The 115,343-nt window shown below is 59.8% G+C and carries 84 protein-coding genes and 1 pseudogene (1 of these 85 running past the window's edge); 42 read left to right on the plus strand and 43 right to left on the minus strand.

Going from position 1 to position 115,343, the window contains the following annotated elements; genetic code table 11:
• The first annotated feature begins 577 nt into the window (after nt 1-577).
• Nucleotides 578-853, plus strand: coding sequence for a hypothetical protein (locus ACQKIK_RS18440; protein ID WP_499137039.1), 276 nt, complete (start codon nt 578-580; stop codon nt 851-853).
• Nucleotides 854-1,414: 561 nt separating this feature from the next.
• Here ACQKIK_RS18440 and ACQKIK_RS18445 read toward each other — a convergent pair.
• On the minus strand, nt 1,415-1,660 hold the full coding sequence (locus ACQKIK_RS18445) for a PA2433 domain-containing protein (RefSeq protein WP_045427260.1): 246 nt from the start codon (nt 1,658-1,660) through the stop codon (nt 1,415-1,417).
• A gap of 169 nt (nt 1,661-1,829) precedes the next feature.
• On the opposite strand from ACQKIK_RS18445, the gene ACQKIK_RS18450 reads away from it, so the two are divergent.
• Nucleotides 1,830-2,582 carry a FadR/GntR family transcriptional regulator gene (locus ACQKIK_RS18450; RefSeq protein WP_064482292.1) on the plus strand — a complete coding sequence of 251 codons (753 nt, stop codon included), beginning with the start codon at nt 1,830-1,832 and terminating at the stop codon, nt 2,580-2,582.
• 120 nt (nt 2,583-2,702) lie between these two features.
• Here ACQKIK_RS18450 and ACQKIK_RS18455 read toward each other — a convergent pair whose 3' ends face one another.
• The 6 genes from ACQKIK_RS18455 to ACQKIK_RS18480 form a co-directional block, all read right to left on the minus strand.
• Nucleotides 2,703-3,611, minus strand: coding sequence for an EamA family transporter (locus ACQKIK_RS18455; protein ID WP_499137040.1), 909 nt, complete (start codon nt 3,609-3,611; stop codon nt 2,703-2,705).
• Between the two features lie 145 nt (nt 3,612-3,756).
• Entirely contained in the window at nt 3,757-5,037 is a 1,281-nt protein-coding gene (locus ACQKIK_RS18460) for a TRAP transporter large permease (protein ID WP_046161302.1), read from the minus strand.
• The gene (locus tag ACQKIK_RS18465) at nt 5,038-5,565 is read right to left on the minus strand and encodes a TRAP transporter small permease (RefSeq protein ID WP_045427272.1); all 528 of its coding nucleotides are present in this window, start codon (nt 5,563-5,565) and stop codon (nt 5,038-5,040) included.
• A 66-nt stretch (nt 5,566-5,631) separates the two neighbouring features.
• Complete coding sequence (locus tag ACQKIK_RS18470) at nt 5,632-6,606, minus strand: TRAP transporter substrate-binding protein (RefSeq protein ID WP_045427275.1); 975 nt, start codon at nt 6,604-6,606, stop codon at nt 5,632-5,634.
• Nucleotides 6,607-6,692: 86 nt separating this feature from the next.
• Nucleotides 6,693-7,592 (minus strand): SMP-30/gluconolactonase/LRE family protein, encoded by a 900-nt coding sequence (locus tag ACQKIK_RS18475; protein ID WP_499137041.1) that lies wholly within the window; start codon nt 7,590-7,592, stop codon nt 6,693-6,695.
• A gap of 36 nt (nt 7,593-7,628) precedes the next feature.
• Nucleotides 7,629-8,453: an NAD-dependent epimerase/dehydratase family protein gene (locus tag ACQKIK_RS18480; protein ID WP_499137042.1), complete on the minus strand. Its 825-nt coding sequence runs from the start codon at nt 8,451-8,453 to the stop codon at nt 7,629-7,631.
• Nucleotides 8,454-8,865: 412 nt separating this feature from the next.
• Here ACQKIK_RS18480 and ACQKIK_RS18485 point away from each other — a divergent pair, with 412 nt between their 5' ends.
• Entirely contained in the window at nt 8,866-10,020 is a 1,155-nt protein-coding gene (locus ACQKIK_RS18485) for an L-talarate/galactarate dehydratase (protein ID WP_499137043.1), read from the plus strand.
• Nucleotides 10,021-10,102: 82 nt separating this feature from the next.
• Here ACQKIK_RS18485 and ACQKIK_RS18490 read toward each other — a convergent pair whose 3' ends face one another.
• The 4 genes from ACQKIK_RS18490 to ACQKIK_RS18505 all read right to left on the minus strand — a co-directional run bounded on the left by ACQKIK_RS18490 (nt 10,103) and on the right by ACQKIK_RS18505 (nt 14,603).
• A complete protein-coding gene (locus ACQKIK_RS18490; RefSeq protein ID WP_499137044.1) occupies nt 10,103-11,623 on the minus strand; it encodes a tripartite tricarboxylate transporter permease in 1,521 nt (506 codons plus the stop codon).
• A gap of 9 nt (nt 11,624-11,632) precedes the next feature.
• Nucleotides 11,633-12,121 (minus strand): tripartite tricarboxylate transporter TctB family protein, encoded by a 489-nt coding sequence (locus tag ACQKIK_RS18495; RefSeq protein ID WP_046161298.1) that lies wholly within the window; start codon nt 12,119-12,121, stop codon nt 11,633-11,635.
• A 69-nt stretch (nt 12,122-12,190) separates the two neighbouring features.
• Nucleotides 12,191-13,159: a Bug family tripartite tricarboxylate transporter substrate binding protein gene (locus ACQKIK_RS18500; RefSeq protein ID WP_499137045.1), complete on the minus strand. Its 969-nt coding sequence runs from the start codon at nt 13,157-13,159 to the stop codon at nt 12,191-12,193.
• A gap of 49 nt (nt 13,160-13,208) precedes the next feature.
• Nucleotides 13,209-14,603 (minus strand): enolase C-terminal domain-like protein, encoded by a 1,395-nt coding sequence (locus tag ACQKIK_RS18505; RefSeq protein ID WP_499137046.1) that lies wholly within the window; start codon nt 14,601-14,603, stop codon nt 13,209-13,211.
• Between the two features lie 630 nt (nt 14,604-15,233).
• Here ACQKIK_RS18505 and kdgD point away from each other — a divergent pair.
• The 7 genes from kdgD (at nt 15,234) to ACQKIK_RS18540 (ending at nt 24,461) form a co-directional block, all read left to right on the plus strand.
• Complete coding sequence (gene kdgD, locus ACQKIK_RS18510; protein WP_045427304.1) at nt 15,234-16,145, plus strand: 5-dehydro-4-deoxyglucarate dehydratase; 912 nt, start codon at nt 15,234-15,236, stop codon at nt 16,143-16,145.
• Between the two features lie 93 nt (nt 16,146-16,238).
• Nucleotides 16,239-17,681: an aldehyde dehydrogenase family protein gene (locus ACQKIK_RS18515; RefSeq protein ID WP_045427307.1), complete on the plus strand. Its 1,443-nt coding sequence runs from the start codon at nt 16,239-16,241 to the stop codon at nt 17,679-17,681.
• Nucleotides 17,682-17,803: 122 nt separating this feature from the next.
• Nucleotides 17,804-19,147: a glucarate dehydratase gene (gene gudD, locus ACQKIK_RS18520; RefSeq protein WP_499137047.1), complete on the plus strand. Its 1,344-nt coding sequence runs from the start codon at nt 17,804-17,806 to the stop codon at nt 19,145-19,147.
• A gap of 202 nt (nt 19,148-19,349) precedes the next feature.
• Nucleotides 19,350-20,903, plus strand: coding sequence for a galactarate dehydratase (gene garD, locus ACQKIK_RS18525; RefSeq protein ID WP_499137230.1), 1,554 nt, complete (start codon nt 19,350-19,352; stop codon nt 20,901-20,903).
• A gap of 62 nt (nt 20,904-20,965) precedes the next feature.
• Nucleotides 20,966-22,384, plus strand: coding sequence for an FAD-binding oxidoreductase (locus ACQKIK_RS18530; protein WP_499137231.1), 1,419 nt, complete (start codon nt 20,966-20,968; stop codon nt 22,382-22,384).
• Nucleotides 22,385-22,423: 39 nt separating this feature from the next.
• Nucleotides 22,424-23,353, plus strand: coding sequence for a 2-hydroxyacid dehydrogenase (locus ACQKIK_RS18535; protein ID WP_499137048.1), 930 nt, complete (start codon nt 22,424-22,426; stop codon nt 23,351-23,353).
• A 190-nt stretch (nt 23,354-23,543) separates the two neighbouring features.
• A complete protein-coding gene (locus tag ACQKIK_RS18540; protein ID WP_499137049.1) occupies nt 23,544-24,461 on the plus strand; it encodes an aldose 1-epimerase in 918 nt (305 codons plus the stop codon).
• Between the two features lie 81 nt (nt 24,462-24,542).
• Here ACQKIK_RS18540 and ACQKIK_RS18545 read toward each other — a convergent pair whose 3' ends face one another.
• The 6 genes from ACQKIK_RS18545 to ACQKIK_RS18570 all read right to left on the minus strand — a co-directional run bounded on the left by ACQKIK_RS18545 (nt 24,543) and on the right by ACQKIK_RS18570 (nt 35,121).
• Nucleotides 24,543-25,928, minus strand: a complete 1,386-nt coding sequence (locus tag ACQKIK_RS18545) for an FAD-binding oxidoreductase (RefSeq protein WP_499137050.1) — start codon at nt 25,926-25,928, stop codon at nt 24,543-24,545.
• 307 nt (nt 25,929-26,235) lie between these two features.
• Nucleotides 26,236-27,498: an OprD family porin gene (locus ACQKIK_RS18550; protein WP_046161292.1), complete on the minus strand. Its 1,263-nt coding sequence runs from the start codon at nt 27,496-27,498 to the stop codon at nt 26,236-26,238.
• A 313-nt stretch (nt 27,499-27,811) separates the two neighbouring features.
• Complete coding sequence (locus tag ACQKIK_RS18555; RefSeq protein WP_499137051.1) at nt 27,812-30,070, minus strand: ATP-dependent DNA helicase; 2,259 nt, start codon at nt 30,068-30,070, stop codon at nt 27,812-27,814.
• A complete protein-coding gene (locus ACQKIK_RS18560) occupies nt 30,067-31,710 on the minus strand; it encodes a VRR-NUC domain-containing protein (protein ID WP_463309317.1) in 1,644 nt (547 codons plus the stop codon). The genes ACQKIK_RS18555 and ACQKIK_RS18560 overlap by 4 nt, the downstream gene beginning before the upstream one ends.
• A 180-nt stretch (nt 31,711-31,890) precedes the next feature.
• A complete protein-coding gene (gene hemN / locus ACQKIK_RS18565; RefSeq protein ID WP_499137052.1) occupies nt 31,891-33,279 on the minus strand; it encodes an oxygen-independent coproporphyrinogen III oxidase in 1,389 nt (462 codons plus the stop codon).
• Between the two features lie 219 nt (nt 33,280-33,498).
• Nucleotides 33,499-35,121, minus strand: coding sequence for a methyl-accepting chemotaxis protein (locus ACQKIK_RS18570; protein WP_499137053.1), 1,623 nt, complete (start codon nt 35,119-35,121; stop codon nt 33,499-33,501).
• 640 nt (nt 35,122-35,761) lie between these two features.
• On the opposite strand from ACQKIK_RS18570, the gene galU reads away from it, so the two are divergent.
• A complete protein-coding gene (galU, locus tag ACQKIK_RS18575; protein ID WP_045427334.1) occupies nt 35,762-36,601 on the plus strand; it encodes a UTP--glucose-1-phosphate uridylyltransferase GalU in 840 nt (279 codons plus the stop codon).
• A 45-nt stretch (nt 36,602-36,646) separates the two neighbouring features.
• Here the strand turns inward: galU and ACQKIK_RS18580 are convergent, their stop codons facing one another.
• Nucleotides 36,647-37,069 carry a VOC family protein gene (locus ACQKIK_RS18580; RefSeq protein ID WP_045427337.1) on the minus strand — a complete coding sequence of 141 codons (423 nt, stop codon included), beginning with the start codon at nt 37,067-37,069 and terminating at the stop codon, nt 36,647-36,649.
• 72 nt (nt 37,070-37,141) lie between these two features.
• Here ACQKIK_RS18580 and gorA point away from each other — a divergent pair, with 72 nt between their 5' ends.
• Nucleotides 37,142-38,500 (plus strand): glutathione-disulfide reductase, encoded by a 1,359-nt coding sequence (gene gorA / locus ACQKIK_RS18585; protein WP_499137054.1) that lies wholly within the window; start codon nt 37,142-37,144, stop codon nt 38,498-38,500.
• Nucleotides 38,501-38,672: 172 nt separating this feature from the next.
• Here the strand turns inward: gorA and ACQKIK_RS18590 are convergent, their stop codons facing one another.
• Complete coding sequence (locus tag ACQKIK_RS18590) at nt 38,673-39,167, minus strand: copper chaperone PCu(A)C (protein WP_499137055.1); 495 nt, start codon at nt 39,165-39,167, stop codon at nt 38,673-38,675.
• Between the two features lie 208 nt (nt 39,168-39,375).
• On the opposite strand from ACQKIK_RS18590, the gene ACQKIK_RS18595 reads away from it, so the two are divergent.
• From ACQKIK_RS18595 to ACQKIK_RS18605, 3 genes are read left to right on the plus strand one after another with little or no spacing between them, the layout of a single operon-like run.
• Nucleotides 39,376-39,744 carry a YidH family protein gene (locus ACQKIK_RS18595; protein WP_029404536.1) on the plus strand — a complete coding sequence of 123 codons (369 nt, stop codon included), beginning with the start codon at nt 39,376-39,378 and terminating at the stop codon, nt 39,742-39,744.
• 10 nt (nt 39,745-39,754) lie between these two features.
• Nucleotides 39,755-40,129 carry a DUF202 domain-containing protein gene (locus ACQKIK_RS18600; protein WP_045427348.1) on the plus strand — a complete coding sequence of 125 codons (375 nt, stop codon included), beginning with the start codon at nt 39,755-39,757 and terminating at the stop codon, nt 40,127-40,129.
• A 23-nt stretch (nt 40,130-40,152) separates the two neighbouring features.
• Nucleotides 40,153-41,199: a threonine aldolase family protein gene (locus ACQKIK_RS18605; RefSeq protein ID WP_463308997.1), complete on the plus strand. Its 1,047-nt coding sequence runs from the start codon at nt 40,153-40,155 to the stop codon at nt 41,197-41,199.
• Nucleotides 41,200-41,647: 448 nt separating this feature from the next.
• Here the strand turns inward: ACQKIK_RS18605 and ACQKIK_RS18610 are convergent, their stop codons facing one another.
• Together ACQKIK_RS18610 and ligD (ACQKIK_RS18615) are read right to left on the minus strand one after the other, a co-directional pair.
• Entirely contained in the window at nt 41,648-43,789 is a 2,142-nt protein-coding gene (locus tag ACQKIK_RS18610; protein ID WP_499137056.1) for a dihydrolipoyl dehydrogenase family protein, read from the minus strand.
• A gap of 198 nt (nt 43,790-43,987) precedes the next feature.
• Nucleotides 43,988-46,549 (minus strand): DNA ligase D, encoded by a 2,562-nt coding sequence (ligD, locus tag ACQKIK_RS18615; RefSeq protein ID WP_499137057.1) that lies wholly within the window; start codon nt 46,547-46,549, stop codon nt 43,988-43,990.
• A 174-nt stretch (nt 46,550-46,723) separates the two neighbouring features.
• Between ligD (ACQKIK_RS18615) and ACQKIK_RS18620 the strand changes: the two genes are divergently transcribed.
• Nucleotides 46,724-47,005 (plus strand): DUF1652 domain-containing protein, encoded by a 282-nt coding sequence (locus ACQKIK_RS18620; protein ID WP_499137058.1) that lies wholly within the window; start codon nt 46,724-46,726, stop codon nt 47,003-47,005.
• Between the two features lie 44 nt (nt 47,006-47,049).
• Here the strand turns inward: ACQKIK_RS18620 and ACQKIK_RS18625 are convergent, their stop codons facing one another.
• The gene (locus tag ACQKIK_RS18625) at nt 47,050-47,580 is read right to left on the minus strand and encodes a ferritin-like domain-containing protein (protein WP_046161284.1); all 531 of its coding nucleotides are present in this window, start codon (nt 47,578-47,580) and stop codon (nt 47,050-47,052) included.
• 240 nt (nt 47,581-47,820) lie between these two features.
• On the opposite strand from ACQKIK_RS18625, the gene ACQKIK_RS18630 reads away from it, so the two are divergent.
• Nucleotides 47,821-48,885, plus strand: a complete 1,065-nt coding sequence (locus tag ACQKIK_RS18630; RefSeq protein ID WP_499137059.1) for a mechanosensitive ion channel family protein — start codon at nt 47,821-47,823, stop codon at nt 48,883-48,885.
• A 90-nt stretch (nt 48,886-48,975) separates the two neighbouring features.
• Here ACQKIK_RS18630 and ACQKIK_RS18635 read toward each other — a convergent pair whose 3' ends face one another.
• Nucleotides 48,976-49,476 (minus strand): CinA family protein, encoded by a 501-nt coding sequence (locus ACQKIK_RS18635; protein WP_045427370.1) that lies wholly within the window; start codon nt 49,474-49,476, stop codon nt 48,976-48,978.
• 298 nt (nt 49,477-49,774) lie between these two features.
• Between ACQKIK_RS18635 and glgA the strand changes: the two genes are divergently transcribed.
• The 7 genes from glgA (at nt 49,775) to ACQKIK_RS18670 (ending at nt 61,738) form a co-directional block, all read left to right on the plus strand.
• Nucleotides 49,775-51,325 carry a glycogen synthase GlgA gene (glgA, locus tag ACQKIK_RS18640; protein ID WP_499137060.1) on the plus strand — a complete coding sequence of 517 codons (1,551 nt, stop codon included), beginning with the start codon at nt 49,775-49,777 and terminating at the stop codon, nt 51,323-51,325.
• Between the two features lie 12 nt (nt 51,326-51,337).
• Nucleotides 51,338-53,119 carry a malto-oligosyltrehalose trehalohydrolase gene (treZ, locus tag ACQKIK_RS18645; RefSeq protein ID WP_499137061.1) on the plus strand — a complete coding sequence of 594 codons (1,782 nt, stop codon included), beginning with the start codon at nt 51,338-51,340 and terminating at the stop codon, nt 53,117-53,119.
• Complete coding sequence (gene malQ, locus ACQKIK_RS18650) at nt 53,119-55,194, plus strand: 4-alpha-glucanotransferase (RefSeq protein WP_499137062.1); 2,076 nt, start codon at nt 53,119-53,121, stop codon at nt 55,192-55,194. The genes treZ and malQ overlap by 1 nt, the downstream gene beginning before the upstream one ends.
• Nucleotides 55,194-58,007, plus strand: coding sequence for a malto-oligosyltrehalose synthase (locus tag ACQKIK_RS18655; RefSeq protein ID WP_499137063.1), 2,814 nt, complete (start codon nt 55,194-55,196; stop codon nt 58,005-58,007). The genes malQ and ACQKIK_RS18655 overlap by 1 nt, the downstream gene beginning before the upstream one ends.
• Nucleotides 58,004-58,396, plus strand: coding sequence for a DUF2934 domain-containing protein (locus tag ACQKIK_RS18660; protein ID WP_045427381.1), 393 nt, complete (start codon nt 58,004-58,006; stop codon nt 58,394-58,396). The genes ACQKIK_RS18655 and ACQKIK_RS18660 overlap by 4 nt, the downstream gene beginning before the upstream one ends.
• Nucleotides 58,397-58,501: 105 nt before the next feature.
• On the plus strand, nt 58,502-60,652 hold the full coding sequence (gene glgX, locus ACQKIK_RS18665) for a glycogen debranching protein GlgX (protein ID WP_499137064.1): 2,151 nt from the start codon (nt 58,502-58,504) through the stop codon (nt 60,650-60,652).
• A gap of 234 nt (nt 60,653-60,886) precedes the next feature.
• Nucleotides 60,887-61,738 carry a M23 family metallopeptidase gene (locus ACQKIK_RS18670; RefSeq protein WP_499137065.1) on the plus strand — a complete coding sequence of 284 codons (852 nt, stop codon included), beginning with the start codon at nt 60,887-60,889 and terminating at the stop codon, nt 61,736-61,738.
• A gap of 3 nt (nt 61,739-61,741) precedes the next feature.
• Here ACQKIK_RS18670 and ACQKIK_RS18675 read toward each other — a convergent pair whose 3' ends face one another.
• Both ACQKIK_RS18675 and ACQKIK_RS18680 read right to left on the minus strand, forming a co-directional pair.
• A complete protein-coding gene (locus ACQKIK_RS18675; RefSeq protein WP_046161276.1) occupies nt 61,742-62,035 on the minus strand; it encodes a DUF2218 domain-containing protein in 294 nt (97 codons plus the stop codon).
• 33 nt (nt 62,036-62,068) lie between these two features.
• Nucleotides 62,069-62,896: a DODA-type extradiol aromatic ring-opening family dioxygenase gene (locus ACQKIK_RS18680; RefSeq protein ID WP_499137066.1), complete on the minus strand. Its 828-nt coding sequence runs from the start codon at nt 62,894-62,896 to the stop codon at nt 62,069-62,071.
• 104 nt (nt 62,897-63,000) lie between these two features.
• On the opposite strand from ACQKIK_RS18680, the gene ACQKIK_RS18685 reads away from it, so the two are divergent.
• The 6 genes from ACQKIK_RS18685 (at nt 63,001) to ACQKIK_RS18710 (ending at nt 69,467) form a co-directional block, all read left to right on the plus strand.
• Nucleotides 63,001-63,921, plus strand: coding sequence for a LysR family transcriptional regulator (locus tag ACQKIK_RS18685; protein WP_046161274.1), 921 nt, complete (start codon nt 63,001-63,003; stop codon nt 63,919-63,921).
• Nucleotides 63,922-64,219: 298 nt separating this feature from the next.
• Nucleotides 64,220-65,485: a zinc-dependent alcohol dehydrogenase gene (locus ACQKIK_RS18690; RefSeq protein WP_499137067.1), complete on the plus strand. Its 1,266-nt coding sequence runs from the start codon at nt 64,220-64,222 to the stop codon at nt 65,483-65,485.
• A gap of 16 nt (nt 65,486-65,501) precedes the next feature.
• Entirely contained in the window at nt 65,502-66,419 is a 918-nt protein-coding gene (locus tag ACQKIK_RS18695) for a DUF72 domain-containing protein (RefSeq protein ID WP_499137068.1), read from the plus strand.
• A complete protein-coding gene (locus tag ACQKIK_RS18700; protein WP_127839225.1) occupies nt 66,416-67,219 on the plus strand; it encodes an endonuclease/exonuclease/phosphatase family protein in 804 nt (267 codons plus the stop codon). Before ACQKIK_RS18695 ends, ACQKIK_RS18700 begins: the two co-directional genes overlap by 4 nt.
• Nucleotides 67,216-68,451 (plus strand): cardiolipin synthase ClsB, encoded by a 1,236-nt coding sequence (gene clsB / locus ACQKIK_RS18705; RefSeq protein ID WP_127839224.1) that lies wholly within the window; start codon nt 67,216-67,218, stop codon nt 68,449-68,451. The genes ACQKIK_RS18700 and clsB overlap by 4 nt, the downstream gene beginning before the upstream one ends.
• Nucleotides 68,448-69,467: a lysylphosphatidylglycerol synthase domain-containing protein gene (locus ACQKIK_RS18710; protein WP_499137069.1), complete on the plus strand. Its 1,020-nt coding sequence runs from the start codon at nt 68,448-68,450 to the stop codon at nt 69,465-69,467. The genes clsB and ACQKIK_RS18710 overlap by 4 nt, the downstream gene beginning before the upstream one ends.
• Nucleotides 69,468-69,599: 132 nt before the next feature.
• Here ACQKIK_RS18710 and glgB read toward each other — a convergent pair whose 3' ends face one another.
• From glgB to ACQKIK_RS18765, 11 genes are all read right to left on the minus strand, one after another.
• Nucleotides 69,600-71,816 (minus strand): 1,4-alpha-glucan branching protein GlgB, encoded by a 2,217-nt coding sequence (gene glgB, locus ACQKIK_RS18715; RefSeq protein ID WP_499137070.1) that lies wholly within the window; start codon nt 71,814-71,816, stop codon nt 69,600-69,602.
• Nucleotides 71,813-75,136, minus strand: a complete 3,324-nt coding sequence (gene treS, locus ACQKIK_RS18720) for a maltose alpha-D-glucosyltransferase (RefSeq protein ID WP_499137071.1) — start codon at nt 75,134-75,136, stop codon at nt 71,813-71,815. The genes glgB and treS overlap by 4 nt, the downstream gene beginning before the upstream one ends.
• Before the next feature lie 146 nt (nt 75,137-75,282).
• Complete coding sequence (locus tag ACQKIK_RS18725) at nt 75,283-77,295, minus strand: alpha-1,4-glucan--maltose-1-phosphate maltosyltransferase (RefSeq protein WP_499137072.1); 2,013 nt, start codon at nt 77,293-77,295, stop codon at nt 75,283-75,285.
• 460 nt (nt 77,296-77,755) lie between these two features.
• A complete protein-coding gene (fdhE, locus tag ACQKIK_RS18730) occupies nt 77,756-78,649 on the minus strand; it encodes a formate dehydrogenase accessory protein FdhE (protein WP_499137232.1) in 894 nt (297 codons plus the stop codon).
• A 45-nt stretch (nt 78,650-78,694) separates the two neighbouring features.
• Nucleotides 78,695-79,387 (minus strand): formate dehydrogenase subunit gamma, encoded by a 693-nt coding sequence (locus ACQKIK_RS18735; protein WP_499137073.1) that lies wholly within the window; start codon nt 79,385-79,387, stop codon nt 78,695-78,697.
• Nucleotides 79,384-80,319, minus strand: coding sequence for a formate dehydrogenase subunit beta (gene fdxH, locus ACQKIK_RS18740; RefSeq protein ID WP_499137074.1), 936 nt, complete (start codon nt 80,317-80,319; stop codon nt 79,384-79,386). The genes ACQKIK_RS18735 and fdxH overlap by 4 nt, the downstream gene beginning before the upstream one ends.
• A complete protein-coding gene (fdnG, locus tag ACQKIK_RS18745) occupies nt 80,319-83,393 on the minus strand; it encodes a formate dehydrogenase-N subunit alpha (protein WP_499137233.1) in 3,075 nt (1,024 codons plus the stop codon). The genes fdxH and fdnG overlap by 1 nt, the downstream gene beginning before the upstream one ends.
• Before the next feature lie 161 nt (nt 83,394-83,554).
• Nucleotides 83,555-84,475 (minus strand): non-homologous end-joining DNA ligase, encoded by a 921-nt coding sequence (gene ligD / locus ACQKIK_RS18750; protein ID WP_499137075.1) that lies wholly within the window; start codon nt 84,473-84,475, stop codon nt 83,555-83,557.
• 17 nt (nt 84,476-84,492) lie between these two features.
• Nucleotides 84,493-85,506 (minus strand): non-homologous end joining protein Ku, encoded by a 1,014-nt coding sequence (gene ku / locus ACQKIK_RS18755; RefSeq protein WP_241531053.1) that lies wholly within the window; start codon nt 85,504-85,506, stop codon nt 84,493-84,495.
• 30 nt (nt 85,507-85,536) lie between these two features.
• Nucleotides 85,537-86,394, minus strand: a complete 858-nt coding sequence (locus ACQKIK_RS18760; protein ID WP_499137076.1) for an SDR family oxidoreductase — start codon at nt 86,392-86,394, stop codon at nt 85,537-85,539.
• A 106-nt stretch (nt 86,395-86,500) separates the two neighbouring features.
• Complete coding sequence (locus tag ACQKIK_RS18765; RefSeq protein ID WP_499137077.1) at nt 86,501-87,517, minus strand: zinc-dependent alcohol dehydrogenase family protein; 1,017 nt, start codon at nt 87,515-87,517, stop codon at nt 86,501-86,503.
• A 269-nt stretch (nt 87,518-87,786) separates the two neighbouring features.
• Here ACQKIK_RS18765 and ACQKIK_RS18770 point away from each other — a divergent pair, with 269 nt between their 5' ends.
• The 5 genes from ACQKIK_RS18770 to ACQKIK_RS18790 all read left to right on the plus strand — a co-directional run bounded on the left by ACQKIK_RS18770 (nt 87,787) and on the right by ACQKIK_RS18790 (nt 96,143).
• Nucleotides 87,787-88,704, plus strand: a complete 918-nt coding sequence (locus tag ACQKIK_RS18770; RefSeq protein ID WP_045427440.1) for a LysR family transcriptional regulator — start codon at nt 87,787-87,789, stop codon at nt 88,702-88,704.
• A gap of 332 nt (nt 88,705-89,036) precedes the next feature.
• Nucleotides 89,037-90,266 carry a multidrug efflux RND transporter periplasmic adaptor subunit MexE gene (mexE, locus tag ACQKIK_RS18775; RefSeq protein WP_499137078.1) on the plus strand — a complete coding sequence of 410 codons (1,230 nt, stop codon included), beginning with the start codon at nt 89,037-89,039 and terminating at the stop codon, nt 90,264-90,266.
• A gap of 97 nt (nt 90,267-90,363) precedes the next feature.
• Nucleotides 90,364-93,534, plus strand: coding sequence for an efflux RND transporter permease subunit (locus ACQKIK_RS18780; RefSeq protein WP_499137079.1), 3,171 nt, complete (start codon nt 90,364-90,366; stop codon nt 93,532-93,534).
• Nucleotides 93,531-94,934: an efflux transporter outer membrane subunit gene (locus tag ACQKIK_RS18785; protein ID WP_499137080.1), complete on the plus strand. Its 1,404-nt coding sequence runs from the start codon at nt 93,531-93,533 to the stop codon at nt 94,932-94,934. The genes ACQKIK_RS18780 and ACQKIK_RS18785 overlap by 4 nt, the downstream gene beginning before the upstream one ends.
• A gap of 216 nt (nt 94,935-95,150) precedes the next feature.
• A complete protein-coding gene (locus tag ACQKIK_RS18790; RefSeq protein WP_045431838.1) occupies nt 95,151-96,143 on the plus strand; it encodes a TRAP transporter substrate-binding protein in 993 nt (330 codons plus the stop codon).
• Nucleotides 96,144-96,286: 143 nt separating this feature from the next.
• Here ACQKIK_RS18790 and ACQKIK_RS18795 read toward each other — a convergent pair whose 3' ends face one another.
• Genes ACQKIK_RS18795 through ACQKIK_RS18810 form a run of 4 tightly spaced genes read right to left on the minus strand, consistent with a single transcriptional unit; the run spans nt 96,287 to nt 105,222 of the window.
• The gene (locus ACQKIK_RS18795; protein WP_499137081.1) at nt 96,287-97,771 is read right to left on the minus strand and encodes an efflux transporter outer membrane subunit; all 1,485 of its coding nucleotides are present in this window, start codon (nt 97,769-97,771) and stop codon (nt 96,287-96,289) included.
• Nucleotides 97,768-100,872, minus strand: a complete 3,105-nt coding sequence (locus ACQKIK_RS18800; RefSeq protein ID WP_499137082.1) for an efflux RND transporter permease subunit — start codon at nt 100,870-100,872, stop codon at nt 97,768-97,770. Before ACQKIK_RS18800 ends, ACQKIK_RS18795 begins: the two co-directional genes overlap by 4 nt.
• A gap of 28 nt (nt 100,873-100,900) precedes the next feature.
• Nucleotides 100,901-103,981 (minus strand): MdtB/MuxB family multidrug efflux RND transporter permease subunit, encoded by a 3,081-nt coding sequence (locus ACQKIK_RS18805; RefSeq protein ID WP_499137083.1) that lies wholly within the window; start codon nt 103,979-103,981, stop codon nt 100,901-100,903.
• Entirely contained in the window at nt 103,978-105,222 is a 1,245-nt protein-coding gene (locus ACQKIK_RS18810) for an MdtA/MuxA family multidrug efflux RND transporter periplasmic adaptor subunit (RefSeq protein ID WP_499137084.1), read from the minus strand. Before ACQKIK_RS18810 ends, ACQKIK_RS18805 begins: the two co-directional genes overlap by 4 nt.
• A 271-nt stretch (nt 105,223-105,493) precedes the next feature.
• On the opposite strand from ACQKIK_RS18810, the gene ACQKIK_RS18815 reads away from it, so the two are divergent.
• From ACQKIK_RS18815 to ACQKIK_RS18830, 4 genes are all read left to right on the plus strand, one after another.
• Entirely contained in the window at nt 105,494-106,960 is a 1,467-nt protein-coding gene (locus tag ACQKIK_RS18815; RefSeq protein ID WP_499137085.1) for a lipid II flippase MurJ, read from the plus strand.
• A gap of 110 nt (nt 106,961-107,070) precedes the next feature.
• Nucleotides 107,071-107,475: an antitoxin Xre-like helix-turn-helix domain-containing protein gene (locus tag ACQKIK_RS18820; RefSeq protein ID WP_499137086.1), complete on the plus strand. Its 405-nt coding sequence runs from the start codon at nt 107,071-107,073 to the stop codon at nt 107,473-107,475.
• Nucleotides 107,469-108,161 (plus strand): RES family NAD+ phosphorylase, encoded by a 693-nt coding sequence (locus tag ACQKIK_RS18825; RefSeq protein WP_241531043.1) that lies wholly within the window; start codon nt 107,469-107,471, stop codon nt 108,159-108,161. The genes ACQKIK_RS18820 and ACQKIK_RS18825 overlap by 7 nt, the downstream gene beginning before the upstream one ends.
• A gap of 226 nt (nt 108,162-108,387) precedes the next feature.
• Nucleotides 108,388-109,353 carry an XdhC family protein gene (locus tag ACQKIK_RS18830; RefSeq protein WP_499137087.1) on the plus strand — a complete coding sequence of 322 codons (966 nt, stop codon included), beginning with the start codon at nt 108,388-108,390 and terminating at the stop codon, nt 109,351-109,353.
• A gap of 738 nt (nt 109,354-110,091) precedes the next feature.
• Here ACQKIK_RS18830 and ACQKIK_RS18835 read toward each other — a convergent pair.
• Nucleotides 110,092-110,418, minus strand: a complete 327-nt coding sequence (locus ACQKIK_RS18835; protein WP_499137088.1) for a hypothetical protein — start codon at nt 110,416-110,418, stop codon at nt 110,092-110,094.
• A gap of 211 nt (nt 110,419-110,629) precedes the next feature.
• On the opposite strand from ACQKIK_RS18835, the gene ACQKIK_RS18840 reads away from it, so the two are divergent.
• Together ACQKIK_RS18840 and ACQKIK_RS18845 are read left to right on the plus strand one after the other, a co-directional pair.
• Nucleotides 110,630-111,001, plus strand: a complete 372-nt coding sequence (locus ACQKIK_RS18840; RefSeq protein ID WP_499137089.1) for a hypothetical protein — start codon at nt 110,630-110,632, stop codon at nt 110,999-111,001.
• A gap of 157 nt (nt 111,002-111,158) precedes the next feature.
• On the plus strand, nt 111,159-111,656 hold the full coding sequence (locus ACQKIK_RS18845) for a hypothetical protein (RefSeq protein ID WP_499137234.1): 498 nt from the start codon (nt 111,159-111,161) through the stop codon (nt 111,654-111,656).
• 395 nt (nt 111,657-112,051) lie between these two features.
• On the opposite strand, the gene bla is transcribed toward ACQKIK_RS18845, so the two are convergent.
• Nucleotides 112,052-112,960, minus strand: a complete 909-nt coding sequence (bla, locus tag ACQKIK_RS18850; RefSeq protein WP_499137235.1) for a class A beta-lactamase — start codon at nt 112,958-112,960, stop codon at nt 112,052-112,054.
• Between the two features lie 406 nt (nt 112,961-113,366).
• Nucleotides 113,367-114,224, minus strand: coding sequence for an isocitrate lyase/PEP mutase family protein (locus tag ACQKIK_RS18855; RefSeq protein ID WP_499137236.1), 858 nt, complete (start codon nt 114,222-114,224; stop codon nt 113,367-113,369).
• A gap of 429 nt (nt 114,225-114,653) precedes the next feature.
• On the opposite strand from ACQKIK_RS18855, the pseudogene ACQKIK_RS18860 reads away from it, so the two are divergent.
• Nucleotides 114,654-115,343 (plus strand): annotated as a pseudogene (locus tag ACQKIK_RS18860) (phage portal protein) (its annotated part continues 105 nt past the right edge of the window); the annotation flags it as partial.

Below are 115,343 nucleotides of genomic sequence, written 5' to 3' on the forward strand. Positions count from 1 at the left end.
CCCGGCGATAAGGGCTATCGCGTCCGCTTAAAAATACGCGGACACCATCGTCCTTAATGCGGGAGTTCGGAAGGTGACTTGGCTGGACGCTTACGATACTCTTCGTCGTCTGTACGAACCTCATATCCGTACTCATGGGGTTTCAACATTATGTAATTGATGAGGACCTTGGTTGGCATATGCTCCTCTTTTCGGCTGATGCTACCTCATCATGCCTCGCCTGATCAGATCGTGGCTACCACAGGCTGGGCCATGGTTGTGGTCGTCCGGCCTGTGGCCGTGACGGGGTACTTTTACTTTTAGGGGTACGCTTAGGGGTATAGTAGCTGGCGATACACCACAATGTTCCGCATTGGAAGGCTTCCAGTAGGCATATTCGATTCCCGCTCCGGCACCATCGGGACACACTGATACCTTTGTATCTAAACCGGCCATCGCAGCCGGTTTTTTCGTTTTGAGCCCAATCCTCGACGCCTTTGGCGCATTGCATGGGACCAGTGGCAAGGCATCTTCGTGAACGCAGGACCGCCTCACTCCTCTTATCTGTAAGCATTCGCTGCGCGGAGGAGATCAAGCGATGGGCAACAAACCAGATGTTCTATCGAACCAGAATAACGATGCATCAAGGGCTGAACGTGCGGGCACAGATGACGTGATCATCCCTGGCTCGCCACCGCCTCTAGGATCCGAGCGGACGGATGTCAGCCCTGGCGGCGAAGCCGGAGTGGACGAGCTACCGCAAAATGACGGCACTACGCCACGAAACAATCCCAAGGAAGGGCAGGTGATGGACGGTTTGCCTGACATCGATCCAGATAGTGCAGAACTGGATGACGCGCCGAACCCACGTTAGTAATCGCGCAATAAAAAGCCCCGCACGAGGCGGGGCTGTAGGCGTCTAGCCAGTCGTTCCGTTGTCCTTTGATTCGCATGCCTGCGAATGGTCCTTTTCGGGCCTCCCTGTCCCGCTGCGCCTCCTGCGCTATTGGTGAACAGAATAGGGGAGGCACGAACAAAGCGAAATCATCTAACTTCACCGCTGTGGGTCAGCCAAAGCTTACGCGCGGTAGGCGATCAACGCATCGGTGTAGCAAATCGAGCGAGACATTCAGCCAATGTTCAAAAACACTTATCGCATCAGCCTTACCGTAGGAGCCGTACTGACACTGGTTGGCTGCAGTGGATTTGAGACCGTATCGCCAGCGCAGCCGTCCGATGAGTACGTTTTCGTCTGCGACAAGGCCGGCCAAGCAGGCTGCAGGACTCGCGCGGATGAAATCTGCCCAGAAGGCTACGACACGCTCAGCAGTGAGGAAGATTTTGAACGAAAGGAAATGCGAGTCAGATGCCTAGGCGACGCCAACCCGCCGTAGCGAAGACGGCCAGCGCGTGGACTGGCCATCCATAGCGACAATTACTGAGCAGAGTCGAGCAACGCCTGTGCTTGTTCAAGAACCTGGAGTGACTGGGTGTGATCTCCCGCTTTATGCAGCTGCTCTCCTTCGGCTCGTAATTCCTTTACCTTCTCCAGCGTTGCCGGATCGCTCGGCGGATTGCTTTCTAATTGCTTGTCGATCTTGGCCATGTCCATTGGGCAGTGCATTGCCCAGACTGGCGCAGATAGAGCGGCTGCTGCGATGAATAAGAGTAAGCGGCGCATTATCTTATCTCCGGTTGAGTGGCATTCGTGAGTATAGGAGCGGTGTGGAAACCGTGCGGCTTTTCGATATAAGGTTGTGGAGCGCTCAGTTGGTGAGTGTTGCGATAGTTATCGTACAACTGCTGGGCTATGATAGGCCCCAGTCCGCTTCATAGAGATCGATGTGTCCATGGAAAACGAAATCGCTCAGCCACGTGTTCGCCGTAAGCACCGCAGCCTCGCACAGGAACTTGTGACCGAGCTGTCGCAGCAGATCCGCGACGGCGTCATCAAGCGCGGCGACAAGTTGCCGACTGAGTCAGCGATCATGCAGGCCCAGGGCGTGAGCAGGACGGTTGTGCGTGAGGCAATCTCGCGTCTTCAGGCGTCTGGCTTGGTTGAGACTCGCCATGGCATTGGCACTTTCGTGCTCGATACTCCAAGCACCACCGGCCTACGCATCGACCCGGCCACTATCGGGACGCTACGTGACGTATTGTCGATTCTGGAGCTGCGGATCAGCCTTGAAGTCGAGTCCGCCGGCTTGGCGGCACAGCGACGGACTCCCGAGCAACTGGCGGCAATGCGCGAGTTTTTGGATTCACTACAGCGAAGTGCGGCGCTTTCCAGTGAAGCGGCCGTGTCGGACTTCCAGTTCCATTTGCAGATCGCCGAAGCGACAGGCAACCGCTACTTCACGGACATCATGAATCACCTGGGCACGGCGATTATTCCTCGCAGCCGGCTCAACTCCGCGCGCCTGGCTCATGATGACCAACCGCATTATCAGCAGCGCTTGGGCCGCGAACATGAGCAGATCTACGACGCTATCGCTCGTCAGGACGCAGAGTCAGCTCGAGCTGCAATGCGTCTGCATCTGACCAATAGCCGCGAGCGACTGCGTCAGGCTCATGAAGAGGCGGAGACCGACAAGGTCAGCTGACACCGACTCTCAGAGTCGCCGCCGACCTCGTGCTTCGCTGTCGGTCTCTGCCGATGGAGCTTTGTGGATTGAATGTCACCGGTTGGCGCAAGCGCGCCAACTCACCTCGGGTTGGTTTGCTCAGTTCTTGCGGTACGCCAGCAGGACGATACCCCCGACCACAATCAGGCCACCCAGTATCTGCATGGGGGCCAGCAACTGACCAAGCACCAACCAGCCAAGCAGCATTCCAGCGACCGGCTCCATGTTCATGACGGGTGCATTGCGAGCGATGTTAAGCCGCGGCATGCAGATGAAGAGCGTGGAAAACGCCGCGCCATAGAGAAGTACCAGGCAACCCAATGCGATCCAACCAGCCGTTGCGCTGGGCAGGCCTAGACCACCTGGTATAACGCCGCTTGCGCCGAGCAGGGCGGAGGCGCCAAACACCACAACTAATGTCAGCATGCTTCGCACCGAGCCGGCCATGCCGGATAGCTTATGCTCGGTGACCCACAGCGCCAGCGCGAATACCCCGGCTGCGGTAAGGCTGAACAGGATGCCAGCAATCCATTGACCGTCAGGTGCCTCGCTGGTCATTAGACGTGTGGGAACGTCCAGAACCAGTACCAGGCCGACCAGGATCAGTCCCATGATCGCCAGCGCGTGGCGTGTCGGTCTTGGCCCGCCCAGCGCCCATGTGAGCAGTGCAAGCAGGATGGGCGAGAGATTGACGACCAGCAGAGCCAGCGCAACCGGAATGCGCGCGACCGCTGAGTAGATGCAAAAACTCTGAACCGTGATCAGAAGCCCAAGAAGGATCTGCCAACGCCACGTGGTGCGACTCAAGCGCAGGGACTCGCGCCTCCAGAATACAAGCGCAGCCAAAGCCAGCAGCGTCACGCCGGCGCGGCAGAGCATGGCCAGCAACAGACCGGTATCGTGATCGAACGCGATGCGCGCGGCGATATGGTTGGCTGCGAACGAGCAAGCCAAGGTGGCCAGAATCAGTACGGCAATATGACGTGGAAACGGTGTAGCAGCTTGCATCGGGTCAATCCTGTGTTAAGCAGCATCACGGTGTTCGGGCGCCGTCTGCAACGGCAGTGGCAGTTGTTTCATTGCTGATCGTTCGGGCCTGCAAAGCAAAAACGCCGCCCGGGTGGGCGGCGTCGGAGTTTGCGTTATTGGACTATCAGAGCACCACGCTGGGCAACCAGAGTGAGATCGCGGGGATATAGGTAACCGCGAGCAGCACCATGAACAGCGCCACATAGAAGGGCAGCAGTGCCTTGACGGTGTTCTCGATAGTGACCTTGCCGATCGCCGCGCCGACGAAGAGTACCGCGCCTACCGGTGGCGTGATCAGTCCGATGCCGAGGTTCACCAGCATGATCATGCCAAAGTGCACTGGATCGACACCAATACCGGTGATGACAGGCATCAGAATCGGCGTGAGGATCAGGATCAGCGGCGCCATGTCCATCAGCGTGCCAAGGACCAGCAGCATCATGTTGATGCACATCAGGATCACATAGCGGTTGTCCGACAGGGTCAGGAACATCGTGGTGATCTTCGACGGGATCTGCATCAAGGTCATGATGTAGCCGAAGCTTGCCGCGAACGCGATCAGGATCATCACCACCGAGAGGGTACGAACGGTGCGGTGCAGCAGCTTTGGCAGCTCGCGCCATTTGTAGTCACGGTAGATGAACATGGTGACGAAGAAGGCCCATACCACCGCGATGGACGCTGACTCGGTCGCCGTGAACACACCCGAAAGAATGCCGCCCAGGATGATGACCATGGTCATCAGGCCCCACAGCGCTTCGACACAGATCTTCAACGCCTGCTTGAGCGGAACGACTTCGCCCTTAGGGTAGTTGCGTATCCGGGCAAAGATCAGACACATGGTCATCATCACGGCGCTGAGCAACAAACCAGGCCCGATACCGGCGATGAATAGGGACGAGATCGAAACGGTGCCGCCGGCAGCCAGCGAATACAGCACCGAGTTGTGGCTGGGTGGAGTCAGCAGCGCCTGGACAGAGCCACTGACCGTAACGGCCGTGGAAAACTCGCGAGGGTAGCCCTTTTTCTCCATTTCCGGGATCAACACCGAACCTACCGAAGCAGTGTCCGCCAGTGATGAGCCGGAGATCGCGCCGAAAAAGGTCGACGCCATGATGTTCACCAAGGACAGGCCGCCGCGCACGAAGCCAACCAGTACCGCAGCGAAAGCCACCAGGCGCCGGGACATTCCGCCCTCGGCCATGATCGCACCGGCCAGAACGAAGAACGGAATTGCGAGCAGGGAGAACTTGTTGACGCCGCCAGCGACCTGGATCATCACTGCATCGAACGGAATATCAATCCACCAGGCGCCGATCAGCGCTGACATGCCCAGTGCGTATGCCACTGGCATCCGCAGCAGAAAGAGTACGGCAAAGCTGCCGAGTAGAATCAGGGCGTCCATTTACACGGCCTCCTTGCTGTCTTCGACCAGCTCGTAATTGACCGCACGCCGGTGGCTCTGGTCGCCGAAGATAATGCGTTCGATGACAAACAACAGCGTGATAGCGCCACCGATTGGGATGGGTGAGTAGGTAATGCCAACACGAAGGGTCGGCAGCGTGCTCATGAACTGATTCCAGGTCGCGATGCACAGCTTGATGCCCCAGATGGTCATGAACAGGCAGATGATGCCCATCAGGATCTGTACCAGCAGTTCGATATGCCGATGCAGATGCTCAGGCAGGCGGTCGGTGAACATGGTCACCGCCATATGCGCGCCGGCGCGGTAGCTCGCCGCAGCGCCGAGAAAGGTAAAGATCACCATAAGCAGGATGGCCACGGGTTCAGGCCAGCCGCCACCAGAGCCCAGCACGTAGCGCGCGAAGATCCCCCAGGGGATGATCATGGACATGACCACGATGGCCAGCCCCGCGACCCAAACACAGGTCTTGTAGATCGCGTCGTTGACGCGCAGCAGCGTGTTTTTCATCAGACTTCACCACAGGCGCGGCGGCGAGCGAAGCTCGTCGCCGCGAGGTTTTTCAGAGGGAACGGATTACTGAACGGCTTCGATACGCTTGATCAGCTCGGCGTAAGGTGCGCCGTACTTTTCGCGAACCGGGGCGGTCGCATCGTAGAAGGGCTTCTTGTCGACTTCGATGAAGGTGACGCCTTCTTCCTTGAGCTTGGCTTCGCTGCTAGCAGTTTTCTCGTCCCACAGCTTGCGCTCTTCCATCTGCGCTTCCTTGGCGTATTTCATGACGATCTCCTGCTGCTCCGGGGTGAGCTTGTTCCAGGTCGTCTTCGACATCACGATCGGCTCAGGAAGGATCAGGTGACCGGTTAGCGAGTAGTTTTTCGCGGCGCGGAAGTGATTGTGCTCAAGCATGGTCGGCGGGTTGTTCTCAGCACCATCGACCACTCCGGTCTGCAGGGCGCTGAAGATTTCGCCGGTGTTCATCGCAACGCCCTGGGCACCCATGGCGTTCAGCGTATCGATGAACAATGGGTTGCCCATAACGCGGATTTTCATGCCCTTGAGGTCTTCAAGGTTACGCACGGGCTCTTTGGTGTAGAGATTGCGTACGCCACCGTCCATCCATGCCAAGCCGACCATGTTGAAATCGGAGTTGGTGATCTTGTCGAGGATTTCCTGGCCGATCTCACCATCGATGACTTTGCGCATGTGTTCGTGATCGCGGAACACAAACGGCATGTTGAAGGCGTTGACGTCCGGAACGACCGGGCCGAGCGTGCCGAGGCTGACACGGGTCATCTGCACCGCGCCGAGTTGAACCTGTTCGACGACTTCTTTCTCCGAACCCAGCACGCCGCCTGAGAACATGCGGAACTTGAGCTCACCGTCGGTGGCTTCTTCGATTTTCTTGCCCATGTTTTCCTGAGCGACCACGGTCGGATAACCGGCAGGGTGGATCTCAGCGATTTTCAGCGTCATCTCCGCGTAGGCGGTGCTCGACAGGCAGAAGGCCAGCGGAAGTGCAGCGATGAGCAACTTGCGTTTGAAGTCCATGTGAATCTCCGTCTTGTTTTTGTTGGTATGCAGCGTTGCGAGCGTCAAGACCGGGACACTGCGTGCCCGTCCTTATGGGTGAAGCGTTAGCGGAAGCGGGGCTCCTCCAGTCCGGCGACGCCGGGTTGCAGGGCGAATACGCCGCCTGCCAAGGGCTGATCGGAGAGATCACCGCCCGGGCGGATGGATGTGACAAACAGGGTGTCGAGGCCGGAGCCACCGAAGGCGCACATGGCTGGCTTCTTCACTGGCACTTCCAGCGAGCGATCGAGGCGTCCATCCGGGGTGAAACGGTGGATAAGGCCGGCATCGTTACCGCAAATCCAGTAGCAACCATCAACATCAACCGCCGCGCCGTCGGGTCGACCGGCGTGCTGGTTCATGTCGACGAACAGCCGGCGGTTGCTCGGCGTGCCACTGTCGATGTCGTAATCGAAGGCCCAGATGGCCTGCACGCTGGGGTGCGAGTCGGAAAGGTACATGGTGCGTCCGTCGGGGCTGAATCCCAGCCCGTTGGGTACGATGAAATCCTGCAGCTGAGCCTCGAGCGATTCGCGGGCAGCCGAACCATCAATCTGGTAGAGCGCGCCGGCCCGAGTGCCAGCGGCCATATCCATAACCATGGTCCCCGCCCAGAAACGGCCCTGGCGGTCGCAGCGCCCGTCATTGAATCTCATGTTGCTCGCGCCATGCTGCACGCCAGCAAGACGGGTGCTGCTGAGTGTGCCGTCGTTCTGCGGGGCGACTTCGAAAACGCCGTCTTCCATACCCGCAACCCAACGATTCGCATCTCCGTCGCGGCGAGCGATACAGGCGATCATCTGATCACCGGTCCAGCGCGTCACGGAAGCATCTGAGGCCTTCCAGCGAAGCAGCTGCCTGTTGGGTATGTCGACCCAATAGAGCGCCTGCTCGGAGGCCACCCAGACCGGGCTCTCGCCCGTTGCGTTCTGTGCGTCGACTATCAGTTCTGCTGAGTTTGCCATGGCGATTCTCTTGTTATTTTCGCGGCGTGGCGGGAATCAGTCGTCGAACGGGCCTGCTTCGCAGAAGGCGCCACCCTGGTAAATCAGGGCTGGATCATTGGGCGCATAGGGCGGTTGCTGTTCGATTTTTTCGCGGAACACTTCGGAGGTATCCTGCGGCTCGAAACCCAGGTGCGTGGCCATGTGGTTGTCCCACCACAGGTCACGGTTCGCCGAGGCGCCGTAGATAACGGTGTGCTTCACGTTCGGGGTGAACAGCGAGCGCTCGATCAGGTTGGTCAGATCGCGATAGCTGAGGTAGGTGGCCATCATCCGGCGGTTGAGTGGCTCGGGGAACGAGGAGCCGATGCGGATGCTGACGGTCTCGATGCCGTAGCGATCGAAGTAGAAACTCGCCATGTCCTCGCCATAGGATTTGGACAACCCGTAATAACTGTCCGGACGACGGGGAGCATTGGCATCGATGGTTTCAGTCTGCTTGTGAAACCCGATCACATGGTTGGAGCTGGCAAAGATCACACGCTTGATGCCGTGCTTGCGTGCCGCTTCGTAGATATGGAATACGCCCTTGATGTTGGCTTCGAGAATTTCCTCGAAAGGACGTTCTACCGAAACGCCACCGAAGTGGGCGATTGCATCGACGCCTTCGCAGAGGGCGTGCACAGCGGCTTTATCTGCAAGATTGCACTGCACCACTTCTTCATGATCGCCGGTGGGAGCATCCATGGAGGCGATATCGGAGAGGCGGATAATCTTGGCGTAGGGGCGAAGCGTTTCACGTAATACCTTGCCCAATCCTCCTGCGGCGCCTGTCAGCAGGAGGCGATTCAAGGGTGTGGGAGCGGTCGTCGTGCTTGTCATTGAGGTCTGCCCATCGCTTATTGTTTTTGGTGTCATCGGTTGTCAGATGACTTGTTTCGATTATTTCTGCGGTTATAGGCTTTTGTCAACCTGACAAGTCGATTGTTTCAAGCTTGCGCAAGACCTTTTACACGGCGGTGTCGAGTCTGGAAATAGCCCCCCAAGCCACTGGTTTCGCCGCTTAAAGCGCTTATCTTGCGCTATGAAAGGGTCACGCTAGCGAGCCCGCGGGTCTATTCACATACCACTAAAGTCGAGTGTGGCGCCGTTCAGTAATGGGGCCGAGCCTGACAGCCGCGGGGATTGAGGTTGTATGATGACACTGCGACGCTAGCCGGACCGTCCTCTAGAGTGGAACGCAGTGCAAAGGGGCACGTTTGGCAAGCATTCCTAACCTGAACGAGGACAACCGATGGCTATTCAACCGAACACGGTGCTGGCGGATGATGGCATCTGCTGGGTCAAGCTGCGGACAGTAACCTTGCCGCTGCGCAAGGCCGTCAGCGATGCAAAGGTTTTGACCGGGCGGCAGAAGCCCCTTGAGTCAGTCAGCCTGCTGTTTGCGGAAATTGAAACCAGCCAGGGGTATAGCGGGCTCGGCTTTAGTTATAGCCTGCGTACGGGAGGCCCAGCGCAATATGCCCATGCTCGGGAAATCGCGCCGCTTCTGCTCGGGGAAGACCCCAACGACATTTCTCGACTCTGGAGCAAAATGATCTGGGCCAGCGCGTCGGTCGGTCGTGGCGGCGTTGCGGCGCAGGCGATTGCCGCAATCGATACAGCGCTGTGGGATTTGAAGGCACGGCGTGCAGCGCTGCCGCTGTCCAAATTGCTTGGCGCGCACCGCAGTGCCGTGCCTTGCTACAACACCTCGGGTGGCTATCTGCAGGCCTCCATCGAGGAAGTGCTCGACAAGGCTACCCAGTCGCGGGAGCGCGGCATTGGCGGTATCAAGATGAAGGTCGGCCAGCCGAACCGACGTCTGGATCTGCAGCGCGTCGAGGCCTTACGCAAGCATCTAGGCGAAGACGTTCCGCTGATGGTTGACGTCAACCAGCAATGGGACCGCATCACTGCACTGCGAATGGGGCGCGAGCTCGAGCAGTACCAGCTCGAATGGATCGAAGAGCCGCTAGACGCGCACGACGTCGCCGGTCACGCCGCATTGGCTGCACAGTTGGACACGCCGATCGGTACGGGCGAAATGCTCACCAGCGCTACCGAAGCGCTGGGTTATGTCGACACCGGCGCGGTGGACGTGATCATGCATGACGCCCCACGCCTGGGCGGTATCACGCCGTTTCTCAAGGTGGCGCATGCGGCCGAGCAGCGCGGCATGGTTATGGCCCCACACTTCGTCATGGAAATTCACCTGCATCTGGCGGCTGCCTATGAGCACCAAACTTGGGTGGAGCACTTTGAATGGCTGGAGCCGGCATTCAACGAGCGTTTGGAGATCCGCGACGGGAAAATGATCGTCCCGAACCGACCCGGTTTGGGGTTGAGCCTGAGCGACCAGATAGCGGGTTGGACGCTGGCTGAAGTGGAGATCGGTAAGCGCGCCTGAACGAAACACCGCGCCCTCAGGCGCGGTGTCGAAACCGCTTAAGTACCGCTTAGCCCAGCGTAGCGGGCTAGGCGGCGCTGACTCAGGTTTCCTGCAGCCTGGCCGCAGTATTTTTCCGGCTACGCAGCGCGCTGAACAGGTGCCAGGCCACCGATGCCAGCGCCAGGAACAGGAAAGTCGCGGAAATGGGATTGCTGAGAAAGCCCATGAAGTCGCCATCGGACAACATCAAGCCACGCCGCAGATTCGTTTCAGCCATTGGCCCCAAGATGAAGCCGATAATGAACGGCGCGGCCGGCATCCCGCCCTTGACGAAGCCGTAACCAATCAGGCCGAACAGCAGAATGGTCCAAACGTCGAACACCCGACTGCTCAGACCGAACGCACCCACAACGCAAAGCACAAGGATGATCGGCAGCAGGATGTGCTTGGGCACCGCCAGCAGCTTGATGAAGATGCGCAGCCCGTAGAACTCCAGAACCAGCATCATCACCGAGGCGAGAATCAGCGCGGCGAAGATGGTGTACACCAACGCACCCTGGCTGATGAACAGCAGCGGGCCCGGTTGGATGCCATGGATCATGAAGCCGCCGAGGAGAATCGCGGTCACGGTGTCGCCCGGAATGCCGAGCGTCATCAGCGGAATCATGGCGCTACCGATGCCCGCGTTGTTGGCGGTTTCACTGGCGACGACCCCTTCCACAGCCCCCTTGCCGAACAGCTCGGGATGCTTGGAACGCTTCTTCGCGATGATGTAGGACACGATGTTCGAGGTACCCGCACCGATGCCCGGCAAGATGCCAATCCCGATACCGATCAGTCCAGAGCGAAACGCGTTGGGAATCTGAGCGAAGAACTCCTTCAGGGAGAAACCAAAGCCTTTCACGCCTTTCATGCTCACTGAGGCGATCTTGCTTTTGTGTGCCGCTCTGCCGGTCTCGGCGATCTTGATCACTTCCGCCACGGCAAACATACCGATCATCACCGTCAGCATGGCGAAACCGCCGTTGAGGTTCGGTGAATCGAATGTGAAGCGGCGGATGGCGTCGACCGGGGCGATACCCACCGTGGAAAACGCAAAACCAAGCGTGCCCGCGTAGATGCCTTTAAGCAGCGAGCCGGTGGACAGCGTGGCGATCAGCGTCAGTGAAAAGATTGCGATGGAAAAGTATTCATGGGGCCCGAAGCGCAAGGCAATTTTTGCCAGCGAGGGCGCAATGGACATCAGCGCGACGATGCTGAAGATGGTGCCGAGAAAGGAAAACACCACACCGACGCCCAGCGCCTTCAGCCCTTCGCCTTTTTCCATCATCGGGGCGCCGTCGAATGTCGTGGCGATGGAGGCGGGCGTGCCGGGAATCTTCAACAGGATGGCGGAGATCAGGCCGCCGGAGGTCGCGCCGATGAACAGTGCCACCAACAGTGACAGGCCCGCGGCAGGGCCCATGGTGTAAGTCAGCGGCAAACACAGCGCGATCGCCATGGTAGCCGAGAGCCCAGGAACCGCACCGAAGACGATGCCCACGGCAACGCCAAGGGTGATCAGGATAAAGATATAGGGCGAGAAAACCGCGCCAAAGCCGGCCTGCAGTAATTCGAACATGGCCGCCTCCTAGATTTTCAGAAAGCCGGTCGGGAGCATCAGATCGAAGCCCTGCCGGAAGGTGAAGAAGATCAAAGCGGAGGTCACCACCGCGATGACGATGTAGGTGATGTGGTTGACCTTCTGCTCGCGCGGTGTGATGACGATGAACTGCGCGTATAGATAGAGCACGGTCATGATCGGGAAGCCGACCTTTTGCAGCAGGGCAACATAGACCGCGATCAATCCGAGCGTTTTGAATACCGTTGGATAGTCCGGTGGCGTTGCAGCCGACGAGTCAGCATCCGCATCGGGATCAGCGGGAGGCTGGGTTGCCTTGGTCGCGGTCAGCAACTGCAGCGCGCCCAGCAGGCACAGCCCAACGGATAGCACGTAGGGAACGGTGGAGGCGTCGATAAAACCTTTGCGCGGAAGATTGATCGTCAGGAACAGGTAGAACAGGCCGGCACCCAGCATCAGGGCTCCGACCAGTAACTCCTTTCTCTTGTAGGTATCCATAGGACTGCTCTCGATTCAGAGGGAAGGCTGCCGGGCGCAGCGGCTACGCCCGGCATCGTGCCGCGGGCGTTACTTGCTCTGACGCAGTTCGTCCTTGTACTTCATGAAGTCTTCGCGGGTGTTCGTCAGGCGGTCGATCGACTGATTGGTATCGAAATAGCTGACCGGCTGCTTGAAGGTCTTGCGCAGCTCTTCCTCGTACTCAGGCATCTCGGTGATCTGTTTCACGATGCCTGACATCTTCTCGATGATTGCCGGATCAGTACCGTCCGGGAACGCCACTATGTAGGGCTTCTCCATGACGAAGTCGACGCCTTGCTCCTTGAACGTCGGCACGTCACCGAGCAGCGGGTTGCGCTCGTCGTTGGGTTGGCCCAGGGCGACCATTTCGCCACTGGTCACGTAATCCTGGACCGAGCCGTAGCTGATTGCGGCCAGGTCGATACGGTCACCCAGCAGGGCGACGACTTTCTCGGACACTGTGCCAGCGTCGACCATTTTCAGCTTGGTGTCGGTCAGGCCTTGGAACATCAGACCTTGCAAGTGGGAGTAGCTGCCCATCTCGGTGCCGTAGGTGACGCTGCTCGGTTCGGCTTTGGATTTGGAGATCAGGTCTTCCAGCGTCTTCAGGCCTGAGCTTTTCGAGGCAACGAATACGGTGCCTTTGTCCACACCCGCGATACAGCAGATATCGAAGGCGTCCAGGCTGTCCTCGGTCAGGCCAGCAACCTCGTTGACGATCATCTGTCCGGTATGGGTGAAGAGGATGGTGTTGCCATCCGGATCGGCCTGCTTGACCTGTTCGGCTGCGAGCGTTCCGCCACCGCCCGCGACGTTGGTGATGACCATCGCTTTGCCGGTGAGCTTGGTGAAGTACTTGGCCATGGTGCGGGCGTTGAAGTCGGTGTCGCCGCCAGCGTTGGCAATGACGACGACCTGTACCGGGCGAGTGGGCCATTCGGTTTCAGCAGCAAAGGCACTGCTGACGGCAGTGGCGAGAAGGGCGGAAACGAGGGAGGCGCTGATAGCTTTTTTCATTGTATGTCTCTCCGGTGGTTGGGGTTGCGGCGCTTCTTTGGTCTTCTTGTTAGCGGCCCAGGCTTGGTTGCTTGGGGTCGTACTTCCAGCCAGGGACCAGGTACTGCATGGCCATGGCATCGTCTCGGGCGCCGGTGGCGACCTTGTTGTACAGCTCATGGGCGGCCATGATCCGGTCCATATCCGGTTCGATGCCAAGGCCTGGCTTGTCCGGCACCTGAACCGCGCCGCCAACGATCTGCAGCGGTTCACGGGTCAGACGCTCCTGGCCTTCCTGCCAGATCCAGTGGGTGTCGATGGCCGTAATGTTGCCCGGTGCTGCGGCCGCAGCATGGGTGAACATCGCCAGCGAGACGTCGAAGTGATTGTTCGAATGCGAACCCCAGGTCAGGCCGAACTGCTCGCACATTTGCGCCAGTCGTACCGAGCCCTGCATGGTCCAGAAATGTGGATCAGCCAATGGGATGTCGACCGCTTCGAGGCGCAGCGAATGGCCCATCTGACGCCAGTCGGTGGCGACCATGTTGGTGGCGGTGGGAATGCCTGTAGCGCGCTTGAACTCGGCCATGATCTCGCGACCGGAGTAGCCATTCTCTGGGCCACACGGGTCTTCTGCGTAGGACAGGATATGGCCTTGGCCTTTGCACAGTTCAACGGCTTCGGCCAGTGACCAGGCCCCATTGGGATCAAGCGTGACGCGGGCGTCAGGGAAGCGTGACTTGATGCCGGCAATCGCCTGCATCTCTTCGCTACCCCGCATTACACCGCCCTTGAGTTTGAAATCCTTGAAACCGTAGCGCGCCGTAGCGGCCTCAGCCAGCCGGACGATGGCGGCCGGAGTCACCGCTTCCTGATGGCGAATGTGGTACCAGTCATCCGCCGAACCGGTACCGGCCAGGTAGGGCAGGTCGGTACGGTTGCGATCTCCTATATAGAAGAGGTAAGCGAGCATCGGCACGCTGTCGCGCTGCTGGCCGCTGCCGAGCAGCTCGGCGACCGACACATCGAGATGTTGACCGAGCAGGTCGAGAAGGGCGGCTTCCACCGCTGTGATGACATTGTCCAGGCGCAGATTGATCTCATGCGGCTGCTTCAGGACCGCCGCTTCTGCTTCGGAGGTGACCTCGTGTTGCGTAGCCTGCGGGCCCGTCGCTGACCCGCCAGCAATGCCGCGACGCAATACGTTGAGTATCCCGTTGTAGCGGCCGATCGGCTGGCCAAGCACCAGACCTTTGGTTCGCTCCAAGGCTTGCCTGATGCCTTCGCCACCCGGCACTTCGCCAATACCGCTGCGGCCGGCGCTGTCCTTGAGGATCACCAGATTGCGAGTGAAGTAGGGCGCGTGGGCACCACATAGGTTCAGCAGCATGCTGTCGTAACCCGCAACCGGGATGACTTGCATCTCCTTCACTACTGGCGTCGTCGCCGTTCGAGTGTCTTGCATCTGTCGTCTTGCTCCTGATTGTTTTTATGAGCGAATGTAGGTGGCAGCGCCAATCGGCGGGATGGGTTCTCTAGAGGTCGATGGCCTGCTCAGGCTGGCGGGTCATGATCAACAGACCCGCAACGAAGGGCCGGTTTGATTGCACGTGCCGCGGCCTGCAGCGGCTGCGGTCGAAGACAATGGCGCGGTGGCGCTGACCGGCCGCCGTGCTGACTACGTTCGATGGATTAACCAGGGTGCGGCAGAGCGGGGAGTTTGCAAGGCGGCATACCGCTGATTGATTCATGGCTTTAAGGCTCTGGTTGTTGTAAATGTCATACGTTGTCGTATGACTTGCTGAGATTTTTATCAGCGCGATTCATGGTTGTCAAATCGGTGAAACAAACTACTCGGCCCCGTATGACCGGCCGGTCATTTATTTGTTTCAATAGGCTCGAGCCAGATTCACGTCGTGGCATTTCATCGGCTAGCTTTGTCAGCGCAAGAAAGGAGCCTGAGGCGCATGAGGACCGAGACGGCGAGGCAATAATCTTCGATAAAGAGGTAGCGCAGCCATAAGTTGTACGATAACGTATCTCCAAGGCCGAGGCCCTACTTCATCTACTCTTAGTTTCACAGGATGCTCGAACAATGAACCCACAAGAACTGAAGGCCATCCTCTCTTCTGGTTTGCTGTCCTTTCCGGTCACTGACTTTGACCAGCAGGGCGACTTCAGCCGTGCCGGCTACATCAAGCGACTCGAGTGGCTGGCACCTTATGGAGCAACAGCGCTGTTTGCCGCGGGCGGTACGGGCGAGTTCTTCTCGCTGACCCCGCAGGAATACCCGGACATCATCAAGACTGCCGTCGATACCTGTGCCGGTCAGGTGCCCATCCTCGCGGGTGTAGGCGGTCCGACCCGTCAGGCGATCGCCTACGCTCAGGAAGCCGAACGCCTCGGTGCGAAAGGGCTTTTGTTGCTACCGCATTACCTGACCGAAGCGAGCCAGGAAGGCGTCGCTCGGCATGTAGAGGAGGTGTGCAAGTCGGTCAACATCGGCGTCGTGGTCTATAACCGCAACGTCTGCCGCCTAACCGCACCGCTGCTCGAGCAACTGACCGAGCGCTGCCCGAACCTGATCGGCTACAAGGACGGTCTGGGCGACATCGAACTGATGGTCTCCATTCGTCGTCGCCTCGGCGAGCGCCTGACCTACCTCGGCGGTCTGCCGACTGCAGAAGTCTACGCGGCGGCCTACAAAGCGCTGGGCGTACCCGTGTACTCATCGGCCGTCTTCAACTTCGTGCCGAAGTTGGCCATGGACTTCTACGGTGCCATTTCTCGCGACGACCACGAAACCGTCGGCAAGCTGATCGATGATTTCTTCCTGCCTTATCTCGATATCCGCAACCGTCGCAAAGGCTACGCGGTCAGCATCGTCAAGGCTGGCGCGAAAATCGCCGGTTACGACGCCGGCCCTGTTCGTGCACCACTGACGGACCTGCTGCCGGACGAGTACGAAGCGCTTGCCGCGCTGATCGAGAAGCAGGGCGCGCAGTAACGTACGTCAGACTTATCACTCGCCCCAACCGCCGTCAACGATGCCTTCATTCATACCAGGCAGTGCGGCGGACCTCACGAAGGAGAGCGCTACGTGGCAGACGCAAAGCGATATGACAACTACATCGATGGCCAATGGGTAGCTGGCAAGAATTACCAGGCCAACATCAACCCGTCCGATCTGTCGGACGTTATCGGCGAATATGCCCAAGCGGACGCTTCGCAGGTCGAAGCCGCCATCGCTGCAGCACGCAAAGCATTCCCGGCGTGGTCAACGTCCGGCATCCAGGCTCGTGCCGATGCACTGGAAAAGGTCGGTTTGGAAATCCTCGCTCGCCGAGAAGAGCTGGGCAACCTGCTGGCCCGTGAAGAAGGCAAGACCCTGCCGGAAGCCATCGGTGAAGTGTCCCGTGCCGGGAACATCTTCAAGTACTTCGCTGGTGAGTGCCTGCGTCAGGCTGGCGAGACCCTGCAGTCGGTCCGTCCGGGTGTCAGCGTTGAAGTCACCCGCGAGCCCCTGGGCGTGATCGGCCTGATCACACCGTGGAACTTCCCGATTGCCATTCCTGCTTGGAAAATTGCGCCAGCGCTCGCCTATGGCAACTGCGTGGTGATCAAACCAGCCGATCTGGTTCCAGGTTGCGCCTGGGCCATTGCTGACATCATCTCGCGCGCAGGCTTCCCGGCCGGCGTGTTCAACCTGGTGATGGGCAAGGGCCGCGAAGTCGGCGAAGCCATCGTCAACGACAAGCGCGTCGATGGCGTCAGCTTTACCGGCTCGGTTGGCGTTGGCCGTGGCATCGCGGCGACCTGCGTCGGGCGTCAGGCCAAGGTTCAGCTGGAAATGGGCGGCAAGAATCCGCAGATCATTCTGGACGATGCCGACCTTAACACTGCCGTAGAACTGGCGACGCAAAGCGCGTTCTACTCAACCGGCCAGCGTTGCACCGCATCCAGCCGCATCATCGTGACCGAAGGCATCTACGACCGTTTCGTCGAGGCCATGATCGAGCGCATCAAGAAGATCAAGGTCGGTTCGGCATTGGAGCAGGGCGTGGACGTCGGCCCGGTTGTATCGCAGGCGCAGCTCGATCAGGACCTGAAGTACATCGAGATCGGCAAGCAAGAAGGCGCACGCCTGGCCTGCGGCGGCGAGCGCGTCAGCTGCGGCACTGAAGGTTACTACCTGGCGCCGACTTTGTTCGTCGACAGCACCGCCGACATGCGAATCAGCCGTGAAGAGATTTTCGGCCCGGTCGCCAACGTGGTGAAGGTCAAGGACTACGACGAAGCGCTGGCCATGGCCAACGACACCGAGTTCGGTCTGTCGGCGGGCATCTGCACCACTTCGTTGAAGTACGCCAATCACTTCAAGCGTCATTCCCAGGCCGGGATGGTGATGGTCAACCTTCCCACCGCTGGCGTGGATTACCACGTGCCGTTCGGCGGTCGCAAAGGCTCGTCCTACGGCCCGCGCGAGCAGGGTCGTTACGCCCAGGAGTTCTACACCACGGTGAAGACCACCTACATCGGCTGATCTGCCGAGTCATCCTATGACGCGCAATCCGTCCGAGTCGCACAGCGGCTCGGCGATTCGCGTCGGCGGCAAACAGATCGATACACCGCAACGCGGACCATAAGAACAAAAGAGAGACGCATATGAACGATTCTACGAATCAAGGTGCTCCGGTCATCACCGAACTTCGAGTGGTTCCGGTCGCAGGGCAAGACAGCATGCTGCTCAACCTGAGTGGCGCCCATGGTCCGTACTTCACCCGCAACATCCTCATTCTCAAGGACAGCGCCGGCAACACAGGTGTCGGCGAGGTCCCCGGTGGCGAGGCGATCCGCAAGACGCTGGACGACGCTCGCGCCATTCTGATCGGGCAATCGGTTGGCAATTTCAATGGTCTGCTGAACCAGGCGCGCAAGGCATTCGCCGACCGCGATGTCGCGGGCCGCGGCTTGCAGACGTTCGACCTGCGCATCGCTATTCACGCCATCACGGCGATCGAGTCGGCGCTGCTCGATCTGCTCGGCCAGCACCTCAACGTGCCGGTTGCCGCACTGCTCGGTGACGGACAGCAGCGCGAAGAAGTCGAGATGCTCGGTTATCTGTTCTTCATCGCCGATCGCAACAAGACCGACCTCGGCTACCGCGACGAGTCGAATGCCAGCGATAACTGGTTCCGCGTGCGCAACGAAGAAGCATTGACCCCCGAAACCGTTGTGCGTCAGGCCGAAGCGGCCTACGAGCGCTACGGCTTCAAGGATTTCAAACTTAAGGGCGGCGTGCTGCCGGGCAGTGAAGAGGTCAAGGCGATTCGTGCGCTGGCCGAGCGCTTCCCCGATGCCCGCATCACACTGGACCCCAATGGTGCCTGGTCACTGGCCGAAGCCATTGATCTGTGCAAGGACCTGCACGGCGTGCTGGCGTATGCCGAAGACCCCTGCGGTGCCGAGAACGGCTACTCGGGGCGCGAAGTGATGGCTGAGTTCCGCCGCGCCACCGGTCTCCCGACCGCCACCAACATGATCGCTACCGATTGGCGGCAGATGGGCCACACCGTTCAGCTGCAATCAGTCGATATCCCGCTGGCAGATCCACACTTCTGGACCATGAGCGGCTCGGTGCGGGTTGCGCAGATGTGCAACGACTGGGGGTTGACCTGGGGCTCGCACTCCAACAACCACTTCGACATTTCGCTGGCCATGTTCACGCACGTGGCCGCCGCCGCGCCGGGCAAGATCACCGCGATCGACACCCATTGGATCTGGCAGGACGGCCAATACCTGACCCGCGAGCCGCTGCAGATCGTCGGCGGCAAGGTCGCTGTGCCGGCCAAGTCGGGCCTCGGCGTGGAGCTGGATGAAGATGCGCTGCAGAAGGCTCATGAGCTGTACCTCGCCAAAGGGCTGGGCGCTCGCGACGATGCCATCGCCATGCAGTACCTGATTCCGGATTGGACGTTCAACAACAAGAAGCCGTGCATGGTGCGCTGAGGCCAGCGCGAGAAACCGCGTTAGGGCGGAGCGGGCGGCCAAGGGGAAATACCGCGGCCGCGGAGGCGAGTAGGGTGGGCTTCAGCCCACCGCTTGCAGCCCGAACATTCACCTTGGTGGGCTGAAGCCCACCCTACCGCGCTGCGAACGAACCAGACCAGAACAACAACCGGCCTGACCGGAGACCGAGATGAACGACACCGTGGAACTGATTCAGCATCAAGATTCGCCGCGTTACATCCGCCTCAACGATGCGGACAACGTGGCTGTGGTGGTCAACGATGGTGGTGTGCCGACCGGTGCCCGGTTCGAGGACGGGCTGGTCACGGTCGAATCAGTGCCGCAAAGCCACAAGGTTGCGCTGGTGGATATTGCGGTCGACCAGCCTGTGCGCCGCTACGGACAGATCATTGGTTATGCTCTAGAGCCCATCGCACGAGGGTCCTGGGTCAAGGAGACGCAGCTGCGCATGCCCTCAGCTCCACCCCTCGACAGCCTGCCAATGGCCGATGCTGTCCCGGAGCGCCTCGAGCCGCTTGAGGGCTTTACCTTTGAAGGCTACCGCAACGCAGACGGCACGGTTGGTACGCGCAACGTGCTCGGTATCACCACTACCGTTCAATGCGTGACGGGCGTGCTCGATCACGCTGTTGCGCGCATTCGTAAAGAGCTTCTGCCGAAGTACCCGAACGTCGATGACGTGGTCGCGCTGACCCACAGCTACGGTTGCGGCGTGGCGATCAATGCCAAGGACGCCTACATCCCGATCCGTACCGTCCGCAACCTGGCGCGCAACCCCAACCTCGGCGGCGAAGCGCTGGTCATCAGCCTTGGCTGCGAAAAGCTGCAGGCAGAGCAGGTGATGCACGAAGGCGACGCATCGGTCGATCTCAGCGAACCCTGGCTGTACCGTTTGCAGGACTCCAATACCGGTTTCGGCGAGATGATCGAACAGATCATGGCGCTGGCCGAGTCGCGTCTGCAAAAGCTTAACCGCCGACAGCGCGAAACCGTTCCGGCCTCAGAGCTTGTGCTGGGCATGCAATGCGGCGGCAGCGATGCCTTCTCGGGAATCACCGCCAATCCAGCCTTGGGCTACGCCTCGGACCTGCTGATTCGCGCAGGCGCAACAGTGATGTTCTCTGAGGTCACCGAAGTGCGCGATGCAATCTATATGCTCACGTCGCGCGCTGAAACGCCGGAGGTTGCCGAAGCCTTGGTCCGCGAGATGGACTGGTACGACCAGTATCTGGAGCGCGGCGCAGCCGATCGCAGCGCCAACACCACGCCTGGTAACAAGAAAGGCGGGTTGTCCAACATTGTCGAGAAGTCCCTTGGCTCCATCGTCAAATCCGGCAGCAGTGCGATCAACGGCGTACTCGGCCCAGGCGAGCGGTTCAGCAGCAAAGGCCTGATCTACTGCGCGACCCCAGCCAGCGACTTTGTCTGCGGCACGTTGCAGTTGGCGGCCGGCATGAACCTGCATGTGTTCACCACCGGGCGCGGCACCCCATATGGTCTGGCCATGGCACCGGTCGTGAAAGTCTCTACCCGCACCGAGCTGGCCGAGCGCTGGCCTGACCTGATTGACGTGGATGCCGGGCGTATTGCCACTGGCCGTTCCAGTATCGAGGAGCTGGGTTGGGAGCTGTTCCACTACTACCTGGACGTCGCCAGTGGGCGCAAGAAGACTTGGGCCGAGCAGCACCGGATCCACAACGACATCACCTTGTTCAACCCGGCCCCGATCACCTGAACCCAGCTATGTCAGCGCATCGAAGCGGTGCGCTGTTCCATGATCAGTCGCAGGAGAACGAGATGAGTGCGCTGCCGGATGACTTCATCCGCGAGATCGAAGCGGTCGTCGGTGCCGTCGGCATGGTCTGTGATGCCGAACGCATGCAGAGCTACCTGAGCGATTGGCGGAATGCCTACCGCGGTGAAGCCGCACTGGTGGTACGTCCGGCCAGCACCGAAGAGGTAGCCGCCGTAGTGCGGCTGTGCAATCAATACGAAATTGCACTGGTACCGCAAGGGGGCAATACCGGGCTGTGTGGCGGTTCGATTCCGGACGCCAGTGGCACTCAAGTGGTGCTGTCCCTGACGCGCATGACCAACATCCGCGAAGTCGATACCGAAAACGAGACCATTACTGTCGAGGCCGGCGCCATCCTGCAAACCGTACAAGAGGCCGCTGCCGAAGTGGGGCGGCTGTTCCCTTTGTCCCTCGGCGCGGAAGGCAGTTGCACCGTGGGCGGTAATCTCGCCACCAACGCCGGCGGAACCGCCGTACTGCGTTACGGCAACATGCGCGACCTCACGCTGGGCCTGGAAGTGGTGCTGCCGGACGGGCAGATCTGGAATGGCCTGCGCGGACTGCGCAAGGACAATACAGGGTACGACCTCAAACACCTGTTCATCGGCTCGGAAGGCACACTCGGCATCATCACCGCAGCCGTGCTCAAGCTATATCCTGCGGTGCGCAGCGTGACGACGGCCTGGGTTGCATTACCCAGCGCGCATGCAGCGGTCCAGCTGATCGGCATCATCCGTGGTCTATGTGGTGATCGGCTGACCGGGTTCGAGCTGATGTCGCGGCAAAGCGTTGATTTCGTGCTGCGTCACGTCGGCGCTTGCTCCGATCCCTTCGCGGAAGCTCATCCCTGGTATGTGCTGATCGAGCTTAGCGACACCCAACCTGATGCGCCGCTCAACGAGCTGCTTGAACAGGGGATCGGCGAAGCCCTGGAGCGTGGACTGGTGACCGATGCCGTACTGGCCAGTAGCGAGGCGCAGGTCGCAGCGTTGTGGGCGATGCGTGAGGGGATTTCCGAGGCGCAGAACCATGAAGGTCCAAGTCTCAAACATGACATCAGCGTGCCGGTGAGCTGCATTCCGGCGTTCATTCAGACGACCGATCAGCGCTTACTCGACCAGTTTCCGGGCGTGCGCATCGTCGCTTATGGCCATGTCGGTGATGGGAACCTTCACTACAACGTCAGCAAGCCGGTCGGGTCTGACGATACGGCCTTCAAGGCGCAGCAAGACGCGATCATGCACGTCATCTACAAGGCCACTACTCGGTTTCAGGGCAGCATCAGCGCAGAGCATGGGCTGGGTCAGGCCAAGCGCGCCGCAGCCAAGCACTACAAGGATCCGCTGGAACTGGCGCTGATGCGTGCAATCAAGGCAACGCTAGATCCCAGAGGCCTGATGAACCCCGGCAAGGTGCTCTGACTTCGCCTCCACGCGTTCCCACTTTTCGAGGTAATCACCGTGACCTGCATACTCCAAATCGGCCCCCTGACTGAACGTTTCAACCGTGGCCTTGCCGCGGAGCATGAGGTGCTGCGTTTCTGGGAGGAGGGTGCCGATGCGTTGGTTAACCAGAATGCTCAGCGCATTGATGTCGTGGTGACCTCCGGTCGTTTCGGCTGCACGGCGGAGCTGATCGAGCGCCTGCCCAACCTGCAAGCGATCATCAGTTTCGGCGTCGGCTACGACGCGATCGACGTCGCGGCAGCGCGCGCGCGCAACATCCCGGTGAGCAATACGCCAGACGTGCTCAATGATTGCGTGGCGGACTTGGCCTTTGGGCTGATTATCGACAGCGCCAGGCAAATGTCCCGTGCCGACCGTTTCGTACGCGCCGGCGAGTGGCCCTCCGGCGGCCTGCCGCTTGCGAAGCAGGTGAGCGGGAAACGACTGGGCATCGTCGGCATGGGGCGCATTGGTGAAACGATCGCCAAGCGCTCCAGTGGTTTTGATATGCAGGTGCGCTACCACAACCGTCGACCGGTAGAGGGCGGTGCCTATGGCTATGAGTCCAATCTCGTCGAGTTGGCGCAGTGGAGCGACTTTCTCGTTCTGACCTGTCCTGGTGGCGAGAGCACCCGCAACCTCATCAATCGAGACGTCCTCGAGGCGCTTGGATCGAAAGGAATTTTGATCAACGTTGCCCGCGGCTCTGTGGTGGACGAACCGGCATTGATCGAGGCACTGACCGAAGGACGGCTGGGCGGCGCGGGTCTCGACGTTTATGCCCAGGAGCCCAACGTACCTCAGGCCCTAATCAATCTGCCAAATGTCGTGCTGCTGCCGCACATCGGCAGCGCCACCGAGGAAACCCGGCTGGCAATGGAAGAATTGCTGTTGGCCAATCTGCGTGCATTTCTCGAACGCGGTGAGGTGCTGACGGCTGTCTGAGCGGACACATTCGTGCGCTTCAGATGACAGGCGGCCTCGGTCGCCGATGGCCCTGGCCAAAAGCCTGGGTCAGATAACTTCAGAGCAACATCATTAGGGCGCCGAACACCGCGAGCCACAAGCACGCGGCCGCGAGGCGCCATTTCAATTCAAGTCAGCGAGCAATTCGGCTCGCCTAAGAGGCCGTGCGATGCCTGAACTTCAACCGAATCTGACCGAGGTCGAGCTTCTGCGCGGCCCGCTGAGACTGTCGGTGTGCCCCGGGCTGGGCGGTGCAATCACTCGACTGAGCATCGATGGCATCGATCTGCTGCGCCCTTGGGACGGCACGGACAGCGTGCGGCGAACGGGCTGCTTCGTCCTTGCACCTTTCTCCAATCGAGTCGGTGATGGCGCCTTCGAGCATGACGGTCAGCGCTACCCGTTGCGCCGCCTATCTGCTGAACATCCTTTACCGATTCACGGCGTCGCCTGGAAGCGTGCGTGGACGATAACGGAGCAAAGCCCGACCAGCCTTTGCCTGACGCTCATTCATCGGCCCGAGGGCGAGGCCGTACTTGACTGGCCGTTCGCATTCGAGCTCGCACACCAGATCAAACTCGACGATGGCGGCGTTGCGCTGCAACTGACGCTGCGCAACATCGACAACCGCTCGATGCCCGCCGGGCTTGGCTGGCATCCGTATTTCCTCCGGCACGACGCTTGTTGGTTGCGGTTCGGTGCGAGTGCAGTCTGGCGCAACGACACCCGAAACCTGCCATCACAGAGGACGCCCGTCCCAAAGGAATGGGACTTTTCAACGGAAGCGCCGCTGCAGGAACCCGGCCTGGACAACTGCTTCGTTGGGCGTACCGGGCCCGTTACCATCCACTGGCCGAACGAAGGGGTAGAGCTAACCATGCATCCCAGCGAGGCACTCGATCATCTGGTCGTGTTTACGCCGCCGGCAGAGATGGGCTTCTTTGCGGTCGAGCCGGTTTCGCATGCCAACAATGCGCTTTGCATGGACGATCCGGCCGCGAACGGCATTCGTACGCTCGACCCCGGCGAAACCATGCAGGTCAGTTGCAAACTGCAGATTCAGCGTACGGCTCGTACCGTCCAGTAGCGTCTCACCCAGGTGTCGATAGCTTAGAGTCGAAAGGCGGGCGAGGGGTGGGAGCGCCCATTCAAGAGCGCTCCCGGATGGTCACGCCGGGCTAATGTTTTGGTTGATGCGGAAGAGATTCGTTGGGTCGAACTTCCTTTTCAGATCCACCAGTCGCTGGTAGCTCGTGCCATAAGCGAAGGCGGTGCGCTCAGCTTCATCACTGGTCAGGAAGTTCACGTAAGCGCCACCACTGGCAAACGACTGCGTACGGTCAAAAAACTCCCGCGCCCAGGCAATGCAACGAGCATCCTCATCCACCGTTTCCCAGCGGACATGCACGTTCATCACATAATTGGCGTCACGACTCGAGTAAGCCATGGCGTCAGGCTTGGTTCGTCCTGTTTCGCCACCTATCGTAGCGACGAATATCTCGCATTGCGGTGAAGGCAGTGCATTGGCGTATTCGATGACGGTATCAATCAACCCCTCGTCGATCTCTGAGAAATTGTGAGATTTCCAGTAGTTTCGGGAGCCCGGAGTCAATAGCGGATCGAAGACCTGCTGCCAATCAACATACGGCTGCACGCCGATGTGCTCGCCGTAGGCAGAACCGAACTGCCTCAGTGTCTCCACATATTCCATGCCCTCATCGGGGTCGCCTGCGTAACAAACGGCCAGCACAACGATTTCTTTGCCGTGGACCTCTTCGGCCAGGAACGGCAACGGCGGCGCCTTGCGAGTGATCATCCAAACGTTGAGCTCGTCCGGCATCGTTTCGGTGAAACGAGCGAACTGGGTGATAACGGATTTCGCCTGTTCAAACGGAAAAACGATGAGGCCGCACAACACGTCCGGCCCCACCGGGTGCAGCCGAAATTCGAAACGGGTGACGATGCCGAAATTCCCGCCGCCGCCGCGAAGCCCCCAGAACAGATCCGGGTTTTCGGATTCACTGGCGTGCAGCTGACGGCCATCGGCGACTATCACATCCGCACCCAGCAGGCTGTCTACGGTCATGCCGTACTTTCGGCTGAGCCAACCAAAGCCGCCGCCAAGGGTCAGTCCGGCCACGCCAGTGGTGGAGTTTATGCCCAGAGGCGTGGCCAAGCCGTGTGCTTGTGCAGCCGCATCGAAGTCCGCCAGTGTGCAGCCCGGCTCGACATAGCCTCGATGTTGTTCCGGATCGATACTGACGTCTTTCATAAGCGAGAGATCGATCATCAGGCCGTCGTCACAAACTGCATTCCCAGCAATATTGTGTCCGCCGCCGCGGATAGAGAAAGGCAGGTCATGTTGGCGAACGAAGTCCAAAGACCGAACCACGTCGTCAGCTGAACCGCAGCGGGCGATCAGCGAAGGACGGCGGTCGATCATGCCGTTCCAGATCTGGCGCACGTCGTTGTATTGGGGATCTTCGGGGAAAACGAGCGTGCCCGCAAAGGCCGCCTGGAATGCGTCCGTCGCGGTGTGGGAAAGCTGATTCATAACGATCACCGTTGGGTATGCCGGTAGGCACGCACAAGGCCTGCCCACGGCTGTGAAGGGGAGACTGCGACCTGTCTGGCGATAGTCGATGCCTCACAGCACCCCACAACTCGGCATTCGTCAGCGGATACGCACAGTATAGGCCTTCAAGTCAATAGCGCCCGACCGTTTGAGAGGTTTCGGTGCACGGGATGGGCTGTCTCGCTCTGCTAAGCACTACAAGCGGCAAAAAAAAGCCCGTCACAAAGACGGGCGAAAGTTTCCGCAACAGGAGCGAGGAGTGTTGCGTCCAGCGTGGTGGTGACGCTTAGAGAATCGAGATCGGGTAGTTAATGATTAGACGATTCTCGTCGAACTCGTTGGAGCTATAGTCACGACGCATGCTGGAGTTGCGCCACTTGATGTTCAGGTTCTTCAGTGCACCGCTCTGTACGGTGTAAGCCAGTTCCGACTCGCGACCCCATTCCTCGCCGTCATCGCCGGTAGCGGTCCGGATGTTGTCGCCGCTGATGTAGCGGTTCATCAACACCAGGCCTGGAATACCAACGCCAGCGAAGTTGTAATCATGACGGAGCTGCCATGAACGCTCTTCAGCCGCATCGTAGGCAGAGTTGAAGCTGTCGTTCGCCAGCGACCCGCCGCTGGTTCCGTTGACGCGCATCCACTGATCACCGCTGACTTTCTGCAGGCCGACGTAGAAGGTGTTGGCACCGGCTTGCAGACCGAACAGACCGGAGTAGGTCTTGTTGTCCATATCCCCAGCCAGGGCGCTGCCTTCATCCTTACCGGTGAAGTAGCCGAGGTTTGCAGTAAAAGCAAGGTCCTCTCCGAGCGGCTGTACGTGCAGCAACTGGACGTAGCTCTGCTGGTAGATGTCTTCGAGACGGGCGTGCCATAGGCCGACCTTGGTCTTGTCAGTGAACGAGTATTCACCGCCAGCGAAGTTGAAGCGATCCGAGCTGGCACCGCCGAAGAACATGTCCTCCATGCTGGCGTCATCACGCGTGCTGTTCTGACGCATCTGACCGCCGTATAGAGCCAGATTCTTGATTTCCTTAGAGGTGACCATACCGCCCTGGAAGGTTTGCGGCAGCGAGCGGCCGTCATCGGCACGCAGCACCGGCACAACGACCTGCCATTCACCGACACGCAGCTCGGTTTCCGACATTTTTGCCTTGGCGGCTACCGCTATCCGGCCGAAGTCATCTGCAGGATGGCGATCAGCACCAGTGCCGTGAGTCGGAAGCAGACCTGTACCGTAGGTGCCGCCACCGCCGTCGAGCTTGACTGCCAGGCCCGCAAGCACATCGACGCCAAACCCGACAGGCCCAGGCGTATAGCCGGACTGAGCATTCAGAATGAAGCTCTGGGTCCATTCTTCAGCCTTGTTCTGGCCGCCGTTATAAGCCGGGTCGACAAAATTACGATTAATGTAGAAATTACGAGCGTTCAGCGTGACTTTGCTGCCTTCGACAAAGCCATCCGCCGCATGGGCAACGGCAGGAATGCCAAGTGCTAGCGACAGGGTGCCTGCAAAAACGGCGGCAGACAGAGGATTGCGTGGGGTCATTGTTGTTGTGCTCCCTTTTTTAAGTAGTCCACCCCGTGCGGCCAGAGCCCAAGACGAGGGGGGTGTAGCGTGGCCGCAGATAAAGCGACGCTTGCCGAAACAACAAATACGTTATCAGTTGTCATACGACGTATCGAATTATGGCTCCCGAGCATGGCTTGTCAATCCAATTTGTAAAGAATTGTTAGGGTCTTCGACTTTCGTCTAGTGCCGTTTCAAAGGGGTTGGCTGGGTAAGATCCGGCAAAACTCTGGATCGGATAGCTCAGCCGTTGAAGCGCAGGGAGATGTGATGACTTGGGAAATCGATGAGGCTAACTTGGAGATCCCCACCAAGCAGGCAATAGTCCTCTGATCTCTCGTCTGCCGAAGCGGTCATCGATCAGGTGTACGACGCCGACGTCTTCGGTTGTACGAATGACGCGGCCTGCGGCCTGCACCACCTTCTGCAACCCGGGATAGAGGTAGGTGTAGTCGTAGCCCGTGCCGAACAAATGATCCATCCGCGCCTTCATCTGCTCATTGACGGGATTGACCTGCGGCAGTCCCAGCGTGGCAACAAACGCACCAATCAGTCGCTTACCCGGCAGGTCGATGCCCTCGGAAAAAGCACCGCCCAGCACGGCGAAACCAATACCGCAGCTCTCATCCGTGAAACGCGCAAGAAAGGCGTTGCGCGCCCCTTCATCCATGCTGCGCGTCTGCTCCCAGTAGGGCAGCTCAGGGTGTTGAGCACGGAGGAGGCTAGTGACCTGCTGTAAGTAGTCAAAGCTGCTGAAGAACGCCAAGTAGTTGCCAGGGCGCGTCTGATACTGCTGGGCAAGCAGGTCGACGACAGCTTGAAGGGAGGCGCTGCGATGCTGGTAGCGAGTGGAGATGTGCTGTGCAAGGCGTATCTGCAACTGCTCCGTGCGAAACGGAGATTCGACGTCGACCCATACCCGATTTGCCGGCACGCCGAGGGTGTCGGCGTAAAAGCGCTGCGGTGTCAGGGTCGCGGAAAACAGTACGCAAGAGCGGGTCTCACGGATGCGGGAGGCCAGGAAGGGGGCGGGAATCACGTTGCGCAAGCAGAGGACAGATGCTTTGGCATTGCTGCGGCCGTGCGCTGGCAGCAGCGTGCAGTCAATCAGTGAATGGTCGCCGAACAGCTCTGCCAGTTTGCAGAATTGCATAGCGTCGAAATAGGCCGACTGCAACGCCGAGTCCACCCCCGCCGGGTTCTCGCCGAGGTAGTCGGTGATTGCGCTTACGGCTTGCTGAAGCGCGTTGATGAGCACCTGCGGCAGCCCTGGCAGAACCTGATAGGCGTCTGCCTGCAGGCGGTGCACATCGCCCCAGCAACGAAGCACGCGTTCGATCGGCTTCTTCAACACGATCGGAAGAGTGTTTCGTAAGCCCTTGAACGTAAGCAGATTAAGCTCGGCGCTGTACATCGATCGGCCGCGTTCGAGCAGATTGTGCGCCTCGTCCACCAGCACCCCGATGCGCCACTGGTTGAGCAACGCCAGGCTGTAGAGCAGGGCACTCAGATCGAAGTAGTAGTTGTAGTCACCCACCACCACATCGGCCCAGCGAGCCATTTCCTGGCTCAGATAGTAGGGACACACCTCGTGCGCCAAGGCCACCTCGCGCAGTGTTGCCTGATCGAGAAACGGGCGAGTAATGGCCTCGTCGCGTGCGGCCGGGAGCCGGTCGTAGAGGCCGCGAGCGAGCGGGCAGGATTCACCGTGACAAGCCTTGTCCGGGTGCTCACACGCTTTATCCCGCGCGATCAGTTCCAACACTCGCAGAGGCGTTTGCTGGCCCGCCAGGCTGTCGAGTGCATTCAACGCCAGCTGTCGCCCCGAGGTTTTAGCGGTGAGGAAATACAGCTTGTCGAGCTGCTGGCCGGGCATGGCCTTCAATTGCGGAAATAGGGTAGCCAGGGTCTTGCCAATACCAGTCGGTGCCTGAGCCATCAGGTGGGTGCCGGTGCAAGCGGCCTTGTATACCGCTTCGGCCAGTTGCCGCTGGCCGCTGCGAAATTCACCGTAGGGGAACGTCAGGCTTCGCAACGCCTGGTCACGCTCGGCTCGGTGGGCCAGTTCCTGATCAGCCCAGGCGATGAAGCATTGACATTGGGTTTCGAAAAAAGCCCGAAGGTGTTCGGCGGTACAGGTTTCGACCAGCAGGGTTTCCTTCTGGCTGACCACATCGAAATACACCAGCGCGATCTCCAGCGACTCCAACGTGCGCGCCTCGCAGAGCAGCCAGCCGTAGACCTTGGCTTGCGCCCAGTGTAGGTGACGGTGGTTGGCCGGCTGGCGGGCGAGGTCACCGCGGTAGGTCTTGATCTCCTCCAGTCGGTTCTTTGTCGGGTCATAGCCGTCCGCACGGCCGCGGACGGTGAGGTTGCGATAGTTGGCTTCGAGCGTGACTTCTCGCTCGTATCCATCGCCGCGCCGCGACGTGACCGTGACGTGTCCGGTCATGCCTTCTAGCGCGGTAGGCGAGGGCGTGAAACGAAGATCCAGATCGCCTTGTTTTGCGGTGAACTCGCACAACGCACGGACTGCGACCCGATAACTCAAGGTGCAGCCTCCGACCACTGTACGTAGCAGACCGCGATCGGCACCTGATGACGCAACGCAAAGTCGATCCAGCGCTTCTGATTGTCCTGCAACCGGTCGCCTGGGCCTTTTACTTCGATCAATCGATAACGCAGCTCGCCTGGCCAGAGCTGAACGAGGTCTGGCAGACCGCTACGATGGTTGGGTACGTCTTGCAGGATGCGCTGAAAAAAAGCATGCAGATGTTCGGCAGGGATGCACACCAGTGCCAGCTCCAGCAATGCCTCGTCAAACAGGCCCCAGCTGACGAAGTGCGACTGCAGTCCGAACTTCTCCCTGAACGCGCGGCGGATGCAGTCACGGTACTCGCCAGTGCCGAGTCTGCTCAGACATTCATCAAACAACCCTGCCCGGCGAGCATGGAAGTCAGGTCGCGTGAGATCGGCCGGGCCAGCGTGAAACGGGTGAAAGAACGCACCGGGCAACGGCGCAAAGATGACATCCCAACAGAGCAGGCCAAGCAGCGAATTGATCAGCGCGTTTTCAACGTAGTAAACCGGCGCATCGCTTCGGCTGAGGTGTTCACGCACGGCCTGTTCGACGCTCATCCCCTGGGGCCGAGGCAGGGTCAGATCTATGCGCTCTGGTTGTGTGAGACTCACACGGCGCGTGACGGGTTCGCCCAGGGTTCGTAGCAGGCGCGGCAGGATGCGTTGCAGTTGCTGGGCTTCGTGCTCGCTTTCAGGTGCAGCTTGCGCCGCCAGCGCGAGTCGCATGGCGGCCTCTGGTTGGCCGCAACGCTCCAGCACGCGGATCGCACGTTCGCGAGCGCCCGGATAGCGGTTGGCAGCATGCAGGCGCAGCGCCAAGGGCAAATCACCGTTGCGCTCGCACTGCCTGGCGATGCTCAGCAGCAACTTGCCGCGGCGATTTTCCAGCCATTCGTTGGCGTACGGTGTCGATGGGATGTCCTGCAGGACCGCTTCAACGGCGTCACCCGCCTCGAAGCGTTCTCGGCAGCGATGCAGATGCAGATAGGCATCCACATCGGCGCGTTCGTGGAAGGCCCGTGAAGCGGGGGAGAAGGCGACTCGCTCGTAACGAAAAATACCCAGGTCAGCGAGTACGAACTCGGACCAGTCTTGATGGATGTTGCCGAAGAACATCAGCCGCAAGCGGTCGCACAGATCGCCAATGGTCAGCGCAAATGCCGCATCGTCAAAACCTTCACACCACCTGGCGAATGGCCTTGGCTGGGAGTGCTCGACCAGCATGGCCTCGAGCAGGTCGGCCTTGCGCTGGACGTTGGTTGCTGCATTGCCGCATACACGAAGCAATTCGTCTTTTTTCAACAAACCGAATAGCTGAGCCACATCCAGCATTGGATTAGTCTCGACCCAGCCGTGCTCGATGAGTGCGACGGATGCCTGCATCGGGCAGCCAATCTCTGTGTAGCGCAGCTTACTGGCACGAAACAGTGTGCCCTTGCGCATCACCATGCGCACCAGCAAGGCCTGCGACGCTTGTGGTACCTGGTGGAAACGGTCGAGAAACGCGCGTTCGACATCGTGCAGCAGATCACCGTGGCGCTCACCAACCCAGGCGAGCACTTGGCGAAAGTTGTCGAGGTAATAGAAGGGGTTTTCCAGCGCCTGGCGCATCGAACGTCCGGTTCGGTCGAGCATGGGCACAGCGGCCCACAAGGCTGTGTATTTATACAGTTGCCACGGGTTTTGGCAATGCCTGGACGATCAGCGGTGACGGACCGTGGGCTCGGGAGTGTGCTTTGAAGTAGCGGCGCTCAACCCAACCGTTGGCCGGCTGGGTGATCGCAATGAGGATCAAACGGTGCGGGAAAAACGGCCGCGCTGTTCACCGCCCAGGTAGGCATCGAAGGCCATGGCGACGTTGCGCAACATCAATTGACCTTGGGGCAGCAACACAAGGGCGTCGTCGTTGATTTCCACCAGCCCATCGGCGATATGCTCGTCCAGCTTGGCCAGTGAATCGGCGAAATACGCCTTGAAGTCGATGCCGTAGCGCTGTTCGATTTCGGCGTAATCGATGCGTCCATGGCACATCAACGAAACGATCACATCACGGCGCAAGCGGTCGTCCTCACTGAGCTGGTAGCCACGGTGCACCGGTAACATGCCTTCGTTCAGCCGTGCGTAATACTGCGAAAGCTCCTTCACGTTCTGGCTGTAACTGTTGCCGACCTTGCCGATGGACGAAATGCCGAGGCCGATCAGGTCGCAATCGGCGTGGGTCGAGTAGCCCTGGAAGTTACGTTGCAGCGTGCCGTTGGCGCGGGCGAGGGTCAGTTCGTCCTCTGGCAGGGAGAAGTGGTCCATGCCTATATAGACGTAGCCCGCATCGGTCAGTCTTTGAATGGTCAGTTCCAACAGCTCCAGCTTTCGCTCGGGCGGCGGCATATCCTCCGGGCGAATCAGCTTCTGCGCCCGGACGAGATCTGGCAGATGCGCATAGCTATAGGCTGCGATGCGATCCGGGCGGATGTCGATGATCTTGTCCAATGTAACGCCGAAGCTTTCCACGGTCTGCAGAGGCAGGCCGTAAATCAAATCGACGCTGATCGACTTGAAATGGGCATCCCGTGCGGCCTGAACCAATTCCCGGGTCTGTTCCTCGGTCTGGATGCGGTTGACTGCGATTTGCACCTGTTCGTCGAAGTCCTGCACGCCAAAGCTCAAGCGATTGAAGCCCAGCTCGCGCAGTTGATGAATCTGAGCCGGGGTAACGGTGCGCGGGTCGACCTCCAGCGAAAATTCATGATTGTCGCTGTCGTCCATGTTGAAGGCGTCGTGGAGCGTCGCCATCAGATCAGCCAGCTGTTCGCTGGTGAGGTAGGTCGGTGTACCGCCGCCGAGATGCAGCTGAGTCAGCTTGCGCGAGCGGTCGAAAAGCGAGGCCTGCATCTTGATCTCGCGCTTGAGGTAGTCGAGGTATTCGACGGCGCGGTCAGTCTTGTGGGTAATGATTTTGTTACAGGCGCAGTAGTAGCAAAGGCTTTTGCAAAACGGGATATGGATGTACACCGACAGCGGCTTGGGCTCCGCCGCCACATTGGTCGCCTGCGCAGCACTGCGGTAGTCGTCCATGGCAAAGGCCTGATGGAACTGGGGAGCAGTGGGGTAGGACGTGTAGCGAGGACCGGGACGGTCATATTTTTCGACCAGGGCGCGGTTAAAGCTCGGCGTTTGGTCCATGTAGGGTTTCACCTTGATTGCATGATTGTGAGTGGCTGGGTCGGGGGTGCCGTCCGCAGCCTGCGACATCTTGGCGCGAATTATCGCGTTTCCCCAGCCTGCCTGGGCCTGTCCCAGATCAAGAACCGGCCAGGCTGAAGCGCGGGCGCCAAGCGGTCAATACATGAATATTAGGCCAAGCAGCCGAGCTACGTGTGCTCGGCTGCCTGTCACCCTTGATTACAACCGGAACTGGCTAACCAGACGATTCAGCTCGGCCGCGAGCTGAACCAGTTCCTCACTGATCTGCGAGGTTTGAGATGCGTCAGCCAGGGTGGTGTCAGCAATGGTGCTAATCGTGGTGATGTTGCGGTTGATCTCTTCGGCAACCGCGCTCTGCTCTTCGGCCGCTGTGGCGATCTGGGTGTTCATGCCGTTGATGGTGTTCACTTCACCCGCGATCACGGTGAGGCTCTGTGCGGTCTTGGCTACACAGTCCGAACCCGAGTGAGCGCGAACCTGCGCCCCTTCCATGGCCTGTACGGCGTTACGCACACCGTTTTGCAGTTGCTCGATGGTGCGCTGGATTTCTTCGGTGGACTTCTGTGTGCGCGAGGCGAGGGTGCGCACCTCATCAGCGACCACAGCGAAACCACGGCCCTGCTCCCCGGCGCGGGCGACCTCGATGGCAGCATTCAGTGCGAGAAGATTGGTCTGCTCGGCGATGCCGTTGATGACGCTCAATACCATGCCAATGCTGACGCTGTCCGTTTCGACCTGCTTGATCACCTGCGCCGCTTTCTCGATGTCCTGAATCAGCACCTCGATACCATCCAGCGCCTCGGTTGCCAGCGCGACGCCAACTCGCGATTCCTCATCGGCACCGCTCGATGCAGACGCGGTCTCGTTAGCATGCCGCGCCACCTCCTGAACGGTTGCACTCATTTCATTCATGGCCGAGGCAACCATATCGGTTTCGCTGCGCTGTTCCATGACTGCAGTCTGGGTCTTCTCGGCGACACTCGAGACTCGATTCGACACCTCTCCCAACTGGTGGGTTACAGCGGCCACCGCCTCCAGGCTGTTACGGAATTTGAAAATCATGCGGTTAAAGGCAGTGCCCATGGCGCCGACTTCATCCTGGGCGTGAACAGCGACAGTACGGCTGAGGTCTTCGTCGGCAGTCATCGCCTCCATGGTGTGCCGCATTTCATTGATGCGGCTGATAATCACCCGGCGGATGATGTAGCCCATGACGATCAGACCCGCCAGTAGAAGCAGCGCCTGGATCACGGCTGAAGTCAGAATGTTGCGATGCACCTCGCCGTCCAGTGCGGACAGGTCATAGCTGATGCGGACTGCCCCCATCACTGTGTTTTGCGGGACCTGATGGCAGGTCAGGCAATTGGTGCCGCGGTAATCCTGTTGCGCATGGATCGGATTGATCACTGTCAGCACACGCCCATTCGCACCATCGCTCACTTCGACGGTGGCGTCGCCGGCAAGCGCACGTCTGTCCAGCTCGTCCTTGGGTGCCTGATGCTCAAACCCAGGTCCGAACAGCTTGGTTACCGGCTCGCCGCGGACGATACGTGCATCGATGACTCCCGGCCGGGCAAGGATCTTGTTACGCAGCACCTCACGCTGGCCCATGGTGCCGGTCAGCATCATGGTGTTGATACTGTCGAAATAGGAGTCAGCCGTATCCTTGGTCTGTTGTTCCACGACATGGAGTATCAGCTGTTTCTCTGAGCCCGCCGAATAGAAGAGGGAGGCTGCCAGGACCAGGGCGAACACCACCAACAGGGCCAGGTTGATTTTTGTTTGAACGGACATTTGCCGAGCTGGGGAGGTGCTGTTCATCCTGTTCCTTAGCTACTACTACACGAAAACGAAACCTTCGCCGGGGACGCGACGGAGCACTGCGGGCCATCTGGCTCAGGGCTTAGCCGCTTTATCTGCCTTAACTTATCGGCCGGAAACCCCTTCGCTTAACAAGGTTTTTCAACTGACGGCTGAGTGAAGGCACCGTGCCACTAACGAGGCCGGCGACATCCTAGTCGCTGTTCAACGGCGCAGAGCCATGGCTCGCGATGAAAGGAAATCAATTTCTAACTCTGTTGATGTGGATCAATAAAACTCGAAAGGCCATGGCGCGAACTGCGACGCTTATTTCTCTGCGCTGGTCTCCATTGGATCATTTGGCAGCGGAAGGCCATTCACGAGCTACTCCGTTCTCGAGGCGTTTGGCGACTGCAGCGGCAATCTTTTTCGCTAAGCCGCTTGGCAATTTCTGCTAGTCAGGCCACGCTATGCCGAAGCCATGTCAACAGCCATCCGTCAGGTTAATGGCATGGCCGAATTAGCCCAGTCGCAGTCGAACCCCGAACCGTTTCGGCGGTCGTAGCCTCTAGTCAGTCGCCGTTGGCGGGACATGCAGGGTATGGCTGCTGACCGATCCAGGCGCAGTGCATCAATCGGACTCATCTTTTCAAGGACTCACATGATCAAGAAATGCCTTTTTCCTGCGGCCGGATATGGCACGCGCTTCCTTCCTGCAACCAAGGCTATGCCCAAGGAGATGTTGCCGGTAGTGAACAAGCCCCTGATTCAATATGGGGTTGAGGAGGCACTGGCTGCTGGGCTGAGCCAGATTGCGATTGTTACCGGACGCGGTAAGCGCTCCCTGGAAGACCACTTCGACATCAGCTACGAGCTCGAACATCAGATCCGCAACACCGACAAGGAAAAGTATCTGGTCGGTATCCGCAAACTGATCGATGAATGCAGCTTCTCGTATACCCGCCAGGTCGAAATGAAAGGCCTGGGCCACGCGATTCTCAGCGGTCGTCCATTGATTGGTGACGAACCCTTTGCTGTCGTTCTGGCGGACGACCTGTGCATCAACCTAAACGGTGATCCAGTCCTGGCGCAGATGGTCAAGCTGTACAACCAGTTCCGCTGCTCGATCGTCGCAATCCAGGAAGTACCACCGGAAGAGACCAGCAAATATGGCGTGATTGCCGGCGAGATGATCCGTGACGACATTTTCCGTGTCAGCCATATGGTCGAAAAGCCGAAGCCCGAAGATGCACCGTCTAATCTCGCCATCATCGGCCGTTATATCCTCACACCGGATATTTTTGACCTGATCGAGCAGACCGAGCCAGGCAAAGGCGGCGAAATCCAGATCACCGACGCGCTGATGCGCCAGGCCCAGGACGGTTGCGTACTGGCGTACAAGTTCAAGGGCCAGCGTTTCGATTGCGGTAGCGCCGAGGGCTATATCGCAGCGACCAACTTCTGCTACGAGAACTTCTACCTGACCGGTAAAGCTTTCTAAGCACCAGTGCTGTGCATAAAGCCACCTTCGGGTGGCTTTTGCGTTTCAGGGAGCGGGCATTTCTTCGGCGCCTGGGCCGAGAGGCTGACCGTAGCTGAACTCGACATAGTGGCCGGCCGGGTCACGAACGCCACAATAGTAGCCAACCGGGTAGGGCTCGTCCCTGGGCTCCCAGATCAGGCAGCCAACCTGACGAGCCCTGTCTGCAAGCGCATCGACCTCCGCGCGGCTCGCCAGGGCAAAGCCGAAATGGCTGTAGTCGTTGTCGGCCAGTGCCCGGTCCTGGCCACCCGGCATGATCACGAAAATAAACTCGCGCTCCTTTCCTGGCTCGGCCATCCAGACGATGCGAGATCCTTTTCCAGCGCGCTCGTGAAACACGTGCATCCCGCAGAATTGCTCGTAGAAGGCGATGCAGGCGTCCAGGTCGGGCACGTGCAACGCGAGATGAGTGAGGGTAGGGCGCATGCGATGCTCCTCCAATGAATCCGGCCAACGGCCTGGGTTATGCTGTGCGATCTACAAGGGAGACAACAGTTCATGGCTTACGACTTCGATCTATTCGTCATCGGCGCGGGTTCCGGTGGCGTCCGTGCCGCCCGTTTTGCTGCTGGCTATGGCGCCCGCGTGGCGGTAGCCGAAAGCCGTTACCTGGGCGGCACCTGCGTAAACGTCGGCTGTGTGCCGAAGAAATTACTGGTCTATGGCGCCCACTATGCCGAAGACATCCACGAAGCCGAAGGCTACGGCTGGACCATCGACGGCGCCAGGTTCGATTGGGCTTCGCTCATAGCCAACAAGGATCGCGAGATCCAGCGCCTCAACGGCATATACAAGAACCTGCTGACTGACAGCGGCGTCACGCTACTACAGGCCCATGCACGCCTGGTCGACGCCCATACCGTAGAGGTCGACGGCAAGCACTACAGCGCCGAGCACATTCTGATTGCCACTGGCGGCTGGCCGTTCGTGCCAGAGATTCCCGGTCGCGAGCATGCCATCACCTCCAACGAGGCCTTCTACCTAGATGCGTTGCCACGTCGCGTTCTGGTGGTGGGCGGCGGCTATATCGCAGTCGAGTTCGCCTCGATCTTCCACGGCTGCGGCGCCGATACCAAGTTGCTCTATCGAGGCGAATGGTTTCTACGCGGTTTCGATGGCGCTCTGCGCGACCACCTCAAGGATGAGCTGATCAAAAAGGGCCTTGATCTCCAGTTCAACGCCGACATCGCCCGCATCGACAAACAGGCAGACGGCACGCTGCTCGCCACGCTTGAGGATGGTCGTACGCTGGAAGCCGATTGCATTTTCTACGCCACCGGGCGCCGACCGATGCTCGACGGCCTGGGGTTGGAGAACGTCGATGTGGCGCTGGACAAGCGCGGCTTCGTTGCCATCGACGAGCAGTTCCGCACATCCACGCCTTCGATACTGGCAATCGGGGACGTGATCGGCAGGATCCAGCTGACGCCCGTGGCGCTCGCCGAGGGTATGGCCGTGGCCCGACAGCTGTTCAAACCCGAGGAGTATCGGCCGGTCGATTACCACAACATCGCCACGGCTGTGTTCAGCCTGCCAAACATGGCGACGGTCGGTTTGACCGAAGAACAAGCGCGCGAACAAGGCCACAAGGTGGTGCTGTTCGAAAGCCGGTTCCGACCGATGAAGCAGACCATGACCGATAGCCTCGAGCGAAGCCTGATGAAACTGGTGGTCGACGCGGATACGGACAAGGTCCTGGGCTGCCATATGGCCGGCCCAGAGGCGGGTGAAATCATCCAGGGCTTGGCCGTTGCGCTGAAGGCCGGCGCAACCAAACGAATCTTCGATGATACGGTCGGCATTCACCCAACCGCCGCCGAAGAGTTCGTCACCATGCGCACGCCGACAGGAATCTGATCAAACCATCGGGGCTGGTGGCAGCGCGCTTACCGATCCAGTGGCAGCTAACCGCGAACGCAGCGGAACAGGTAAGTAGAAGAAGGAGAGGGGGGCCGATAACATCGGCCCCTGTTACGGGCTCGGACTTCGTCTGATCGCCGTAGTGCCAAACGCAGTCCGTAATGGTCGATCAGTGCTGCATGTGCTTGTGACCGCTTGGCTCCGGGGCCTGGTCCTGGATGGACACATCGACGGTCACTTCTCCCGCGTGCTCGAATTCGAGGGTCAGCGGGAAGCTCTCACCAGCCACGAGTGGGGCGCTCAGTTCGAAGAGCATGACGTGGTTGCTGCCTGGCTTGAACTCGACCTGGCCACCAGCAGGCACCTCGATCGAATCGATCTGCTTCATGCGCATCATCTCGCCTTCGTGCACATGGGTATGCAGTTCAGCCTTCTTTGCGCGCGGTGTGCGCACGCCCAACAGGCGATCCGGTGAATCGCCCGGGTTTTGTAACGTGAAATAGACTGCACCGGTAGGTGCGGTGGGCGGCATGGCGCGCGACCACGCTTGAGTGGCCTCAAGTGGTGCACCCATCATCTGATGATGAGCATGGTTCTGATCGGCTGCGGTTGCTGACAGGCATGCCGTGCCGAGTGCAACGAGGGTTACCAGGCGAAGCAACATGGAGATCTCCGAGCTGTTTTGGAGCGCAGCACATTAGCATGCTGCGTCCTACTGTCGTTGATCTGCGTCCTGACAGCGCTGCAGAGGCTAGATGCCAAGCGCGCGCGACATCAGTTGAACTGCGATGCACATTCAACGGAACCTGCAGCGCGGCATCGTTTCTGTTTGAATGACCTACGTAAATTCCTATGGGAGACGCATCAGCACAATGGAACGCAGTCGCTGGAGTCACAGGTTGCTGTCTGGCGGAACGGAACCCGATCCGCGCTTTACCCTGGCCAACGAACGGACCTTTCTGGCCTGGATACGAACGTCCCTGGCGGTATTGGCGGGTGGTGTCGCGGTCGAGGCCTTTGCCAGCGAAATTTTCCCGCTGGAGATACGCAAGGTCCTCTCGATTTCGCTGTTGCTACTGGCGATGTTCATCAGCTCGACGGCTTGCTTCCGCTGGCTGACCATCGAGCGTGCGATGCGTCACCAGGGGCCGTTGCCGTTTCCACTGTTGATCCCGATCCTGTCCATCGGCGGCACACTGGTGACGCTGGTACTGATCGCCTTTGTCGCATTACGCAACTGATCGATCACCGATGCATATTTCCTTCCGCCGCCGTCTGGAGCCCAAACCAGCGCCGCCACCGCTGCATGAAGACCCCGGTCTGCAACCCGAACGTACATCGCTGGCCTGGGGGCGAACCCTGCTGACGATGATTACAGTAAGCGCACTGTTTGTACGTTGGATGCCTTACCACGGCACCTTTGTCGCGGTGTTGGTCGCGCTATCCTTAGCCACTGCGCTGGGCATCTGGACGACTCAACAGCGCCGCTACACGCGCAGCGCCAGCGGGGTGAAAAGCGGGCGAATCCAAGCTGATGCACTGTCGGTTTTGTGGATTGGCGCATCGGTCTTTGCGCTTGGCGTGCTTGGGCTCTATACCGTAATTTTCCTGCCGATAAGCAGCTAGGCAGTATTCATAGAGAGGCTTTGATGAGCAGCGCCAATCAACAATTCGCCAGTGACAACTATTCTGGCATCTGTCCGGAAGCTTGGGAGGCGATGGCCCGGGCCAACCAGGGGCATGACCGGGCCTACGGGGACGATCAATGGACGTCACGTGCGGCTGACCATTTCCGCCAACTGTTCGAAACCGACTGCGAAGTATTCTTCGCATTTAACGGCACAGCGGCCAACTCACTGGCCTTGTCATCGCTGTGCCAGAGCTACCACAGCGTGATCTGCGGCGACATTGCGCACATCGAAACCGATGAATGCGGCGCGCCGGAATTCTTTTCCAACGGCTCCAAGCTGCTGGTGGCGCGAACCGAACAGGGCAAGCTGACGCCTGCGGCCATCCGCGAGATAGCCCTGAAACGCAAGGACATCCATTACCCCAAACCACGCGTCGTCAGCCTGACCCAGGCCACCGAAATCGGTACCGTCTACCAGCCGGATGAGCTCCGAGCCATCAGTGACACCTGTAAGGAGCTGGGGCTGCACCTGCATATGGATGGTGCACGCTTTGCCAATGCCTGTGCGTTTCTCGGACTGTCACCGGCCGAGCTAAGCTGGGAAACTGGCGTTGACGTGCTCTGTTTTGGTGGCACAAAAAATGGCATGGCAGTCGGAGAGGCCATCCTGTTTTTCAACCGCGATCTCGCCGAGGATTTCGAATACCGCTGCAAGCAGGCTGGGCAGCTTGCATCGAAGATGCGTTTTCTGTCCGCACCCTGGGTAGGTTTGTTGGAAGGCGGCGCCTGGATGAAATACGCCAAACACGCGAACAGCTGCGCGCAGTTACTGGCCAGCCTGATCGGCGACGTGCCCGGTGTAGAACTGATGTTTCCCGTGCAGGCCAACGGGGTCTTCGTCAGCATCCCACCTCTGGCGCTCGAAGCACTGAGAAGCCGCGGTTGGATGTTCTACACGTTCATCGGCGTCGGTGGCGCGCGCTTCATGTGTTCATGGGACACCAGCGAAAAACGCGTTCGCCAGCTGGCAGACGACATACGCAGTGTGGTCATGGAAAACCAATAGGCCGAAACTGAAAAGCCGCATGTGTCGATGCGAAGTAGAAGACATGTGCGGTGACGGTGATGTTGGGTCGGGTTGGGGTAGCTGCAGCTTAATCGCTGACATAACCCAATACGCTATTTAACATAATATACATTATGCGAACCTAGCGGTTCGTATACAGCGGACTCTCATCAGGTATTCAGCAGCTACGCCCACGCTTTGGCTGCTTCTTGATCTGGCCACGCCCATCAGGCTTTCGGCTTTCGGCTTTCGATTCACGTTCAGGCATCGCTTCAGAATATCCACCCGTCCGCTGACTGGTTTTGCCAACTAGGCAGCTGTGGGTTGATACCAAGAAAAGCAATCTGCACTTTAGCGTCGTCAACGCTCGGCGCCGAATGTCGGTCTGGAATCATCGCAGCGCCGCGAATCGGTTATCCGCATCAGATAAGACATTCGAGCATCCTGCTCAGGCTTGGCCGCCCAACCGCCAACGATGCAACCTGGCAGCCCAGGTCTGTGGACGTTTGGCTGTATGCGCGCGCCGCCAGGCCTCCGCAACCGCGAGGCTGGCCTCAGCCAAGGTCGGATTGATGTGTACGGTACGGCGCAGTTTGTTCAATCCCAGTTTATGTTTCATCGCCAACACGAACACGGCGAGCGTTTCACTCGCTCCATCTCCAACAAGCGTGACGCCGATGATGCGGTCGCGCCCGCGTTCGGTGAGGACCTTGAGGAAACCGCTATTGACAGCGCTCATCTGCGCCGCCTCCAGCGAATCGAGGTTTAACAAGGTCACCTCGTATTCCAGTTCAGCCAACTTCGCCTGGGCCTCAGTCAAGCCCACGCTGGCGATTTCGGGCGAGGTAAAGGCCACGCGCGGGACCACTCGGTCACTGACCATGAAACGGCGGAATCCGGAAAAAAGGCCATTGGCAGCGGCATACCAGGCATGGTGCGTAGCGCTTTGAAAAGAACTGTCCGGACCGGTCACTGCGCCCACGGCATAGATATTTGGGTAGCGCGTAGCCAGGTATTCATCCACCTCCAGGCTACCGTCTTCGCGAGTGTTCAGCTCCAACGCTTCAAGCCCTAGGTCATCCAGATGGGCCTGGCGCCCCAACGCCAGTAACACCTCATCAAATGCCAAGGAGTGGTTTTGCTCCTCGATCAAACAGACCAGGCGGTGCTCGTTTCCAGCCACTTCGACATGTTGTGGCGCTACCTTCAGCAGAACCTGAACCCCATCCGCACAAAGGGCGTCATAAACAGCTTGGCGTGCCTCTGGTTCGGCCGCAGCCAACAACATGTCGCTCTCAACGACCAGCGTAACCTGACAGCCGAGGCGCTGGAACGCCTGAGCCAGTTCACAGGCATTGGCTTCGCCGCCCATGATCAGCAGTCGATCCGGCCGTTGCTGCAAATCCCAGATGCTCTCGCAGGTCAGCGGCTCGACCTTCTCGAGCCCCGGTATTGGTGGGATGACGGGTCGGCTTCCCGTAGCGATGACGATGGCGCGACTGTAAAGGGTGCGATCGCCTATCTGAACCGACCAGGGTGAAGTCAGCTGAGCCCTACCTTGAATCATCTCAACACCGGTGGCCTTGCATGATTCAGCCGTGACCTGCACTTGTGCCTCGTCGAGCGTGCGGCGCACCTGTTGCATGACCTCAGCAAAGTTAACTTCGGTGTGCATCTGGATGCCCAGCGTACCGCCCTGGCGCAGTGCGTGATTCATATTGGCTGCCCGCATCAGCGCCCTGGCCGGGACGCTGCCACTGTGCAGCGCCGCGCCGCCGAGCCGCTCGCGTTCGACCAATGCCACCCTAGCCTTCATCGAGGCCGCAATTCGAGCAGCGGCCAGCCCCCCGCTCCCGCCACCGACAACCAACAAGTTGTACTCATAGCTTTCCGGCTTCTGCCAACCGCTGTAGATCTTTCGCGCTTTGTAGAGCGTTAACAGCTTGGTAGCAGCCAGCGGAAATATGGCAAGCAGAGCCAGCGTCCCGATCAAGCTCGGCGAGAGGATGTCGGAAATTTCGCGGATACGCGCCAGCTGGCGTCCGGCCCCTACATAGATCGCGTGGCCTGGGAGCATGCCTACCTGAGTTGTCCACCAGAACGTCCACATGCTTACTCGCGTCAGCCCGAGCGCAGGATTCAATAGAACAAAGGGAACGAGAGGTATCAACCGCAGCGAGAAAAGGTAAAAGGCGCCGTCCCGCTCGAGCCCCCGATTGATACTTGCGATCTGTTTGGCGAACCGCTTCTGAATCCAGTCACGTAACAGAAACCGGCTAATAAGCATCGCAACCAGCGCACCGATATTACTGGCAAAGGACACCATCAATGTTCCGCCGACCAGGCCGAACAAGGCGCCGGCCAGCAACGTCAGCACCACGGTACCGGGGAATGACATGACCGTCAGCCCCACGTAAGCGGCAAAGAACACCGAGCCTGCCCACCAGGGGTGCGCCTGGACCTGGTCTCGCAGCGCCCCACTCTTCGCCTGGATCATTTCCAGCGTCAGGTATTGCTCAAGATCGAACCAGAAAAAACAGGCCGCCGCGACCACAAACAAAAGCACGATCAGCCAACGGGTGAGCTTCATGGATGCCAGTACTCCGCGGCGCGTTGGAAGCGGTCGCTTCTGACAGAGGGATAGGTAAGTTGAGGCCCAGGCATCAGTGGCCTCGGCTGGCAATCGCAAGGGGAACAGCAAATCATCAGGAAAACTCTTGTCTGGGCCATAACTTGGAGCTGACCGGACTGAGGATGTTCCGAGAGAGCCGACGATCTGCCCGTCTCGTTATTTCATGCCTAGCCGTTCACGCATCTCAGCGGTGATTTGCTGCCCTGTCTGGTCGATCCCCGCCCATGGGTCTTCGCCCTGCTCTTCCAGGCGCGGCATGAGATTTCGAATGGTCCAGATATTCGCGCCCTTGAGATCCGCCAGCTCATCGCGGTGTATGGGCACTGAAACGGCAAGTCCCTCGCGCGCCCTAACCGAATAGGCGGCGACGGTGCTCGCGCCCTTACTGTTGCGCAGGTAGTCGATGAAGATTTTGCCGATCCGGTTCTTGGGGCCGCTGACCGCGGAGAAATGCTGCGGCATGAGCTTGGCCATGTACTGCGCTATGGCCTGACTGAAGGCTTTGACCTCGGTCCAGCTGTGGACGGGCTCCAGCGGCACCATCACATGCAGCCCTTTACCACCACTGGTCTTGAGATAAGACTGCAGACCCAGTTCGTCCAGCAAGGTCTGGGTGAGTTGAGTGGCCTCTACCATGCGCTTCCAGGGCAGCGCGGGGTCCGGGTCGAGATCAAGTACGAAGCGATCCGGGTTATTGAGCACCGGCGCCACGGCATTCCAAGTGTGCAGCTCGATGGTGCCCATCTGCGCCGCACTGATCAGCGCTTCGGCGGTGTCGATGGTCATCAATGCCGCATGGTTGGGAAACAGCGCGGTGTCCAATTGGGTGATATGCGGAATGCTCAGCTTCTCGGTGTGCTTTTGGAAGAACAGTTCACCATTGATGCCCTCTGGCGCGCGGACCAGAGCAAGCGGCCGCTGCGCCAGGTGCGGCAACGCCCATGGGGCGACTTCGGCATAAAAGCGTGCCAGCTCCATTTTGGTTGCCCCGATCGACTTGTCGATGATGCGTTCGGGGTTCGAGATCCTGATCTTGCCGCCCGCCGTGTTTGATGCGGGATTGCGTTGTTTCGGCTTCTCCGGGCTAGTTGCCTTTGCTGTTTTCGCTGGGCGCTCGTGGATGATGGCTTTAGCCGGCTTGTCCGAGCGCAGGCCATGAAAAACCGAATGGCGCACCACGCCCTGCCGGGTCATCTCCGCATAGGCGACCTCGCACATCAGCTCAGGCTTGAGCCAATGAGCACCGCGTACGTCGGCAGCTGGTGGCGCCTTTGCCAAGGGGCTCTTGTCGACTCCGAGCGGTTTGAGCTTGGCGTGCAGGCTCTCTAGAGTGGCGTGGTTGAAGCCGGTGCCCACCTTGCCGGCGTATATCAGCTGACCGTGTTCGTCGTGCAGCCCCAGCAGCAGCGCACCGAAGCCACTGCGCGTACCCTTCGGGTCGGTGTAGCCGACGATGACGAATTCCTGACGGTTCTTGCACTTGATCTTGACCCAGCTGTTGCTGCGCCGGGACACGTAAGTACTGCCTCCACGCTTGCCAATCAGCCCTTCCAGCTTCATCTGGCAAGCGCTCTCGAGCATGCTCTCCGGCTGTTCGGTGAAATCAGCGGAGAAGCGCAACAGCTCGCTTTCGTCAGCATCCAGCACCTGACTCAGGGCTGCTCGGCGCTCCTCCAGTGGGACCCCACGCAAGTCCATGCCATTCAGATAGGGAATATCGAACAGATAATAGAGGATGCTGCCGCTGCGGCCAGCTTCGAAGGCGTTCTGCAGCGCTTGGAAATCCGGCGTGCCGTCGTCGTCGGGCACCACCACTTCGCCGTCCAGCCAGGCCGATTTCAAACCAAGCCCGGCGAGCGCTTCGGCCTGCTGTGGCATCTTCTGCGTCCAGTCGTGACCGTTACGGGTGAAAAGCTGCACCCTGCCCGACTCGATGCGAGCCATGATGCGGTAACCGTCGAACTTGATTTCGTAGCGCCAATCCCCGTCAGGGACTGATTCAACCAACGTCGCGAGTTGGGGCTTGAAGCTCTCCGGTAACGGCGCCTGCTTGGCGCCCGTCAACGTCGCGTTCGGCGCGTCCTTGCGGCTGCGTCTACGCGCAGGTGTTTTGACCGCTTTGGCTGCGGCTGCCGGTGTGGCTTTACCACGCTTGCGGGGTATCAGGGTCCGATCGCTCAGCACGCTGTCGGGCAGCTCTTCGACGATGTCGTATTCGCTCTCTGGCCTGGCAGCGTCGTCGTTGGACTTGATCAGAAACCATTGTTCCTTTCCCCCGTCCATGCGCGTGCGAACCAGATTCCAGGTACCGCTCAGCTTTTCACCTTCGAGACTGAACTTCAGTTTGCCCTTGCGATAACCCTCTTGCGGGTCGCCCTCGGGAATCCAGACACCGCGATCCCAGACGATCACATCTCCCGCGCCGTAATGACCTTTCGGAATGCTTCCTTCGAACGTCGCGTATTCAAGCGGATGGTCTTCGACATGCACAGCCAGACGGCGCGATTTCGGATCGAGGGAGGGCCCCTTCGGGACAGCCCAACTTTTCAGCGTCCCGTCGAGCTCGAGGCGGAAGTCATAGTGCAGCCGCGTCGCGTCGTGCTTCTGGATGCAGTACTGAAGCGCACGAGCCTTGCGGCGTTTGCGCGTGCCGTTTTCGCCATCAGGCTCTGGGGTCGCAGTGAAGTCGCGCTTTCGGTTGTACTCATCCAAGGCCATGGCAGCGACTCCGTTATCGATTCATCCGAGCTGCGAACCTTCTGCCAAGCGGTGACGTAACGATGTTTACATCTCGGCAGGGCCTGCTAGCGTTTGTAGATGTTGAAAAACCAAGGCAGCGTCGACCCGGCGCGAGCCCCTTTCCATATGCAGACATCGATGGGAGGAAGGATCATGGCTACACGTCTACCTCTGCTCACCATAGAGAACATCCTTCGCGGTTATCTCCACCCCTTCCGCTGTGACTGCCATGCCCAAGAAGACAGCCATCTCACCGTTCGGCTCTATGAAGACATCGCTGGCGGTGAGGAGCTAACCGTATTTGGCATCACCGACGATCAGTGTCGGGATGCAGCGAACCTTGTACGGCTGGCCCAAGAGCTACGCTTCGAGCTCTATGCCACGCGCAGTGGCATGCCAGTCGCTGCGGATTCCGCCAAGGTTGTCGGAGGCTAGCCAATCGGCATTGCCTAGATCGACAACCTGGGTGGCCGAAGCAATCAGCGCTTCGCTTCGGTATGCGGCTCGGCTGCTCGGGTCAGGTAGGCTTGCGTCAGTTCGGCCAAGTGGCTGCGCATCCAGTCTGCCATTGCCACCTCCTCTGCCAGAATGCGCGTGCAGATGTCGGCTGTTTCGGTGTCGCCTACGGCTTTGGCCGCGGCAATCAGAATCTCATAAGAGGCGATCTCCAGATTCTCGAAGACGTAGCCCATCTGCGCACCTTTAACGATTTCGTCGTTGACCATCATGCCGCCCATGGCCTGCCCCATCGCTGTCATCTTGCCGCCCAGATCCTTTAAGCCGGAGTAGGACTTGTCGTAACGGTGCAAGCAGGTTTCGATGAGCTTTGCCTGATTCTGCGTTTCGGTAATGTGTTGCTCGATCCGCGCCTTCAGCTGTGGGTAATGCTCGATGCGGCTGGCCTGCTTGTTCAGCATGGTCTCTGCCTGAGCTTCCATGGCATGCGCGTCGCGCAGCCATTCGATCAGTCGTTCGATGCGAACATCATTTCCCGTCTGTGCGCTTTGCATATGTCCTCTCCCACTGGTTTGGATAGCCATCAGGGCGTCATCGCCGCCCTCTTGTTATGTGTGAGAGACGGCAAGCCAGTGGAGTTCCGCAGACCCGACTGACTGCACCTGCCATGAACTTTGCATAGGGCCACCAGTCCCTCATGCAACGGATTAAACGGAGCTGGCCTCATCGAATTTCTAGATCCCCTCCTCCAGTGGGAGAACTACATCACCGAACCGGCGCTGCGCACGATCCTGGTGTCCGCCTTCGTCGTGGTCTTGCTCAGCGTATTCAGCCGGGTGTTGACGGCAGTGATGTTGCGGCTGGGCCGTGGATTTCTGCTCACCAAGGCCGTGTCAGAACAGCTGGAAAAGCCCATCAGCGTGTTGCTACCACTACTCGGGCTACAAGCTGTGCTGGCGGCGGCCAGCGACGAACTGGCGCTGATCAGCCTCGCCCGGCGCCTCACCGCGCTGGTCATGATCGCCTGCTTCACCTGGCTGGCTATGCGGCTGGTTCGCGGGCTTGAGCACGCGGTGCGGTTGAGAAACCCCGTCGACGTCAGCGACAACCTGCGCGCACGGCAGATCCAGACCCAGTCACGGGTGCTATTGCGGACACTGAGCTTCTTCATTCTCTTGATCGGCGCCGCGGGAATGCTCATGACCTTTCCGGGCGCTCGCCAGTTCGGCGCTAGCCTCCTCGCGTCGGCGGGTCTTGCGGGCCTGGCCGTTGGCTTCGCCGCTCGCCCGGTCCTAGCCAACCTGATCGCAGGGATACAGATTGCGATTACCCAGCCAATTCGTCTGGATGACGTGGTGATCGTTGAAAACGAGTGGGGGCGAATCGAGGAGATCACCGGCACCTACGTAGTGGTGCGGATCTGGGATGACCGGCGGCTGGTGGTGCCGCTGCAATACTTCATCGAAAAGCCCTTCCAGAACTGGACACGGCGTAATTCAAGCATCATCGGCTCGATATTTATTTGGGTCGATTATTCGCTGCCGTTGGAGCCCGTGCGTGAGGAACTGCGTCGGCTGTGCCAGGAGGTGCCGGAGCTGTGGGACGGTCGTGTGATCGTGCTGCAGGTCACCGACAGCAGTGAAAAGTCGATACAGGTTCGGGTGCTGGTCAGTTCACCGGACTCATCGCGCAATTGGGACCTGCGCTGCCACCTGCGAGAGGCCTTGATCAAATTCATCCAGCGCGAATATCCCGGCTGCCTTCCGCAGCTGCGAGCGGACCTCAACGTGGGCCGAAAACCAAGCATCGAACACCCAGTTCCCGATCATGTCGAGCCCGAGCGTCAGCCGCCGGTGTGACCGCGGTGCCGATGCACCGGCTGTGCTGCAATACAGGGCATTACGCGAAGAATTGTCGTGTGTCGGTGCGTGAAGGCCGTCGAGATCGAGTCATTCGTGCTCCCGCAGTTTACGCAGCAGCTGCTCGTATTTGCTCGGCAACTGCTCTAGCCCGTAGCGAGCCGCCTGCTTACGAATCGACACGCGATCGCCTTCGAACTGAACGGTCTCGCTGATGCTCACTTGGCGCTCCCCTTGCATCAGCGCGTAGGCGTAGCACTGCGTGCCACCGGCGTCCTCCTCGTTGTCGTCGGCCACGCCAGTGTTTGCAATGGCAATGTCGGCGACGCTGGCGTTCAGCGCGCCGATGGCCATTTCGGTGGCGACCTCTTCGCTGGTAAGGCCAAAGGTTTCGATGGTTTCGAAACTGACATGCAGCAGACGGTTTTTCGCCTTCGGCGAATAGACGACAAATCCGCTGTCGAGCGCTTTGCCACAACCTGGGATGTCGCCTAACAGGGAGGCCATCAGGCCACACGTGCAGGATTCCGCAGTGGTCAACATCATCTGTTTGTCACGAAGAAACCGCACGATTTCAGCAAGGTTTTGCATGGTATTGGCTCCGGCTTTCAGCTTGAAAAAGCTCGCGTCAGTCAGATTTCGGAGGCTATCCCCTCGGGCAAAGTTCCAACCCTCTGCACTCCGTCTAAATGCGAGAACTATTTCACAGCGTTCGGGTCTGGTTTCAAGTAGGGCCAGCGCAGCTCTACGCCGCTCCTCGCGCGGCTCCAGTACAGAAAATCAGCTTTGCCGTGCTCATGGTTTGCAGCGCTCCGAGTGGTGCTGCGTGGAAGAAACGTGCTTATAGCAGGCCTGCTAGAGACGCTGGCCGCTTGGGGAGAGGTAAATTATGAGTATTGCTGCTGTGGACACCCGCCCTGTCCGCTTTAACATTGCACAACGCCTGGCGCCGCCAGCTGAACGTCCCTTGCTGCAATTGCGCAGCACCCAGGACGAGAAGAAAAAAATTCTTTTTGTGACGTCCGAATTGACCGACCTGGTCAAGACCGGCGGCCTGGCCGATGTGTCCGCAGCCCTGCCCCGGGCCCTCGGTGATCGGCATGACGTGCGCGTGCTCATTCCTGGCTACACACAAGTGATGCAGTGCGGCGAGCCGATTCGTATCGTTGGCAGCGTGATCTCCCACGCTGATCTGCCACCAAGCCGAATCGGCCGCCTAGACATGCCGGATGGCCTGATCATCTACGTGGTGGTTTGCCCGGAACTCTACGAGCGCGACGGCCTGCCTTATGGCGATGAGCATGGCCAGGATTGGCCGGATAATCCGGTGCGCTTTGCCCGCCTGTGCATGGCAGCAACCGATATTGCCGATGGCACGGCAGGTATTCGCTGGACGCCTGATCTGGTCCATGCACACGACTGGCCGACTGGGCTCACACCCGCCTACATGCACTGGCGTGGTCTGACCACGCCAAGCGTATTCACCATTCACAACCTGGCGTACCAGGGCAACATCGACATGAGCCTGCGCCGGTCGTTGGCAATTCCGCTGGAAGGCTGCGGGCCTGAGCGCATGGAATTTTACGGTGCCCTGTCGCTGCTCAAGGCCGGTATCGCCTATGCGAACCATGTCACCACAGTCAGCGCGACCTACGCGCAGGAGATCACCACGCCGGAATTCGGCTGCGGCATGGAAGGTTTCCTCAGCATGAAGGCGCGCCAGGGCCTGCTCACCGGCTTGCTCAACGGCATCGAAGAAAGCTGGGAGCCGCGCAGCTGCTCTCATCTGGTCAGCCCTTTCGGCCCGAATGACTGGTCCGGCAAAGACGCAAACGCGGCACACGTACGTGAACTCTTTGGCCTGGTCGAAGGCAACGGTCCATTGTTTTCGGTGGTTTCCCGCCTGGTGCACCAGAAAGGCATCGACCTGACCATCGCGGTTGCCGAAACCATCGTCGAGAACGGTGGCCAGCTGGCCATTCTCGGCCGTGGTGATCCGCATATCGAAGACGAAGTGCGGCGCCTGGTCGAACGTTTCCCCGGCCATGTCGGCGCGCATATCGGCTTCAACGAAACCGATGCTCGACGCCTGTTCGCTGGCAGTGACTTCCTACTCATGCCGTCGCGCTATGAGCCTTGCGGCCTGAGCCAGATGTACGCCCAGCGCTTTGCGTCATTGCCGATAGCCCACCGCACCGGCGGCCTGGCGGACAGCATTGATGACGGCGTCACCGGGTTCCTGTTCAGCGAAGCCACCGTCGACAGCTATCGCGGCGCCGTCGAACGCGCCCTGGCGGTGCATCAGAACGCCCAATTGCTCAATGCCATGCGCTGCCGTGCAATGAGCGGGGGATTTTTCTGGAGCCACGCGATCGAACCTTATGACCGGTTGTACCAACGCCTGTTGGGCGGACGACGCGAGGTCAGTGCCACTATCTAATGAGGTTGATCAATGCAGAATAGGCCCGCCCGCAACGGGCAACACGGACCGGTGCTGCTGGATGATTCCCGTACCCGGTTCAGGCTCTGGGCACCAGACGCGCAAAGCGTCAGCCTGGTGGTAGTTGGCGGCGATACGCTGCCCATGCAGGAAGGCGCTGATGGCTGGTACAGCGTCGAGGCCGATGTCGGCGCCGGCACACAGTACAGTTTCCTGATCGACAATGAGCTCCAGGTGCCGGACCCTGCGTCGCGGGCACAATCGGTTGATGTGCATGACCCAAGCGTCGTCGTCGATCCTGCTGCCTACCGGTGGCGCAACGCGGATTGGCAAGGCCGCCCCTGGCACGAAACCGTGCTCTACGAGCTACACGTTGGCAGCTATGGCGGCTATGCGCAGATCGAACAACGTCTTCAGGCGCTGGCTGATCTCGGCGTCACGGCTATTGAGTTGATGCCGCTCGCCGAGTTTCCGGGTGACCGTAACTGGGGCTACGACGGCGTTCTGCTCTACGCGCCGGAGGCCTCCTACGGCAGACCCGATGAGCTCAAGCACCTGGTCGACACCGCCCATGGCCTGGGCCTGATGGTGTTCATCGACGTGGTCTACAACCACTTCGGCCCGGACGGCAATTATCTGCACCGTTACGCCAAGCATTTCTTCCGCCACGACCAGCAGACGCCTTGGGGGGACGGGATCGATTTCCGCCGCCGCGAAGTGCGCGATTTCTTCATCGACAACGCGCTGATGTGGTTGATGGACTATCGCTTCGACGGGCTGCGCATGGACGCTGTCCACGCCATTCCCGACCGGACCTTCCTGCCCGAACTGGCTGAACGCGTGCGTGCGGAAGTGGAGCCTGGTCGCCATGTGCATCTGGTACTTGAGAACGAACACAACCTTGCCAGCCTGCTCGCGGATGATTTTACGGCCCAGTGGAACGACGACGGCCATAACATCCTGCATACCTTGCTCACCGACGAGAGCCAGGGCTATTACGGCGACTACCACAAGGACTCGACCAATAAGCTGGTGCGCTTCCTGGGCGAAGGATTCATCTACCAGGGCCATGAGAATCGCCGAGGCGAGTCGCGTGGCGAACCGAGCGGCCACCTGCCCCCCACTTCGTTCGTCCTGTTTCTGCAGAACCACGACCAGACGGGTAACCGGGCATTCGGCGACCGCCTGATCAACCTGGCGCCAGCGGATGCATTGAAGGCGGCGACTACCGTGCTGCTGCTCTCCCCCATGGTGCCGCTGCTATTCATGGGCGAGGAATGGGGCGCACGCGAGCCCTTCCTGTTCTTTACTAGCCACCACGGCGAGCTAGCCGATGCCGTACGCGAGGGGCGCCGTGGCGAGTTTGCGGAATTTGCCGAATTCGCCGACGAGCACACCCGCGAGCGCATTCCCGATCCAAACGCGTTGGAGACGTACGAGGCATCCAAACCTGATTTCAGCAAGCGCGACGAGCCTGAACACGCCGAATGGCTGCGCCTGTATCGCCAGCTGCTCCAGCTTCGCCACGCCGAAATCGTGCCGCGCCTGGAAGGCTCGCGCTTCCTCGGCGCTGAAGCCTTGGGCGAAGCCGCTGCGTTGGCGCGTTGGCAACTGGGCGACGGCAGCGAATTGCGCCTGGAGCTCAATTTGAGCGGCAAGGACCTTGCCGTTACGCCGCCCGCTGCGAATACGCGCTTACTGCACAGCAGCCGTGAAGGCGATTCAGGCGGCACTGACACGATACCTGCGCACACCGCCAGGATGTATTTGCTTGATTCTGCAGGAGTGTCTTAATGAGCGATGAACGACTGAACCGCCTGGCCGAGGCGGCTGGCCTGTCCATCGAATGGGTTGATGCAGATGGCAAGGATCAACGGGTCAAGCCGGAGGTCTTGCGTGCCGTGCTTGACGGGCTGGGGCTACCAGCCGAAAGCGATGATCAGATCGAACGCAGCCTGGAAAAGCTCGACACCGGCGCAGGCGCTGCCAGCGTGCCACCGCTGCTGACATTCGATCAGAATGCACCGCTGGACCTCAGTCAGTACTTTGAACCATCGTCCCGGTACAGCCTGACGCTAGAAGACGGTAGCCAGCAGAACGGCACCCTGGACGCCCAGTCACGCCTTGCCGCCATTGATGTGCCCGGCTATCACCAGCTGAACATCGCCGACCAGCAGCTGACACTCGCCGTTGCGCCAGTCGCCTGCCCAAGCGTCGAGGACGTGGCTGGCCCGGCTGCCTGGGGGGTCACGGTGCAGCTTTACGGGCTGCGGCGTCCGGGTGACGGCGGGCTCGGCGATACCCAGGCGCTCGAAGCGGTTGCGCGCAACGCGGCGGCACACGGAGCCGACGCTTTGGGCATCAGCCCTGTGCATGCGATGTTCACAGGCAACAGCCAGCAATACAGCCCGTACTCACCGTCGAGCCGGCTGTTCTACAACATTCTGCACAGCGCACCTGGCAGCGTGCTGGGTGAAAAGCCGCTGCGCATGGCAATCGAGTCCTGCGGACTTGCCGACGAGTTGGAACGCCTCGAGTCGCTCGAACTGATCGATTGGGACGCCGCCTCTCAAGCCCGGCAGTGCCTGCTGCGCACGCTGTACGAGGATTTCTCCACAGGCGGCAACGCTCAGCAGGCAGACTTCGACAGCTTCCGCGAGGCGGGTGGTGAAGCGCTGGAAAACCAATGCCGCTTCGAGGCGCTACACGCCGCCCTCCTCAGTCCCGAAGGCTATCCGCAACACTGGCGTGACTGGCCTGAGGAATACCGCACGCCCCAGAGCCCTGCCGTCGAACAGTTCGCGCAGGAAAACACCGCCGAGGTGAGCTATTACGCGTTCTGCCAATGGTTGATCGCCCGTGGACTTGAGCGGGCCCAGATTGCCGCACGCAGTGCCGGAATGAAGATCGGCCTGATCAGCGATCTGGCCGTCGGAGCCGACGGTGGCGGCAGTCAGGCCTGGAGCCGCCAGGATGAAGTGCTAGCAGCGCTCAGCGTGGGTGCACCGCCAGACATCATCAATCGCCAGGGGCAGAGCTGGGGAATCTCAGCGTTCTCCCCATGGGGCTTGAAGGCCCATGGTTACCGCGCGTTCATCGAAATGGTAAGGGCTAATTTGGCGCATGCCGGTGGCATACGCATTGACCATGTGATGGGCCTGATGCGCCTGTGGGTGATGCCAGCGGGCGCCGGACCTACCGAAGGCGCTTATCTCAACTACCCGTTCGATGACCTGCTGCGGCTGCTCACGCTGGAAGCCTGGCGGCGTAACGCCGTAGTGCTCGGTGAAGACCTCGGCACGGTGCCCGAAGGGCTGCGTGAAAAGTTAGCGGCGCGCAAGCTGCTAGGCATGCGTGTGCTGTTCTTCGAACGCGATGACAAGGGCACTTTCAAACCGCTCGAAGAATGGCCCGCCAGCGCAATCGCTACGTCTACCACGCATGACCTGCCCACCATCGAAGGTTGGTGGAAGGCCCACGATATCGACTGGCGCATCCGCGTCGGCCAGCACCGTGAAGACGAGCGCCCGGCGCAGCTGGAGGAACGCGAGCGCGAGCGCGCCGGGCTGCTGCGGCTGTTGCGTGAGTATGCGCCGAGCGTCAAGGGCGACCTCGCCGATCCCGACGTCCTGGCCGACGCCTGCGCGGTATGCCTCGGACGCTCGCCAGCGCCGTTGGTGCTGTTTCCGGTCGAAGACGCCCTGGGCCTGCTCGAACAACCGAACATGCCCGGCATCGTCGACACCCATCCCAATTGGCGGCGCCGCTACCCCAGCGATAGCGCCACCCTGCTTGACGACCCCGCCTGTTCGCACCGCCTGGAGCTTCTCTCCAATGCGCGCAAGCAGGCCATTGGAAGCAAACATTGATGAGAGACCTTAGCGCCACGTTGCGACTGCAGTTCCATCGTGACTTCACCCTCGACGATGCCACTGCACTGGTCAATTACTTCGCTGACCTGGGCATCAGTCATCTATACGCGTCGCCCCTGTTGACGGCCCGCCCTGGCTCGATGCACGGCTACGATGTCATCGACCCTACCCGGATCAATCCCGAACTGGGCGGCGAGCCGGCACTACGCCGCCTGGTCGATGCCCTTCGGGCCAAGGGGATGGGCCTGATACTCGATATCGTCTCCAACCACATGGCGGTGGGTGGCTCGGGCAATCCCTGGTGGCTCGATGTGCTCGAATGGGGCCGCCGTAGCCCCTATGCGCAGTTCTTCGACATTCAGTGGAACTCGCCTGATCCGCTGCTCGAAGGCCAACTGTTGGTTCCTTTCCTCGGCAGTGACTACGGCGAAGCCTTGCAGCAAGGCAAGATCCCCCTAAAGCTGGACATCGATAACGGCGCCTTCTACGCCGAGCACTACGAGCACCGCTTCCCTATTTCGCCACCGACCTACGGCGAAATCCTGCGCCTGACCGACCAACCGGAATTGCGCACCCTAGGGCAGCATTTCGACGCATTGAAGACCGAGCCCGCGCCGTACCAAACCGCCCGCCAGCTTCGCGCGGATCTGGCGCGACTGCTGGAAGACAGCGCCACGCGGCAGACACTTGAAAGTGCGCTGCGGCACTACGACTCCACCACCGAAGAAGGCTTCAAACGGCTTCACGGGTTGCTGGAGCGGCAGCACTATCGTCTGGCCAGCTGGCGCACCGCAGGCGACGACATAAACTGGCGTCGCTTCTTCGACATCAACGAGCTGGGTGGCCTGCGTGTCGAGCGGCCGGTGGTGTTCGAGGAAACCCACGCGAAGATCTTCGAGCTGATCAGCGAAGGATTGGTCGACGGGCTGCGCATCGACCACATCGATGGCTTGGCCAATCCACGCGGTTACTGCCGCCGTCTGCGGCGCCGTGTCGATCGGCTCAATGCCGCGCGTCCCGAAGGCGCGGAACAGGATCATGTGCCGATCTACGTCGAGAAGATTCTCGCTGAAGGTGAGCGCCTGCATGATGACTGGGGTGTCGATGGCACCACCGGCTATGAATTCATGAATCAGGTGTCCTTGCTGCAGCACGATCCAGCTGGCAAATCCGTGCTGTGCTCGCTGTGGAGCGAAACTGCCGACCGCCCCGCCGATTTCATGGAGGAGGTCCGCCAGGCTCGGCAACTGGTGCTCACCGGGCCGCTGGCTGGCGACTTCGAAACCGTCGCCCAGGCACTGCTACAGGTTGCGCGGCATGACGTGATGACCCGCGACATTACCCTGGGCGCTATCCGCCGCGCGTTGCTCGAGCTGATCGTCCACTTCCCCGTGTATCGCACCTACATCGCCGCGCGTGGCCGGCGCGAGGCCGACGAGCCGTTCTTCCAACAGGCGTTGGCCGCAGCCCGCACCACACTGGGCGAGGCCGATTGGCCGCTACTCGATCACCTTGATAGATGGTTGGGCGGCGAAGACCTTCGCTCGTTGCCGCCGGGACCTGCACGGCGCATCCGCCGATATGCCTGCACGCGGTTCCAGCAGCTAACCTCGCCGGCTGCCGCCAAAGCCGTAGAAGACACCGCCTGCTACCGCTCCGGCGCGCTGCTGTCGCGCAACGACGTTGGCTTCGATCCGCAGACCTTCAGCGCGCCTGTCGACACCTTTCATGCCGAGTGCCTGGCGCGCGCCGAACATTTCCCTCGAAACCTGCTGACGACGGCCACCCACGACCACAAACGCGGCGAAGACACCCGTGCTCGGATGACCGTGATCAGTGAGCGTGCCGAATGGTACGCCAGCAAAGTGCGCCACTGGCGCCAGCTCGCCTATGGCCAGCGTCAGGAATTGCCCGATGGACCGGCGCCTTCTGCTGGCGATGAAATGTTGCTGTTTCAGGTGTTGCTCGGCTGCTGGCCGCTGGATCTGAACACCGACGACAAGCCGGCCATGGAGACCTTCTGCGAGCGGATGATCCAGTGGCAGGAAAAGGCCGTACGCGAGGCCAAGTTGCGCAGCACCTGGACCGATCCGAACAGTGACTACGAAGGTGCGTGCCAGCATTACCTCCGAGCGCTGCTTCTGGGCGACGAGTGCAAAACGCTGCGGGACGACATCGCGGCGGCTGCCCACGAGCTGGCACCTGCCGGCGCGCTGAACAGCCTTACTCAAACGCTCCTGCGAATGACCACTCCAGGCGTGCCCGACCTCTATCAAGGTACGGACTACTGGGATTTCAGTCTGGTCGACCCCGACAACCGCCGCCCGGTCGATTTCGATAGCCGTCGCGCCACCTTCCAACCGGATGCCCTGCCGACCGAACTGATGGAGAACTGGCAGGACGGGCGCATCAAGCAATGGCTGATCGCGCGCACGCTCAAGCTGCGTCGGGCCCAACCTCAGCTGTTCACCGCGGGCAGCTACCTGCCGTTGAAGGTCGAGGGCGAGCACGCCGAGAGCCTCATCGCCTTTGCCCGTGAGCTCGATGGCAGTTGGTTGATAGTGGTAGCAGCGCGTCTGGCCAGCGGCCTGCTCGGCGACAGCACGACACCCAGTATTCCGGCCGCGCGCTGGGGCGACACCCACGTTCGATTGCCCGATGCGCTGAGCGGTCATGCGATGGAGCGACTTTTTGACGGAATGGCAGTCACACCCAAACAAGAAGGGTTGAGCGTGACTGAAATTTTGCAGCACCTGCCTTTTGCGCTTTTACAGCTAACAAACAGTTCAACAGGAGAATCAGAACGATGACTAAACAAGAGCAGCGCATCCGCGAACTGGCGTATGACATCTGGGTATCAGAAGGCCGTCCGCACGGTGAAGATGCACGCCATTGGGCGATGGCACGCAAGCTGGCCGAGGCGGAAAACGACACTTCCGATACCAAGCCAGCAAAAACCCGCAAGGCAGTCACCAAACCAACGGATGCAACGCCTGCTGACAAACCAGCCAAGGCGACCAAAGCAGCCAAGCCTGCAAAGGACATCAAAGAACCGAAAGACGTCAAACCAGCCAAGCCAGCGGTCGCCCCAACCAAGGGAGCTGCACGCCCTAAAGCCAAGGCGGGTACCGACGCTGCCGAAGGCACACCGGAAGGCGTGAAGAAGACTCGCGCGCCCCGAGCCAAGAAAGAAAGCTGAACGACACCGCGCCACGAATCCGAACCAACCCTCGAAGAGGGTTGGCGGGCTGTGACGAATCTTCACCTTGCACAGCACCTACCTAGCGTTGCCATCGGAGATTTCATGAGTAGAAACAAACCTGCGGCGCCTCAAATTCTGGTGCCTTCGCGTATTCGCGAAGGACAGCCCTTCCCGCTTGGCGCCACCTGGGACGGATTAGGGGTTAACTTCGCGATCTTTTCCGCGAATGCCACAAGGGTTGAGCTGTGTCTGTTCGATACCGATGGTGAAACCGAACTCGAGCGAATCGAGCTGCCCGAATACACCGATGAGATCTGGCATGGTTACCTGCCTGATGCTCATCCGGGGCAGATCTATGGCTACCGCGTGCATGGGCCTTACGAGCCGGATGCCGGCCACCGATTTAACCCGAACAAACTGCTGATCGACCCCTATGCCAAGCAGCTGGTCGGTGGGCTGAAATGGTCCGAGGCACTCTTTGGCTACACCATCGGCCACGCCGATGCTGACCTGAGCTACGACGAGCGCGACAGCGCGCCCTTCGTACCGAAGTCGAAAGTCATCGACCCGGCGTTCACCTGGGGTCATGACCGACCGGTTCAAGTCCCTTGGGACCGCACAATCATTTATGAAACCCACGTGCGCGGTTTCACCATGCAGCACCCTTCAGTACCCGAAGACATGCGCGGGACATTTGGCGGTTTCAAGACGCCGGACGTCATTGATTACATCCGCAAGCTCGGCGTCTCCTCGGTGGAGTTCCTGCCCATCCATGCATTTGTCCAGGACCAACACCTGCTCGAAAAGGGCATGACCAACTACTGGGGCTACAACAGCATCGCCTTCTTCGCGCCTCATCCGAAGTACCTGGCAAGCGGGAAGATCAGCGAATTCAAGGAAATGGTCGCGCACCTGCATAACGCTGATCTGGAGGTCATTCTCGACGTGGTCTACAACCACACCGCCGAGGGCAACGAGATGGGTCCCACCCTGTCCATGCGCGGCATCGACAACGCCTCCTACTACCGCCTGATGCCCGACGAGAAGCGCTACTACATCAACGATTCCGGCACTGGTAACACCCTGGACATGAGCCACCCATGCGTGGTGCAGATGGTTACCGACTCACTGCGCTACTGGGCTGAGGAAATGCATGTCGACGGCTTCCGCTTCGACTTGGCAACCATCTTGGGTCGGGAACATGACGGCTATGACGAGCGCCACGGCTTCCTCGTAGCGTGCCGCCAAGACCCTGTCCTGGCCAAGACCAAACTCATTGCAGAGCCATGGGATTGCGGCCCTGGTGGCTATCAGGTCGGCGGCTTCCCGCCGGGCTGGGCCGAATGGAATGACCAGTATCGCGACACCGTTCGTGCCTTCTGGAAAGGTGATGGTGACCAGTTGCCGGACTTCGCCGCTCGTTTGACTGGATCAGGCGATCTGTTCAACCAGCGCGGCCGCCGCCCATTCAGTTCGGTGAACTTCATCACCGCGCATGACGGCTTCACCCTGAATGACCTGGTGTCGTACAACGACAAGCACAACGAGGCCAATGACGAAGACAACCGTGACGGCAGCAGCAACAACATCTCCTGGAACCATGGCGCGGAAGGTCCGACTGACGATCCGGAGATCAACGAGTTGCGCTTCCGCCAGATGCGCAACTTCTTCGGCACCCTGCTGTTCTCCCAGGGCACGCCGATGATCGTCGCCGGTGACGAGTTCGCGCGCACCCAGAACGGCAACAACAACGCCTACTGCCAGGACAGCGAAATCGGCTGGGTCAACTGGGATATTTCCGAGGATGGCCGCACGCTGCAGGCCTTCGTGCGCAAGCTGATCCGGCTGCGTCAACGCTATCCGATGCTGCGTCGCGGTCGCTTCCTCGTCGGCGCCTATAACGAGGAGCTGGGCGTTAAGGACATCACCTGGCTGGCACCGCACGGCGAGGAAATGACTATCGAGCATTGGGAAGACGGCAACAACCGATGCATGGGCATGTTGCTCGATGGGCGGGCGCAGCCGACCGGTATCCGCAAGGCGGGCTCGGATGCCACTCTACTGCTTATCGTCAACTCACATCATGACGTGGTCAATTTCGCACTTCCCGAAGTGCCTCAAGGCATCTATTGGAACCGCCTGATCGATACCAACAACCCCAACGCCCGATCTGAGCGTTTCGACTTCAATAACGATTACGCCCTCACCGGCCGTTCTCTGTTGCTGTTTGAGTTGATCAAGGAAGAGGAGTAAACGACTCAGGCATCGGCCTGACGACAGCAGCCGACAAAGCCCCGTTCGGGGCTTTGTCGGCTCTGTAGAGCGGCAATCGAGCCGACACTCAACCGTTCGTTTGATCTCGACGCGCGGTATTGAACCCCGCAATGTGCCCCAAGTCCCAACCCACAGCGCGGTGTTCATGAACCCAACGGATTTGTTCCTGCCAGCCGCGGGCAGAGTGTCCCTTCCGTGACGGATCACTTTTTTATGCAACTTACTCGGCTGATCTCTTTCGTCCTTCTAACCTTGTGCTCGCTCGCCACCCTGCCCTCGCTTGCCGGCGGGACCATCAGCAACGCGACGCTCCCCGCCGCCAAGCCCGGCACTGTGAAGCTGTTCGTCAACCGGGTCGGGTCGGGCAAAGCGATGGATGTGCGCAACGATACGGACGTTCCCGTCGAAGTCGTGTTGCGCCTGACGCACATGGTGAATGTGACAGGCGTTGGCAAAGGCGTGGTTCGCAAGACGGTTCCCGCACGGACCCGCATGCGCGTTGCCACGCTTCGCAAACGCCAAGCCGGCTATCCACTGATGTACCAGCAGTCGTTCAGCTATTCGTTGATCTACTCACCGGAGCCAGGCAAGAAGGGTTCTGTTGGCGGTTATGCCTATGCCCTGCCTTGGAAAGGCGGTCCGTTCTCCATTTCCCAGGGCGCTGGCGGGGACTACAGCCACACCTCACCCAAAGGCCGCTACGCCGTCGATATAGCCATGCCGGAAGGCACACCAATCGTTGCGGCGCGCGCGGGAACGGTATTGAAAGCGCGCGATGGACAGCACGGGCGGATGCCCAACCCGGCGGGCAACTACGTGCGAATCCTGCACGACGACGGTACGCATAGCGCGTATCTCCATCTGAAGCGCGGTTCGGTTAAGGTCAAGTCAGGGCAACAGGTGAAGGTCGGCAGCCTGCTTGGCCACTCCGGCAATACAGGGCGTAGCACGGGCCCGCACCTGCATTTTGTCGTGCAGAAAGCCTATGGCGACTCGATGTTGTCGATCCCCTTCCGTTTCTCGCAGCCAGTCAGCACGCTGCCGAATTTCGCCAGTAACAATTGATCGCTACGGTGCGTCAGCACGCTGCCAGGCGAAACTGAAGGTCTCGCCGGCGGACATGCGCTCTAGATGATCGGCCACTACGGTTTCCATTCGCGCCAACAGCTCCTCGTCCTGCGTCTGCAATTTTGCCGTCAGGCTGTTATCTCCGGCCGTCAACCAGCATTGGGTGGCGCCTAACACGATATGCCCCTGATGATCATCGAAGTCCACCTCGAACTTGTGGCTCCAATGTTTGCAGAGACGGCGGATCAGGCGACTCGGATCGGATGTCTGGATTTGTACGGTGGAGCTCAGCATGATGAATCCTCTTTCTTAAAATGGGCTGATGAATCAGCCAAACCGATAGGCTGACAGCGTCGTATGCATGACGCGGTCGGTGAATATCTTGCGCCCGGCACAATCGCCCGCAGCGCCGGCCGCCACCATCAGCGGCAATAGATGTTCTTCGCCGCCCGGCGGATGACAGAGCCGCGCCGAAGGCGCCTGCTCCCAGTGCTGGAGCAACGCCTCGCGACGCGCGGCCGGCGAGCTGACGGCGTCGCTCAACCATTGATCGAAGGCGTCCGAAATCGGCGCAAAACGCGGATCGCCATAGCCACGCATGTTATGGAAGCTCATACCGCTGCCGACGATTAGCACGCCGTCGTCGCGCAACGGAGCGATGGCGCGACCGATGGCGAGATGGGCTGCAGCATCTAGATCGCGCTGCAGCGACAACTGCACCACCGGCACGTCTGCCTCTGCAAACATCAGTTTCAGCGGAATGAAGGTGCCGTGGTCGAAGCCGCGCAGACCATCTTCGCCCGCCGGAATGCCAGCTTGGCCGAGCAACTCGACCAGACGTGCAGCCAGCGGCGGATCGCCTGGCGCCGGGTAGTCTAATGCGTAGGTGTGCGCTGGAAAGCCGTTGTAGTCGTAGATGAGTTCAGGCCGTGCGTGTGCGGTAACCATGGCCCTGGGCTCCATCCAATGCCCGGAGATCAGCACGATCGCGCGAGGGCGCCGCGGCAACGTTGCGGCGACAGACCTCAGGAAGGCAGCCATCGCGTCCCAGGCATCGATCGGGTTCCACTCCATGAAGAAGCACGGACCGGCGCCGTGCGGCACGAAAAGCGTTGGCATCCGAGCCGGTGGCGTCCTGTTGGCGTGTTCGTTCATGGCATCGTGATCCTGAGCGGGCGGACGCACAGTATGGATTACACTCGTTTTGAGCTGAACAAGGGAATCCACGTCAACAGTTTCAACTGAGAGTAGGAGCTGCAATGCTCGACCGAATCACCGGCATGCGGGTGTTTGCGCGTGCGGCCAATGCTGGCAGCCTCTCCGCCGCAGCACGCCATCTGGGACTGTCGCCGGCCATGGCAACCAAGCACGTTGATGCGTTGGAAGCACGCCTGGGGGTGAAGCTATTCCACCGCAGCACCCGAAGGCTAAGCCTGACCGCAGCAGGAAGCAGTTACCTTGAGGCGTGCCTGCGCATCCTGCCGGAAATCGACGAAGCCGAGGCCAGCGTAGCCTCACAGCGGGTCGAGGCTTCAGGCCTGCTGCGCATGAACGTACCACTGTCATTCGGCACCCGCTTCATCGCGCCATTGATGCCTGCGTTCAGTCAGCGACATCCTGCGGTCAAAGTCGAACTGGGGCTCACCGACAGTCAGGTCGACCTGATTGATGGCAGTTGGGACATGGCGGTGCGGATTGGTCGGCTCACCGATAGCCCGCTACAGGCCAGGCGCCTGGCGGATTGCCCGATGCTGGTGTGCGCCTCGCCCGGTTACCTGGCCCAGCATGGAGTGCCAAGGCGGGTAAGCGACCTGTCTCAACATAATTGCCTGGGGTACAGCCTGTCGAACCTGCTGGGTGGCCGGGAATGGGCATTTGGTCCGGCAGGAGAATTCCGCGTGCCGATTCAGGGCAACTTAATGGCTAACAACGGCGCGGCGCTGGTCGCTGCCGCCGTCGGCGACCAAGGGCTGATTTACCAACCGCAGTTCATCGTGGCCGCAGCCCTCGGCCGTGGCCAGCTTGAAGTCGTTGAACTCGATCAGCCACCGCTGGGCCTTGGCGGGATCCATGTCGTCTATCCACCAGAGCGCCGCCCGCCAGCCAAAGTGAGGGCCATGATCGACTACCTGGTCGAAGCCTTTGCCGACGACCTTCCATGGAATCGCCCGCTCCGTTGACCTCGCCAAAGCTGTAACCCGCCTCCCAAACCTGAACAGGCGCTCGATACCGAGCGGCCCCGGGTGCCGTGCAGCCGAAAAAAAGATGAACCGGGCAAGCCACCGTCAGTCCGAATGAAGGGAGCCGATTGCGTACGCAACGTGCCACGGATCGCGCTGCCGGCTAAGGCTGGCACATCCCCGAGGATTTTTCAGCCCAGCTGTACCAGCTCGGCTGAGCTACAGGATGTCACTGATCATTCGTTCAGCCCAATCGAAGCACGGCCAGGCACGATTGGGACCGTTTATGGAGACGCCCATGAAAGCTGTTGTGTATCACGGTGTCGGCGACATACGCCTCGAAGACGTACCCGACCCCAAGATCGAAGCCCCGACCGACGCCATTGTCCGAATCACCGCTTCCGCCATTTGCGGAACGGATTTGCACTTTGTTCGCGGCACGTTCAGCGGTATGAAGCCCGGCACCATTCTTGGCCATGAAGCGGTCGGCATCGTAGAAGAGCTCGGTGAAGACGTTCGCAATCTGCAGGTCGGCGACCGCGTGGTGATCCCCTCGACCATCGCGTGCGGCAATTGCTCGTACTGCCGTGCGGGCTATTTCGCCCAGTGCGACGTGGCCAATCCCAACGGCAAGGAAGCAGGCACCTCGTTCTTCGGCGGTCCGGCGGCAACCGGTCCGTTCCACGGACTGCAAGCCGAAAAGGCGCGCATTCCCTTCGCCAACATCGGCCTGGTAAAGCTGCCTCCCGAAATCAGTGATGATCAGGCAATTCTGCTCTCGGACATCTTCCCGACCGGCTATTTCGGCGCCGAGATGGCCGAGATCGAGTCCGGTGACACGGTAGCGGTATTCGGCTGCGGCCCGGTGGGTCAATTCGCCATCGCCAGCGCCAAACTGCTGGGCGCCGGGCGCATCTTTGCCATCGACCAGTACGACGACCGTCTGCGCATGGCCCAAGGTCAGGGCGCCGAGATCATCGATTTCAATCGCGAAGACCCAATCGAAACGCTCAAGCGTTTGACCGGTGGGATTGGCGTCGACCGCGTGATAGATGCCGTAGGCGTCGATGCGGAACACGGTTGCTGCGGTGGCAAACCTGCTGACGGCGCAAACCTTGATCAGAACGCCAAATGGCAACCGGGCGATGCCCCGTCGCAGGCGCTCGAATGGAGCGTGCAGAGTTTGGCGAAGGCCGGCACGTTGTCGATCATTGGGGTTTATCCGCCAGATGCGACGACCTTTCCCATCGGCATGGCGATGAACAAGAACATCACCATGAACATGGGTAACTGCCACCACCGCAAGTACATCCCGCGGCTCATCGAAATGATCCAGGCGCGGCGCATCGACCCGACCAAGATTCTTACGCAGGTCAAGCCGATGACCGACGTCATAGCGGCATTCGAGGCGTTTGATCGTCGCGAAGGTGGCTGGATCAAGGTCGAGCTCAAGCCCCAACGCGAGGGCTCGGGCGTTAACGGGTCGGAAGAAAATCTGGTCGACGAGGCCATCGCCGACACCTTCCCGGCCAGCGATCCAACCAGCATGCAGAACCCCCGTTAGGCCACAGGAGCAGGCGATGGCAGCCATCCATATAGGCATTTCCGGCTGGCGCTACGCACCCTGGCGAGGCGACTTCTACCCTAAGGGGCTCGTGCAGAAGCACGAGCTGAAGTTCGCCTCGCGAGCCGTGAGCAGCATCGAGATCAATGGCTCGTTCTACTCGCTACAAAAGCCGGAGCTCTATGCCGGCTGGTATGACGAGACGCCCGAGGGCTTCGTTTTCAGCGTCAAAGCGCCCCGCTACATCACCCATGTGCTGCGCCTTCGGGACGTGGAGAAGCCCATCGCCAACTTTCTCGCTTCCGGTGTCCTTGCGCTCAAAGACAAGCTCGGCCCGATGCTCTGGCAATTCCCTCCGTCTTTCAAATTCGATCCCGAGCGTTTCGAAACCTTCCTCGCTTTACTGCCGCATGACACCGAAGCGGCATTGGAAATGGCGAAAGGGTGTGAAGCGCGCATGGAGGGACGTAGCTATCTGCAAATCGATCGCAAACGTCCCCTTCGACATGCGGTCGAAATACGTAACGACAGCTTTGTCGATCCGGCGTTTGTGGCGTTGCTGCGCAAGTACAAGGTTGCACTGGTCGTCGCCGACACGGCCGGCAAGTGGCCCTATCGAGAGGACCTAACGAGCGATTTCGTCTATATCCGCCTCCACGGAGCGGAAGAGCTTTATACCAGCGGCTACACCGATGAGGCGCTGGACTACTGGGCTCAGCGCATCACCCTCTGGAGCAACGGCAGCCAGCCTGACGACGCTCACCTGATCAGCTCCAGCAAACCACCGGCGCGCAAGCGGTGCGCCGTCTACTGCTATTTCGATAACGATGTAAAGGTCCGGGCGCCGTATGACGCGCGACAATTGTTGCGCCGGCTCGGACTGGATAAAGACCTGGAAACCACTCCAGGCCAGTTGGAAGGAGCATTGGCGTGAATCTGGACAAGAACCATCCCCTCGACAGCAGCGATCTCGACGCGCACATGTCCACCGCGGTCAACACGGTCCGCCTGCTGACCGTGAACACCCACAAGGGCTTCACCGCCCTCAATCGGCGGTTCATCCTGCCGGAGTTGCGCGAGGCAGTCAGGGCGGTATCGGCCGACGTCGTGTTCTTACAGGAAGTGCTCGGCACGCATGAAAAACACGCGTTGCGCTTCCACGACTGGCCCAAGATGTCGCAGTACGAGTTTCTGGCCGACAGCATCTGGACCGATTTCGCCTATGGTCGCAATGCCGTCTACCCCGACGGTGACCACGGCAACGCCCTGCTGTCGAAATTCCCGATCACGCGCTACGAGAACCTCGACATTTCCATTGCCGGGCCGGAACGACGCGGCCTTTTGCACAGCGTGTTGCAAGTGCCGGGGCATGAGGAGTTTCACGCGATTTGCGTACACCTGGGCCTGCGCGAAGCCCATCGTCAGCAGCAACTGCGCCTCCTCTGCGACCTGCTCGACTCACTGCCATCGGATGCGCCGGTGGTTGTCGCAGGGGACTTCAACGACTGGCGACTCAAGGGTGCGCAGGTGCTTGATCGCTGCGCGGGCATGCACGAGGTATTCGCGGTGGCCCAGGGCAAGGTGGCCAAGACCTTCCCGGCACGCTGGCCAGTGCTGCGCCTGGACCGCATCTATGTGCGAAATGCCACGAGCCACAAAGCGAGAATACTGAGCAACAAACCTTGGACACACTTGTCCGATCATCTGCCCTTGGCGGTGGAGATACACCTATGAATTTTCACTGGAGAGACGGGAATCGTCTTCAGTTGCTGGAAAACGGTGAGGAATTCTTTCCTGCCGTGTTCGAGGCCATTGCGGCCGCAGAAAAGGAAGTGCTGCTGGAAACCTTCATCTTTTTCAAAGACAAGGTTGGACAGGAGCTGCAACAGACATTGATCGCCGCAGCGGAGCGCGGAGTCAGTGTGGACGTCACCGTAGACGGTTATGGCTCGGCTGACCTGGATGGCGATTTTGCCGCGGCGATGGCGCGGGCCGGTGTACGTATCCATGTCTTCGATCCAGGCAAACGGCTGCTCGGCAAGCGGATCAATGTGTTCCGACGCATGCACCGCAAGATTGTCGTGATAGACGGCGAGTTTGCGTTCATTGGCGGCATCAATTTCTCTGCAGATCACCTGGGCGATTTTGGCCCTGCTGCAAAGCAGGACTACGCGATGCGGGTCGAAGGCCCAGTGGTGCATGACATCCACCGCTTCGCACTGAGCGCTATCGGTCCTGCCCAATCGGGCCGGCGCTGGTGGCACCGGCGAATGCGAACGCAGAGCAACGGTTTTGTCGGGGTCAGCCGGGGCGAAGCGCGTGCGCTGTTCGTCACCCGCGACAACAACGACCATCGCAACGATATCGAGCAGCATTATCTGCAGGCCATCCGCGATGCCCGCTCGCGCTTGCTGATTGCCAACGCCTATTTCTTCCCGGGTTATCGAGTGCTGCGAGAGATTCGCAACGCCGCACGGCGCGGCGTTCGGGTCCGACTGATTCTGCAAGGCGAGCCGGATATGCCGATCGCCAAGTTCGGCGCGCGGATGCTCTACAACTACCTGATGAGCGATGGTGTGGAGATCCACGAATATTGCCGCCGGCCACTGCATGGCAAGGTCGCACTGGCCGACTACGAATGGTCCACGGTGGGTTCGAGCAACCTTGACCCGCTAAGTCTGTCGCTCAATCTTGAGGCGAACCTGATCATTCGCGATCACACATTCAATCGCCAACTGCATGAGAATCTGGACCGGCTGCTGCAACACGACTGCCGCCGCATTCCGTTGGAACGCATCATCCGCGGCTACTGGTGGCGCGCGCCGCTGGCCTTCATCATCTTCCACTTTCTGCGCCACTTCCCTCAGTGGGTGGGCCTGTTGCCGGCCCATAAACCAAGGTTGCAGTTGCTCGATCCGGAACCGCTTGAGCCCAGCCCTGCCCCCTTGCAGCGAGACCACCAATGACCGAGCGCCAGCAGCAGTCGCAGAGTGGGTGGCGCCGACGCTGGCCGCTGATCAAGAAGATCCTGACCTACTGTTTCTTCATTCTCGTCGCCGGGCTATTGATCGGGCTGGCGCGCAACGTCAACTGGAGCGAGGTCTACCAAACGCTGCGCGATTACAGCGCCCGAACCCTGTGGCTGGCTGGCGCAGCCACCGCAGTGAGTTATGCGGTGTATTGCTGTTTCGACGTACTCGGCAAACGCTATGCGCAGCACGACCTGCCGATCCGGCAAATCGTCCCGGTGACCTTCGTCTGCTACGCCTTCAACCTCAACCTGAGCGCCTGGGTGGGCGGTATCGCACTGCGCTATCGGCTCTATTCTCGGTTTGGCCTGCGCACCTCGCAAATCACCCGAGTGTTCACCATGAGCGTGCTGACCAACTGGCTTGGTTATCTCTGGTTGGCCGGCCTGATCTTCGCCTTGGGCTGGATCACGCCGCCTGCCGATTGGGAGATCGGACGTACCGCATTGCGTGTACTGGGCGCCGGGCTGCTGCTGGCCTCGGCGATGTACCTCTGGGCCTGCGGCTTTTCCAAACGCCGCCACTGGACGATCCGCAAGCACGAAATCTATCTGCCGAGCCTGCGCCTGGCAGTCTTCCAGATGCTGCTCGGCGCGAGCAACTGGGCGCTAATGGCGCTGGTGGTCTACTTCATGCTGTTGCAGCAGGCCCCCTACCCCGTTGTGCTAGGCATCCTGATGATCAGCAGCGTAGCCGGCGTGATTGCCCACATTCCGGCGGGTCTGGGTGTGATCGAGGCGGTATTCGTGACGATGCTGGGCGGTGGCGAGCTAAGCCAGGCCAGCATCGTGGCGGGGTTGATCGGCTACCGGGTGGTGTACTTTCTCATCCCGTTGTTGTTCGCCACGGTTGTCTACGTGATCTTGGAGATACGGGCCAAGAAGCTGCGCTCCAATAACCAGGCTCTCCCCAGTGACGATGCGCAAGAGGAGCACCCCCCCACCGCCGCCTGATAGGTTGTGCTCTTCTAGCTGGGGAGCCAGCCGGGGAACCGCACAGGCACCAAACACAATAAAGCCGGAGCGATCACCGCTCCGGCTTTATTGTGTCGGCGCCTGCACTTCAGGCGCCGCCTTCCATGTTACCTAGCCCTGGGGTCGAAGGATGACCACACCGAGCGGAGGCAGCGTCAGCGCCAGCGAAACGTCCTGGCCATGCGCCGGAATCTGCTCGGGGAGCATGCCGCCGCCATTGCCCACGTTGGAACCGCCGTAGCACTCGGCATCGCTGTTGAAGATTTCCACCCAGCGGCTGTCTTCAGGCACCCCTACCCGATAGTTCTCACGCACCACGGGCGTGAAGTTACCCACCACCAGCAGCGGATCGCCCGTGGAGCTTTTGCGCAGCCAGGCAAACACGCTGTTGGCACGGTCGTCGCCAATCAGCCACTGGAAGCCGGCCGGATCTGCATCGAGTTCATGCAGGGCAGGCTCGTGGCTATACAGACGGTTTAGATCGCGCACAAGATTCTGCGCGCCGCGGTGGTCTGGCTCATCCAGCAAATGCCAATCAAGCTCGCGGTCATGGTTCCATTCGCGCCACTGGCCGAACTCGCAGCCCATGAACAGCAACTTCTTGCCCGGATGGGTCCACATGAACGAGAGGTAAGCACGAAGATTGGCAAACTTCTGCCAACGGTCCCCGGGCATTTTCTCGATCAAAGAACCTTTGCCATGCACCACTTCGTCGTGCGAGATCGGCAGTACGAAGTGCTCCGAATAGGCGTACACCATGCCGAAGGTCAGCTTGTCATGATGGTACTGCCGGTTAATCGGATCTTCTTGAATGTACTGAAGGGTGTCGTGCATCCAACCCATGTTCCACTTGTAAGCAAAGCCCAAACCGTCCTCGGACGTTGGCTTGCTGACGCCTGGGAATGCTGTGGACTCTTCCGCAATGACTAGCGCACCGGGAGTCTCAGTAGCCACAACGTCGTTCAGGTGACGTAGAAAGTCGATGGCTTCGAGGTTCTCTCGACCGCCGTGACGGTTGGGAATCCACTCGCCTTCCTTGCGTGAGTAGTCTCGATAGAGCATCGAGGCCACCGCATCTACGCGCAGTGCGTCGACGTGGAATTCCCGCAGCCAATGCAGCGCCGAAGCGAGCATGAAGCCATGCACTTCGGTACGTCCCAGGTTATAGATGTAGGTATCCCAATCCTGGTGGAACCCCTCGAACGGGTGTGCGTACTCGTATAGCGCAGTGCCATCGAACTCGCCCAAGCCGTGAGCATCTGTCGGGAAGTGTGCCGGGACCCAGTCGAGAATCACGCCGATACCGGCTGCGTGACAGGCATCGATAAAGGCTGCGAAATCGTGTGCATTCCCGTAGCGCGCACTGGGTGCGAACTGCGACAGCAGCTGATAACCCCAGGAGCCGCCGAAGGGATGCTCCATGATGGGCATCAGTTCGATATGGGTGAAGCCCAGGTCGACCACATAGGGGATCAGCCGCTCGGCCAGCTCATGCCAGTCGTACAGGCGACCGTCATCGCCACCATCGCGGCGCCACGAGCCTGCGTGCAGCTCGTAAATGCTCATCGGGGCTTTTACCGATTGTTGCGCTGCCCGCTGCTCCAGCCAGGCCTCGTCTTTCCACTCATACTCGAGCGGGTGCGAAATCACCGATGCGGTGCCCGGTGGGAGCTCGGTGGCCAGCGCAATCGGATCAGCCTTTAACGGCAGAATGCCGTTAGGCCCGAGGATCTCGTATTTGTAGGATTCTCCGGGCTGCAGACGCGGGATGAAAATTTCCCAGACGCCGGACGGAAAGCGCAGGCGCATCGGATGCCGACGCCCGTCCCAGCCGTTGAAGCTGCCGACCACCGAAACGCGGCGGGCATTGGGCGCCCATACTGCGAAGCGGACGCCCTGTACGCCCTCGACTTCCATGGGCTGAGCACCGAACACGCGACCGACCTGACGATGGTTACCCTCGGAAAACAGATACATGTCCATTTCGCCGAGTTGGGGACCAAAGCTGAAGGGGTCCTCAGTAATCTGTTCGCCCCCTGCCCAGCGAATCTTCAGTAGGTACGGCTGTTGATTGGTCAGCCGGGTGAAAAAGAAGCCGGGTACCTGACCCTGCTCCATTGCTGCCAGTACCCGCCCGCCACTGCGCTCGAGCACCTCGACGCCCAATGCGTTAGGCAGATAAGCCCGCACGACCAGGCCATCGCCGTCAGGATGTGGGCCAAGGATGGAAAACGGATTGCCATGTTCGGCGCGCACCAGCGCATCGACATCGGCATCGGTTGGCAGCAGGTTTTCACCGGGCATTGTCACGGCCGGACGATCAATCATTGGGAACCTCCATCGGAAATCTGTTGTGCCAGCGCCGCCAGCCCCTGAAGCGGGACAAACAGCCAAGCCGGGCGGTTCTCTGCCTCATAGGCCACTTCATACGCGGTCTTTTCCAGGCTGAACAGGGCCAGCGCCGCATCGGCCCCAGCGGCGTCCTTCCAGGCGTGAGGCAACTCGGCGGTCGCTTCACGGTAGGCTTCGAGGAATACCGCACGTGCGCTTTGCTGATAGGTATCGGAAATGTTGCGTCGTGCCTGACCGGCCGCCTCTGAGCTGTCGCTGGATTGAGCGTTGCGCAGGGTCATGGCGGTGGCGTACTCGAAAGAGCGCAACACCCCGGCGACATCTTTGAACGGGCTCAGCTTGCTGCGCCGCTCTTCGAGCGAGCGCGCCGGCTCGCCTTCGAAGTCGATGAAATAGGCATCGCCTTGCGCAACCAGTATCTGCCCAAGGTGTAGGTCACCGTGGACGCGGGTGCGCAGCCCACCAAGGGTACGATCGGCCAGCCGCTTGACCTCTGCGACCAGCTGTTTACGTTGACCAAGCAGCTGGTCGACCAGCGCGGTGGCCTTGCGGTCCAGATCGCCAGGGCGGGCTTGCAACAGATCAAGCGCATGCTCGACCTGCCCGGAGATCAACTGCGTCCACTCCTTGGCGTCCGCAGACTTGGTCGGCTCGGCGGCAAAAGCCTGGTTATCGGTCTGCACCGCCAAGGTCATGTGCATCTCACCGAGACGCTGTCCAAGCAAGCGATTGAAGGCCTCCAGCTCCTCCAGCGCGCTGAACTGGTTTTCATGCAACGAGACGCCGCCTGCAATCTGGTCGCGCACCGCCCGATCGAGTGTGTTCAGCGTCCATTCCCAGGCGTCGCCCTGGTTGTCGAGGAAGCGCTGCACGACCATCAGGGCATATTGCTCGCCATTCTTGTCGAAGCGGCTCACCTGACCCAGCATGGCGGAAATATGTGTGAAACCCTGTTCGGTCAGGAAGCTGCCCATCTCCAGTTCAGGGTGCATACCTGCCGAGACGCGACGCAGCACCTTGATCATCATGCTGCCACCGACAATCGCCGAGCTGTTGGACTGCTCAGCGGTGAGATAACGCACCTCAGCCTCAGCAGGCAGGTCGATATCGGCAAGCTGCGCCATCGGCTGGAAACGTATCTCGCCGTCGCCGCATGGCAGCACTTGCTCGTCGCGTAGCCCTTGAATGACCCCAAGCACAAACTGCTTGAGCGCGAAAGCATCTGTCAGCAGGCCTACCTGCGGGCCGCGGCGAACACGTGCCATGGCCAACTGCTGTGGCAGTGCGATGTCGAAATCACCTTCGTCCAGGAAGCCCAGCGGTAACTGGTAAAAATCCGTACGCCCACCCGCCTCGACTGCGATCTCACTCAGCAATACCGGACGTTGTGGGTCGCCAAATGGCACGCTGTAGCAGATCTTGATCGAATTGATCGTCGTATCCTTACTGGCGAACCAGCGCCGCTTCGGCAGGTACGCGGGTAGGGACTCGGTTTCCAGAATCCTTTTATTGGAAGCAGTAAGCGTATCCAGGCGCTTGAGCACCAGCGTTTGAAAGTCAGGCATGGTTTCCACCGGTTCCTGGTGCCAGCTGGGCATCTGATGACTGGTTGCCAGCTGGAACCAGTAGAAGCCGTAAGGTGGCAAGGTCAGCAGATACGGAAGTTGGCCAATCGGCGGAAAGGCGCTACCGCCGACCATTTCCACCGGCACCATTCCCGCGTAATGCGACAGTTCCAACTCTGCAGCCTGTGCAGAGCGCGACACGTTGGCGACGCAAAAAATTACTTCCGTCTCGCCAGTTGCCGTCGTGAACTCGCGGATGTACGCAAGAATCCGTCGGTTGCTCGGTGCGAGCATCTTGAGGGTGCCACGACCGAATGCCTTGAATTGCTTGCGGATCGACAGCAGACGACGCGTCCAATTGAGCAGCGAATGCGGATCACGCTGCTGAGCCTCGACGTTGATCGCCTGGTAGCCATACAGCGGATCCATGATCGGCGGCAGCACCAGGCTTGGCGGGTCGGCACGCGAGAAGCCGCCATTGCGGTCTACCGACCACTGCATCGGCGTGCGTACACCATCTCGGTCACCGAGAAAGATGTTGTCCCCCATGCCGATCTCGTCACCGTAATAAATCACCGGCGTGCCGGGCATCGACAGCAGCAAACTGTTTAGCAATTCGATCCGACGGCGATCCCGCTCCAGCAGCGGCGCCAGGCGACGACGGATGCCGAGGTTGATCCGTGCGCGCTTGTCCGAGGCGTAATAATTCCAGAGGTAGTCACGTTCCTTGTCGGTCACCATTTCCAGCGTCAACTCGTCATGGTTGCGCAGGAAAATCGCCCATTGGCAGTTTTCCGGAATATCCGGCGTCTGCCGGAGGATGTCGGTGATCGGGAAGCGGTCTTCCTGCGCCAGCGCCATGTACATGCGCGGCATCAGTGGGAAGTGGAACGCCATATGGCATTCGTCGCCCAGGCCGCCATCTTCCCCACCGAAGTACAACTGTGTGTCTTCAGGCCATTGATTGGCCTCCGCCAATAGCATGCGGTCGGGGTAATTGGCGTCGATCTCGGCACGGATCTGCTTCAGTACAACGTGGGTCTCCGGCAGGTTCTCGTTGTTGGTGCCGTCGCGCTCGACCAGATAAGGAATGGCATCCAGACGCAGACCGTCGATCCCGAGGTCCAGCCAGTAGCGCATCACGCTGAGCACTGCCTTCATAACCTGCGGATTGTCGAAGTTGAGGTCGGGCTGGTGGGAATAGAACCGGTGCCAGAAGTACTGCTGGGCAACCGGGTCCCACGTCCAGTTCGAGGTTTCGGTATCGAGAAAGATGATCCGTGTGCCGTCGTACTTGTCGTCGGTATCGGACCAGACGTAGAAGTCGCGAGCGGCAGAGCCCTTCTTCGCCTTGCGGGCGCGTTGGAACCATGGATGCTGGTCGGAGGTATGGTTGATGACCAGCTCGGTGATGACCCGCAGGCCACGCTTGTGCGCTTCGGCGATAAAGCGCCTGGCGTCAGCCATGGTGCCGTAGTCCGGATGCACGCCGCGGTATTCGGCAATGTCGTAGCCATCGTCCCGGCGCGGCGACGGATAGAACGGCAAGAGCCAGATGGTGTTCACGCCCAGGTCAGCAATGTAATCGAGCTTGTCGATCAAGCCTTGGAAATCACCAACACCGTCATTGTTCGAATCGAAGAAGGATTTCAGGTGGACCTGGTAGACCACCGCATCCTTATACCAAAGAGGATCCTTGATAAAGGCAGCAGGTTTACGCGCTCTCGCCATGGTCTTGTTCCCTTTCATCTGCCCCCATGACTGGCCCATATGCCTGGCCAGCCGAGGCGGAAAAGTAAGCCAGTCGATTTATAAACTGGATAATAAATAGCCTATAAATAACTGATATATATCGTTTTTATGGCCTTCTTCAGACATCACTTTAAGTCAGGATCCATGTCGTCTGAACTGATACGCCAAATGCCGAATGGCTGTTGCCAAGGCTCGATTCGCATCCACTGAGTCTTGCCGTACCAAGTCCAGCGATGCCCGTTCATAAGGTCTTCGCCTCGGGTTTCGGCATGGTCCGGCAGACCCATCTCCCATAGCGGAAGCTCGAAATGTGCTTCCTGAGCGTTATGCGGATCGAGGCTGATTGCGACGAGAATGAAATTCGTGCGATCCGGCGTGCGTTTGCCGAAGAACAAGATGTTGTCGTTGTAAGCCATGTACGCCTTGAAACCCAGGTGGGTCTGCAGGGCCGGATTTTGCCGACGGATGCGATTGAGCTGAGCGATCTCCGCGACAATGTTGCCCGGTGCGTGGTAATCCCGGACCCGTATCTGGTACTTCTCGGAATCCAGGTACTCCTCCTTGCCGGGGATTGCCGCGGACTCGCACAGTTCGAAGCCCGAGTACATGCCCCACAGTCCGGAACCCATGGTTGCCAGCGCCGCCCGGATGAGAAATCCCGCTCGCCCGGAGTCATGCAGGAAGAACGGATTGATGTCCGGCGTGTTGACGAAGAAATTCGGCCGATAGCAATCACGCAGCGGATGCTCGTTCAGCTCAGTCAAGTACTCGCTCAGCTCCGCCTTGTTGTTGCGCCAGGTGAAGTAGGTGTAGCTCTGGTTGAAGCCGACCTTGCCCAGGCGCGCCATCATGGCGGGCTTGGTGAAGGCCTCAGAGAGGAACATCACGTCTGGATCGCGCTCGCGGATGTCGGCGATCATCCACTCCCAGAATGGCAGCGGCTTGGTATGTGGGTTGTCGACGCGGAAGATCTTTACGCCCTGCTCGACCCAATGCCAGACCACATCACGCAGAGCGATCCACAGGCTGGGCATGGCGTCTTCGGCGTAGAAATCGACGTTGACGATGTCCTGGTATTTCTTCGGCGGGTTTTCTGCATAACGGATGGTCCCGTCCGGCCGCCAGGAGAACCAGCCCGGATGCTCATTGAGCCATGGGTGGTCCTGAGAGCACTGGATGGCGAAGTCGAGGGCAATCTCCAGACCGTGCTCGCGTGCGGCAGCTACCAGGTCGCGGAAGTCATCGAGCGTGCCGAGATCGGGATGAACTGCATCGTGCCCACCGGCTTCGCTACCGATGGCATACGGGCTACCGGGATCATTCGGGCCAGCGTGCAACGTGTTGTTCGGCCCTTTGCGATGCTGTCGGCCAATTGGGTGAATCGGCGTGAAATACAGGACGTCGAAGCCCATGTCCCGAATCGATGGCAAACGCTTATGCACGTCACGGAAAGTACCGTGACGGTTAGGGTCATCGGTTTCAGAGCGCGGAAACAGTTCGTACCAGCTGGCAAACAACGCAAGTGGGCGCTCGACCTCAATCGGGAACACCTCACTCTGGCTGCAATGCTCGCGGGGGTCTGCGTCAGCCATCGCGGCAGCCGTTTCACTGGCCAGCATCACCGAGACACGTTCATCGTCCAGGTGCGCTATGCTCAACCGATGCAGCAGGTCATCGATGATGGCTTTGGTCTCGCCTTGGGCACGCTGGCTGGCGCGCTCAAGCAGCAGACGACCTTCTTCGAGTTCAAGCTGAACCGGGACCCCAGCGTTGTGCTTCTTCGACAGCTCGTAGCGGTAGGTCTCGTAGATATCCCACCAAGCTTCGATCATGAACTCGTGCGAAGCGACTTGCGTCGGGGTGAACTGCCCTTCCCAGCTGTCATTGCCGATCAACTTGAGCCGTGCCCGGCGCCAGGTGGTTTCATCCTTGGTCCGCCAGCAGATCGATGCGGCTAGCTGATCGTGCCCATCGGCAAAGATCTTGCTCGTCACATTGATCGGGTGGCCGATGGTTGCCTTTGCCGCAAATCGTCCGCCTTCCAGTACGGGCTGGGTCGATTCAATGGCAATGCGCGGCATCTGCAATGCCTGTTCAAGTCGGGGGTGAATCACCGGATGGGGCTTTGCATCGGTCATTGAACGGGGCTCCTAGGCGAAATTGCAGCGAAACGGCAAACCTACCCCGCTCGGGACTGGCAATCGAGCGTGGCTGGTTGTACCGATGGAAAACCCGTCATGCGGGCTTTCTCGGGCTCTGTTCTTTCCGAACCAAAGGAGGCGTGAAAAGTTCAGCTTAAGGGCCGCTACCGCTTGCCACAGCCGGCGTTGCGCTTGTTTTAGGCCAAATACGAGACGGATGATTTGGCGGAGAGGCAGGCCGCTCCTGTATGAGCCAGCTTGTTGACGATCAAACACAACGCGAACACCGCTGATCGCCACCAAGGTGGCTCCTACAAACGCGTACTGTGGCGAACATAGAGAGCCAAGCTAAAGCCAAGCCCCTACTTGTAGGAGCCAGCTTGCTGGCGATCCGAAACCACGCGAATATCACCGATCATCACTAGGCTTGTTCATGCTTGAGCCATAGCCTGGTGCGCTAGTCCCCGCCGGCGATCAACAACGGGTTGTAACCGCTACGGCCATATTCGCCCTGTTCGGCCAGCAAGATGTCCAGCGCTAGGCTCGCCAGGTCATCCGCCACGGGTTCGGCGCGTCCGTGTTCTTCACGCAGCATGACCTTCAGATAGCTATGACACTCGCCGCAAGATTCCGCCTGGACCGGCATCGCCGGTTTGCCCTGCTCGTCATCCAGCGTGAGGTACAGCAGTTGTGCGCCGCTGTCGCAAACGCTGCACTTGAGTCGCTCCAGATGCCACTCGGTGGCGCACAGAGAGCAATGGAGATAGCGCACCCCAGCACGATGGCGCTCGTTGTGGATGACACTGGCAACCGGTGGCGAGCCGCAGCAAGGGCATAGCCCCTTGGCTTCCCCTTCGGGCTTATCAGGCGGCCGAGGCAGGGCTATTGCCAGCCTTATCCAACTGATCTGCAGGGCAGCGGCAACCAATGGCAGCAGCGGTCGGGTTGTTTCATCGCCGGGACGAGCCTCAAGGACATCGTCGGCTAACGTATCCAACTGCTCCTGAGACAGCTCCCTCAACGTCCTGAGCAAGGGCCGCTGAGCCTCGCCCACATGAAGCTCCATGGCATCGAGCATCGACAGAAGGTCTTCCTGCCACGGCACGTCACGTTTCAAGGCCTGAAAACCAAGCGGCGGCAGGCCATGTTTAAGCGCCTGATCGAACGCATCCTCAGCCGGGCGCCAGGATGGTTCGCGTTCGTTGAGCACCTGATGCTGGGCTTGTACCAGTCGTGCCATAAAGGCGAGAAACTCATCCAGCGGTGGAACCTGCAGGACAAGCTCCCGTAACCGTGTAGCGCGTTTGCTGAACACCTTGGCATTCGGCAACACCACATTTGGCGCCTCCATGATCCCCGAAGGCGCACTTCCATAAGAGTGGTTCACTGCAACTCCTTACGTTCGTTTCGACGGCACGTCACGATCAGGCGAAAGACCGCCCGGATCGTCATAACCTTCCTTGCGGCGTACTTCGTCGTACCAGAGCCCGTGGTGATGGCGTGCCCAGGCGTGGCTTACACGTCCCTGGGTCATCGCGCGTACCGAGCCCTTCACCCAGATTGCCGAGTAGACGTGGATAACCAGCGTGATGATCGCGATGAAGGCGGTATAGGCATGGATGGTCACCGCCCAGCGCAGCGCCCAAACCGGCATCGCATCGGCGACCCATGGCCGCCACAGGACGATGCCGGTCACTAGCAATACCGGCACGGTGGCGAGGAAGATCCAGTACACCAGCTTCTGCCCGGCGTTGTTCTTGCCCACTGGTGGTAACCGCTCGTCGCGGTTGCCCAGCACATCGCGGATCTGCTTCATCCATTGGACGTCGTGGCGACGGATCAGGTTGTCGCCGAAGAAGCGCACGGCCTGGATGACGAAGAACAGCGACATGAACACGCCGATGTACGGATGCACGATGCGTGTGGGTTCAGGCCCACCAAAAAGCGCAGTGAGCCCGAAGAACGCCGGATAGAACAAGGCAAGCCCACTCAACACGAGCAACGTGAAGCTGATTGCGATGAGCCAGTGATTGACTCGTGTCCACCAGCCATAACGTAGGATCCCGTGCTTAACGTTGGAGTGGCTCATAGCCGGTCCTCCCCGCGCTTATCGATGTCGCGGGCGTCATGCGCTTTCACCGGATCAGGATCGTCCTCCGGCTCTTCTTTCGGCCCTTTCATCACGTAGTGGAAGAAACCAGCCAGAACGGACATGCCCAATGCCACCGACATGATCGGTTTGGTCACGCCCTTCCACAGCTCGACCGTCGGGGCGATGTGCGGATCACGAGGCAAACCGCTGTAGATCTCCGGCTTGTCGTTGTGCTGCAGCACATAGACCACGTGGGTTCCACCGACGCCCGGCGGGTCATATATCCCGGCGTTTTCATAGCCACGCCCCTGAAGATCTGCAACACGGTGGGCGCCGTAGTCCAACATATCTTCCTTGGTGCCGAACATGATCGCGGAGGTCGGGCAGCTTTTGACGCAAGCTGGTTCCAGACCGTGGAAGACGCGATCCGAACACAGTGTGCATTTGTAAGCCTTGTTGTCCTTCTTCGATATCCGGGGAATATCGAAGGGACAGCCTGCCACGCAATAGCCACAGCCGATGCAATGCTCGGAGTTGAAGTCGACGATGCCATTGGCGTACTGCACGATGGCGCCGGGCGACGGGCACGCCTTGAGGCAGCCCGGCTCGGCGCAATGCATGCAGTTGTCCTTGCGAATCAGCCACTCGAGGTTGCCCTGCTCGTTCTCATATTCCGAGAAGCGCATGACTTCGAATGACTCAGGCGAAAGGTCCTGCGGGTTGTTGTAGGTCCCGTCGCACTCCCCGACATCATCACGCAGGTCGTTCCACTCCGAGCAGGCAACTTGGCAGGCCTTGCACCCAATGCACACGGACACATCAATGAGTTTGGTGACCTTCTCCACACCTCCATGACGGACCTGCGGAGAAGGCGTGGTGGTCGCCGAGCGGGCGATGATGTTTTGCAGATTGATCTGATCGCCACGCATTAAACGATCCCTCCGACTTTTTCCACGTTCACCAGAAACGACTTGAACTCTGGCGTCTGGGTATTCCCATCACCCACGAACGGCGTGAGGGTGTTGGTGAGGTGCGCCTTTTTCGTAACACCTTTGAAGCCCCAGTGGATCGGGATCCCGATGTGATGGACCGTTCGACCATCGACCTGCAACGGCACCATGCGCTTGGTTACCACCGCCACAGCGGTGATGAATCCACGCTTGGACGTTACCTTGACCCGGTCGCCTGCGTTGATGCCCAGCTCGGCTGCCAGAACATCGCTCATCTCGATGAACTTCTCCGGCTGGGCGATGGCGTTGAGCCGCACGTGCATCGTCCAGTAATGGAAATGCTCAGTCAGTCGATAGGTCGTCGCCGCGTACGGAAACTCCTTGTTCGAGCCAAACGAATCGCGATCCTGCTCGAATACCCGGGCGATGGGGTTATGCAGCGCCAACGGGTTGTTGGGATTGAGCGGGTTACGGTCGATGGGCGTTTCCATCGGTTCGTAGTGCTCAGGGAGCGGCCCTTCGTTCAGCCATTCGCAGGAGAAGAAATGCCCTCGGCCGGTCTGTGTCACGATGAATGGCCCAACACCGGCTGACGGTGGCGTAAAGATCGGGTAGTCCGGCACGTCAGCGCCCGTCCATCGCTCCCCGTCCCACCAGATAAATGCTTTGTTCGGAGCCCACGGCGTACCGTCAGGCCTTGCCGATGCGCGGTTGTACAGAAGCCGTCGATTCATCGGCCATGCCCACGCCCAGCCCAGCGTATTACCCGTGTGGTAAGGGTCCGAATTGTCTCGACGAGCCATCATGTTTCCGGCTTCGGTCCAGGCCCCGGAATAGATCCAGCAGCCGCACGCCGTCGAACCATCGGCACGCAGTTCAGTGAAATCCTGCAACTGTTCACCCTTACGCCGGATGATCCTGCCGGTATCGTCGGAAATATCCGCTAGGGCACGTCCGTTGTATTCCTTCGCCAACTCGGATGCTTTCGGAAAATCCGGGACCTTGTAGTTCCACTCAAGATTCAAGATCGGGTCTGGGAATGCTCCGCCTTCGACCTGATACATGTGCTTGAGGCGCAGCATGACCTCTCCGAGAATCTCGGTATCGGTCATGGCTTCGCCAGGCCCGGGTGCCGCCTTCTCATGCCATTGCAGCCAGCGGGCACTGTTGGTGATGGACCCGTCGTCCTCGGCGAAGCAGGTGGTCGGCAGGCGGAACACCTCAGTGGCGATCTTCGACGGATCGACATCGTGGTATTCGCCGAAATTCTTCCAGAACTCACCGGTTTCCACCGTGAGCGGGTCCATGATCACGAAGTACTTGAGTTTCGACAGCCCGTCCAAAACCTTGGCCTTGTTCGGAAAGGCCGCGAGGATGTTGAAGCCTTGGCAGAAGGCGCCGGTCGCCTTGCCCAACGTCATGTCGTTAATGGCGTAAAGCACGTCATAGATCGGCTCGGAAAGCTTCGGCAACCAGTCGTAGCACCAGTTGTTCTCAGCCGTGGCGGCGTCGCCGTACCACTCCTTCATCATGCTGACGAAGAAGCGTTCGTAGAATTTCCAGTACGAGACCTCGCCCTCGAGCAATGGCGGCTTGACCCTCGTTTCCAGATAGTCGTCATAGGTCTGCAGGTCCGCCGAAGGCAGGTTCATATAGCCGGGCAGCAGGTTTGACAGCAGTCCGATGTCGGTCAGGCCTTGAATATTGGAGTGCCCACGCAGAGCGTTGACACCTCCGCCAGGCATGCCCATGTTGCCCAACAGCAGCTGCACCATTGCGCCACAGCGAATGATCTGCGATCCGATAGTGTGCTGCGTCCAACCCAGGGCATAGAGGATGGTCATGGTCTTGTCTGGCGCCGAGGTGGTCGCCATCAGATCCCAAAGTTCAAGCACCTTCTCCTGGGGCATGCCGCAGATATTTTCCACCTGATCAACCGTGTAGCGGCTGTAGTGCTGACGCATCAGCTGGAGCACGCAGCGCGGGTGATCGAAGGTTGGATCAGTGCGGACAAAACCGTCCTCGCCGGTCTCGAAGTTCCAGGTTTGACGATCGTAGGTGCGGTCCGCCGGGTTGTAGCCGGTGAACAGTCCCTCCTCGAAGCCGAACCCTTCAGCCACGATCAGGCTCGCGTCGGTGTATTCGCGTACATATTCATGCGCAAAGCGGTTGGTTTCGATCAGGTAGTTGATGAAACCACCAAGGAACGCGATGTCCGTCCCCGTGCGAATCCAGGCGTGATAGTCCGCCACCGCCGTGGTGCGGTTGAAGCGCGGGTCGATTGAGATCAGCACGGCATTGCTGCGCTGCTTGGCATGCATGACCCAGCGGAAGCCTACGGGGTGTGCTTCAGCCGAATTGCCTCCCATCGACAGGATGACATTGGCATTGGCAATGTCGGTCCAGTGGTTCGTCATGGCACCGCGACCAAATGTTGGGGCAAGACCTGCCACCGTTGGTCCGTGTCAAACGCGCGCCTGGTTGTCTAGTTTGAGAATGCCGAGTGCTCGGGTAATTTTCTGCGTGAGATAAGCTGTCTCGTTGGTGCAAGCCGACGCTGCGACCATCGACGTGGTCATCCAGCGATTGACCAGCCTGCCCTGCTCGTCATGTGTTTCGAAATTTCTGTCGCGGTCATCCTTCATGTGCCGGGCGATGCGTGCGAACGCCTCATCCCAGCTGATGCGCTTCCACTCGTTGGTGTAAGGCTCGCGAACCTCGGGGTATTTGACCCGCGACTCGCTCTTGATGAAATCCAGCACGCCTGCCCCCCGAGGGCAAAGCGACCCTCGGCTGACTGGATGGTCCGGATCGCCTTCGACGTGGTAGATCTCGTCAATAACGTTGATCGCGCCATCACCACGCGAGTAGAGCAACATGCCGCAGCCTACCGAGCAGTAGGTGCAAATGTTGCGGGTCATTCTTGCGCCGGTCAGTTTGAAGTGACGAATCGACGCTAATGCTTCATCAGGCGCAAATCCCATCATGGCCATGCTCGACGCGCCCACACCGGCCGCACCGAACTTCAGGAACTGTCGCCGGGATACTCGCACGGTCATCGGTATCTCCTGTTACTTATTATGTCTGTCCATCTAACCACATCGACTGAACCGCTCTGGAATGGTTCCTCCGGCGGGACAGACGGGGCGGCGTATTCGCTACGCCAGTACGAGGCTAGTCCAGTAAACCGGCCACAGACAGGTCACCCGTCGCGTCATTGACGCGCAGCGAGATCCTTCAACAGCTGCGCTGAAAGGCTCTGACGGGTCGTGGCGTAGTCGGCCCATGGATCGAGCTTCAGGCTCTTGAGGCGTTCATGGAGATTGAGGATGTTCCACTGATCGGCGCCGCTGATCTGGTCCAGCTCCTCCCGTGTGATTGGCACCGAGACGGGCAGCCCTGGGCGTGCTCGTGCGGAAAAAGCAGCAACCGTGCTAGCGCCTCGCTGGTTGCGCAGGTAGTCGACGAAGATCTTGCCGACCCGATTCTTCGGCCCCATCTTTGCGACGATCTGCTCAGGTGACTCTTTGGCCAGGCGAACCGTGACCATACGGGCGAATTCGTTGGCGCAATCCCAACTCTGACGACGATCGATCGGTACCACGACATGCATGCCGCGCCCACCGCTGGTTTTAATGAAGGCCTTGAGCCCGAGTTGATCAAGCAGCTCAAGGGTCATATTCGTCGCCTCGACCATGCTTGACCACGGCAGCTCCGGGTCAGGATCCAGATCAAAGACCACCCGATCCGGCTTGTCGATGCGGTCGCTGCGCGCATTCCAAGTATGAAACTCGACGGTGCCCATCTGCACCGCCTCGACGACCGCGCTGATACTGTCCGCCTGGATCAGGCGTGCATGCTCCGGATCGAGGGACTTATCCAGCACGCGCATGTGCGGCATTTTCAGCCGCCCGCAGTGGCGCTGGAAGAAGCTATCACCGCTGACGCCATCCGGCGCCCGGACGATGGACAGCGGACGCTTGGCCAGATGAGGTACGAGCCATTCGCCCACTGCCAGATAGTATTCAGCGAGCTGCAGCTTGGTGGCACCACTTGCCGGATCGATGACCCGTTGCGGATTACTGATGCCGATACCACCTACATCAGGGCGATTTTTGGCAGCTTTTTCAGCCATGCACGCTCCTCGTGAGGTCAGCTCGCTTTCTTGCTGTTGGACTTGCTGGCAGCCGGTTTACTGGTGCTGGTCTTGCGGGCCGTCGCGGTTTTGCTGGTCGAGGATTTACTGGCTGTGGACTTGGCCGGTGCCTTCGATTTGCTGGCTGTAGTTTTGCTCGTGGCCCGCTTGGCAGGCGATGCCTCTTCGCTATCTTCGTCGTCGTCAACGTCTTCAGTCGGGGCAGCTTTCTTAGCGGAAGATTTGCCGGCCAGGCTACGTTTGAGCAGTTCGGTCAGGTCGATGACATCGGCGCTGCGACGATCCACTGCTTCTTCCGGCCCACCCACGGCTTCGAGTTTGCCTTCGCGAGCCTTGGTTTCCACCAGATCCATGATCTGGTCTTGGAAGGTGTCCTTGTACTGCTCGGGGTTCCAATCCTCACTCATGTCCTCGACCAGCCGCTTGGCCATGTCGAGTTCCTTCGGGTTGAGGTCGGCATTAAGCGCCTCGTCCTTCATTTCGAGGTACTCCACGCCCCTGACCTCATCGGCCCAGCGCAGCGTATTCATCACCAGTGCCTTGCCCAGCGGCATCACCACGGCCAGATGCTGCTTGTTGCGCAGCACCACGTTGGCGATGCCGACCTTGCCAGTCTGAGTCAGGGTTTCGCGCAGCAGCGCGTAAACCTTCTCACCCCGCCGATCCGGGGTGAGGTAGTAGGGTGTAGCGATGTACAGGAAGGAAATGTCCTTGGCATCGACAAAGGCAACGATGTCTACCGTCTGCGTGGCTTCTGGGTGAGCGGCCTTAATCTCGTCATCGCTGATAACGACGTAGTTACCCTTTTCGTATTCCACGCCTTTGACGATGTTCTCGCTCTCGATGTCCTCGCCGGTGGTCTTGTTGATGCGCTTGTAGCCCACCCGGTCCATGCTGCGTTTGTCCAGCCAGTCGAAATCTATACCCGAGCGCGTGGTCGCAGGCACCAAGGCGACGGGGATATGAACCAGGCCGAAACTGACGGCGCCTTTCCAGATCGTACGGGGCATAAGCCTTCCCTCCTGTCGACAGTCGTTCGGTCAGCCGTTGACCACGGTGCCGCCGTTCACATGGATCACCTGGCCGCTGACATAGGAAGCGTCGCTGCTGGCCAGATACACGTATGCCGGCGCGACTTCATCGGGCTGGCCGGGACGCTCCATGGGCACGTTGGCGCCAAATTTCTCGACCTTGTCCGCATCGAAGGTCGACGGAATCAGCGGCGTCCAGATCGGCCCGGGCGCGACCCCGTTCACGCGAATGCCTCGGTCGGCGATGTTCATTGACAGCGAGCGGGTAAAGGCCGTGATGGCGCCCTTGGTCGATGAGTAGTCCAGCAGTTGTGGGCTGCCTTTGTAGGCCGTCACCGACGTGGTGTTGATGATCGAGGCGCCTTTTTTCAGGTGCGGCAGTGCAGCCTTGGTCATCTGGAACATGCCGAAAATGTTGGTGCGGAAGGTCTTCTCCCACTGCTCTTCGCTGATGTCTTCAAGCTTTTCCTGGGGATGCTGCTCGGCGGCGTTATTGACCAAAATATCGAGCTTGCCGAAGGCGCTCACCGTTTCGTCGATCACCTTGCGGCACACGTCGCGGTCCGCCACGTCGCCGGCGAAAGTCAGACATTTGCGCCCCTGTTCTTCCACTGCACGCTTGGTTTCCTCGGCGTCCTGGTGTTGATCCAGATAGAGAATCGCCACCTCGGCGCCTTCACGCGCAAACAGCACCGCTACCGAGCGGCCAATGCCGCTGTCGCCGCCAGTGATGATTGCGACCTTGTCGTGGAGCTTACCGGCCGCTTTGTAGTCCTCGCCACGGTACTCGGGCCTCGGGGTCATCTCGCTTTCTTTGCCCGGTTCAGCCTGTTGCTGCGGGGGGAGCGTCTGGTTTTCGTCGGGCATGCAAAATCCTCCGTCAAGGGATCAAACCTGTATTCGGAGGACTTGGCGCGGGTGGGAAAAGTTTCTATGAAGCGATGAGAGGCCCCAATGCAGAGGCCTCGAAGAATCAATCGACGCGCAGTACGACCCGGCCACGCGGGACACCGCTTTCGACGTATTCGTGGGCTGCCACGACGTCGTCGAAGCCGAAGACCTTGTCGACCTGCGGCGTGATCAGGCGGTCGGCCGTGAGCTGGTTGATGTGCAGCAAGGCATTCTGGACCGCCTCGCGGTTTTGCTCGATGCCCAGCTCGGGTTGCCCGGTGAAATCGCACAGGCAATGCAGGAAGAACTTAAAGTTCTTCTTGAACGCCGCGCAGGCTGGAAACGCCGTTTCGTTACCACCGTTGAGCCCATAAAGAATCAGCTTGCCACGCGGCGCGATAACGTCACCAAGCAGCTTCATCTGCGAGCCACCGCAACCATCGAGCACAACTTCGACGCCTGCGCCCCCGGTGATCTTTTGCAGCCGGCCGACGAGATCCTCCTCTTCGGTAACGATGACGGTCTCGGCCCCCAGCTCACGCAGGAAGTCACGATCCTCTGCCGTGTCGCAGGTGGCAATTACCCGTCCGCCAAGCGCTTTCGCCATTTGCACGGCCGAAGGACCGGTGCAATGCCGTGCTTCGGTCACCAGCACGTATTGTCCGGGTTCGAGCTGAGCCAGCTCGACCAGAGCGAAATACGACACCAGGGCCGGCGTGTAATGCACACACGCCTCGGCGGCGCTGAGCATCTCCGGATGGTGGACCAAGGACGCCTGCGGCAGCAGCACCTGCTCGCCGTAGAGCGGGTACTGGTTGAGATCATGCGCAGGGAAACTGGCGACACGATCGCCAATCACGAAGCCGTCCACGTCCTCGCCCACCGCAAGCACTTCGCCGGCGATCTCGCTGCCGAGCCCGGCCGGGAGCTTGGCGTGACGCGGCGCCAGATCCTGCCGCCAGAGCACGTCATTCCAGCTGACGCCGATCGCCTTGACGTCGACAAGCACTTCGCCAGGCCCCGGCCGAGGGACTTCTCGCTGTTCGTAGCGCAATACGTCTGCGGGCCCGAACTGGTGGAAACGGATGATGCGGGACATGAAAAAGACCCCTCGATTACTACTGTGTCTGTGACTTTATCTGCAGTATTGGCACAACTCCAGCAGCGATCCCTGCATTCCGCTCGATAGTCGCCATGCGTGGGAATGATGATGTGCTGTATGTAAGGCCACTCCGACTGCTGCAGGTTTGTGTCATTGCAAAGCGGGAATGGACATGCCGACGTCACTCCGATCTGTCTAGAATGCAGACGCAACCCTCATTTCGGTCAGCCGCGCCTTATGTCTGACCACAGCTTGAAGTGAAAGGCATGAATCGCAACGACCTTCGCCGCGTAGACCTGAACCTGTTGATCGTCTTCGAAACGCTGATGCACGAGCGCAGCGTGACCCGTGCCGCGGAGAAACTCTTTCTCGGCCAGCCGGCGATCAGTGCTGCACTGGCGCGCCTGCGCACGCTGTTCGACGACCCGTTGTTCGTACGCACCGGCCGCAGCATGGAGCCGACTGCACGCGCGCAGGAGATCGCCGGTCTGCTGTCGCCGGCGCTGGACTCGATCTCCACGGCTGTCAGCCGCGCCTCCACGTTCGATCCCGCCACCAGCGAGCTGGTGTTTCGTATCGGTCTGACTGATGAGGTCGAGTTCGCGCTGCTCCCGCAGTTGCTCAGGCGTGTGCGCGCCGAGGCGCCCGACGTGGTGCTGGTGGTACGGCGCGCCAACTATCTGCTGATGCCGGGGCTGCTTGCGTCTGGCGAGATCTCGGTGGGTGTCTGCTACACCGAGGAACTGCCGGCCAACGCCAAGCGCAAAATCTTGCGCAGGCCAAAACCGATGCTGCTCCGCGCTGACAGCATCCCCGGCCGCATGACGATGGAAGACTACTGCTCGCGCCCACATGCCATGGTTTCCTTTGCCGGCGATTTGAATGGCTACATCGATGACGAACTGGCGCTCCACGGCTGCAAACGCAAGGTCGTGCTCGCCGTACCGCAGTTCAACGGGCTGGCCAGCCTGCTGGCGGGCACCGACTTGGTCGCGACGGTGCCTGACTACGCCGCGGCAGCCCTGGCCGCTAACGGTGGTGTGCGTGCCGAGCCGCTGCCATTCGACACAAGCCAGGACTTCGAACTGTCCATGGCCTGGCGCGGCGCCCAGGACAACGACCCGGCCGAGCGCTGGCTGCGTTCGCGGATTCAGATGTTCGTAGGTGATCCGGACAGTCTCTAAACCGCCGTTTTTCTTAGCAAAGCGCTTGCCGTGGTGGGCTGAAGCCCACCCTACCTGAGCCCAGCTTTCGACCCGCAGCTGGTGGGCTGAAGCCAGCCTAATATCAGACCCTGCACATCCCCGTCGTAGGGTGGGCTTCAGCCCACCAGCCCGGCCGAAACCACCTCAGTCGATTGGGCACCAATGCCCCTGCAATCCCGTACTCAACATCGATGACAAATGCTGCAACATCATCGCGGATGATATTTACATTCGCCTCGTTCGATTTTTGCTTGTAAAGGCCAACCCCCACACTTCCGCCATCGATAAAAACCCGAGTTGCGGAGTCAAGCATGGATCGTTCACTCAAAGCCTTGCGTTACCCATTGGTTGCGGTTGCTGCCGCCCTTGTAGGTGCATGCGGAAAAGCGCCTGAAGCCACCGAAGCGGCTATGCCGGCCCCCGCCGTCAGCGTTGCTGAGGTCATTGAGCAGCAGGTGACCGAATGGGACGAACTTACCGGCCGCCTGGAAGCGCCCGAGTCGGTCGATATTCGTCCACGCGTGTCGGGCTTCATCGACAAGGTCGCGTTCGAAGAAGGCTCCCTGGTGAAGAAAGGCGATCTGCTGTTCCAGATTGACCCGCGCCCGTTCGAAGCCCAGGTCAAACGCTTGCAGGCCGAGTTGCAACAGGCTCGTGCCACTGAGCGCCGGACCGCAAGCGAGGCCGAACGCGGTGAGCGACTGCGCGCCAATAACGCTATTTCCGCCGAACTGGCTGATGCGAGGGCCAGCGCAGCCAGCGAAGCGAAGTCCGCCGTCGCGGCCATTCAAGCTCAGCTCGATGCAGCCAAGCTGGATCTCGGTTTCACACGCGTCACTGCCCCCATCGATGGCCGCGCAGGTCGTGCGCTGATAACCGCGGGCAACCTGGTCAATGCTGGCGAAGCCTTGCTGACGACGCTGGTCTCGACCGACAAGGTCTATGCCTACTTCGAGGCAGATGAACGCACCTACCTGAAATACCGCGAACTGGCCCGTGACGGTGAGCGAGGGGAAGAAACCCCTGTGTACCTCGGGCTATCCAGCGAAGAAGGCCACCCGCATCTCGGGCACATGGACTTCATTGACAACCAGGTTGATCCCCGCACAGGCACCATTCGCGGTCGCGCCGTGTTCGACAACCGTGACGGCAGCTTCACGCCAGGGCTTTATGCGCGCCTGAAGCTGGTCGGCAGCGCCACCTACGACGCCGTCCTGATCAAGGATGTCGCGGTCGGAACCGATCTGGGCAAGAAGTTCGTCCTGGTCCTCGGGGAGGACGACACCGTCAACTATCGCTCCATCGAGCTCGGCCCGAAGCTTGAGGGCCTGCGCATCGTGCGTGACGGTCTGAAGGAAGGTGAAACCATCGTGGTGAACGGCCTGCAGCGCGTTCGTCCGGGCAACGCCGTGCAGCCCCAGAATGTGCCTATGGCCGACGCTGACACCCTCGCCGCGCTGAAAGAACAGAACCGTGCAATCTCCGCCGCGATGAAGCCGCAGGTGGTCGACCGCACGCTGGCGCGCGGACCGAACAGTTGATTTTCAAAACGTCCAGCTGACCGGCGCCGAGGCGCCACCCCATAAAAACTGATTCCGCCAGGGTGCGTCATGCGCACCCTCTCCCCCGGAGTGCGTCATGAATTTCTCTCAGTTCTTCATCCAACGGCCAATCTTCGCCGCGGTGCTGTCGCTGATCATCCTGATCGGTGGTGCCATCTCGCTGTTCCAATTGCCGATCAGCGAATATCCCGAGGTGGTGCCGCCGACGGTCGTGGTCCGCGCCAGCTTCCCGGGTTCGAACCCCAAAGTCATCGGCGAAACCGTCGCGTCCCCGCTGGAGCAGGCCATCACCGGCGTCGAGGGCATGCTCTACATGTCCTCCCAGGCGACCGCCGATGGCAAGCTGACCCTGACCATCACCTTCGCGCTGGGAACCGATCTGGACAACGCCCAGGTGCAGGTGCAGAACCGCGTCACGCGCACCCAGCCGACGCTGCCGACCGAAGTGCAGCGCCTCGGCGTCACGGTGGACAAAGCCTCGCCGGACCTGACGATGGTGGTGCACCTGACCTCGCCGGACGAACGCTACGACATGCTTTATCTGTCCAACTATGCGGCGCTCAACGTCAAGGACGAGCTGGCGCGGCTGGACGGGATTGGTGATGTGCAGCTGTTCGGCATGGGCGATTATTCGCTTCGCGTCTGGCTCGATCCAAACAAGGTGGCCTCGCGCAACCTCACCGCGACTGACGTGGTCAATGCCATCCGCGAGCAGAACCACCAGGTTGCGGCGGGTTCGCTGGGCGCACCACCCGCACCGGGCGCGACGGACTTCCAGTTATCGATCAATACCCAAGGCCGACTGGTTAGCGAGGAGGAGTTCGAGAACATCATCATCCGCGCCGGCGAAGACGGCTCGATCACTCGCCTGCGGGACATCGCACGTATCGAACTGGGTTCCAGCCAGTACGCGCTGCGCTCCTTGCTCAACAACCAACCGGCCGTTGCCATTCCGGTGTTTCAGCGCCCTGGCTCGAATGCCATCGAAATCTCCGATTCGGTACGTGCTCGCATGGCCGAACTGAAGAAGGATTTCCCCGAAGGCGTGGACTACGAAATCGTCTACGACCCAACCATCTTCGTGCGCGGGTCCATCGAGGCGGTGGTGCATACCCTGCTCGAGGCCATCGTGCTGGTGGTACTGGTGGTCATCCTGTTCCTGCAGACCTGGCGCGCCTCGATCATCCCGCTGGCTGCCGTGCCGGTGTCGCTGATCGGCACATTCGCGGTGATGCACATGCTGGGGTTCTCGCTCAACGCGCTGTCGCTGTTTGGCCTGGTGTTGGCGATCGGCATCGTGGTGGACGACGCCATCGTGGTCGTGGAGAACGTCGAGCGGAATATTGGCCTCGGCAAATCCCCGGTCGAAGCCACGAAGCAGGCGATGAAGGAAGTGACGGGGCCGATTATTGCGACGGCGCTAGTGCTCTGCGCCGTGTTCATCCCGACCGCGTTCATTTCCGGCCTCACCGGGCAGTTCTACCAGCAGTTCGCGTTGACCATTGCCATTTCGACGGTCATTTCCGCCTTCAACTCCCTGACTCTGTCTCCAGCCTTGGCGGCCGCATTGCTGCGCAGCCATGACGCGCCGAAAGACGGCTTCTCGCGGCTGCTGGACAAATTGTTCGGCGGCTGGCTGTTCGCGCCGTTCAACCGCGTATTCGAGCGTGCGAGTCACGGCTACGTCGGTGCGGTTAAACGCATCCTGCGCGGCAGCGGCATCGCCCTGGTGGTGTATGTCGGCCTGGTCGGACTCGGATACCTGGGATTCGCCAGTACTCCGACCGGTTTCGTGCCGCCGCAGGACAAGCAGTACCTGGTGGCCTTCGCGCAACTGCCGGATGCGGCCACGCTGGATCGCACCGAGGATGTCATCAAGCGCATGTCGCAAATCGCAGCCGAGCATCCCGGTGTCGAGAACACCGTGGCCTTTCCGGGCCTGTCGATCAATGGCTTCACCAACAGCCCGAACAGCGGGATCGTCTTCACCCCACTCAAGCCCTTCGATGAGCGCAGTGATCCCTCACTGTCCGCCAACGCCATCGCCGCTGATCTGAACGGCCAGTTCGCGCAAATCCAGGACGCCTTCATCGCGATCTTCCCGCCACCGCCGGTACAAGGACTGGGCACCATTGGTGGCTTCCGCGTGCAGGTTCAGGACCGCGGCAACCTCGGCTATGAGGAGCTCTACAAGCAGGTACAGAACGTCATCGCCAAGAGCGCAGACTATCCCGAGCTGGCCGGGCTGTTTACCAGTTACCAGGTGAACGTGCCGCAGATCGATGCCGACATCGACCGGGAAAAAGCCAAGACTCACGGCGTGGCTATCGATCAGATCTTCGACACCATGCAGGTCTACCTCGGCTCACTGTATGCCAACGACTTCAACCGCTTTGGCCGCACCTATCAGGTCAACGTCCAGGCCGAGCAGAAGTTTCGCCTGACGCCCGACCAGATCGGCCAGCTGAAGGTGCGCAACAACCGTGGCGAGATGGTGCCCCTGTCGACCTTCGTCAAGGTCAGTGACAGTTCCGGCCCGGATCGCGTGATGCACTACAACGGCTTCTTGACCGCTGAAATCAACGGTGCGGCCGCCCCCGGCTACAGCTCCGGTCAGGCCGAAGCGGCGATGGAGCGGCTGCTACAAGCTGAGCTACCGAACGGCATGAGCTTCGAATGGACCGAGCTGACCTATCAGCAGATCCTGGCTGGTAACACCGCGATGTTCGTCTTCCCGCTCTGCGTGCTGCTGGCCTTCCTGGTATTGGCGGCGCAGTACGAAAGCTGGAGCCTGCCACTGGCGGTGATTCTGATCGTACCGATGACGCTGCTCTCGGCCATCACCGGGGTGATCCTCTCTGGCGGCGACAACAACGTATTTACCCAGATCGGCCTGATCGTCCTCGTCGGCCTGGCATGCAAGAACGCGATTCTGATCGTCGAGTTCGCCAAGGACAAACAGGAAGAAGGCATGGACCGTCTATCCGCTGTGCTCGAGGCCTGCCGCCTGCGGCTACGCCCGATTCTGATGACCAGCTTCGCGTTCATCATGGGTGTGGTGCCGTTGGTGCTCTCCTCCGGCGCAGGTGCTGAGATGCGTCACGCCATGGGCGTTGCGGTGTTCAGCGGCATGCTCGGGGTGACCTTCTTCGGCCTGTTGCTGACGCCGGTGTTCTACCTGGTCATACGCGCCTACGTTGAACGGCGCGCTGAGAAGAAAGCGATATTGAAGGAGGCGCACGCATGAAGGCTGTCATTTCCACTCCGTTACTGCTTGCGGCTGTTCTCGCCTTGAGCGCCTGCGCAGTGGGGCCGGATTACCGCGCGCCGGAGGTTGAGCCTGCGCAGATTGAACGCGCAGCGGCGGCTGGCTTCGATCAATCACAATTCCAGGCGGCTTGGTGGCGCCAGTTCGATGATCCGACGCTCGATGCACTGGTGGGTGAAGCGTTGGCCGAGAACCGCGAACTGCGCATCGCCTTCGCCCGGCTCCGTGCCGCTCGTTCGATTCGTGATGATGTGACCAACGATCGCTTCCCTACCGTAACCGCAGGGGCCAGCGCCGAATATGGCGAGGCTCAGCAGCCTGGCTTCGGCGAGGAGCGCAGTAGCATCGAGCGTTACGATCTTGGGCTGGACATGGCCTGGGAACTTGACCTGTTCGGCCGGGTGCAGCGACGCATCGAAGCCAGCGAGGCGCAGAGTGAAGCTGCGGAAGCGGAGCTCTACCAGCTACAGGTCAGCCTGATCGCCGAACTGGTCGACGCCTACGGCCAACTGCGCGGCGCGCAGTTGCGTGAACGCATCGCCCGGGAAAACCTTGAGAATCAGCGCAACTCGCATCGCCTGACCGAGCAGCTGCGCGACGCTGGCGTAGGTAGCGAACTTGACGTGCTGCGCGCCGATGCACGGCTGGCAGCAACCGAGGCCAGCTTGCCGCAACTGCAGGCGCAGCAGACCCGTGCGACCAATCGCATCGCAACCCTGCTCGGTCAGCGCGCCGATAGGCTGAGTGTCGAGCTTGCGCCGCGGGAGTTACCTGCCATCGCCAAGGCGCTGCCGATCGGTGACCCCACCGAGCTGCTACGTCGCCGACCGGACATTCTCGCGGCCGAACGGCAGCTGGCAGCGGCGACTGCCAACGTGGGCGTAGCGACGGCTGATCTGTTTCCGCGGGTAAGCCTGAGTGGCTTCCTGGGCTTTATTGCGGGGCGCGGTTCGCAGATCGGTTCGAGCGCGGCTCAGGCTTGGGGCGTCGCACCGAGCATCACCTGGGCAGCGTTCGACATGGGCAGCGTTCGCGCCAGATTGCGAGGTGCAAAAGCGGACGCCGAAGGTGCGTTGGCCAGCTACGAGCAGCAGGTACTGCTGGCGTTGGAGGAATCGGAGAACGCCTTCAGCGACTATGCGAGAGCTCAGGAGCGGTTGCTCGCCCTGTTGCGTCAGTCCGGCGCCAGCCGCGCGGCAGCAGAGCAAGCAGCGATCCGTTACCGGGAAGGCACGGTGGACTTTCTGGTGCTGCTGGATGCCGAGCGTGAGCGTCTCGCTGCCGAAGATGCACAGGCCCAGGCCGAAGTCGAGGTCTACCGTGGCGTCGTAGGCCTTTACAAGGCACTCGGCGGCGGTTGGCAGCTGGCCAACGGCTGATCGACAACGGCTCTGCGCTGCAGTCTAGCGGCGCAGAGCCGCCCCTATCGGCGGCGAAAGTGTGACCTGTTGCAACTCCCGCTGCCTCAATTATGAATTCTGTGAGAAAGCCCTTTTTACGGTGCGGCTTATTTGGCATAACGCTTCATTGAAGCTCAATCACATCTGCGTCTCGGATGTCATGCCAACCCACCAAAAACAAAGAGCCTTTTCATGATCAAGCCGATCATCACCCTCGCCGGCCTGGTGCTGGCGTTGACCGCGACCGCGGTCGAAGCTGAGCCGATCGTCATCAAGTTCTCGCACGTCGTCGCTGAAGACACCCCGAAAGGCAAGGGTGCCCTGCTGTTCAAGAAACTGGTTGAAGAGCGTCTGCCCGGCCAGGTAAGCGTCGAGGTCTACCCCAACTCGACGTTGTTCGGCGATGCCAACGAGCTTGAGGCGCTGGCCAATGACGAGGTGCAGCTGCTAGCGCCTTCGTTAGCGAAATTCGAGAAGTACACCAAGCAGGTGCAAGTATTCGATCTGCCTTTCCTGTTCGATGACCTGGAGGCCGTCAATCGTTTCCAAAAGCGCGCCAAGGGACGCCAATTACTGCGCTCGATGGAGAAGGAGAACATCACCGGTCTGGCTTACTGGCACAACGGCATGAAGCAGCTCTCGGCAACAAAGGCGCTGCGCCTGCCAAGCGATGCAATGGGTCTGGCTTTCCGTATCCAGCCCTCCGCCGTTCTGGAGTCGCAATTCGCACAGGTGGGAGCTTCGACCAAGAAGCTCCCCTTCGCCGAGGTCTACGCCTCGCTGCAGAACGGGACCGTCCAGGGCGCGGAAAACCCCTGGTCGAACATCTACAGCAAGAAGATGCACACGGTGCAGCCTTACATCACCGAATCCAACCATGGCGTGCTCGACTACATGCTGGTGAGCAATACGCGGTTCTGGTTCGGCATACCGCACCAGGTACGCACCGAGTTAGAAGGCATTATCGACGAGGTCACCTTCGAGGTTAACCGCGCCGCGGAAGAAGCCAACCAGGCCGACCGCGAGCGTATCCGCAAGGCGGGCACGTCCGAGATCATCGAACTGACCCCGGAACAACGCGAAGCCTGGCGTGAAGCCATGCGGCCAGTGTGGCAGGAATTCGAACCGGTGATCGGCGCCGATATCATCAAGGCAGCACAAACGGTTAACCGCAAGCAGCGCGACTGACCTCCCCGCCTCACCTTTCAACCGCGGCAGCAACGCCGCGGTTTCCCCAACGCCGCTCGGCAAGATGACCGACCCACCTATACGCAGCGCACCCTCCAGCAGCCACGAATGTCATTTGGGCCCGCACGTTGGCGCCGTTGTGATCAGCGTTCAGGCGTCTCTAGCAGCGGTTCGAAATCCAGCTGCGTTTCTTCCCAACCGCCGCCCAACGCTGCGATTAGTTGTACGCTGGCAGCGAGTTGATCGCCCAGCAGGGTCAGGTAGGTGCGTTCGTTGTTTAGGGCGCTGGTTTGCACGGTGGCGACGCTGAGGAAGTCGACTGTACCGGCGCGGTACTGGTTCTGGATCAGACGTAACGATTCCTGCGCGGCTTCCAGCGCTTGCCGTTGAACCACCGCTTCGGCGGCGAGGACGCGCAATTGCACCAGGTTGTCCTCAACCTCACGGAAGCTGTCGAGCACGGTCTGACGGTAATTGGCCACTGTCAGGTCATAGTTGGCCTCTGCCGCTTCGAGGTCGGCACGCCGGCCACCGAAATCGAGCAGTGTGGCGGCCAGCTGCGGGCCTAATGACCAGAAGCGGTTGGGTAGACTGATCAGGTCGCTAAAGCTGCTGTTTCGATAGCCACCGCTCGCGCTCAGTGTCAGGTCGGGATACCAGGCTGCTTCGGCCACGCCAATTTGCGCGTTTGCCGCAATCACTTGCCGTTCAGCCGACGCGATATCCGGGCGGCGTTCGAGCAATTGCGAAGGCAGGGCTAGCGGCACTGTTGGCAAATCGGGGATTTCATCACGTTCCTCGATGTCCAGCTCCGACGGCGGTACCCCAATCAGCACCGCAATAGCGTGCTCCATCTGGGCCCGTTGCCATTGCAGGTCGATGGCCTGAGCCTCCGTGCTTCTGAGCTGAGTCAGCGCCTGGGTCACATCTGACTTGGGCACGATGCCCGCACGATACTGGTTTTCAGTGAGGCGCAATGATCGCGCAAAGGCTTCGACCGTCTGGTTCAGTAGCCGCTGCTGTTCGTCCATCACGCGCAACTGCAAATAGGTCTGGACCAGTTCGGATTGCAGGCTCAGCCGCACAGCAGCGAGATCCGCAGCTGTTGCCTGCATATTGGCTCGATTGGCTTCAAGGTTGCGCCGCAGACGGCCCCAGATGTCCAGCTCCCAGGCCGCATCGAGCCCCACGCTGTAACTCTCGCTGATGCCGCTGATGCCGCTGAGGCCGCTTCCGCTCTGTGCGGCTGAGCTGGTCGAACTGCCCTGTCCGGCACGCGTCGCGCCGGCGCTGCTCCCCACTGTCGGGAACAGCTGAGAGCGAGCCCCCCGCACCAGCGCGCGCGCCTGGCGGTACTGCGCTTCGGCCGCCGCCAGGTTCTGGTTGGACACGTTCAGCCGTTCGACCAATGCATCCAACTTCGCATCACCGTATAGCCGCCACCAACTGCCGCGCTCCAGCACGTCGGCTGGGTTGGCGACCTTCCAACCTTCGGCCCGCTTGAATTCCGCGGCCATTGGCAGCTCGGGGCGCTGGTAGTCAGGACCCAAGGTGCAGGCACCTAGAGAAAATGTCATGACGACGATGGCCAGCGGGCGTAGGGAGTTTTTCAGGGACAACGAACTCATAGCGGACTTTCCAGGGCGGCATCGGTGCGTACACCGCGCCAGCGGTTGAAACGGTGGCGCGCGCGGTCCAGATAGAGGTAGACCACCGGCGTGGTGTAGAGCGTGAGGATCTGGCTGAGGATCAGGCCACCAATGATGGTCAGGCCCAACGGCTGGCGCATTTCTGCCCCCTCCGCCCCCCCGAGCAGCAACGGCAATGCGCCAAGGATCGCCGCCATAGTGGTCATCAGGATCGGCCGAAAACGCAACAGGCAAGCCCGGCGAATCGACTCGTCCGGCGCTAGATGATCGTTACGCTCGAACTGCAGCGCCAGATCGATCATCAGAATCGCGTTCTTTTTCACCACACCGATGAGCAGGAACAACCCGAGCAGCGAAATCAGGCTGAACTCTTCGCCCGTCAGAATGATGGCCAGCAACGCGCCAACACCGGCTGAAGGCAGTGTGGACAGGATCGTCAGCGGATGGATGTAACTCTCGTACAGAACGCCCAGCACGATATAGACGAGCAGCAACGCGCCCAGAATCATCAACGGCTGGCTGTCCTGCGTGGACTGGAAGACGTCACCCGTGCCGCCCAGGCGGCCCTGGACCTCGCTCGGTAGACCGATCGCTGCGACGGCACGCTCGATCACCCGCGTCGCCTGGTCCAGGCTGACGCCGGGCGCCAGGTCGAAATCGATGTTCTCGGCGGCGAACTGCCCGTCGTGACTGACGCTGTCCTCTTCCAGGCTCCGCTCGTAACGTGCGAATGCAGCCAGCGGAACACGCCGGCCATCGCTGGTGATCACCTGAACCTGCTCCAGTACCTCGGGATGTTGGGCGTAGCTTGGATCGATCTCCATCACCACTCGGTACTGGTTCAGCGATTCGTAGATGGTAGAGATCTGCCGCTGGCTGAAGGCATTGTTGAGCATCGTCGTCACAGTGCTCATGTCGATGCCGAGCCGCTTGGCGGCATCGCGGTCGACCTTCAGGCTGATCTGCTGTGCGCCCTCGCCTTCATTCGCGTCGATGCTGGTCAGCTCTGGCAAGGCCATCAACGCTCGGGTCACTTGCGGCACCCAGGTTCGGAGATCGGCCAGATCGCTGGCCAGCAGGTTGTAGGAATAGGCCGAGCTGCTCTGCCGACCGCCCCCGAATTGCAAATCCTGATCGGCCATCAGAAACATCCGACCACCCGGTACCTTCGGCTGGTTCTTGCGGATACGCTCGATCACTTTTTGCGCAGAAATTTTGCGTTCATCCAGCGGCTTGAGCCGGACGATCATGAAGGCATTGTTGATGCCGCCCTGCCCGCCAATGAAGCCTGCCACGCTTTCCACGGCCGGATCGGCCAGTACCGCCTTGCGGTAGGTCTCCATCTTCGGCTGCATGACCTGGAACGAAAGGCCGTCATCGCCGCGAATGAAGCCGGTCAGCTGGCCGGTGTCCTGTTGCGGGAGGAAGGTTTTCGGAACCTGCACATACAAAAAGACGTTGAGACCGATGGTCGCCAGCAAGGTAAACAGCGTGATCCGATGATGCCGCAGCGCCCAGCCTAGGGACCTGTCGTAATGGCCTAACAACCACTGGTGGGCCTTGTGGCTCCAGCGATACAGACGGCCGTCATGCTCGGGCTGATGAGGCTTCAACCAGCGTGCACAGAGCATCGGCGTCAACGTCAGCGAGACCAGCAGCGAGACCAGAATCGCCGCTGCCAAGGTGATGGAGAACTCGCGGAACAACCGCTCGACAATGCCGCCCATGAACAGGATCGAGACGAATACGACCACCAGCGAGAGGTTCATCGACAACAGGGTGAAGCCCACCTCGCGCGTACCGATATAGGCGGCACGCAACGGCGGAACCCCCTCGTCGATGTGCCGAGCGATGTTTTCCAGCACCACGATAGCGTCATCCACTACCAGCCCGGCGGCGAGGATCAAGGCCATCAGCGACAGCACATTGAGCGAGAAGCCGAACAGGTACATAACGGCAAAGGTGCCAACCAGCGAAACCGGAACTGCCAGCGCCGGGATCAGCGCGGTACGCAACCGGCCAAGGAAGAGAAATACCAGCACGATCACCAGGCCCACCGCGATCAGCAAGGTCCGTTCGGCCTCGTGGAGGGTGGCACGGATGACCGGCGAACGATCCATCGCCACTGCCATGTTGACGCTGCCGGGCACGATCGCCTGCAGTGCCGGCAGCTCGTTGCGAATGCCCTCGATGGTTTCGATGATATTGGCGCCGGCCTGGCGATTAATCACCAGCAGTACGGCACGGTCGTTGTTGAAAAAACCGTCGTTGTAGCGATCTTCAACCCCGTCTTTGACCTTCGCCACATCGCTCAGACGCAGCGCCGCGCCGTCCTGATAACGGATGATCAGCGGCAAATAGTCAGCGGCTTCATGCAGTTGGTCGCTGGCCTGCACCTGCCAGTGGCGATGGTCGTCTTCGACCATCCCCTTGGGTCGCCGAACATTCGCATTGGCGATGGTATTGCGCACCTCATCGAGCGAGACGCCGTACTGCTCAAGCTGCTGAGGCTGCAGCTCGACCCGCACCGCAGGCAACGAACTCCCGCCCACCTGCACCTCGCCCACGCCTGGAACCTGCGACAACTTCTGCGCCAAGATTGTCGAGCCGATGTCGTAGAGCTGCCCCTTGCTGAGCACGTCGGAGGTTAGCGACAGCACCATGATCGGTGCTTGTGCAGGGTTGATCTTGCGGTAGGTCGGCATGCTGCGCATCCCGCTGGGCAGCAGATTGCGCGAAGCGTTGATTGCCGCCTGAACATCGCGGGCGGCACCATTGATATCCCGCTCAAGATCGAACTGGATGATGATGCGCGTCGAGCCCTGACTGCTGCGGCTGCTCATCTGGCTGACGCCTGCGATGCTCCCAAGGGAGCGCTCCAACGGCGTCGCCACGCTGGATGCCATGATTTCAGGGCTGGCGCCGGGCAGGCTGGCCTGGACCGTAATCACCGGAAAATCCATATTCGGCAGCGGCGACACCGGCAACAGACCGAAGCTGACCCCACCCAGCAATAGAATCGCCAGGCTCAGCAGCATGGTGGCGACCGGGCGCGCGATAAAGGGGGCAGACAGGTTCATGGCTTAAAGGCCAGGGAAAGCTCGAGACTCATAGCGCCGTCTCTTGAGCTGAAGCGGATTTGCGCCCGAACCGGCTGCCCAGCCGATCGAAAAACAGATAAATCACTGGCGTGGTAAATAGTGTCAGCAACTGGCTGAGCAGCAGACCGCCGACCAGCACCAGCCCCAGCGGCTGACGCAATTCGGCCCCTGAGCCCGAGGCGAGCATCAGCGGTACCGCGCCGAACAGCGCCGCCAGCGTCGTCATCAGGATCGGTCGGAAGCGCAGCAAGGCAGCGCGATAGATCGCGTCCTGCGGACTCATACCCTGATTGCGCTCGGCCTCAAGGGCGAAGTCGATCATCATGATGGCGTTCTTCTTGACGATGCCAATCAGCAGGATGATGCCGATGATGGCGATCAACCCCAGATCGTTGCCGGTCAACAGCAACGCCAGCAAGGCGCCGACCGCTGCCGAGGGTAGCGTCGACAGGATGGTGATCGGGTGGATGTAGCTCTCGTAGAGCACACCCAGCACGATGTACATGGTGACCACCGCCGCGAGGATCAACAGCAGCGTGCTCGACAGCGATGCGCGGAACGCTTCGGCAGCGCCTTGGAACCGGCTCTGAATTCCAGCAGGCAAGCCGATTTCCGCCTCGACGCTCTCGATGACTTCCACCGCTTTACCCAGCGAAACGCCATCGGCCAGGTTGAATGACAGCGTCACCGCCGGAAATTGGCCGATGTGGTTGATCAGCAGGGGCGCGTTGCGTTGTTCAAGCGTTGCCAAGCTCGACAACCTGACCGGCGTGCCGCCTTCGCTCTGCACGAACAACTGGTCCAACGCCTGCGCGCCGAGACGGTCGCCTGCCTCCGCCTCGAGCACCACGCGGTACTGACTGGCTTGAGTGAAAATCGTGGAAATCTGCCGCTGACCGAATGCGTCATATAACGCATCGGTGATAGCCGAGATCTGAATGCCCAGGCGCGCCGCCGCATCTCGGTCGATATCCAGGAAGATTTGCAGGCCATCGCTTTGCAGGTCGCTCGCAACATCGGTCAGTTCCGGTCGCTCGCGCAAAGCTGCAACCAGGCGCGGGGTCCATTCTTCGAGCAATTCTCCGTCGGGCGACTCCAGACTGAACTGGAACTGCGTGCGACTGACCCGATCTTCGATGGACAGGTCCTGCACCGGCTGCATGTACAGCTCGATGCCCGGCAGTTTGGCCAGCTCCGGCCGCAACCGGTCGATGACCTGGCTGGCGGTGACATCGCGTTCATCGTGAGGCTTGAGGTTGATCAGCATCCGCCCGCTGTTAAGCGTTACGTTATCGCCATCAACGCCAATGTAGGACGACAGGCTGGCCACAGCGGGGTCCGCGAGAATCACGCGGGACAGCGATTGCTGGCGCTCACTCATGGCACGAAACGAAATGGATTGAGGGGCCTCACTGATGCCTTGTATCACCCCGGTGTCCTGCACTGGAAAGAAGCCCTTCGGCACCGCCAGATACAGCACCACCGTAAGCCCAAGCGTGGCCACGGCGACCAGCAAGGTCAGCGTCTGATGGCCCAACACCCAGGTCAGCCAACGTGCATAACCGCCAATCAGCCGCTCGACCCAGTCCGGTGCCGATTTTTCAGCCGCGGCGGGCTTGAGCAACTTGGCACACATCATCGGCGTCAACGTCAGCGAGACCACCAGCGAGATCATGATCGCGACGGCCAGAGTGATGGCGAACTCGCGGAACAGACGCCCCACCACGTCTTGCATGAACAGCAGCGGAATCAGCACGGCAATCAGCGACAGCGTCAGCGATATCAACGTGAAGCTGATCTGCTTGGCCCCCTTGAGCGCGGCTTGCAGCGGCGTCTCACCCTCTTCCACATGGCGAGCGATGTTTTCGAGCATGACAATGGCGTCGTCCACCACGAACCCGGTCGCAATGGTCAGCGCCATCAACGTCAGGTTGTTCAGCGAAAAACCGGCGAGGTGCATCACGGCAAAGGTACCGATCAGCGACAGCGGTACCGCGATGGAGGGAATGATGGTCGCCGACAAACGCTTGAGGAAAACGAAGGTGACCATCACCACCAGAAAGGTGGCCATCAGCAATTCATGCTGGACGTCAGTGATGGCAGCCCGGATCGTCTGCGTACGATCGGTGAGCACCACCACGTCCAGGCCGGTCGGCATGCTCGCCGTGACCTCTGGCAGCAGCGCCTGAATGCGCTCGACCACTTCAATCACGTTAGCGCCGGGCTGGCGCTGGATGTTCAAAAGGACCGCCTGGCTTTGATTGGCCCAGGCCGCGAGGCGCTCGTTCTCGGCGCCGTCGATGATGTCGGCGACATCTTTCAACCGGAGTGCCGCGCCGTCCTCGTAGGCCAAAATAAGTTCGGCGTATTCCTCCGGGGTTTTCAGCTGATCGTTGGCATCGAGCATCGAGACGCGCGTCGGGCCGTCGAAATTACCCTTGGGTTGATTGACGTTGGAGCTGGTTACCAATGAGCGAACGTCAGCGAGCGACAGACCGTAGGACGCAAGCGCCTCCGGATTGACTCGAATACGCACCGCAGGGCGCTGGCCTCCGGCAATGCTGACCATGCCCACGCCACTGATCTGCGCGAGCTTCTGCGCCATGCGCGTGTCGACCAGGTCGTGCAACTCCGGCAGCGCCAGGCTTTCAGATGTGATGGCCAGCGTCATGACCGGGGTGTCCGCCGGGTTGACCTTGTTGTAAACCGGCGGTGCCGGCAGATCGTTGGGCAGCAGATTGCTCCCGGCATTGATAGCGGCCTGGACTTCCTGCTCAGCCACGTCCAGCTCGACTTCGAGCGAGAAGCGCAAGGTGATCACCGAAGCGCCACCGGAACTGGTGGACGACATCTGCGTCAGGCCCGGCATCTGCCCGAACTGCCGCTCCAATGGAGCCGTCACGGCGCTGGTCATGACTTCCGGGCTGGCGCCGGGATACAGCGTCATCACCCGAATGGTCGGGTAATCGACCTGCGGCAGCGCGGAAACCGGCAGCATGCGGTAGGCAATCAGGCCGGCCAGCAGGATCGCGATCATCGTCAAGGTGGTTGCCACGGGCCGAAGGATGAACAGCCGCGAGATGTTCATCGCGCTGGACGCTCCTTGGCGCTCTGAGGCTCAACCTTCGGATTCTCAGCGGCCTCTTCCGCGAGCTTCTGACGACCCACCACTTCGACCTCGCTGCCATCGCGCAGGCGGTCGGTGCCCTCCATGACGATTCGTTCGCCGACGTTCAATCCGCTGGTGACGACCGTTCGGTCGCCGTTGCTTGGGCCTACTTCAAGGACTCGCAGCTCCACCTTGGAGTCCTCGCCGACGACGTATGCATAATTGCCCCGCGAACCGAATTGCAGCGCGGCCGAGGGAATCAGGACCGCATCAGGCAAGGTTTCCACCCGTAGGCGAACGTTGACGAACTGGTTGGGTATCAGCAGTTCGTCCTCGTTATCGAAGCGCGCCTTCATCTTCAGCGTGCCAGTGGTCGTATCAATCAGGTTATCGACGCTTTCCAGTACGCCCTCACCGAGTAGGATGCGTTCGCCACGGTCCCAGGCCTGTACGGACAGCTCTTCACCGCGGCGGAACCGGGCAATGACTGGCGGCAACTCGCTTTCAGGCAGGGTAAAACTGATCGCCATGGGTTGGGTCTGGGTAATGACGACCAACGGCGTGGTGTCGTTGGCCGCCACAAGGTTGCCTTGATCCAGCTGACGCAGGCCGACGCGACCGTCGATTGGCGCGCGAATTTGGGTGAACTGCAGGTTCAGCTTGGCCTCGTTGACGGAGGCCTGGTTGGCGGCGAGTGTTCCTTTGTATTGATTCACCAATGCCTGCTGCGTATCGAGCGTCTGCTTGGCAATGCTGTCGTCGGCGAACAGGCCTCGATAGCGATCAAGATCGACCTGCGCGTTCTGCAACAAGGCGCGGTTCTGCTGGAGAGTGCCTTCGGCCTGCTGCAGCGCCACCCCATAAGCGCGAGGGTCGATGACGGCAAGCAGGTCGCCGGCCTTGACTCGCTGGCCCTCGTCGAATCGAATCTCGACCAGCTCTCCTGCCACGCGGCTGCGCACGTTGACTGTATTCAACGGCGTGACGGTGCCGAGCGCCTTGGCATAAACCTCGAATGGACCTTGCTCCACCGGGGCAACCCGCACCGGCGTCGGGCCGCCGAAGGCACCGAACGCTGGTCGACCGCCCGCTCGCTGTGACGGCGCCTCGGCCGAGGTTGGCCATAGCCACCAGAGCAGCAGCGCAATCGCAACAACCACGCCGCTGATGATTAGCCAGCGCCGCACGGAGCCGGCAGAAGAAGTAGTTGCCTCGGACATGAACTGGGTTCGCCTGAAAATGAGCGTGAACCATAAGCAGTCGCGCTCCGCTCGCAAAGGGGATTTACGGCATTTTTACGTATCCGGCGTTGTCGCAACCAAAACCGATCGCATAAAGCGCAGCACCGGCGCAGGAACCATGCTTGAGCCATTCAGTCTATGTACCGTTCGCTCGGTGCCTGACAAGGGTGGCGTACCGGACCACCTGCACACGATGGGATATGCCGCTATTTATCAGGCCGTCCGATAATGGCCTGCACAGGATCAAGGAATGAACGCATCACTGGTCATCCTGGCGTTAACCGTCGCCAGTTTTCTATTGGGTTTTCTACGCGACCTGTTCATCGCCAAGTCCTTCGGACTGAGCTGGGAAGCGGACCTGATATTCGTCGCATTGATCCTGCCGATGTTTTTCGAGAACTTCCTCGGCCTCGCCCTGCGCGACGCAATGATTCCGTACCTGCAAAAGCTGCGCAGCCAATCCGAAGCCTTGTTTGAAGCCGTCAGCCGCTGGCTTTATTGGCGGGTCATGCTCATGGGCGCAGCCGTGAGTGCCCTCGCCATCATTGCAAGCTATTGGCTTCTGAACATGCTGGCGCCCGGCTGGACGGACGCTCAGGTTGCCGCCGGCCAGATCGTATTCTGCGTAGGCGCGGTACTGGTCGCCGTTCAGGCGGTTTTGTATTGCCAGGGTGCACTGCTGAACATGGATGAGGTGTTCATCCTGCCGATGACACGGACGGTGCTGCTCAACGCTGGCGCGATCGTCGGCATCCTGCTGTTCCAACCCACCGGCATGGTGATTTTCATTGGCATGCTGCTGCCCCAGCTGACGTTGATTCTGGTCCAGCACCGGCGTATCGCGTACCTGCGCGGAGGCAACAAAGTCGAGACGAAGGGGCATGCAGGTGGCTTCGGTCTCGCGTTCGCACCGGTACTGCTAGCGGCTGGCGCGCAACAAGCCTGCATTCTTGCTGAGCGAATGTTCGCCTCCTACCTGGAGGAAGGCAGCATCACGATGCTGTCGTTTGCGTTTCGCATCGTCACCATACCGCTCACGCTTTACGCCTTGTCCGTGCTCTCGGTGCTCTTCCCCCGCTTCGTCTCGAGCTGGAATGATGGCGACCTCAGCGGCCATGCTGCTGTTATCCGCAAGGGATTGCTGGCGACGCTGCTGTTCCTGGTTCCGGCGTCCGTCGTGCTCTGTTCATTCCCGCAACCGGTGGTCTCGGTGCTACTGGAGCGGGGCCAGTTCGGCGCAACGCAAACCGATGCCACGGCCTCGTTGGTGGTTCTGTATGCCCTCGGTCTCCCTGCGATGGGCTTAGCGCTGCTATGGGGACGCGCGCTCTTAGCGCAGCATCAAGCACGGTTGTTTCTGGTGATCATGCTGGTCAGTTCCGCATTTACGATCGGCCTCGATGCGCTGCTCTACGGTCCATATGGCGCCGAAGGCCTGGCAGTATCGTTCTCTGCCGGCGTGACCTTGCAGGCGCTTTTCATGGGGCTATACGTTTATCGCGCGTCGCCGGCGGGCCTGGCTCCAGGTGTTCTCGGCCGCTGGATCGCCACAGCCGTTACTGTTGCAACGGCGCTGCACTGGTTACCCTCACCGCAAGGGCTGTTGCAGTTGTGTCTGTATATCGGGCTGGTGCTCTGTGCTTTCGCAATAGGTGTACTGCTGCTCGGCGAGAGGGATCTATTTAAACCAGCCTATTGGTCTATGAAAAAGGCGTGACGGCTATTTCTGCAGAACCGTTGAACGACTAGTTAGCCACAAACTTTTGTTTCTGCAGATTCAAACTGTGCTAACTTTGCGTCTACAGACTCAGATTGAGCATGTTAGCCATGGCAGCAGTTTTTCAAGCACAGGCGTTTACGAAAGATCAATGCGCAAGCGGCCTCAAGGCTGCGGTAAATATCTTGGAAAGATGGCAGGCAACCACCGATCAAGCCTGCAGCATTCTGCGCATTTCACGCAGCACGCATGCCCGAGCAAAGTCGGGTGACGCCTCTTGGTCGGTCAGCCTCGACCCGGACCAGATGCAACGCATCAGTTTCGTTCTTAATATTCATGCCGCGCTCCGGCTGATCTTCGACAATCCGGAAAACGTTTACGGGTTCGCGGCAATGGCCAACCACAACGAATTCTTTAACGGGCGTTCCCCATTGGAAATCATGGCCCAAGGCGACATGATTTCCTTATATGAATCGTTCCGTCGCATCGATAGCCTGCGAGGCGCGCAGTGGTGAACCCGGGCCAGCTACCGGACCTGGTTGATGCCCAACGGCAGGCCTATCGGCTAGTCAACTCCAAGTTTCCGCCCATCGCCTTGTTCGATGACGTCGCCGATGCCGACGAGTTTGAAACGCTCTACCAACTACAAGCGCTGACCAATCCGCGGCTACGAAACGAAACTGGACGTCTGGAGCTGATCTCGCGGTCGGAAATACCCTTCGGCATACCAGGTTGCTCATACGCCACTGCGCCGTTTACCCACGTGAACCCAGCTGGATCGCGGTTCAGTGACGGTAGCTATGGGGTACTTTATCTGGCCAGCACGATGGACACCGCGCTTGCCGAAGTTCGCCATCACCAGAACCGCTATTGGTCGAACGTGCCTGGGCTGAGCTATGAACGCTTTGTTTTTCGAGGCTTGTCGTGCCGCTTCAACGAGGCCGGAATGCTCGATGCAACGTTAATTCCGATGACCGATCCGCTCTACGACCCGGACGACTATACGAGTAGCCATCGCTTTGGGCGCCTGCTGAGAAAAAACCGGACACCCGGTTTGCGCTACCACTCCGTACGCAAGGCGGGCCAACACTGCTGGGCACTGATGACCCCAAAGCCCGTGATTTCGATCATCCAAAGCGAGCATTACGAGATGGTCTGGAACGGTGGCATTTCGAGTGTCAGCTCGATAAGCGCTATCTGAACATCGCCAGCTAGCCATCGCTCAATAAGTGCAAGCCAAGCGGTTGCTCTCAGGGGTAATTTCACGCTCCTGGAGCAAAAGAGCAAAGCCACTCGCTTGCCCGTAACGCCCTCCCCCTAGGCTCAGCCACGATCCGCTCCCCCAAACTCCTTGCAGCAGAACGCCTTTCGGGCTGGTCCGATCCATAACGGCGGCTGAGTCTCGCCGAATCGCCAGAGGGACGGATATGCAACACCTTGATCTGCAGGTAATCGATCAGGCGCTTCAATGGGTGGCGGACGAACATGAGGTATGGTTTTGCACCGTATTGTCGACTTATGGGTCGGCGCCGCGAGCGCCCGGTGCGCTGCTAGTAGCCCGGGCCGATGGCGCTCATGTGGGCTCGTTGTCGGGCGGATGCGTCGAGGAAGAGTTCCTCGCCAGCCTGGCGCAGGGCGAACTGCAAGCACCCGCGCAGATCGTTCGATACGGCGAAACCGATGACGACCGGCGACGCCTACGGTTGCCCTGCGGCGGCATCCTGCAGGTGCTGGTGGAGCATCACAGACCGAACCCCACATGGCACTCCCATCTGCTCACGCTACAGGCAACCCTGCAAGGCCAGCAGCGCTTGCTGCGGCGAGTAGACCTGACGACTGGCGCCGCCAAACTACTGGCCGACCAAGGCGGTGAGCAGACCTGCCTTAATGGTGAACAAGTGGATATTCGCATCGGCCCCGCGCTTCGGCTTCTACTTGCAGGGGTATCCCCCGTCGCACAGGCGTGCGCCAGCTTTGCCCGAGCGCTTGGCTGCGAAGTGATTGCCTGTGACCCGCGCGAGGAAATGCAGGGTACGCTGATTGACGGCATCGAAGTGCAGCCAGTGTTGCCGTCGGTATTCATTGCGTCCGGCGCGTGTCACGAAGCCACCGCCGTGGTCGCACTGACCCATGATCCACGTATTGATGACCTCGCACTGATGGAAGCAGTACGAACCCCCGCGTTTTATATCGGCGCCATGGGTTCGCGCCAGACCTCTGCCAAGCGGGCCGAGCGATTGCAGCGCGTCGGTGGGCTCGACGAAAAACAAATCGAGCGCATCCACATGCCCATCGGGCTGGACCTCGGCAGCAAGACGCCGGCTGAGATCGCCCTTTCAGTGATGGCCGACGTGCTGCGCGTCTACCGAGGCAAAACGCGCGAAGCGCTTTAAACGCGCAAATTAATGCTGCAAGCCCCACCGCGTTTGGGTTCGGAGTGTTATCCACAAAAGCTGTGGATAACACTGTGAACATAGTCTGAATTACTCGGCCAAATGCCCGCCTGATGCGGGCTACGAACAGATCGACGAGTTTTTGCTCAGAACTCTTTAGTTCTTTAGATTCAATAACTTAAGATATTTACTCGAAACAAACGAAACGGCTTGATATGACAAATGCTACAGCGAGGCCTCAATGTGCATAACAATTTCTTGTCAACCATTTTTTAAGACAGATTCGTCGCCAATTCACTAGACAAATCAAATTTGCCGTTCTATGTGCGATGGCTTGTAATAGTCCTATGATTTGCAAAATGTAGCCGTAAAGACTTCCCCCCAGATGAGGGCAGAGACCGATCGGCACGCTTGCACAAGAGGCATCGCGGTTCCCAATTGAGAACTCGCTCACCCTTGTTACTTGGTCGCTTGGCACTGCGCTGGCCTATGATGGCCTTGCAATGTTCAACCTCTCTCCAGAACCGACCATTGCTTCCCCGCGCTTCCTGGCGCGGTTTTTTTTGGCCATCGCGTAGGGCCTGGCGGGTTTGCGAGCAAACCGCAATTCATCTTGGCTACAGCTTTAGACACAGTACGCGACCGTTCGCAAACCCCGCATCAGGACAATGCGTTGCGCTGTCCTAGCGATGCCTTCAGTTATAGGTGAGCGGCGACCGAAGCCGCCGTCTTGTTCAGTTAGATATAGACTTGGCGAGCGGCGCCGCGGGGAAGGCGATTTCGACCTGGTAACTGCGCCAGTCGTTGATGCCATTCGGCACGGGGCGATATCGATGGCGTTGGCGTTGCGTGCTCGGCGATCGCTTTAGCATGCTTCGCGCTCTTTGCAGCGGCCCTGAGTTCGGCGAGGCTTGGGCTTTTGCGCACAGGCTCACTGGCGCTTCTTTCAAGGGTGCGAAGACAAAGTTTGCATGAAACCTTGGTTGAATCGTGAGTACTGGTCAGGTTCGATCCGATGCGTCCGCATGCCACAGCTCCTTCGGACACGGAGTGATGAATGGCCAATGTGTGTCTCCTGCTTTTTGGGGCGCGGGATTCTACATGGTCATCTTTTACTAAGCGGATTTTTTTGGTTGAGGCCGCCGCTCGAGTCTGGCTATTCAAACGTGCCGCAAGCAAGGTTCCAAGACAGCATCGTCAAGCTGCTCATAGGTGCTGGCGAACGGGATCAGCTAACTGTGTCGTTCCTTGGATTCACGAGTACCATCCGATACGAATGACCACCTCTAAAGAAAGCTTAAGTCTGTTGGCTTTAAAAACCGATCCGCTGATATCGGATTTCAAGGTGCGTCTTTTCGCCAGTGCTTCGTGGAATTGGCGTCAGCTAGATAAAGCTTCTAAAGATTCTAAAGATTCTAAAGATTCTAAAGATTCTAAAGATTCTCCTGTAGGCTCGTGCCGAGCCCGCGTCAGAGCACTGCTGGACGCCGACTACCGGGAGTTGCCAATGACAGGGCAACATTGCATCGCAGCGGCTGCCCTTCCGCCCATACACAAAGATCCATTTGATCGAATGCTGATCGGGCAAGCGCTTTCAGCCGCACGCGTGAAACTCATCATTTCCGCGACGCGGGCGAAAATCAAGTAACCCTCGAGCTACAGAAAAGCACTGACTCACCCGTTTGGACGCTTGGATTGCGAAAGCTTGTCTCCTTCGCCGACGAACCTAGTCCAGACTCGGTACAATTTGCGACCAATCACGCTGGACCATGAAGATGGCTGTATCGAACAAGGAACTCACCACGATGGCGTCTCCTAACAAGCAGCAAAAGCGCGCCCAGCGGGCTAAGGTCAAGGCCCAGCAGAACCGTTCGGGGACGGGTAAGGTTAATCTCCCGCATCCGTTGCTGGCCAATCCGTTGATCAATGAGCCGTTCGATGATGTCGAGATCGACCTGAGCACATTCGACTTCAAAGACATTGAAGAGAATGGTTTCGACCCGGCTCATTTTGACGATCTGTTCCAGGCGATGAGAGGCGCCGAAGGGATCAGCCTGCTAGCGATGTGCCTCGTGTTCCTGCAATACCCGGTGCTGGAGTTGGTGGTCGCCGAGGAAGCGGAGGACGCTGCCGTCGACTTCATGATGGGCTTGCTGATTGTCTATCGCGGGATATTTCACGGTGAAGACGAAGACACAGCATTGAACTGGGTTGGCGGCGACGCCTTCCAGACGGCCTACAACGAAGCTTCCTTAATTCTGCAGAAGAAGAACGCTCGGCGAACCTCGGCAACCCGTAGCTAGCCGCGCACGCCCCCACCTTCCCCCGCAATACCTTGCGGCCATCGTGCCGCAAAGCCGAACGTGCCGGCAGTCTCTAGCGGATCGGTGCGAGGCGTCGATCAGACTCGTCATGTTTCACCATACCCGCGCATACCGAGTGCAACAACGCGGTGTCCCGCTTGCGAGACCGCGCGCGTTTGGCTACGCCAGGTATCTGCCGTATCTGCAACTCCATAACATGACTGCGAGTCCTCTCCTTGCTCCAGTACACGAAACCGTTCCACATCGACCTCAATCTGTGTCGGCTGGCGCGGGGCTTGGTCATGTCCCGGTGAATCTGCGCGCAGGCAAACCGCCGCGAAACCATACAGGCACGCATAGACCGGTTCATGCATGCGCGATGCTCTTAGGGACGGTTAGTGTCGCTGCGTTGATGAATGCTGTTTTAAGGCTTTAAGGTCTGTAACGAGCGCGGCGCCGACTTCAGCGATGGTAGCGTCGCGCTCCTCCAGCGTCAGAGTCGTTCCGGTCAGATACACAGCCACTATCACCGGTTCAGAGGTCGGGGCGTTGCTCCCCTGAGGCCAGATCACGGCTATGACACCGCGCGAACCATAGCCACCCGACCCAGTGCGATCGGCAATTTTCCAGCCCTCTGGGAGACTCGCGCGCAGTAAGGGGCCGCCGACTTTGTTGTTAATCAACCAAGCTTTCAGTTGCTCACGGGAGTGAGTGGAGAGACTGTCACCCAACAGCAGTGTCTCCAAGCTTCTTGCGGCAGCCATCGGAGTCGTAGTGTCACGTTCCTCGCCAGGACCGACATCGTTAAGCTCTGGCTCATAGCGGTCTAGACGGGTTACCGCATCCCCAATGGATCGCATGAAAGTCGTGAACCCCTGCGGTCCTCCGGTGTTGCGAAGAATGAGGTTTGCAGCCGTGTTATCGCTCATCGAAGTTGTTGCGCTACACAAATCAAAAAGGGACATGCCGCTTCTGCCGACACGATCCTTGGTAATAGGCGAATAGCTCTGAAGATCCGTTTCATCGAAACGAACGCGCGTATCGAGCTTGATCTCATCCCTGTCAGCCAAAGCAAGTAGGTGGCCGCACGAAAACGCCTTGAAGGTGCTGGCAATTGGAAAACGCTCGTCGCCTCGATGGCTCCAAGACTGTCCGCTCTCCAAGGCAATGACGCTGACTCCGATGTGGCCGCCGGTGCGCGCTTCAATCGAGGCCACGGTCTCGGTAAGGACAGAGCCAAATCCGAACGAGGATGTCGAAATCGCCTGGTTAGAGCTCACGAGAACAGCGGCTCCCAAAGTCAGTGAAAGTGCGTGGCGTCGCAGGCGCTTCTTGGTTACGTATTTAGTGTTCAAGCTGTTTCTTCCTAAGCGCCACGGCAGGCAGGTGAACGACAAGGCACATTCGCGACGCCTTATGACTAGACAACCCTGGGAGCACTAACGCCTCCGGCGGCCCTTCGGGAGCTCGGCGAGGCCAGGGATGATAGGAGCAAAACGCTCCTCTGATCCTTAGCGAAGAGTATTGGTACAGCGGTGGGTTCAAGGGTTCGCTCTGCCCGTACCTCCGTTCGCCGGACAGGTGAAGCGCTTGTCCGACGAGCCTAGGGGCGGCCCTTGACCTACGCATCGACACCGACGTCATTGCCGACCTGAAACGCTGATATCAGGTCCTCGTTACCCTTCCTGCGTCATCGACTGGTCGCGCCCGTCAGCGGTGTCGTTCATCACATCTCTTTGCTGGAGCAGCGCCCCGGAACACTTCGTCGAGCTCGCTACCGGTAGGTGAACTTGAAAACGCATCGAACCGGCCATGCTTCAGCGCTTGGGCCGCGCTGTAAAAGCCGCTCCATGCGGCGCGCGCCAACGCACCGCCAACGCTCACTCGCCTGACACCCATGGCTGACAGTTCTTTAACCGTCAGGTCACTGTTCCAGCCAATTAGTACGTTGACCGGCTTGGGCGCCACGGCCAAGACGACCGCAGCGATGTCGTCACGCGTCTTGATCCCGGGTGCGTAAAGGCAGTCGGCACCGGCTTCGGCGTAGGCCTGCAGTCGCTTGATGGTGTCCGGCAGATCGGGACGGCCAACAAAAAAGTTTTCCGCACGAGCGACCAGGAGCGTCTTGGAGCCGCTTGCATCAATAGCATCCCGTGCCGCACAGACACGTTCGACCGCCTCCTGCATATTCCTGACAGGTGCGTACGGTTCCCCTGTCGAATCCTCGATGGAAAAGCCTGCAACCCCGGTCGCCACCGCAAGCTGTGCGCTTTCGAACACATCGCGGGGTGATTCGCCGAATCCGTCTTCAAAATCCGCATTGATAGGCAGATCAGTGGCCTCGACGATGCTCCGTATATAGTCCAGCACAGCGTCGCGCTGCATTGAGCCGTCGGGCTTTGCGCAGGACCAGGCATGGCCGGAGCTGGTCGTCGCCAGTGCCTTGAATCCCATGCCGGCGAGCAGTTGCGCGCTGCCTGCATCCCACGGATTCGGAAGCACAAAGCACCCGGACTCATGTAGCGTCCAGAACGCTTCGCACTTCTGTTCGACGGTAAGTTTGGCCATAACAGCTACCTCTCTTTGCGTTTCTAGCACCACCGAGAACTGTCTACGCAGGGACGCCGGGTCATACTGCGCGAGGTCCCAAGTCGTCTTGATACCGAGGGATTCCAACTGAGCCATCAACCGCCGGCCGACACCCCGAACCTTAACCATTCCAGTGATTATAGGCAGCTTGCCTCGTCGTGCCGGATCGCGCAGGTCGATGACCCCGCCTGATCCGCCCTGGGTTTTTGCCGCCCGATTGGCAAGCGCTGTGGACATGCCTCCATTCCTGCTCACACCTCCATCTAAACCCGCGTCTGGTTGTCGTCCGAGGAAGCCGTTTTCATGCGATATGGATCGGTCGTTTCCATGGGTAACCCAATCGTGCTCATAGACCGTTTTACATTGGCTTTGACCACGGAGTTCAGTTTTCCTCGACGCGTCGACGGTAGAGACATGCTTGAGCGGACGTTCATTCCGCACAAGCTGCTGAGCCGGCAGGCGTTTGGCCAGTTCGCCCTGGATTGGTTGTGGTGTGGCAATGCGTATCTGGAGCGGCGGCAGAACATGCTCGGCCAAGCGCTGAGCCTGCAACCGACGTTGCCCAAATACATGACGCGCGGGGCCGATCTGGAGACCTACTACCAGGTGCGCGGCTGGAAGGATGAACACGAGTTCAAGGCCGGCACGATCTGCCATCTGCGCGAGGAGGATATCAACCAGGAGGTTTACGGGTTGCCGGAATGGTTGTCGGCATTGCAGTCGGCGCTGCTCAACGAGTCGGCCACACTCTTTCGCCGGCGCTACTACCAGAACGGCTCACACGCCGGATTCATCATGTACATGACCGACGCGGCGCAGAAGGAAGAAGACGTCGACGCCCTGCGCACCGCGCTGAAATCAGCCAAGGGGCCGGGCAACTTCCGCAACCTGTTCATGTACGCACCGGGCGGCAAGAAAGACGGCATTCAGCTGCTGCCGGTGAGCGAGGTGGCGGCGAAGGATGAGTTCGGCTCGATCAAGAACATCAGCCGCAACGATCTACTGGCCGCGCTCCGGATTCCGCCTCAGCTGATGGGCATCGTCCCGCAGAACGCTGGGGGGTTCGGCTCGCTGCGCGAGGCCGCCGAGGTGTGGGCC

Source organism: Pseudomonas sp. NPDC047961 (assembly GCF_050272435.1).
GTDB lineage: Bacteria > Pseudomonadota > Gammaproteobacteria > Pseudomonadales > Pseudomonadaceae > Stutzerimonas.

What these genes read in the sequence shown, in the direction of transcription:
- ACQKIK_RS18440 (WP_499137039.1), top strand. Translation starts at nt 578, where the DNA reads ATGGGCAACAAACCAGATGTTCTATCGAACCAGAATAACGATGCATCA.
- ACQKIK_RS18445 (WP_045427260.1), bottom strand. Translation starts at nt 1,660, where the DNA reads ATGCGCCGCTTACTCTTATTCATCGCAGCAGCCGCTCTATCTGCGCCA.
- ACQKIK_RS18450 (WP_064482292.1), top strand. Translation starts at nt 1,830, where the DNA reads ATGGAAAACGAAATCGCTCAGCCACGTGTTCGCCGTAAGCACCGCAGC.
- ACQKIK_RS18455 (WP_499137040.1), bottom strand. Translation starts at nt 3,611, where the DNA reads ATGCAAGCTGCTACACCGTTTCCACGTCATATTGCCGTACTGATTCTG.
- ACQKIK_RS18460 (WP_046161302.1), bottom strand. Translation starts at nt 5,037, where the DNA reads ATGGACGCCCTGATTCTACTCGGCAGCTTTGCCGTACTCTTTCTGCTG.
- ACQKIK_RS18465 (WP_045427272.1), bottom strand. Translation starts at nt 5,565, where the DNA reads ATGAAAAACACGCTGCTGCGCGTCAACGACGCGATCTACAAGACCTGT.
- ACQKIK_RS18470 (WP_045427275.1), bottom strand. Translation starts at nt 6,606, where the DNA reads ATGGACTTCAAACGCAAGTTGCTCATCGCTGCACTTCCGCTGGCCTTC.
- ACQKIK_RS18475 (WP_499137041.1), bottom strand. Translation starts at nt 7,592, where the DNA reads ATGGCAAACTCAGCAGAACTGATAGTCGACGCACAGAACGCAACGGGC.
- ACQKIK_RS18480 (WP_499137042.1), bottom strand. Translation starts at nt 8,453, where the DNA reads ATGACAAGCACGACGACCGCTCCCACACCCTTGAATCGCCTCCTGCTG.
- ACQKIK_RS18485 (WP_499137043.1), top strand. Translation starts at nt 8,866, where the DNA reads ATGGCTATTCAACCGAACACGGTGCTGGCGGATGATGGCATCTGCTGG.
- ACQKIK_RS18490 (WP_499137044.1), bottom strand. Translation starts at nt 11,623, where the DNA reads ATGTTCGAATTACTGCAGGCCGGCTTTGGCGCGGTTTTCTCGCCCTAT.
- ACQKIK_RS18495 (WP_046161298.1), bottom strand. Translation starts at nt 12,121, where the DNA reads ATGGATACCTACAAGAGAAAGGAGTTACTGGTCGGAGCCCTGATGCTG.
- ACQKIK_RS18500 (WP_499137045.1), bottom strand. Translation starts at nt 13,159, where the DNA reads ATGAAAAAAGCTATCAGCGCCTCCCTCGTTTCCGCCCTTCTCGCCACT.
- ACQKIK_RS18505 (WP_499137046.1), bottom strand. Translation starts at nt 14,603, where the DNA reads ATGCAAGACACTCGAACGGCGACGACGCCAGTAGTGAAGGAGATGCAA.
- kdgD (WP_045427304.1), top strand. Translation starts at nt 15,234, where the DNA reads ATGAACCCACAAGAACTGAAGGCCATCCTCTCTTCTGGTTTGCTGTCC.
- gudD (WP_499137047.1), top strand. Translation starts at nt 17,804, where the DNA reads ATGAACGATTCTACGAATCAAGGTGCTCCGGTCATCACCGAACTTCGA.
- ACQKIK_RS18530 (WP_499137231.1), top strand. Translation starts at nt 20,966, where the DNA reads ATGAGTGCGCTGCCGGATGACTTCATCCGCGAGATCGAAGCGGTCGTC.
- ACQKIK_RS18540 (WP_499137049.1), top strand. Translation starts at nt 23,544, where the DNA reads ATGCCTGAACTTCAACCGAATCTGACCGAGGTCGAGCTTCTGCGCGGC.
- ACQKIK_RS18545 (WP_499137050.1), bottom strand. Translation starts at nt 25,928, where the DNA reads ATGAATCAGCTTTCCCACACCGCGACGGACGCATTCCAGGCGGCCTTT.
- ACQKIK_RS18550 (WP_046161292.1), bottom strand. Translation starts at nt 27,498, where the DNA reads ATGACCCCACGCAATCCTCTGTCTGCCGCCGTTTTTGCAGGCACCCTG.
- ACQKIK_RS18560 (WP_463309317.1), bottom strand. Translation starts at nt 31,710, where the DNA reads ATGCGCCAGGCGCTGGAAAACCCCTTCTATTACCTCGACAACTTTCGC.
- hemN (WP_499137052.1), bottom strand. Translation starts at nt 33,279, where the DNA reads ATGGACCAAACGCCGAGCTTTAACCGCGCCCTGGTCGAAAAATATGAC.
- ACQKIK_RS18570 (WP_499137053.1), bottom strand. Translation starts at nt 35,121, where the DNA reads ATGAACAGCACCTCCCCAGCTCGGCAAATGTCCGTTCAAACAAAAATC.
- galU (WP_045427334.1), top strand. Translation starts at nt 35,762, where the DNA reads ATGATCAAGAAATGCCTTTTTCCTGCGGCCGGATATGGCACGCGCTTC.
- ACQKIK_RS18580 (WP_045427337.1), bottom strand. Translation starts at nt 37,069, where the DNA reads ATGCGCCCTACCCTCACTCATCTCGCGTTGCACGTGCCCGACCTGGAC.
- gorA (WP_499137054.1), top strand. Translation starts at nt 37,142, where the DNA reads ATGGCTTACGACTTCGATCTATTCGTCATCGGCGCGGGTTCCGGTGGC.
- ACQKIK_RS18590 (WP_499137055.1), bottom strand. Translation starts at nt 39,167, where the DNA reads ATGTTGCTTCGCCTGGTAACCCTCGTTGCACTCGGCACGGCATGCCTG.
- ACQKIK_RS18595 (WP_029404536.1), top strand. Translation starts at nt 39,376, where the DNA reads ATGGAACGCAGTCGCTGGAGTCACAGGTTGCTGTCTGGCGGAACGGAA.
- ACQKIK_RS18600 (WP_045427348.1), top strand. Translation starts at nt 39,755, where the DNA reads ATGCATATTTCCTTCCGCCGCCGTCTGGAGCCCAAACCAGCGCCGCCA.
- ACQKIK_RS18605 (WP_463308997.1), top strand. Translation starts at nt 40,153, where the DNA reads ATGAGCAGCGCCAATCAACAATTCGCCAGTGACAACTATTCTGGCATC.
- ACQKIK_RS18610 (WP_499137056.1), bottom strand. Translation starts at nt 43,789, where the DNA reads ATGAAGCTCACCCGTTGGCTGATCGTGCTTTTGTTTGTGGTCGCGGCG.
- ligD (WP_499137057.1), bottom strand. Translation starts at nt 46,549, where the DNA reads ATGGCCTTGGATGAGTACAACCGAAAGCGCGACTTCACTGCGACCCCA.
- ACQKIK_RS18620 (WP_499137058.1), top strand. Translation starts at nt 46,724, where the DNA reads ATGGCTACACGTCTACCTCTGCTCACCATAGAGAACATCCTTCGCGGT.
- ACQKIK_RS18625 (WP_046161284.1), bottom strand. Translation starts at nt 47,580, where the DNA reads ATGCAAAGCGCACAGACGGGAAATGATGTTCGCATCGAACGACTGATC.
- ACQKIK_RS18635 (WP_045427370.1), bottom strand. Translation starts at nt 49,476, where the DNA reads ATGCAAAACCTTGCTGAAATCGTGCGGTTTCTTCGTGACAAACAGATG.
- glgA (WP_499137060.1), top strand. Translation starts at nt 49,775, where the DNA reads ATGAGTATTGCTGCTGTGGACACCCGCCCTGTCCGCTTTAACATTGCA.
- treZ (WP_499137061.1), top strand. Translation starts at nt 51,338, where the DNA reads ATGCAGAATAGGCCCGCCCGCAACGGGCAACACGGACCGGTGCTGCTG.
- malQ (WP_499137062.1), top strand. Translation starts at nt 53,119, where the DNA reads ATGAGCGATGAACGACTGAACCGCCTGGCCGAGGCGGCTGGCCTGTCC.
- ACQKIK_RS18655 (WP_499137063.1), top strand. Translation starts at nt 55,194, where the DNA reads ATGAGAGACCTTAGCGCCACGTTGCGACTGCAGTTCCATCGTGACTTC.
- ACQKIK_RS18660 (WP_045427381.1), top strand. Translation starts at nt 58,004, where the DNA reads ATGACTAAACAAGAGCAGCGCATCCGCGAACTGGCGTATGACATCTGG.
- glgX (WP_499137064.1), top strand. Translation starts at nt 58,502, where the DNA reads ATGAGTAGAAACAAACCTGCGGCGCCTCAAATTCTGGTGCCTTCGCGT.
- ACQKIK_RS18670 (WP_499137065.1), top strand. Translation starts at nt 60,887, where the DNA reads ATGCAACTTACTCGGCTGATCTCTTTCGTCCTTCTAACCTTGTGCTCG.
- ACQKIK_RS18675 (WP_046161276.1), bottom strand. Translation starts at nt 62,035, where the DNA reads ATGCTGAGCTCCACCGTACAAATCCAGACATCCGATCCGAGTCGCCTG.
- ACQKIK_RS18680 (WP_499137066.1), bottom strand. Translation starts at nt 62,896, where the DNA reads ATGAACGAACACGCCAACAGGACGCCACCGGCTCGGATGCCAACGCTT.
- ACQKIK_RS18685 (WP_046161274.1), top strand. Translation starts at nt 63,001, where the DNA reads ATGCTCGACCGAATCACCGGCATGCGGGTGTTTGCGCGTGCGGCCAAT.
- ACQKIK_RS18690 (WP_499137067.1), top strand. Translation starts at nt 64,220, where the DNA reads ATGAAAGCTGTTGTGTATCACGGTGTCGGCGACATACGCCTCGAAGAC.
- ACQKIK_RS18695 (WP_499137068.1), top strand. Translation starts at nt 65,502, where the DNA reads ATGGCAGCCATCCATATAGGCATTTCCGGCTGGCGCTACGCACCCTGG.
- clsB (WP_127839224.1), top strand. Translation starts at nt 67,216, where the DNA reads ATGAATTTTCACTGGAGAGACGGGAATCGTCTTCAGTTGCTGGAAAAC.
- ACQKIK_RS18710 (WP_499137069.1), top strand. Translation starts at nt 68,448, where the DNA reads ATGACCGAGCGCCAGCAGCAGTCGCAGAGTGGGTGGCGCCGACGCTGG.
- glgB (WP_499137070.1), bottom strand. Translation starts at nt 71,816, where the DNA reads ATGATTGATCGTCCGGCCGTGACAATGCCCGGTGAAAACCTGCTGCCA.
- treS (WP_499137071.1), bottom strand. Translation starts at nt 75,136, where the DNA reads ATGGCGAGAGCGCGTAAACCTGCTGCCTTTATCAAGGATCCTCTTTGG.
- ACQKIK_RS18725 (WP_499137072.1), bottom strand. Translation starts at nt 77,295, where the DNA reads ATGACCGATGCAAAGCCCCATCCGGTGATTCACCCCCGACTTGAACAG.
- fdhE (WP_499137232.1), bottom strand. Translation starts at nt 78,649, where the DNA reads ATGGAGGCGCCAAATGTGGTGTTGCCGAATGCCAAGGTGTTCAGCAAA.
- ACQKIK_RS18735 (WP_499137073.1), bottom strand. Translation starts at nt 79,387, where the DNA reads ATGAGCCACTCCAACGTTAAGCACGGGATCCTACGTTATGGCTGGTGG.
- fdxH (WP_499137074.1), bottom strand. Translation starts at nt 80,319, where the DNA reads ATGCGTGGCGATCAGATCAATCTGCAAAACATCATCGCCCGCTCGGCG.
- ligD (WP_499137075.1), bottom strand. Translation starts at nt 84,475, where the DNA reads ATGGCTGAAAAAGCTGCCAAAAATCGCCCTGATGTAGGTGGTATCGGC.
- ku (WP_241531053.1), bottom strand. Translation starts at nt 85,506, where the DNA reads ATGCCCCGTACGATCTGGAAAGGCGCCGTCAGTTTCGGCCTGGTTCAT.
- ACQKIK_RS18760 (WP_499137076.1), bottom strand. Translation starts at nt 86,394, where the DNA reads ATGCCCGACGAAAACCAGACGCTCCCCCCGCAGCAACAGGCTGAACCG.
- ACQKIK_RS18765 (WP_499137077.1), bottom strand. Translation starts at nt 87,517, where the DNA reads ATGTCCCGCATCATCCGTTTCCACCAGTTCGGGCCCGCAGACGTATTG.
- ACQKIK_RS18770 (WP_045427440.1), top strand. Translation starts at nt 87,787, where the DNA reads ATGAATCGCAACGACCTTCGCCGCGTAGACCTGAACCTGTTGATCGTC.
- mexE (WP_499137078.1), top strand. Translation starts at nt 89,037, where the DNA reads ATGGATCGTTCACTCAAAGCCTTGCGTTACCCATTGGTTGCGGTTGCT.
- ACQKIK_RS18780 (WP_499137079.1), top strand. Translation starts at nt 90,364, where the DNA reads ATGAATTTCTCTCAGTTCTTCATCCAACGGCCAATCTTCGCCGCGGTG.
- ACQKIK_RS18785 (WP_499137080.1), top strand. Translation starts at nt 93,531, where the DNA reads ATGAAGGCTGTCATTTCCACTCCGTTACTGCTTGCGGCTGTTCTCGCC.
- ACQKIK_RS18795 (WP_499137081.1), bottom strand. Translation starts at nt 97,771, where the DNA reads ATGAGTTCGTTGTCCCTGAAAAACTCCCTACGCCCGCTGGCCATCGTC.
- ACQKIK_RS18800 (WP_499137082.1), bottom strand. Translation starts at nt 100,872, where the DNA reads ATGAACCTGTCTGCCCCCTTTATCGCGCGCCCGGTCGCCACCATGCTG.
- ACQKIK_RS18805 (WP_499137083.1), bottom strand. Translation starts at nt 103,981, where the DNA reads ATGAACATCTCGCGGCTGTTCATCCTTCGGCCCGTGGCAACCACCTTG.
- ACQKIK_RS18810 (WP_499137084.1), bottom strand. Translation starts at nt 105,222, where the DNA reads ATGTCCGAGGCAACTACTTCTTCTGCCGGCTCCGTGCGGCGCTGGCTA.
- ACQKIK_RS18815 (WP_499137085.1), top strand. Translation starts at nt 105,494, where the DNA reads ATGAACGCATCACTGGTCATCCTGGCGTTAACCGTCGCCAGTTTTCTA.
- ACQKIK_RS18820 (WP_499137086.1), top strand. Translation starts at nt 107,071, where the DNA reads ATGGCAGCAGTTTTTCAAGCACAGGCGTTTACGAAAGATCAATGCGCA.
- ACQKIK_RS18830 (WP_499137087.1), top strand. Translation starts at nt 108,388, where the DNA reads ATGCAACACCTTGATCTGCAGGTAATCGATCAGGCGCTTCAATGGGTG.
- ACQKIK_RS18840 (WP_499137089.1), top strand. Translation starts at nt 110,630, where the DNA reads ATGACCACCTCTAAAGAAAGCTTAAGTCTGTTGGCTTTAAAAACCGAT.
- ACQKIK_RS18845 (WP_499137234.1), top strand. Translation starts at nt 111,159, where the DNA reads ATGGCGTCTCCTAACAAGCAGCAAAAGCGCGCCCAGCGGGCTAAGGTC.
- ACQKIK_RS18855 (WP_499137236.1), bottom strand. Translation starts at nt 114,224, where the DNA reads ATGGCCAAACTTACCGTCGAACAGAAGTGCGAAGCGTTCTGGACGCTA.